The following is a 115343-nucleotide window of genomic DNA, read 5'->3' on the forward strand; positions in this document are numbered from 1 at the left end:
TCGTCCCGCTGTTTTTCCAGGACGTCACCAACAAGCCGGTCGAAGGCATGAAGCCGCGCACCGCGCTGGAAGTAGAAGGCCGCGACATCTACATCCGTGAAGGCTGCGTCGGCTGCCACTCGCAGATGATCCGCCCGTTCCGCGCCGAAACCGAACGCTACGGCCACTACTCGGTCGCCGGCGAAAGCGTCTGGGACCACCCCTTCCTGTGGGGTTCCAAACGCACCGGCCCGGACCTGGCCCGCGTCGGTGGCCGCTACTCCGATGACTGGCACCGCGCGCACTTGTACAACCCGCGCAACGTGGTGCCGGAGTCGAAGATGCCGGCCTACCCCTGGCTGGTCGAGAACACGCTCGACGGCAAGGACACCGCGAAGAAGCTGGAAGTGCTGCGTACCTTGGGCACGCCGTACAGCGACGCCGACATCGCCGGCGCCCGCGACGCGGTCAAGGGCAAGACCGAAATGGACGCACTGGTCGCGTACCTGCAGGGTCTTGGCACCATCATCAAAAGCAAACGGTGACGCTGATGGATATCGGGATGATTCGTGGCCTGGGCACCGTCGTGGTGATGGTGGCCTTCGTGGGCCTGGCACTGTGGGTGTTCAACCCACGGCGCAAGAAGGACTTCGACGAAGCGACCCAACTGCCCTTTGCGGATGATCCCGGGGCCAGCAAGCACGTCGAGCAAGCAAAAGCTTCTGGGAGCAAACAACAATGACAACCTTCTGGAGTCTGTACGTTACCGTCCTGACCCTGGGCACCATCTTCTCGCTGACCTGGCTGCTGCTGTCGACCCGCAAGGGCCAGCGCGAAGAGGCGACTGACGAAACCGTCGGGCATGCCTTCGATGGCATCGAGGAATACGACAACCCGCTGCCCAAATGGTGGTTCTGGCTGTTCGTCGGCACCATCGTCTTCGCCCTCGGCTACCTGGTGCTGTACCCGGGTCTGGGTAACTGGAAAGGCATTCTGCCGGGCTACGCCTACCTGGATAACGACAAGCAGACCGAGTTTTCCAACGGCCAGCCGGGCTGGACCGGCGTGCACGAGTGGGAAAAGGAAATGGCCAAGGCCAACGCACGCTTCGGGCCGATCTTCGCCAAGTTCGCGGCGATGCCGATCGAAGAGGTAGCCAAGGACCCGCAGGCACTGAAGATGGGCGCACGCCTGTTCGCCTCGAACTGCTCGGTGTGTCACGGCTCCGACGCCAAGGGTGCCTATGGCTTCCCCAACCTGACCGACCAGGACTGGCGCTGGGGCGGCGAGCCGGAAACCATCAAGACCACCATCATGGGCGGCCGCCATGGCGTGATGCCGGCCTGGGGTGAAGTGCTCGGCGAACAAGGCGTGGCCGATGTCGCTGCATTCGTCAGCAGCAAGCTCGACGGTCGCACGCTGCCGGAAGGCGCCAAGGCTGATGCCGAGAACGGCCAGAAGCTGTTCGCCGCCAACTGCGTGGCCTGCCACGGGCCGGAGGGCAAGGGTACGCCAGCCATGGGTGCACCGAACCTGACCCACCCGCAGGCGTTCATCTACGGTTCGAGCTTCGCCCAGCTGCAACAGACCATTCGCTATGGCCGCCAGGGGCAGATGCCGGCGCAGGAACAGCTGCAGGGTAATGACAAGGTGCATTTGCTGGCGGCTTATGTGTACAGCCTGTCGCACCAGGCTGAACCGGCCCAGCAGGCCGAGTAAGGCAGGCCAGGTCCTTTGCGGGGCAAGCCCGCTCCTACACAGGTATGTGTGATCCCTGTAGGAGCGGGCTTGACCCGCGAAGAGGCCGGCAAAAGCAGCACGAGATGACCTGGATCAATTGACACCCGCCATAACACGTTTCACACCACGAACCCAACGCGACTAAAGGTCGCAGCGCGATCCCATAGCGCCACCAGCGGCGTATCATGGACCGCAGCGCGCTAGCAGCATGCGCGAGACTGCGGCCGGCATGCACTGGCCGCGGCGTTTCTCCACTGCCGTGGGACTTGATGATGAGCAAGCAAATACCGGTACATGACGTCACCCCGCCTGCCAGCAAAGGGAAGGATTCCGTCGACCTCTACGCCGCTCGCGAGAAAATCTACACCCGCGCCTTCACCGGCATCTTCCGCAGGCTGCGGATGGTCGGCGGGGCCGTGCTGTTCCTGCTCTACTTCGGCACAGTGTGGCTGAACTGGGGCGGCCACCAGGCCGTGTGGTGGAACCTGCCGGAGCGCAAGTTCTACATCTTCGGCGCCACCATCTGGCCCCAGGACTTCATCCTCCTCTCGGGCATTCTCATCGTCGCCGCCTTCGGCCTGTTCTTCATTACCGTGTTCGCCGGCCGCGTATGGTGCGGCTACACCTGCCCGCAAAGCGTGTGGACGTGGATCTTCATGTGGTGCGAAAAAGTCACCGAGGGCGACCGCAACCAGCGCATGAAGCTCGACCGCGCGCCCATGAGCGGCAACAAGTTCTTGCGCAAGTTCGCCAAGCACAGCCTGTGGCTGCTGATCGGCTTTGTCACCGGCATGACCTTCGTCGGCTATTTCTCGCCGATCCGCGAACTGCTCACCGAATTCTTCACAGGCCAAGCCGACGGCTGGGCCTACTTCTGGGTCGGCTTTTTCACACTGGCCACCTACGGCAACGCCGGCTGGCTGCGCGAGCAGGTGTGCGTGTACATGTGCCCCTATGCGCGCTTCCAGAGTGTGATGTTCGACAAGGACACCCTGATCGTCTCCTACGACCCGCGCCGCGGCGAAACCCGCGGCCCGCGCAAGAAGGACAGCGACTACAAGGCCCAAGGCCTGGGCGACTGCATCGACTGTACGATGTGCGTGCAGGTCTGCCCCACCGGCATCGACATCCGCGACGGCCTGCAGATCGAATGCATCGGCTGCGCCGCGTGCATCGACGCCTGCGACAGCATCATGGACAAGATGAACTACCCCAAAGGGCTGATCAGCTACACCACCGAGCACAACCTCTCGGGGCAGAAGACCCACATGCTGCGCCCGCGCCTGATCGGCTATGCCGTGGTGCTGCTGGTGATGATCATCGGCCTGGGTACGGCCTTCGCCACCCGCTCGCTGGTCGGTTTCGACGTCAGCAAGGACCGCGTGCTGTACCGCGAGAACGCCCAGGGCCGGATCGAGAACGTGTACAGCCTCAAGGTCATGAACAAGGACCAGCGCGACCACGTCTACGTGCTGGACGCCGCCGGCCTGCCCGACCTGCGCCTGGAAGGCCAGCGCGAAATCCGCGTGGCTGCTGGCGATATCGTCAGCCTGCCGGTACAGCTGTCGATCGCCCCCGAGAAACTGCCCTCGACCACAAACGAAATCACCTTCATCCTCAAGAGCGCCGACGACAGCGCCGCCAAGGTCGAAGCCAAGAGCCGCTTCATCGGCCCACAGATCCGCTGACAGAGAGAACACTGACAATGCCTGCCGCCACCGCCGCCAGCCCCTGGTACAAGCACCTCTGGCCCTGGATCATCATCGGCATCCTGACCACCTCGGTGTGCCTGAGCCTGACCATGGTCAGCATTGCCGTGCGCAACCCGGACAACCTGGTCAACGACAATTACTACGAGGCTGGAAAGGGCATCAACCGCTCGCTGGACCGTGAGCTGCTGGCCCAGACCCTCAACCTGAAGGCCAGCGTGCACCTGGATGAGCTGACCGGCGAGGTGGATGTGCGCCTGAACGGCAACAGTGACCCGCAGCACCTGGAACTGAACCTGATTTCACCGACCCAGCCGGACAAGGACCGCAAGGTACTGCTCAGCCGGGTCGAGACCGGGCGCTATGTCGGCCAGCTGGACGACAAGGTTGACGGACGTCGGTTCGTCGAGCTGCTCGGTAGCCAGGACGAGCATGTGTGGCGGTTGTTCGAGGAAGAGAAGGTCGAGCATGGGGTCACTTTGCAGCTGGGTGACGAAGCCATCCAAGGTGCCGAGCACCTGTAGCAGCGCCAGCCAGCCGATTTGTGTAAGGCCATGAAGTGATGACCCAACCCACCCCCTGCTACCACTGCGCCCTGCCCGTCCCCGCCGGCAGCCGCTTTACTGCCGAGGTCCTCGGCGAGCGCCGGCAGTTCTGCTGCCCGGGCTGCCAGGCGGTGGCCGAGTCCATCGTCGCCGGGGGCCTGGAGCATTACTACCAGCACCGCAGTGACAGCAGCGCCAACCCCGAAGCGCTGCCTAAGCAGTTGCAGGACGAGCTGGCCCTGTATGACCGCAGCGATGTACAGCAGCAGTTCGTCCGCCATGCCGGCGACCTCGCCGAAGCCACCCTGCTGGTGGAAGGCATCAGCTGCGCAGCTTGCGGCTGGCTGATCGAAAAGCACCTGCGCAACCTGCCCGGCGTCGCCGAAGCCCGCCTGAACCTGTCCAACCACCGTCTGCTACTCAGCTGGGACGACCAACAACTACCGCTGTCCCGGCTGCTCGCCGAACTGCGCCAGATCGGCTATGCCGCTCACCCGTACCAGCCCGACCAGGCCGCCGAGCAGCTCGCCCGGGAGAACCGTAGCGCCCTGCGTCGCCTGGGCGTGGCCGGGCTGCTGTGGTTCCAGGCGATGATGGCGACGATGGCCACCTGGCCGGAATTCAACATCGACCTGTCGCCAGAGATGCACACCATCCTGCGCTGGGTCGCGCTGTTCCTGACCATTCCCATTGTGTTCTACAGCTGCGCGCCGTTCTTCAAGGGCGCCGCGCGCGACCTGCGCACCCGCCACCTGACCATGGACGTGTCGGTGTCGCTGGCCATTGGCCTGGCCTTCGGCGCAGGCATCTGGACGGCCGTCACCGGCAGCGGCGAACTGTATTTCGATACCGTCGGCATGTTCGCGCTGTTCCTGCTCACTGGCCGCTACCTGGAACGCCGCGCCCGTGAACGCACGGCTGCAGCCACCGCGCAGCTGGTCAACTTGCTGCCAGCGTCGTGCCTGCGCCTGGACAGCTACGGGCGGGCCGAACGCATCCTGCTCGGTGAGCTGCAGCGTGGCAACACCGTGCAAGTGCTGCCCGGCGCGGTGATCCCGGCCGACGGGCGCATCGTCGAAGGCCGCTCCAGCGTCGACGAATCGCTGCTGACTGGCGAGTACCTGCCGCAACCGCGGCGGGTCGGCGAGCGCGTCACCGGCGGCACGCTGAATGTCGAGAGCACGCTGAACGTGGAAGTCGAAGCCCTCGGCCAGGACTCGCGCCTGTCGGCCATTGTCCGCCTGCTCGAACGGGCGCAGACCGAAAAACCACGGCTGGCGGAAATCGCCGACCACGCTTCGCAGTATTTCCTGCTGTTCTCGCTGCTGGCCGCCGTGGCCATCGGCCTGTGGTGGTGGTACCTGGACCCGGCGCGGGCGTTCTGGATCGTCCTGGCCATGCTGGTGGCAACCTGCCCGTGCGCCCTGTCCCTGGCCACCCCAACCGCCCTCACCGCCGCCACTGGGACCTTGCACAAACTCGGTTTGCTGGTGACCCGCGGCCATGTGCTGGAAGGCCTCAACCAGATCGACACGGTGATCTTCGACAAGACCGGCACCCTCACCGAAGGCCGCCTGACCCTGCGCAGCATCCGCCCGCTGGCGGCACTGCCTGCCGACCGCTGCCTGGCCCTCGCCGCCGCCCTCGAGAACCGCTCCGAACACCCGATCGCCCGTGCCTTCGGTCGCACTGCCTGCCCCGCCGATGAGGTGCAGACCGTTCCGGGGCTCGGGCTCGAAGGCAGGGTCGACGGCCAGCCACTGCGTATTGGCCAGGCCACGTTCGTCTGCGCCCTCAGCGGCGCCGAAATCCCCGCCGTGCCGGAGCCTCGCGGCCAGTGGCTGCTGCTCGGCGACCGCCAGGGTCCGCTGGCCTGGTTCGGCCTCGATGATCGCCTGCGCGAGGATGCCCCGGCCCTGCTCACCGCTTGCCAGGCACGCGGTTGGCGCACGTTACTGCTGTCCGGTGACAGCTCGCCGATGGTCGCCGAAGTCGCCGCGCAACTGGGCATCGACCAGGCCATCGGTGGCCTGCGCCCGGATGACAAGCTCGAGCGCCTCAAGGCACTGCAGGCCGCCGGGCGCAAGGTGCTGATGCTCGGCGACGGGGTCAACGATGTGCCGGTGCTGGCCGCCGCCGACATCAGCATCGCCATGGGCAGCGCTACGGACCTGGCCAAGACCAGCGCCGACGCGGTGCTGCTGTCCAACCGCCTGCAGGCACTGGTGCAGGCCTTCGACCTGGCCCGTCGCACCCGCCGCAACATCATCGAGAACCTGCTCTGGGCGACCTTGTATAATGGCCTCATGTTGCCGTTCGCCGCGCTAGGCTGGATCACCCCGGTCTGGGCGGCCATCGGCATGTCGGTCAGTTCGCTGATCGTGGTGCTCAATGCCCTGCGCCTGACCCGCCTACCGGCGGCCGCGGGCCTGTCCGCGAACGCCCCAGAAGCTTACGGAAGGAAGTCGCCATGCCCGCCCTCTATGTGATGATCCCGGCCGCCCTGCTGCTGGTTGGCGTGGCCGTCTACATCTTCTTCTGGGCAGTGGACAGCGGCCAGTACGACGACCTCGAAGGCCCAGCCCACAGCATCCTGTTCGATGACCAGGACCCGCGTCACCAGGCAGCCGTCAAATCCGAAGAAACCGCAGCGCCAGACGTCAAGGAAGCACCACCCCGTGGCTGATCTGCTTCCCCTGCTCGGCTCGGCACTGGTGCTCGGCCTGCTCGGTGGCGGCCATTGCCTGGGCATGTGCGGCGGCCTGATGGGCGCGCTGACCCTGGCCATCCCGCCCGAGCAACGGGGCCGACGCCTGCGCCTGCTGGTGGCTTACAACCTGGGGCGCATCCTCAGCTATGCCTGCGCCGGCCTGCTACTCGGCCTGGCCGGCTGGGCGCTGGCCAGCAGCCCGGCGGCCATGGCCTTGCGCGTGGTGGCCGCGCTACTTCTGATCAGCATGGGGTTGTACCTGGCCGGCTGGTGGAGCGGGCTGACCCGCATCGAAGCACTGGGCCGAGGGTTGTGGCGGCATATCCAGCCGGTCGCATCGCGCCTGATGCCGGTGTCCAGCATGCCCCGCGCACTGCTGCTGGGGGCGCTATGGGGCTGGTTGCCGTGCGGCTTGGTCTACAGCACCTTGCTGTGGGCGGCCAGTCAGGGCAATGCGGGGTACAGCGCGGCGCTGATGCTGGGGTTTGGGCTGGGCACCTGGCCGATATTGCTGGCCACCGGATTGGCGGCGGAGCGGGTAAACGCGTTGTTGAGGCGGCGCAGCGTGCGCATGGCGGGCGGGGTGCTGGTGATCCTGTTTGGCCTATGGACGTTGCCTGGCCCGCACCAGCATTGGCTCATGGGCCACTGATGGGGCCGCAAGGCAGCCCCTGTGTGCCTTGATACAAATCAACACAGTTTCTTACAGACAGCCCTAGACTCCGGACATTGCTGCATCACCCGGGGACCGCCCACATGCTCGCCGACTTAAGCTGGGATGCCGACCTGATCCGCCGCTACGATCTCGCCGGCCCGCGCTACACCTCCTACCCGACCGCCGTGCAACTGCACAGCGAGGTAGGCTCGTTCGACCTGCTGCACGCCCTGCGCGAGAGCCGCCGGGCGGTGCGCCCGCTGTCGCTGTACGTGCACGTGCCGTTCTGCGCCAACATCTGCTACTACTGCGCCTGCAACAAGGTCATCACCAAGGACCGCGGCCGCGCTGCGCCCTATCTGCAGCGCCTGGAGCAGGAGATCCAGCTGATCGCCTGCCACCTGGACCCTAAACAGCGTGTTGAACAGCTGCATTTCGGTGGTGGCACGCCAACCTTCCTCAGCCACGTGGAACTGCGCCAGCTGATGGCCACCCTGCGCCAGCACTTCAACCTGCTGGATGACGATTCTGGCGATTACGGCATCGAGATCGACCCGCGCGAAGCCGACTGGTCGACCATGGGCCTGCTCCGCGAACTCGGTTTCAACCGCGTCAGCCTCGGCGTGCAGGACCTCGACCCGGCTGTGCAGCGTGCGATCAACCGCCTGCAGAGCCTGGAGCAGACCCGCACCCTGATCGAAGCCGCGCGCACCCTGCAGTTCCGCTCGGTCAACCTCGACCTGATCTACGGCCTGCCCAAACAGACCGTTGACGGCTTCGCCCGCACCGTCGACGAGGTGATCCGCCTGCAACCGGACCGCCTCTCGGTGTTCAACTATGCCCACTTGCCCGAGCGCTTCATGCCGCAGCGGCGTATCGACAGCAACGACTTGCCGACCCCGGCAGCGAAGCTCGAGATGCTGCGCAACACCATCGAGCAGTTGACCGCCGCCGGCTACCGCTACATCGGCATGGACCACTTCGCCCTGCCCGACGACGAGCTGGCGATCGCCCAGGAAGAAGGCGCCCTGCAGCGCAACTTCCAGGGGTATACCACCCACGGCCATTGCGACCTGATCGGCCTGGGGGTATCGGCGATCAGCCAGATCGGCGACCTGTACTGCCAGAACAGCAGTGACCTCAATACCTACCAGGACACCCTGTCCAACGCCCAGCTGGCCACCCAGCGCGGGCTGGTCTGCAACCACGATGACCGTTTGCGGCGGGCCGTGATCCAGCAGCTGATCTGCCATTTCGAACTGGACTACGAGCCGATCGAGGAGGCTTTCACCATCGATTTCCGTGGTTATTTCAACGACCTCTGGCCAGAGCTGCAGACCCTGCAGCGCGACGGCCTGATCAGCCTGGATGACAAGGGCATCCGCATCCTGCCCGCCGGGCGACTGTTGGCGCGCTCGGTGTGCATGGTGTTCGATGCCTACCTGGCGATGCACAACCGTCAGCGTTTCTCGCGGGTGATCTGACGCGCCAGTCGATCGACCGCATAGACAACCCCCTTGACCAGGCACACTATGGGCACACTAGGACTCCCGGCAGGTTGTTTGCCGGGGCTTCGCCGGAGCGCACCACAAACGCGCAACTGGCCTACACCCTGTGTCGTAGGTTACCCTTACGACTTATGTGTGCTTTCCCACAAGGATCGATCCAAATGTCCGAGCCAGTCAAACTGCGCGCTCACAACCAGGCCCATTGCAAGGATTGCAGCCTGGCCCCCCTGTGTCTGCCTCTTTCGCTCAACCTGGAAGACATGGATGCACTGGATGAAATCGTCAAACGCGGTCGCCCGCTGAAGAAAGGCGAGTTCCTGTTCCGCCAGGGTGACAATTTCGGCTCGGTTTACGCCGTACGTTCCGGCGCCCTGAAAACCTTCAGCCTGAGCGACAGCGGCGAAGAACAGATCACTGGCTTCCACCTGCCCAGCGAGCTGGTCGGCCTGTCCGGCATGGACACCGAGGCCTACCCGGTGTCGGCCCAGGCCCAGGAAACCACCTCGGTCTGTGAAATCCCCTTCGAGCGCCTCGATGAGCTCTCCGTTCAGCTGCCACAGCTGCGTCGCCAGCTGATGCGGGTGATGAGCCGCGAAATTCGCGATGACCAGCAGATGATGCTGTTGCTGTCGAAGAAGACCGCCGATGAACGCATCGCCACCTTCCTGGTCAACCTGTCCGCACGCTTCCGCGCCCGCGGCTACTCGGCCAACCAGTTCCGCCTGAGCATGTCGCGCAACGAGATCGGCAACTACCTGGGCCTGGCGGTGGAAACCGTGTCACGGGTGTTCACCCGCTTCCAGCAGAACGGCCTGATCCGCGCCGAAGGCAAAGAAGTGCATATCCTTGACCCGATCCAGCTGTGCGCCCTGGCCGGCGGTGCAATCGAGGCCTGAGCCCAGCGTTTAGCGGGTATACTTGGGCATTCGTTTTCCCAGGATACCCGCGACAATGCACAGCGACGCCTTCGACCTCAAAGCCCTGATCCGCCCGGTGGTGGACTTCCCCAAGCCCGGCGTGATCTTCCGCGACATCACCCCGCTGTTCCAGTCGCCGCGCGGGCTGCGCTATGTTGCCGATCAGTTCATCGAGCGTTACGTCGAGGCTGAGTTCAGCCATATCGGCGCCATGGACGCACGTGGTTTCCTGATCGGTTCGATCATCGCCCACCAGCTGAACAAGCCGCTGATCCTGTTCCGCAAGCAGGGCAAGCTGCCGGCTGACGTGTTGAGCGAGGGCTACCAGACCGAATATGGCGAAGCTTTCCTGGAAGTGCATGCCGACAGCCTGTGCGAAGGCGATTCGGTGCTGATCTTCGATGACCTGATTGCCACCGGTGGCACCCTTCTGGCCGCGGCCAACCTGGTGCGTCGCACCGGGGCACAGGTGTTCGAGGCAGCGGCGATCATCGACCTGCCGGAGCTGGATGGCTCGCGCCGACTGCAGGCGGCCGGGGTCCCGACCTTCTGCCTGACCGAGTTTTCCCTGAGCGAATACTGAGTTGCTGTCTGGGGCCGCTTTGCGGCTCCAGCCCATTACAGCGAGATCGGCTTGCGCCCGGCAAACGCATGAGCCAGCGTCCCGCCATCGACCAGCTCCAGCTCCCCGCCCAGCGGCACACCATGGGCAATCCGCGACGCCACCAGCCCTTTCTCGTTCAGCAACTGGGCGATGTAGTGCGCCGTCGCTTCACCTTCCACGGTCGGGTTGGTCGCCAAAATCACCTCGGTGAAGCTGCCCTGCTCCTCGATCCGCGCCATTAGCTGCGGCACACCAATCGCCTCAGGGCCCAGGCCATCGAGCGGTGACAAGTGCCCCTTGAGCACAAAGTAGCGCCCACGGTAGCCAGTCTGCTCCACCGCATACACATCCATCGGCCCCTCCACCACGCACAGCTGGGTATCGTCGCGGCGCGGGTCGCTGCACTGCGGGCACAGTTCCTGCTCAGTCAGGGTCCGGCACTGGCGGCAATGCCCTACCCCCTCCATGGCCTGGCTCAGTGCCTGGGCCAGGCGCAGGCCGCCACTGCGGTCACGCTCGAGCAGCTGCAGGGCCATGCGCTGGGCGGTTTTCTGGCCGACACCCGGGAGGGTACGCAGGGCGTCGATCAGTTGGCGGATCAGGGGGCTGAAGCTCATGGGTAAGGCCTGACAAATCAATAAGAGCCGGTTTATACCCACCAGTGCCTGTTGCGTCAAATCAACGCTGGCTTACCAGGCTTTTCACCCGGGCCCGAACGCACGGCCAACACCGCCACCAGTGAGATGGCCACCGTCGCCAGCAGGTACAAGGCCACCGGTTGCCAGCTGCCGTTGTAGCGACTGAGCAGGAACGTGGCGATCAACGGTGCGGTGCCGCCGGCCAGGGCAGCGCCCAGCTGATAGCCCAGGGTGATGCCGGTGTAACGCACCCGGGTGGAGAAGATTTCCGAACTCATGGTGCCAAGCACGGCGGTCACCGGCGCCCACAGCACGCCGAAGGCGATCACGGTCGCCAGCATCAGCCCCCAGGTTGTACGGGTGTCGAGCAACATGAAGTACGGCACGATGAACGCGGCGATCAGCAGGATGCCGGCGATGTACACCGCTTTGCGCCCGACCTTGTCCGACAGCCAACCCATGACCGGGATCATCAGCGAAGCGACCGCCGCGCCAACCATGACGGCATTGAGGGTGCTGACCTTGTCGTAGCCCAGCGTGGTGACCGCGTAGCTGACCACGAAGGTCGAGAAGATATAGAAGGGCGCCGTTTCCACCACTTTCAGGCCGGCGGCAATCAGCACTTCGCGCCAGTGGTCGCGCAAGGTTTCGACCAGCGGCATCTTCGCCACGTTGCCGGAAGCCTTGGCTTTCTTGAAGTCCGGCGTTTCGTCCAGGCCGTGGCGAATCCACAGGCCCAGGAATACCAGCCCGGCACTGAGCACGAACGGCACCCGCCAGCCCCAACTCATGAACTGCTCGTCCGGAAGCATGGCCATCAGGCTTACGGCCATGGTCGCCAGCAGCATGCCCACCGTCACACCAACCTGCGGCACACTGCCGAACAGGCCTTTACGATTTGCCGGGGCGTATTCATAGGCCAGCAGCAGCGCGCCACCCCACTCGCCACCGATGCCCAGGCCCTGGATCACGCGCAAGGTGATCAGCAGCACCGGCGCCCACACGCCGATATGCTCATAGGTGGGCAGGCAACCGATCAGCACGGTTGCGCCTCCCATCAGCGACAAGGTGATGACCAGTGTCTTCTTGCGCCCGATGCGGTCGCCAATATGGGCAAACAGCACACCACCGATGGGCCGCACGAAGAAGGTCAGGGAAAACGACAAGTAAGCCAGCAACAGGCCCACTACTGGATCGAAGGTGGGGAAAAACAGCTTGTTGAATACCAGGGCGGCGGCGGTACCGTAGAGGAAATAGTCGAACCATTCGATGGAGCTGCCGGTAAGGCTGGCGACCAAGGCTCGGCCACGCCCTTGGTTTGCTGAGGGGGTTGCACTGGAAGGCGTCATTCAAGTCTCCGCTTTTTTGATGTTATGTCGGCGAGCACAGTGTGAATTGGCGCAAAAGAGCAACCGGGTTGCACCGTTGCGAGCGAATCTTATTCAAACTTATAAAAAAGGTGCAACCATGATTAAACGATTAATCTTGACTCAACCCGAAAATAATAGAGAAATGCCCTAATTTGATTCAGTGAAACAGCAAAAACGCCACGTATCACCGAAAGGGTGCATCGATGACCGGCGAGTCACGGACTTGATTGCCGCTCCACAGTTACCATCCAGTATTTGGAGGTTGCACTAGGTTGCACCTTTAGTGAAAAAGCCTTTAATCTAAAAGCGACATAACAACAAACACAACGCGAGGCATTGAATGAACGTGCTATTCATCGGTTATGGGCGCATGGGCGGCGCACTGGGCGACGCCTGGATCAAGGGCGGGCTGGTCCAGCGGTTGAGCATCGTCGACCCAGGGTTGAGCGCGGACGCCGCAGCAGGCCGCTACACCCGACTGCACGATGTACCCGCCGAGCAGGCATTCGAACTGATCGTGCTCGCAGTCAAGCCAGCCTACGCAAGCAGCGCGCTCGCCGGATTGAGTGATCGCCAGTGCAGCCAGGCCACAGTGGTCTCGGTGGCTGCGGGAGTTACCGAGGCCAGCCTGAGCGACGCCGTCGGCCAGCGCTGCCCGGTGGTGCGGGCCATGCCAAATACTCCGGTACTGCTGGGTGCGGGCTGCACCGGCCTGTATGCAGGTGCGCAGTTCGATGCAACGCGCAAGGCAGTGATAAGCCGCCTATTCGAGGCGGTAGGCGCGGCTTACTGGGTGGATGAAGAACAACAGCTGGATGCGGTCACAGCCATCAGCGGCAGCGGCCCGGCATATTACCACCTGTTCAGTGAAGCACTTGCCGACGCAGGGGTGAAGCTGGGGCTGGGGGCTGAACTGGCACGAAACCTGGCGGCGCAAACTGCGTTCGGCGCAGCCACTGTGCAACATCAGGCTTATGCCGATTTCACCGAACTGCGCGCCGCGGTAACTTCACCTAACGGCACTACCGCTGCGGCTATTGAAGTATTTGAAAGTCAACGCAAACTTCGCGAACTGGTGGAACAGGCAACTTCAGCCGCGCATCGACGCTCGATGGAACTGTCGAAAGAGGCTTGAGCGAACGACTTTTAATTGGTCAATCATTCAAACAAAAAAGCCGCCACTGGATACCCAGCGGCGGCTTCTTGAACTTGCCGAGACCTTAGAACGGCATCTTGAAGCCCGGTGGCAACTGCATGCCAGCGGTCATGTTGCCCATCTTGTCCTGGCTGTTCTGCTCGATCTTGCGCACCGCGTCGTTCAGCGCAGCGGCAATCAGGTCTTCCAGCACTTCCTTGTCGTCTTCATCGGTCGACATCAGGCTCTGGTCGATGCTGACACGCTTGACGTCGTGACGACCGGTCATCACCACGCTCACCAGGCCGCCACCGGACTGGCCAGTGACTTCGGCGTTGGCCAGCTCTTCCTGCATCTTCTGCATCTTTTCCTGCATCTGCTGGGCCTGCTTCATCAGGCCGGCCATGCCACCTTTCATCATGGGGGTATACCTCGATTGGGTCATGTGATGCGGCCTTGCACGGGGCCGGCCGCATGGTTATCGGTTACTGGCCCTGGCTGACCAGGGCATCTACAGGCTCAATAGTATCCTGTCGCACCTTGGCACCGAACTGCTTGATCATCTGCTGGATGAGCGGATCCTGCTCGATGGAGGTCACGGCATCCTGCTGACGTTCGGCACGTTTGCGCGCACCTGCCTGCGCCGGGGTTTCCTGCTCGGGCAGGATCAGCTCGATGCGCAGGTTCAGCGTGCGCCCCAGGTGCTGATTGAGCGCCTCGTTCAGCCGGCGTTGCTGAGTGGTGTTGAACAGCGCGCCCTGGCCCGGGTCCAGGTGCAGCAGCCAGTCGTCACCCTCCGCCGAGATCAGCGTGCAGTTTGCTGCGATGTTGCCTGTCATGCCGGACACAGGCAACTGTGGGAATAATTCCAGCCATTGCAGCGCCAGCCCAGTGGCCGGTTTGGCTGCCGGCAACGGCTGGGGGGCGGCTACCGGTTTTTCTTCCTGAACATGCTCGGCCAGCTCGTCGAGATAGCTGAAGCCTACCGGATCGCTTTCGCCACCGTAATAGTCCTCATCCATAGGCGGCTCGTCGTCGCGGTCCATGCCAGCTGCAGCGTAGGCAGACGGGTCGAAGGGCGGCTCGTCATAGGCTGGCTGCGGGTTTTGCGAGGCTGCAACCGGGGCCGGAGCTGGAGCCGGTACAGGCTCGGGTTCGGGCACAGGCGCAGTCGCCACCGCGGGCTCCTCCCATGGCAGGTCGATGACCTCTTCCACCACTACCGACTCAGGCGCAGCAGCTTCAGGTTCAGGTTCCGGGGCCGCCTCCACTACCGGAGCGATTTCAGCCTGTGAGACAGGCGCCACCGGCGCAGGTTCAGACGCCACTACGGCAGCAACGGCTGGCGCTGCCACCGAGGTTGCCGGATCAGCTGTGGCCTGGCTGATCCCCACTGGCTTTAGCACCGGCTTCGGCGCATCGTCGGTATCAGCCGGGCGGAACGCGAGCATGCGCAGCAGGACCATTTCGAAACCGCCCCGCGGGTCCGGTGCCAATGGCAGGTCACGGCGGCCGATCAGGCCCATCTGGTAGTAGAACTGCACATCCTCGGCCGGCAACGCCGAGGCCAACGCCAACACCCGCTCGCGGTCCCCCTGGCCATTGTCCACCGCCTCGGGCAGCGCCTGGGCGATCGCCACGCGGTGCAGCACATTGAGCATTTCAGCGAGTACGCCGCTCCAATCCGGCCCCTGCTCGGCAAGGTTGCGCACAGCTTCAAGCAGCGCCCGCGCATCCCCTTCGAGCAGCGCCTGCAGCACACCATACACCTGGCCGTGATCGAGACTGCCAAGCATCGCGCGCACATCGGCTGCCAAAACCTTACCCTCGCCGAAGGCGATGGCCTGATCGGTGAGGCTCATGGCGTCACGCATGGAACCATCGGCGGCACGGCCGAGCAGCCACAGGGCATCTGGCTCGAACGGCACGTTTTCGGCCTGCAGCACGTGGCTCAGGTGTTCGACCACCCGCTCCGGGCTCATGTTCTTCAGCGAGAACTGCAGGCAGCGCGACAGGATGGTGGCAGGCAGCTTCTGAGGGTCGGTGGTGGCAAGGATGAACTTGACGTAGGGCGGCGGCTCTTCCAGCGTCTTGAGCAAGGCGTTGAACGAGTGGGTGGAGAGCATGTGCACTTCGTCGATCAGGTAGACCTTGAAGCGCCCACGGCTCGGCGCGTACTGCACGTTATCGAGCAGTTCGCGGGTGTCTTCGACCTTGGTGCGGCTCGCGGCGTCGATCTCGATCAGGTCGACGAAACGGCCTTCATCGATCTCCCGGCATACCGAGCAGGTGCCACAGGGCGTGGAGGTAATGCCGGTCTCGCAGTTGAGGCATTTGGCGATGATTCGCGCAATGGTAGTCTTGCCCACCCCCCTCGTACCGGTAAACAGGTAGGCGTGGTGCAGGCGCTGGTTGTCCAAGGCATTGATCAAGGCCTTGAGCACATGGGTCTGGCCGACCATTTCGCGGAACGAGCGCGGACGCCATTTACGTGCAAGAACCTGATAACTCATCGAAAAACCATCGCAGCCTGATCGAGCGGAAGATCGCTAATGCTAGCGGAGCGGGGGCAAAATTGCACCCTGCATGGTTCGTCTAAGCTAAGCAACTGGCGCGTAGTTCAAGGAGGATGTGCTTTGCGACGACTGTTGGCTCTGCTACTGCTCTGGACCGCCCATAGCCTGGCGGAACAACCGGTGCTGCGTTTTTCCGTGGTCGAGAGCTGGAGCATGCCGCTGGTGCGGTTGGAAGGCGACCAGCCGGTGGAGGGGCTGGTGTTCGACCTTCTCCAGGCACTGGCCCGGGAAGCCGGCGTGCGCCCGGAGTATCACGTGATGGCCCGCCTGCGCCTGCAGCAGGCGATGGATGCTGGCGATATCGATGTGCGCTGCTATGCCAGCACCCGGTGGTTCAATGATCGCCCAGGCAATTTTGTCTGGAGCATCCCGTTGATTCAGCAGCGCGATGTACTGGTCGGGCGGCCGGGCGACAACGATGCTGTCCAGCCCGAACAACTGCCACCCCAGGCGATTGGCACGGTGCTTGGCTATGCCTATGGCACCCTAGAGCCGCTGTTTGCCCAAGGACGCTTGCAGCGCGAAGACAGCCGTAGCCAGCAATTGGCGCTACAGAAGCTGCAGGTCGGGCGGTATCAGCACGCGGTGAGCAATGAGCTATCGCTGCAGTGGTTCAACCAGGGTTTGCCAGCCGGGCAGCGGCTGCAGGTGCAGGCAGTACTGGAGGAGCAGGCGCTGGGGTGCATGGTGAGGAATGACCCGGCGATACCGACCCAGGGGGTTTTGCGGGCACTGGTGCGGATGAAGGAATCCGGGGCTATTGATCGCATTGTGCAGCGGTATGGGGCGGCGGAGTATTCGGGGGAGGGTCTTGGGGCGCGGCCTTGAGGCCGGGCTCGAAACGGCTCATTGGCAATTGCGCGAAAGGCCGCAAGGTGCCTGCCACAGGCGCTGAAGCTCTTGTGACAAGCACCTGCCAGCCCTCACAATCACTTCTGCTCCACAGCCGCCACCAACGCATCCGCCTGTCCACAGGCAATCTGCATCGCCCGCAAGCCATGCTGGAGTAATTGCCTCGTCTCTTCGTCCTCAATGCGCTCAAGCGCCCGCCGACTGTCGCTGTAGGCGAACATCAGATAATGGGAGACGTTCATGAGTACGTATTCCATCGGGACTATACCCTCGCTGATGGCACGAGACAGGACCTTGCCTGGCTGGAGATCGAGGTTGTGGGGTGGATCTGGAACAATCTTTTTCATAGGTCACCGTACCGAGTTGGTGCCCCCTTTTCGCTTCCACGCGAAAGGGTGACAGTTGTACGCGGGGTGGAAGACCAGGGTACGGCGAGCCCGGCAGGCTTGAGAACCTCCCGCGCACAACTGTCATAACGACATTCGCCACACCGCTGGGCTTCCACACCCGATCGCTGAACCGACAGCGACCACAAAATGCTAAAGCGCGGGCTTCCCAGGGACAATCAGACGGGTGGCGACAGGTTGCGTAGGATAAATCTTCACGAAAGGAATGCGTGTAGGAAATTTCTCGTTCTAAAGCAGGAGATTTCCAGGCGAACGCTGCAGCCCTTGAAATATCATAGTTGTCTGCACGTTGATCATGCGACACCTGTAGCCAAGTGATACAGAGGTGGGATGAATCTGAAAGCCGGGCCGAATGAAATTTTCCGACCCCGGAAATGGAGGCGGCCCCACCAGCCACACCCCGGCACTCGATGTTCCCGCTATGGCTGCTCCCTTCCGGGCCTGACCAGGTTAACGGGTAATCAATGCGGGGGGACCGATGGGGCCACCACTACACGGCTCGCCAAGCAGCGAGCCGCGCCATTGTACCGGTCTGGGGCGAAGATACAACCTCTGCGCAAGAAAAAGTCATCATTTCTCAATGACTTGTCCGAGCAGGGCGCAGCACGGGACTCATGTAGGAGCGGCCTTGTGTCGCGAAAGGGGCGCGAAGCGGCCCCATATCTGAGGCATAACTCGATATTGCTGGGGCTGCTTTGCAGCCCTTTCGCCACACGAGGCCGCTCCTACAGGGATTGTGGCAAGCCTCAAACAGTGATGCCGTGCCCTGCCAGGAAGGCTACGAAAGCCTCCTCATCCAGCACCTTCACGCCCAGCTCACTGGCCTTGGCCAGCTTGGAGCCGGCGCCGGGGCCAGCGACCACACAGTGGGTCTTGCCAGAAACCGAGCCGGCCACCTTGGCGCCCAGCCCCTCCAGCTTCTCCTTGGCGATGTCTCGACTGAAGCGTTCCAGAGACCCCGTCAGCACCCACGTCTGACCGGCGAGCGGCAGGCCTTCGGCCACTTTCTTCTCGCAGCTCCAGTGCATGCCAAACGCCAACAACTGGGCCTCGATATCACGGGCCAGCTTCTGGTTGGCCTCGTCCTTGAAGAACTCTCGCACTGCTTCGGCCTGTTTCGCCGCCAGCGCCTGGCGCAGGTCGATACCGTCCGCCGCAATGATCTTGTCCAGGCTGTCGAGCTTGGCCACCAGCTTTTCGGCCCCGGTCGGGCCGACCGAGGCAATGTCCAGCTTGGCGATCAGCCCGGCCAGGGTGGTGCTGGCCGCGAACTCTGCGGCCAGGTCGCCCTCGTCCTGCAACTGCATGCCACTGGCCAACAACTGCTCGATGACCTTGCGGTTGTGTTCATCCTCGAAGAAGTTGTGGATCTCGTGTGCGACTTCCAGGCCAATGTCCGGCAAATAGGTCAGCACCTGCGGCAGCGCCTGCTGCACGCGAGCCAGGCTACCCAGCGAGCGGGCCAGGACCTTGGCAGTCTCCTCGCCGACATCCGGAATGCCCAGGGCGTAGATAAAGCGCGCCAGGCCCGGGCGTTTGCTGGCTTCGATCGCGTCCAGCAGCTTCTTGCTGGAGACCTCGGCAAAACCCTCCAGGCCGACGATCTGATCGAACTCCAGCTTGTACAGGTCTGCCGGCGAGCCGATCAGGCCTTCATCCACCAGCTGCTCGACGCTTTTCTCGCCCAAGCCATCGATGTCCATGGCGCGGCGGGAAACATAGTGAATGATCGCCTGCTTGAGCTGCGCAGCGCAGGCCAGGCGGCCGACGCAGCGGTACACCGCACCTTCGCTGGTGGTTTCCTTGCCCTTGCTGCGCTTGACCAGCTGGGTACGCTCGACTTGCGAGCCACAGACCGGGCACGCGTTCGGCACTTCTACCGGGCGGGCATCGTCAGGACGGCGCTCAAGCACCACCTGCATGACCTGCGGAATCACGTCACCGGCGCGGCGGATGATCACCGTGTCACCGATACGCAGCCCCAGCCGGGCGATCTCGTCCATGTTGTGCAGGGTGGCGTTGGACACGGTCACGCCGGCGACCTTGACCGGCCTCAGGCGCGCCACTGGCGTAACCGCGCCGGTACGGCCGACCTGGAACTCCACATCCAGCACTTCGGTGAGTTCTTCCATTGCCGGGAACTTGTGAGCGATGGCCCAGCGTGGCTCACGGGCGCGGAAGCCCAGCTCGCGTTGAGCCGCCAGGCTGTTGACCTTGAACACTACGCCATCAATCTCGTAAGGCAGGCTGTTGCGCCGTTCGCCAATGTCGCGGTAGTAGGCCAGGCACTCTTCGATACCGGCCGCATGCCTGAGCTCGCGACTGATCGGCAGGCCCCACTGCTTGAGCTGCTCGAGAATACCGATATGGCTTTCACCGATGCTTTCGCTGATCTGCCCCACCCCGTAGCAGCAGAACTCCAGCGGGCGACTGGCAGTGATCTTCGAGTCCAGCTGGCGCAGGCTGCCGGCAGCGGCGTTGCGCGGGTTGGCGAAGGTCTTGCCGCCGGCTTCGGCCTGGGCCGCATTGAGGCGGTCGAAGCCGGCCTTGCTCATGTATACCTCGCCGCGCACTTCGAGCACGGCGGGCCAGCCTTTGCCCTGCAACTTCAGCGGAATATTGCGCACCGTGCGCACGTTGGCGCTGATGTCCTCGCCGGTGGTGCCGTCGCCACGGGTGGCCCCCTGCACCAGCTGGCCGTCGCGGTACAGCAGGCTTACCGCCAGGCCGTCGAGCTTGGGTTCACAGCTGAAATCCACGGCGCCAGGCTGGTCCAGGCCGTCCACCACGCGGCGGCCGAATTCACGCAGGTCGGCTTCCTCGAAGGCGTTGCCCAGGCTGAGCATCGGCACCTCGTGACGCACCTGGCTGAACGCGGCCAGAGCAGCGCCGCCGACGCGCTGGGTCGGTGAGTCGGGGGTGACCAAGTGCGGGTTTTCAGCCTCGAGCGCCTTGAGTTCGTTGAACAAGCGATCGTATTCGGCATCGGGCACGCTGGGCTCGTCGAGCACGTAGTAGCGGTAGTTGTGCTGGTCGAGCTCGGCGCGCAGTTCGTGAATTCGGGTTTCGGCGGTCATTCTTCAGGTTCTCTTGCAAAGCAAAAGAGCAGCCATTGGCTGCTCTTGCGCTTGAAACAGAGTGGGCAGGACCGAGGCTGGGCCTGCCCACGCGGGTACATCAGCGTTTCTGGGTCAGCGCACGGCGCTCGAACTCGACGATGCGCTGGCGGTAGTGCTCGATGGTCTGGGCGGTCAGCACACTGCGCTGGTCGTCCTTCAGTTCGCCATTGAGCTCGTGGGCCAGCTTGCGCGCCGCGGCCACCATCACGTCAAAGGCCTGCTTCGGGTGACGCGGGCCTGGCAGGCCGAGGAAGAAGCTCACCGCACGGGTGCTGAAGTGGTCGATATCGTCCAGGTCGAAGATGCCAGGCTTCACGGCGTTGGCCATGGAGAACAGCACCTCGCCGTGGCCGGCCATGCTTTCGTGACGATGGAAGATGTCCATCTCGCCGAAACGCAACCCGCTTTCGAGGATGTTCTGCAGCAGCGCCGGGCCCTTGAAGCCGCCTTCGTCGCGGGAGATCACGCTGATCACCAGCACTTCTTCGGCCGGCGGCAGTTCTTTGGCGACGCTGGCACCCGGCGCGGCAGCGTTGCTGCGAGGGTTGTCGGCGGCGAAATCTTCGTCGGCATCGGCAAACAGGTCCGGCTCGCGCGGTTCGGCGGCCAGGCCCATGTCGCCCTGATGCTGCGCTTCTGTTACACGCTTGCCGCGCTTGCTGGCCTTGGCCGGCTTAGGCTCGCGCTCACGTTCGCGCAGCGGCGCACTGACCGACGGCAGGTCAGCCTCGTCCAGTTCCGGCTCCTTCTGCGCATCCAGTACCCGCGACGGGCCGAGCACCTCAGCGCTCCCCTCCTCGTCCGGCAGGTTGGAATAACTGCGATCCAGACGGAATTTCAGCTTGCCTTTTCCGCCGCGCATGCGGCGCCAGCCGTCGAAAAGAATACCGGCGATAACAATGACGCCGATGACGATCAGCCACTCGCGCAGACCGATTTCCATGTAATCCCGTGCCTCTATAAAAATATGCTTGAAAACAAAGGGTTCAAAGCCCTTTAACACGTGGCGCCAACTCTATGTTCTGACAGGCGTTTTACCCACGCAAAAAACGAGTGACATTAAGCTAGCACGACCAAAGACAACTTTACACCGTCTGTCGCACATGACAGGCCATTTGCCTACGCTTTTTGCCCAATCTTCGCGTATCAGGCGTCCACCATGGCCAAAGCCTCCTCCACATCAACTGCAACAAGACGTGAACAACCGGGCTCGTGCATGGTCACCCCCATCAATTGATCCGCCATCTCCATGGCGATCTTGTTATGGGTGATGTAGATGAACTGCACGCTTTCACTCATTTCCTTGACCAGCCGTGCGTACCGGCCGACGTTGGCATCGTCCAGCGGCGCATCGACCTCGTCGAGCATGCAGAACGGTGCGGGGTTCAACTTGAAGATGGCAAACACCAGCGCCAATGCGGTCAGTGCCTTCTCGCCGCCGGACAGCAGATGGATGGTGCTGTTCTTCTTGCCCGGCGGGCGCGCCATGATCGTCACCCCTGTATCGAGTAGATCTTCGCCCGTCAGTTCCAGATAAGCGCTGCCGCCACCGAAAACTTTTGGAAAAAGTGCCTGTAATCCGGCATTTATCTGATCAAAGGTATCCTTGAAGCGGTTGCGCGTTTCCTTGTCGATCTTGCGAATGACATTTTCCAGGGTCTCCAGCGCTTCGACCAGGTCGGCGTCCTGGGCATCCAGATAGCGCTTGCGCTCTGACTGTTGCTCGTATTCCTCGATGGCCGCCAGGTTGATCGCACCGAGGCGCTGGATGCGGCCTTCGACCTGCTCCAGTTCCTGCTCGGTACTTTGCTCGCTGGCCTCGGCCTCGACGGTGGCAAGCACGCCCTGCAAATCGTAGCCGTCGGCCTGCAATTGTTCCTGCAAGGTCTTGCGCCGGATGTCCAGGCCCTGGTTCTCCAGGCGCATCTGCTCCAGCTGGCCGCGCAGCAGTTGGGCTTGCTGTTCGGCCTGGGTGCGGCGCTTTTCGGCATCGCGTAGTGCGCGGTCGGCCTCATCCATGTGCAGGCGCGCCAGGCGCATTTCTTCGTCGACGCTCATACGCCGCTCCAGCAACTCTTCGAGCTTCAGGCGCAGCTCTTCGAGCGGCGCCTCACCTTCTTCCAGGTTCAAGCTCAGTTGTTCCTGGCGCTCGCTCAGGCGCGCGGCCTGTTGTTCCAGACGCTCCAGGGCCTGGCGGGTGGAGTCGTACTGGGCACGCAGCGAGCCAAGGCGCACGGCCAACTGGTGGGCGTGGTCTTTGTGCTGGCGGGCTTCCTGGCGGATACGGTCGAGGCCTTCGCGCAGGGTGTCGCGGCGCGCCATCAGCTGTTCGCGCTGCTCGGTGTCCTGAGCCATCAGGTCCAGGGCGTCCTGCAGCACCAGGCGCGCCTCGCCCAACTGCTCTTGCTCCAGTGCACGCTGCTCCTGAAGCTCGGCCAGTTCTTCCTGCAGACGGTGGCGACGCAGCTCTACCTGCTCGGCGCGGGCACGGCCGGCGGACAGGCTGGCCTTGAGCTCGCCGTGCTGGCGGTTTTCTTCCTGGGTGCGGCGACGCAGCTGCTCACGCTGCTCCTCCAGCTCAAGCTGTTGCTCGCGAGTTAACTGAAGCTGCTGCTCCAGCTGCTCCAGCGCTGTTTCAAGTTCCAGCTGCTCCTGGCCCAGGCGTTCGATTTCCTGGCCACGGGCCAGCACGCCGCCCTGGGCATCGCCACCGCGGCTGACACGCAGGAAATGGCGGCCAACCCAGTAGCCATCGCGGCTGACCAGGCTCTGCCCTTCGCCCAGCCCCGCGCGCCGTGCCAGGGCCTCGGCCAGGTCCTCAACCGGCTGCACCCGCCCCAGCCACGGGGCCAGATCGATGCAACCTTCAACCTTGTCGAGCAGGCTGCCCGGCTGACGCTCACCACCTCCGGCCGACAGCAACAGGCGTAACTCGCCCTGCTCCAGACCGTTGAAATCCAGCCCGGTGAAGTCGTCCAGCAGTACGGCCTGCAAGTCGGCACCCAGCACGGTTTCGACCGCCAGCTCCCACCCTGGCTCCACGCGCAGACCCTCAGCCAGGCGCGGACGCTGCTCCAGGCCTTGTTCACGCAGCCAGTCGGCGGCGCCGACGCTCGGCTCAAGTGCGGCCTGTTGCAGCGCCTCCAGCGAGGCCAGGCGACCACCGAGGCGCTGCAGGTCGCCCTGCTGCTGTTGCTGGGCCTGGGTGGCCTGCTGAAATTGCTCACGCACGCTTTCCAGGCGCTCGACCACCTGCTCTTCCGACAGCTGCAACGCTTCGAGCAGCACCTCGCTGCTGGCCAGTTGCTCGGAGAGCTCCGACAGGGAACTGTCTTGTGGATCCACCCCCAGCTGCTCGCTTTCCTCGACCAGCTTGCGCTGGCGATCGGCCAGGCGCTCCAGGCTGGTTTCCAGCTGCTGCAGGCGCGACTGCTGCACTTCGGCCTGCCGCCGTGGCTCGGCTGAGCGAGTATTGAAGCTGTCCCATTGCTCCTGCCAGCCGTGCATGCCCAACTCGGCCTCTTCGAGCGTGGCGGCAGCCTCCTCGGCTGCGGCCAGGGTCAGCTCCTGCTCCGGTTCGAGCATGGCCAGCTCTTCACCCAGAGTGGCCAGCAAGGTGCGGTCATGCCCCAGGTGCGATTCGGTTTCCTGGCGGGTGCGTTCGGCTTCCTTGAAGTCGTCCTGCAGCTGGCGCAGGCGTTGCTGGCCGTGCTGAATGCTCTGCTCTACCCGGGCGATATCACCCGCTACCGAATAGAAGCGACCCTGGACCTGGTTGAAGCGCTCGGACAATTCGTGGTGGCCGTCGCGCAGCCGCTCGATGCTGGCATCGGCATTGCGCTGTTCGGCCACCAGCGCCTCATGGGCGATATCCTGATCACCAATCACTGCCTCGCGCTGACGTACGCGCTCGTCGAGATCGCGCCAGCGCAGGGCCGACAGGCGCGCCTTGAGCTGGCGCTCCTGGGCTTTGTATTCGCGGTATTTCTCGGCAGCCTGGGCCTGGCGGTGCAGGCGCTCAAGCTGACGCTCCAGCTCTTCGCGCAGGTCGGTCAGGCGCGCCAGGTTCTCCTGGGTGCGGCGGATGCGGCTTTCGGTCTCGCGGCGGCGCTCCTTGTACTTGGAAATGCCGGCCGCCTCTTCGATGAAGTTGCGCAGCTCTTCGGGCTTGGCCTCGATCAGCTTGGAGATCATGCCCTGCTCGATGATCGAGTAGCTGCGCGGCCCCAGGCCAGTACCGAGGAAAATGTCGGTGATGTCCCGCCGGCGACACTTGGTGCCGTTCAGGTAATAGCTGTTCTGCCCATCACGGGTGACCTTGCGGCGGATGGAAATCTCGGCGTAGGCGGCATACTCGCCCAGCAAGGTAGTTTCGCTGTTGTCGAACACCAGTTCGATGCTGGCCTGGCTCACCGGCTTGCGACTGGTCGAGCCATTGAAGATGACATCGGTCATCGACTCGCCACGCAGGTTCTTTGCCGAACTCTCGCCCATCACCCAACGCACCGCGTCGATGATATTGGACTTGCCGCAGCCATTGGGGCCGACCACGGCCGCCATGTTACTGGGAAAGTTGACCGTGGTCGGGTCGACGAACGACTTGAAGCCGGCCAGTCGAATGCACTTCAGGCGCATCGGTCAGCCCCGGGCCAGCGCCGCCAGCACCAGTTCGCAGCTGCGCTGGCCATAGGCGGTGAGCACCTCGCGGATGCGCGGCAGGTCACGGGCAACCACGGCTTCGAGCAGGCGGGCGAACAGGTCGAGGTAGTCGTCCATGCTGGCCTGACGCTGGTCCAGGGCCAGGTAATAGGCGCGGCTCATGGCCGGCTGCAGGTTTTCCACGGTTTCCTGCAGGTAAGGGTTGTCGGCGAAGCGGTAGGCGGCACGCATCACCGCGAAACTGTCGGCGACGAACACCTTGATATCCTGCTGCTCGCGGGCGTGGCGCAGGTTCTGCTGGATGTCCAGAAACGGGCGCAGGTCGCCTTCGGTGCGCCATTTTTGCGCCACGGCATTGCCCAGCAGGATGTAGAACTCGCCCATCAGGGTGCACAGGCTGCGCACGCTACGCTCGTCCAGTTCGGTGACATGGGCACCGCGTCGCGGCAGGATCGCGACCAGATGGCGACGTTCGAGAATCAATAACGCTTCGCGCACTGAGCCGCGGCTGACGCTGAGGGCCTGGGTGACCTTCTGCTCCTGGATCCGCTCACCGGGCGCAAGCTCGCCGCGAATGATGCGTTCAGCCAGGTAGTCGGCAATCTGCTCGGAGAGGCTGTCCGGCGCCTTGAACGTCATGGTTTTCCTTCAAAATCATTGAACTGGGCACAAGGGAGCGATTGTAGCGCACTTGCCCAGCGCACGCGCAGAGGGGCGTGGCGCTTTATTTGACCCGCCAAACAGCCGGCCGTACGGCGCGATCTATGCTTGAGGTATGGGCATATCGTTCGGCTAGGCGTAAGCATGAACAATTTCCTGACCTTTGAGTCAGAAAATTATTGACCGCCGCGACAGGTCTGCTTATTGTCCGCCCAACAACAATAAAACCATTGCGAGGCCATCCCCGTGATCCAGTTTCTCGTCAACCAGGCGCTGCGTAGTGAGCACGCCCTGGACCCGAACATGACGGTGCTGCAGTACCTGCGCGAGCACCTGGGCAAACCTGGCACCAAGGAAGGCTGCGCCAGTGGCGACTGCGGCGCGTGCACCGTGGTAGTCGGCGAGCTTGTCCAGGACAAACAGGGCGAAGACAGCCTGCGCTACCGCAGCCTGAACGCCTGCCTGACCTTCGTCTCCTCCTTGCACGGCAAGCAACTGATCAGCGTCGAAGGCCTCAAGCACAATGGCCAACTGCACAGCGTGCAGCAGGCCATGGCCGATTGCCACGGTTCGCAATGCGGCTTCTGTACCCCCGGCTTCGTCATGTCGCTGTTCGCCCTGCAGAAGAACAGCCAGGGCGCCGACCTGCATCAGGCTCAGGAAGCCCTGGCCGGCAACCTGTGCCGCTGCACCGGTTACCGCCCGATCCTCGACGCCGCCGAGCAGAGCTGCCGCCAGCCTTGCCGCGACCAATTCGACGCCCAGCAGGCGCAGACCATCACCCGTCTCAAGGCCATCGCCCCCACCCAGACCGGCGAACTCAACAGCGGCGACAAACGCTGCCTGGTGCCACTGACCGTAGCCGACCTGGCCGACCTGTACAGCTCGCACCCCGAAGCACGCCTGCTGGCCGGAGGCACCGACCTGGCCTTGGAGGTCACCCAGTTCCACAAGACCCTGCCGGTGATGATCTATGTCGGCCACGTCGCCGAACTCAAGCGCATCGACAAGACCGCCAGCCACCTGGAAATCGGCGCTGCCACCCCGCTCACCGACTGCTACGGCGCACTCAACGAAGAGTACCCGGACTTCGGCGACCTGCTGCACCGTTTCGCCTCGCTGCAGATCCGCAACCAGGGCACCCTCGGCGGCAACATCGGCAACGCCTCGCCGATCGGCGACTCGCCCCCCCTGCTGATCGCCCTGGATGCACAGGTGGTGTTGCGCCAAGGCGAGCGCCAGCGGGTGATACCGCTGGAAGACTACTTCATCGACTACCGCATCACCGCCCGCCAGGACAGCGAGTTCATCGAGAAGATCATCGTGCCACGCGCCAGCAACGACTGGGCCTTCCGTGCCTATAAAGTGTCCAAGCGCCTGGACGACGATATCTCTGCCGTGTGCGCGGCCTTCAACCTGAGCATCGAAGACGGTGTGGTCAGCGGCGTGCGTATCGCCTTCGGCGGCATGGCCGCCATCCCGAAACGCGCCCGCGCCTGTGAGGCGGCCTTGCGCGGCAAGCCGTGGAACCAGGCCAACATTGAGCGTGCCTGCCAGGCCCTGGCTGAAGACTTCACCCCGCTCAGCGACTTCCGCGCCAGCAAGGAATACCGCCTGCTGACCGCGCAGAACCTGCTGCGCAAGTACTTCATCGAACAGCAAACGCCCTACATCGAGACCCGGGTGACCGACTATGTCTAACCATCACGTAGCCAAGAGCCCGGCCGAGATGGCCGAGCTGTTCAGCCAGGACCTGACCACTGGGGTCGGCCGCAGCGTCAAGCACGACAGCGCCGACAAACATGTGACGGGCGAGGCCCAGTACATCGACGACCGCCTGGAATTCCCCAACCAGTTGCACGTCTATGCGCGCACCGCCGACCGTGCCCATGCGCGCATCCTGCGCATCGACACCACACCGTGCTACGCCTTCGAAGGCGTGCGCATCGCCATCACCCACGAAGACATCCCGGGCCTGAAGGACATCGGCCCAGTAGTCGCCGGCGACCCGCTGCTGGCCATCGATAAGGTCGAGTTCTTTGGCCAGCCGGTGCTCGCCGTGGCGGCCCGCGACCTGGATACCGCGCGCCGCGCGGCCATGGCCGCCATCGTCGAATACGAAGACCTGGAGCCGGTGCTGGACGTGGTCGAGGCGCTGCGCAAGAAGCACTTCGTGCTCGACAGCCACACCCACCAGCGCGGCGACTCGGCGGCCGCCCTGGCCAGCGCCCCGCACCGCCTGCAAGGTACCCTGCACATCGGCGGCCAGGAGCACTTCTACCTGGAAACCCAGATTTCCTCGGTGATGCCCACCGAGGACGGCGGCATGATCGTCTACTGCTCCACGCAGAACCCCACCGAAGTGCAGAAACTGGTCGCCGAAGTGCTCGACGTGCCGATGAACAAGGTGGTGCTGGACATGCGCCGGATGGGCGGCGGCTTCGGCGGCAAGGAAACCCAGGCGGCCAGCCCGGCCTGCCTGTGCGCGGTGATCGCGCGCCTGACCGGCCAACCGACCAAGATGCGCCTGCCACGGGTCGAAGACATGACCATGACCGGCAAGCGCCACCCGTTCTACGTGGAGTACGACGTCGGCTTCGACGACGACGGCCGCCTGCACGGCATCAACATCGACCTGGCTGGTAACTGCGGCTACTCGCCCGACCTGTCGGGCTCGATCGTCGACCGCGCCATGTTCCACTCCGACAACGCCTATTACCTGGGCGATGCCACCGTCCACGGGCACCGCTGCAAGACCAACACCGCCTCCAACACCGCCTACCGCGGCTTCGGCGGCCCACAGGGTATGGTTGCCATCGAACAGGTGATGGACCACATCGCCCGCCATCTGGGCCGTGACCCGCTGGCCGTGCGCAAGGCCAACTATTACGGCAAGACCGAGCGCAACGTCACCCACTACTACCAGACCGTCGAGCACAACATGCTCGAGGAAATGACCGCCGAGCTCGAAGCCAGCAGCGACTACGCCGAGCGCCGCGAATCGATCCGCCGCTTCAACGCCAACAGCCCGGTGCTGAAGAAGGGCCTGGCGCTGACGCCGGTCAAGTTCGGTATCTCGTTCACTGCAACCTTCCTCAACCAGGCCGGCGCGCTGATCCACATCTACACCGACGGCAGCATTCACCTGAACCACGGCGGCACCGAGATGGGCCAGGGCCTGAACACCAAGGTGGCGCAGGTGGTGGCGCAGGTCTTCCAAGTCGACTTCAACCGTATCCAGATCACCGCCACCAACACCGACAAGGTGCCCAACACCTCACCGACCGCGGCGTCGAGTGGCGCCGACCTGAACGGAAAGGCCGCCCAGAACGCGGCCGAAATCCTCAAGAAGCGCCTCACCGAATTTGCCGCGCGGCACTACCAGGTGACCGAGGAAGACGTCGAGTTCCGCAATGGCCATGTGCGCGTGCGTGACCAGATCGTCAGCTTCGAGCAACTGGTGCAGCAGGCCTACTTCGGCCAGGTATCGCTGTCTAGCACCGGTTTCTACCGCACGCCGAAGATCTACTACGACCGCAGCCAGGCACGTGGCCGCCCGTTCTACTACTTCGCCTTCGGCGCCGCTTGCGTGGAAGTGATCGTCGACACCCTGACCGGCGAGTACAAGATGCTGCGCGCCGACATCCTGCATGATGTGGGCGACTCGCTGAACCCGGCCATCGACATTGGCCAGGTCGAAGGCGGCTTCATCCAGGGCATGGGCTGGCTGACCACCGAAGAGCTGGTGTGGAACGCCAAGGGCAAGCTGATGACCAACGGCCCGGCCAGCTACAAGATCCCGGCGGTGGCCGACATGCCGCTGGACCTGCGGGTGAAGCTGGTGGAAAACCGCAAGAACCCGGAAGACACCGTGTTCCATTCCAAAGCCGTGGGCGAACCGCCGTTCATGCTCGGCATCGCCGCCTGGTGTGCGCTCAAGGATGCCGTGGCCAGCATTGCCGACTACCGTGTGCAGCCACAGGTGGATGCGCCGGCAACGCCGGAGCGGGTGTTGTGGGGTTGCGAGCAGATGCGCAAGGCGTTGGCTGAAGCACAAACCGCAGAACCGGAACTGGAAACTGTCACCCACTGACAACGCAGGCCCCCTGTGGGAGCAGGTTTACCCGCTGCCACAGTGACCGAGAGAGGCTGAATCATGCACCAATGGATCAACGCCCTCGCCGACCACCAATCCCGTGGCGAAGCCTGCGTGCTGGTGACCATCATCGAGGAGCGCGGCTCGACCCCGCGCAACGCTGGCTCGAAGATGGTCGTCAGCGCCACCGGCCTGTTCGACACCATCGGCGGCGGCCACCTGGAATACAAGGCCCTGCACATCGCCCGGCAGATGCTTCAGGAGCACCGCTCCACCCCGCACCTGGAGCGTTTCAGCCTCGGCGCCAGCCTTGGCCAGTGCTGCGGCGGCGCCACCGTGCTGCTGTTCGAGCCCATGGCTGCGGTGCAGGCAGAGATCGCCGTATTCGGCGCGGGCCATGTCGGCCGCGCTCTGGTACCCTTGCTCGCCGCGCTGCCCTGCCGGGTACGCTGGATCGACTCGCGCGAACAGGAATTCCCCGAACTCATCCCCAACGGGGTGAGCAAGGTCGTCAGTGAGGAGCCGGTCGACGAAGTCGCGGACCTGCCGCCAGGCAGCTACTGCATCGTCATGACCCACAACCACCAGCTCGACCTGGAACTGACCGCCTCCATTCTCAAGCGCAACGACTTCACCTGGTTCGGCCTGATCGGCTCGAAGACCAAACGGGTCAAGTTCGAGCACCGGCTGCGCGAGCGCGGCTACGACGATGCCATGCTGGCGCGCATGCGCTGCCCGATGGGCCTGCCTGAGGTCAAGGGCAAGCTGCCGATCGAGATTGCCGTGTCCATCGCCGGCGAAATCATTGCCACCTACAACGCCTGCTTCGGCCAGCACGACGCTGCCGCCAACGCCGGCCCCATTGCCCAGTTGCTGCCGCCCTCCCGGCGCAGCCAAGCCATTTGACGAGTGTGTTATGACCGTTACCCGCAAAGCCTACCGTGCCGCCATTTTGCACAGCATCGCCGACCCGGCCGAGGTAGGCTTGGACGCTTCCCATGAGTACTTCGAGGACGGCCTGCTGGTGATCGACGATGGCCGCATCACTGCCGTCGGCCCTGCCAGCGAGCTGCTGCCAGGCCTGGCGGCCGACATCGAGGTGGTGCATTACCAGGACGCGCTGATCACCCCGGGCTTCATCGATACCCACATCCACTTCCCGCAGACCGGCATGATCGGCTCCTACGGCGAACAACTGCTGGACTGGCTGAACACCTATACCTTCCCTTGCGAAAAGCAGTTCGCCGACAAGGACCACGCCGACAAGGTGGCGAAAATCTTCCTCAAGGAACTGCTGCGCAACGGCACCACCACTGCCCTGGTGTTCGGTAGCGTGCACCCGCAGTCGGTCAATGCCCTGTTCGAAGAAGCCGAGCGCCTGGACCTGCGGATGATTGCCGGCAAGGTGATGATGGACCGCAACGCCCCAGACTACCTGACCGACACTGCCGAGTCCGGCTACACCGAGAGCAAGCAGCTGATCGAACGCTGGCACGGCAAGGGCCGCCTGCACTATGCGGTGACCCCACGCTTTGCCCCGACCAGCACGCCGGAACAACTGACACTGGCCGGTCAGTTGCTGAAGGAATACCCAGGGCTGTACATGCACACCCACCTGTCCGAGAACCTCAAGGAAATCGACTGGGTGAAAGAGCTGTTTCCCGAGCAGAACGGCTACCTGGACGTCTACGACCATTTCGAGCTGCTGAGCGAGCGCTCGGTGTTCGCCCATGGCGTGCACCTGTGCGACAGCGAATGCCAGCGCCTGGCCGAAACCGGCTCGGCCGTGGCCTTCTGCCCGACCTCCAACCTGTTCCTCGGCAGCGGCCTGTTCAACCTGCCCCAAGCCGAGCGCTTCAAGGTCAATGTGGGCCTGGGCACCGACGTTGGCGCCGGTACCAGCTTCTCACTGCTCAACACCCTGAACGAGGCGTACAAGGTGATGCAACTGCAAGGCGCGCGCCTGCACCCGTACAAATCGCTGTACCTGGCCACCCTTGGCGGCGCCCGCGCGTTGCGCCTGGACGACCGTATCGGCAGCCTGCGCCCGGGCAATGATGCCGACTTCGTGGTGCTCGACTACAAGGCCACGCCGCTGCTGGACTACCGCATTCAGCAGTCCGGCAGCATCGAAGAAACCCTGTTCGTGCTGACCACCCTGGGCGACGACCGCACTGTGCGTGAAACCTACGCCGCCGGGCGTTGCGTGCACCAGCGCTAAGGTTCTTTCGCCAGGCCCCGGTACAACGCGCCGCCGATCGCAGCCCCGATCAGCGGCGCCACCCAGAACAGCCACAGCTGCTGCAGGGCCCAGCCACCGACGAACAAGGCCGGCCCGGTGCTGCGCGCGGGGTTGACCGAGGTATTGGTCACCGGGATCGAGATCAGGTGGATCAGGGTCAGGGCCAGGCCAATGGCAATCGGCGCGAAGCCTGCCGGGGCACGGGCATCGGTGGCGCCCATGATCACCACCAGGAACATGGCGGTCATCACCACTTCACTGATGAACCCCGCACCCAGCGTGTAGCCACCGGGCGAATGGTCGGCGTATCCGTTGGACGCAAGGCCCGAGGACAGTTCGAAACCGGCCTTGCCACTGGCAATCAGGTAGATCACCCCAGCCGCCAGGATGGCACCGATCACCTGGGCGATCACGTACGGTAGCAGCTCCTTGGCCGGAAAGCGCCCACCCACCACCAGCCCGAACGACACGGCAGGGTTGAGATGACAACCGGAGATATGACCGATGGCGAACGCCATGGTCAGCACGGTAAGACCGAAAGCGAAAGCGACACCGAGCACACCGATGCCGACGGGAGAACTGGCTGCGAGTACGGCACTGCCACAACCACCCAGAACCAACCAGAAGGTGCCGACAAGCTCGGCCCCCATCCTTGTACCCAGAGACATGGTCATCGACCTTTCCTCAAGAAGTGGAACGCAATGGATGCGCAAGCCCAACTGCTTGATGAAGGTTTGCTCACAAGAATTTAGCAGACGTTTGGCTAATGGCCAGTAACGACGAAGGGCTGCAAAAGCAGCCCTTCGGTCACATCAGGCAAACGATCAACCCTTGGCCGACACCTTGGGCTTTTTCAGCAGATGCGAGAACACGGCGTGCAGATCGTCCGAGGCGCTTTCCTCGTCCAGGTTCAGCTTGCTGTCGATATGGTCCATGTGATGCATCATCAGGCTTACGGCCTGCCCTGCATCACGCGCCTCGATGGCATCGATCAATTGCATGTGCTCGTCATACGAGCAGTGCGAGCGGGTGCCCGTTTCATACTGGGCAATGATCAGCGAAGTCTGCGACACCAGGCTGCGCTGGAAGCTGACCAGCGGGGCGTTGCCCGCGGCCTCGGCCAGCTTGAGGTGGAATTCGCCGGAAAGACGGATACCGGCGCCCCGGTCACCACGGGAGAAGCTGTCGCGCTCCTCGCGCACCATCTGGCGCAGTTCGTTGAGTTGCTCCAGCGTGGCGTGCTGAACGGCAAGTTCGGTGATGGCACGTTCGACCATACGCCGCGAGAAGAACACCTGGCGGGCCTCTTCCACCGTCGGGCTGGCCACCACCGCACCGCGATTGGGCCGCAGCAGCACCACGCTTTCGTGAGCCAGGCGCGACAGGGCGCGACGGATGATGGTGCGGCTGACGCCGAAGATCTCGCCCAGCGCTTCCTCGCTCAACTTGGTGCCCGGCGCCAATCGCTGCTCGAGGATCGCCTCGAAAATATGCGCGTAGACGATGTCGTCCTGGGTACCACTGCGGCCGGCCTTGCCAGCGCGCACAGGTTTTTTCAGAGGTTGCAGCTGTTCGTTCATGGGCTCTCGAGGCACGAAGAGAAAGTATGGCGCCATTGTACACAGGCTGAGGCGATTCCGCAGGGGGCGTTTTACCTATATAGCCGATGTACACCCCATTACGCACACAAAAGATAAAACATTATTTGCATTCTTTGTACACAAAAGGATAATCCACCGAGCAACTTCTTGACTCGTGAGTCAACAAAACGCGTCAGACGTCTGCCTTCCCTCGTGGAGCCTCCCAGTGCACTGCTCAGGACCTTGGCTCCAACAACAACAAGAAAGACTTGAGGAGTACTCGCTGTGGAAAGCCGCAAATCCGAAGCCCCTACGCTGGATCTCGCGCCACCGCTCGAAACGAGTTGGCTGGAGCGGATTTTCAAACTCAAGCAACACGGCAGCACCGTCAAAACCGAACTGATCGCCGGGGTGACCACCTTCATCACCATGGCCTACATAATCTTCGTCAACCCCAACATCATGGCCGACGCCGGCATCGACCATGGTGCCGCTTTCGTCGCCACCTGCATCGCCGCCGCGCTGGGCTGCCTGCTGATGGGCCTATACGCCAACTGGCCGGTGGGCTTGGCGCCGGGCATGGGGCTGAACGCCTTCTTTACCTACACCGTGGTCGGCACCATGGGCTACAACTGGGAAACCGCGCTGGGTGCAGTGTTCGTTTCCGGCGTGCTGTTCATGTTCCTGACCTTGTCGAAAGTGCGCGAGTGGTTGCTCAACAGCATCCCGGTGAGCCTGCGCCATGCCATGGGGGCCGGCGTCGGATTGTTTCTCGGGCTGATCGGCCTGAAAACCGCTGGCATTATCGTCGACAGCCCGGCCACCCTGATCAAGCTGGGCTCGCTGCATGAGCCCGGGCCGCTGCTGGCCGCCGTATGTTTCCTGCTGATCGCCATCCTCAGCTACAAGCGGGTGTTCGGCGCCATCCTGATCAGCATCATCGGCGTCACCTTGGCCGGCTGGGGCCTGGGCCTGGTCAAGTTCGGCGGGGTGATGTCGATGCCACCGAGCCTGGCCCCGACCTGGATGGCAATGGACGTGGCGGGCGTGTTCAACGTCAGCATGATCAGCGTGGTCCTGGCGTTCCTGTTCGTGCACATGTTCGACACCGCCGGCACGCTGATGGGCGTGGCGCAGCGGGCCAACCTGGTGGCGCCGGACGGGCGCATCGAAAACCTGTCGCGGGCGCTGAAGGCCGACAGTGCTTCGAGCGTGTTTGGTGCGGTGGTGGGTGTGCCACCGGTGACCAGCTATGTAGAAAGTGCTGCGGGTGTTGCCGCCGGTGGCCGTACCGGCCTGACTGCGGTGGTGGTCGGCCTGCTGTTCGTCGCGGCGATGTTCTTCGCCCCGCTGGCCGGGATGATTCCGGCCTATGCGACTGCGGGCGCACTGATCTACGTAGCGATGTTGATGATGGGCAGCATGGCACACATCCACTGGGATGAAGCCACCGACAGCATTCCGGCGATCGTCACGGTGATCATGATGCCGCTGACCTTCTCGGTAGCAGACGGTATCGCCCTGGGTTTCATCAGCTATGTGGCGCTGAAGGCAGGTACCGGCAAGTACAAGGAAATCTCCGCCAGCTTGTGGGTGCTGTGTGCGATCTTCATCGCCAAGTTCGTATTCCTCTGAACCTCACTGCACTAACAAAGGGCGCTTCGGCGCCCTTTCTTTATGGCTGTAGCCTGTGCCGGCCCCTTCGCGGGGCAAGCCCGCTCCTACAGGATCTACGCCGCCCTTGTAGGAGCGGGCTTGCCCCGCGAAGGGGCCGGCACAGGCGATAGATAAACAGCAGACGAAAAAAAGCCCGCCAGTGTGAGAGCGGGCCAAAGGACCTACGAAGATTCTTCTAGCGACCAACTAGCTTCCGCGATAGGTCGAATAGCTGTACGGCGAGATCAGCAGCGGCACGTGGTAGTGCTCCTGCTTTTCATCGATGCCGAAACGCAGCACGACAACATCCAAGAACGCCGTATCCGGCAGCTGCACGCCGCGGGCACGGTAGTAGGCGCCAGCGCTGAACTGCAGCTGGTAAACGCCGGTACGGTAATCGTCACCTTGCAGCAGCGGGGCGTCGACGCGGCCATCGCTGTTGGTCAGGGCAGTGTTCACCAGCTCCAGCTGCTGGCCTTCGACGCGGTACAGCTCGACCTTGATCGAGCTGCCTGGGCAGCCATGCGCGGCATCCAGTACGTGTGTGGTCAAACGTCCCATTTGCTTGTCGCCTCTTGTTCAATCTATGGGCAAAAAATACACAGCCAATGCCCCAACATAGGGCCTGCGATGTGCGGGAATGACGCCATTAAGACATTTCATCGCCAGATTGTACACAATTTTTTAATCCCTTCCGTCGCAGTTCCGACAAACCGGCCACCAGTCGCAAATACAGATGCCCTGCAGCGCCTCACATCGTTAACTGACCAATCAGGCAGGTTTCTTGCAACGCTCTTCTATAGAGCATTCAGGCGACAAAAGGGAAGAAATGCGGAAAAACAGGCTTACAAAAGATTTCAGAAGTTGTATACAATCAGCCCATCCGGTGGTGCGACATCCCGACGCGGCCCGCCCACCCCGCACTAACACACAAGAAGGAAGACTGCAGTGAGCGCTGACTACCCTCGCGACCTGATCGGTTACGGCAACAACCCTCCTCACCCGCAATGGCCGGGCAACGCTCGCATCGCGCTGTCTTTCGTCCTCAACTACGAGGAAGGTGGCGAACGCAACATCCTGCACGGTGACAAAGAGTCCGAAGCCTTCCTCTCCGAGATGGTCGCTGCCCAGCCGCTGCAGGGCCAGCGCAACATGAGCATGGAGTCGCTGTACGAGTACGGCAGCCGCGCCGGCGTGTGGCGCCTGCTCAAGCTGTTCAAGGACAGCGGTGTGCCGCTGACCATCTTTGCCGTGGCCATGGCCGCCCAGCGCCACCCCGACGTGATCCGCGCCATGGCCGAAGCCGGCCACGAGATCTGCAGCCACGGCTACCGCTGGATCGACTACCAGAACATGGACGAGGCCCAGGAACGCGAGCACATGCTCGAAGCCATCCGCATCCTCACCGAACTCACCGGCGAACGCCCGGTGGGCTGGTACACCGGCCGCACCGGCCCGAACACCCGCCGCCTGGTAATGGAGGAAGGTGGCTTCCTCTATGACAGCGACACCTACGACGACGACCTGCCCTACTGGGAGCCGAACAACCCGACCGGCAAGCCGCACCTGGTGATTCCGTACACCCTCGACACCAACGACATGCGCTTCACCCAAGTGCAGGGCTTCAACTGCGGCGAGCAGTTCTTCCAGTACCTGAAAGACGCGTTCGACGTGCTGTACGCCGAAGGCGCCGAAGCGCCGAAGATGCTGTCCATCGGCCTGCACTGCCGCCTGGTCGGCCGCCCGGCGCGCCTGGCTGCGCTCAAGCGCTTCGTCGACTATGCCAAGAGCCACGACCAGGTCTGGTTCGCCCGTCGCGCGGACATCGCCCGCCACTGGCACGCCACCCACCCGTACAAGAAAGAGAACGCCTGATGACCGCCTTCAACACCCTCAAACCATCCACCCTGGACCGAGATGCCTTCGTCAAGGCGTTCGCCGACATCTACGAGCACTCGCCGTGGGTCGCCGAAAAAGCCTACGACCTGGGCCAGCTGGGTGAACTGGATGAGATCGAGGCGCTGCACCAGCGCATGAGCGACATCCTGCTCAGCGCCAACCACGCGGACCAGCTGGCGCTGATCAACGCTCACCCGGACCTCGCCGGCAAGGCCGCCGTCCAGGGCGAACTGACCGAGTCGAGCACCAACGAGCAGGCCGGCGCCGGTATCCACCAGTGCACCGCCGAGGAGTTCGCCCGTTTCACCGAACTGAACGACGCCTACAAGGCCAAGTTCCAGTTCCCGTTCATCATGGCGGTGAAAGGTAGCAACCGGCACCAGATCCTCGCCTCCTTCGAAAAACGCATCCACAACGATGCCGATGCCGAATTCAAGGAAGCCCTGGCGCAAATCAACCTGATCGCCCTGTTCCGCCTGCTGCAGCTGTAAGCACCCGCCGAACCCTATTCAGAAAAACGAACAATAGAAGAGATAACCGCATGCGCACCCTGATGATCGAGCCCCTGACCAAAGAAGCCTTCGCTCAATTCGGAGACGTGATCGAAACCGATGGCAGCGACCACTTCATGATCAACAATGGCTCGACCATGCGCTTTCACAAGCTCGCCACGGTCGAGACCGCCGAGCCTGAAGACAACGCGATCATCAGCATCTTCCGCGCCGACGCGCAGGACATGCCGCTGACCGTGCGCATGCTGGAGCGCCATCCGCTGGGCAGCCAGGCTTTCATTCCGCTGCTCGGCAACCCCTTTCTGATCGTGGTCGCGCCGGTTGGCGATGCACCTGTATCAGGCTTGGTCCGTGCCTTCCGTAGTAACGGCAGGCAGGGCGTTAATTACCATCGCGGCGTTTGGCACCACCCGGTGCTGACGATCGAAAAGCGGGATGATTTCCTGGTGGTTGATCGCAGTGGTTCTGGCAACAACTGCGATGAGCATTACTTCACCGAGGAACAGATGCTGATCCTCAATCCCCACCAATAAGAAAAGGTCGGTCATCGTTCACGGTGATCGGCAGAGGTACATACTGTGGAAGCACACCTTCACGAATGGCTGAACCTGAGCATTCGCTGGGTTCACATGATCACCGGTGTCGCCTGGATCGGTGCATCGTTCTACTTCGTCTGGCTGGAGAACCACCTGAACCGAAGCAACCCGCGCGATGGGTTGTCGGGTGATCTCTGGGCGATTCACGGCGGTGGTATCTACCACCTGGAGAAATACAAGCTCGCCCCCCCGAAAATGCCTGAGAACCTGCACTGGTTCAAATGGGAAGCCTACTTCACCTGGATGTCCGGCATCGCCCTGCTGTGCGTGGTGTTCTACTGGAACCCGAGCCTGTATCTGCTGGCACCTGGCAGCACCCTGAGCGGTGCCGAAGGCGTGGCCATCGGTATCGGTTCGCTGGTCGCCGGCTGGTTCATCTACGACTTCCTGTGCGACTCGCCGCTGGGCAAGCACCCTGCCCTGCTCGGCGCCGTACTGTTCGTCCTGATCATTGCCGCCTGCTTCGGCTTCAGCCTGGTGTTCAGCGGCCGCGGTGCTTACCTGCACACCGGCGCAATCATCGGCACCATCATGGTCGGTAACGTGTTCCGCATCATCATGCCGGCCCAGCGCCAGCTGGTGGCGGCGATCGAGAACAACCAGACCCCAGACCCGGTACTGCCGGCCAAGGGCCTGCTGCGCTCGCGTCACAACAACTACTTCACCCTGCCGGTGCTGTTCATCATGATCAGCAACCACTTCCCGAGCACCTACGGTAGCCAGTACAACTGGCTGATCCTGGCCGGTATTGCAGTAGCCGCGGTTCTGATCCGCCACTACTTCAACACCCGCCACGACAGCAACAAGTACGCCTGGACCCTGCCGGTCGGCGCCCTGGCGATGATCTGCCTGGCCTATGTGACCGGTCCCAAGCCGATGGCCGTAAGCCCTGAGCAGGCCGCGGCGAAGGTCGAGTACCAGCCACTGCCAGCCACCGCCGTCGGGGGCAAGACCGCCGCCGAGCTGCGCGCCGAGGAAGCCGCCAAGGCCGCCGAAGCCCCAGCCGCGCCAGCCGAGGCTCCGGCCCAGGCGACCGCACAAGCGGCGGGTGGCGACTTCGACAAGATCCACAAAGTCATCCAGGAACGCTGCAGCGTGTGCCACTCGTCGAAACCGACCAGCCCACTGTTCAGCGCAGCCCCTGCCGGTGTGATGTTCGATACCCCACAGCAGATCCAGGCCCAGGCCGCGCGCATCCAAGCGCAAGCGGTTGCCAGCCAGATCATGCCGCTGGGCAATATCACCCAGATGACCGCCGAGGAGCGCAAACTCGTCGGTGACTGGATCGCCAAAGGCGCCCAGGTCAACTGATCCACCCTCTCCTGCCAGGGCGTCCGCGCGCCCTGGCAGGGGGGCGGCCTTGCGCCGCGAAGAGGCCGGTAACCCGGCCTCGCCCTTTAAGATTCATGCAACAAGCAAGCATCGAGCGTTCGACTGCGTGCGGGAACCCCAGGCTGCCTCCAGCAAGCCTGCCGTATGCGACTGGCGCTTGGATCCGAGAATAAAAACAAAACTCGAGGTGCTGCATGTCCGAGTCACGCAAGGCGTACATACCAGTTGCGCCGCCGCGACAGCCTCTGCCCCTGTTCCAACTGTTCCTGGTTGGCCTGCAACATGTGCTGCTGATGTACGGGGGTGCGATCGCCGTCCCTCTGATCATCGGCCAGGCCGCTGGTTTGTCACGTGAAGAAGTCGCTTTCCTGATCAACGCCGACCTGCTGGTCGCCGGTGTCGCCACCATCATCCAGTCGTTCGGTATCGGCCCGGTCGGTATCCGCATGCCGGTGATGATGGGTGCCAGCTTCGCTGCCGTCGGCAGCATGGTGGCCATGGCCGGCATGCCGGGCGTAGGCCTGCAGGGGATCTTCGGCGCCACCATCGCTGCCGGGTTCTTCGGCATGCTGATGGCGCCGTTCATGTCCAAGGTCGTACGCTTCTTCCCGCCACTGGTCACCGGTACGGTGATCACCTCCATTGGCCTGTCGCTGTTCCCGGTGGCAGTCAACTGGGCCGGTGGCGGCGATGATGCCGCAACCTTCGGTTCGCCGATCTACCTGCTGGTGGCGGGCCTGGTGCTGGCCGTCATCCTGTTGATCAACCGCTTCATGCGCGGCTTCTGGGTCAACGTTTCGGTGCTGGTGGGAATGGGCCTGGGCTACCTCCTGGCCGGCTCCATCGGCATGGTCGACCTGTCTGGCCTGAGCGCCACCCCGTGGCTGCAAGTGGTAACCCCACTGCACTTCGGCATGCCGACCTTCAGCCTGGCGCCGATCCTGTCGATGTGCCTGGTGGTGGTGATCATCTTCGTCGAGTCCACGGGCATGTTCCTTGCGCTGGGCAAAGTGACTGATCGTGAAGTAACCCCCGGGATGCTGCGTCGCGGCCTGCTGTGCGATGCCGGTGCGTCGTTCATCGCCGGTTTCTTCAACACCTTCACCCACTCCTCGTTCGCCCAGAACATCGGCCTGGTGCAAATGACTGGCGTGCGTTGCCGTTACGTCACGGTCACGGCGGGTGCATTGCTGATCGCACTGAGCCTACTGCCGAAGGCGGCCTACCTGATCGCTTCGATTCCGCCTGCGGTACTGGGCGGCGCGTCCATCGCCATGTTCGGCATGGTCACCGCCACCGGGATCAAGATTCTCCAGGAAGCCGACATCGGCGACCGCCGCAACCAGCTGCTGGTGGCGGTGAGCGTCGGCTTTGGCCTGATCCCTGTGGTCAAGCCGGAGTTCTTCGCGCAGATGCCGCAGTGGATGGAACCCATCACCCACAGCGGGATCGCCATGGCCACGGTCAGTGCCCTGGTACTCAATGTGCTGTTCAACATCCTCGGCGGTGCCGAGCGCGCCGTGCATAACGACGTCTGCCACGAGCATTGAGCCCAGCCGGGGCGGCGCAGTTTGCCGCCCCTGCTCATTTTCCGCAGTAACCGCTTCACCGTCGACCCGCCGGAATGGGCCGCTCGGGGCGCCTGCGCGCCGAAAAAACCGCCAACAAAAACAATAAGTCCGGGAATCACAACATGAAGCGCATCGCATCAAGCCTGCTGCTGGGCAGCAGCCTGCTGGCCACCCTCCCCGCCCATGCAGGCGATTGGCTGCTGTGGCACGGCGAAAGCCTGACGTACCTGTACGGCAAGGACTTCAAGATCAACCCCGATATCCAGCAGACCATCACCTTCGAGCATGCCAACAAATGGAAGTACGGCGACACGTTCTTCTTCGTTGACAAGATCTTCTACAACGGCAAGGCCGACCCTGGCAAAGGTGAGGACACCTACTACGGCGAATTCAGCCCACGCCTGTCGTTCGGCAAGATCTTCGACCAGAAACTCGCCTTCGGCCCGATCAAGGACGTGCTGCTGGCGATGACCTACGAACGTGGCGAAGGCGAAAACGAGGCCTACCTGATCGGCCCCGGCTTCGACCTGGACATTCCCGGCTTCAACTACTTCACTTTGAATTTCTACGTGCGCAACACCGAGGGTGACCGCCCGGGTGACAACGTCTGGCAGATCACCCCCGGCTGGTCCTACACCATCCCCGTCGGCCGGTCCGACATTCTGATCGACGGTTACATGGACTGGGTTACCGACAACGACCAGAACCGCCGTGGCACCTACCACGCCAACCTGCACTTCAACCCACAGGTCAAGTACGACCTGGGCAAGGCCCTGAACCTCGGTGCCAAGCAGCTCTACGTCGGCTTCGAGTACAGCTACTGGAAAGACAAGTACGGCATCGACAGCCGCGGCAACCTGGACAGCAATCAGAGTGTCGCCAGCGCGCTGATCAAGCTACATTTCTGAAAACCTGATCAATCGCACAGGTTTGAATCACCGTGCTCCAGGACAGAGCACTTGAGGCGTGGCGCGCAAGCCAGTAATCTGCGCGCCCCCTCGATCAGGGCAGGATGGATTCTGCCTGCGTTTACTGACCGCTCAGTCAATGAATACGGGCGGTTGGCCAACGTGTTGCCAGCCTGAAAGACCCTTTTCATCCGTTCAGAACGAAGTCGAGCAGGAACGTTTCGCCAACCCAGGAAAGTTGGCCTGACCCTTGCCAAACAGCTGTGGCCTACCGAAAAAAGCTGACTCAAAAGACAAAAAAGGCGCCAACAACGAGCGCTGACAACAGATCAATCAAGGGAGCGACACTCGCAATGCGTACCATCAATAGCCTGATTCTCGCGGGCGGCCTGCTGGCCTGCGGCACCACCTTCGCCGGCGACCTGCTGCAGTGGCAGAACAACAGCCTGACCTACCTGTGGGGCAAGAACTTCAAGGTCAACCCCGATACCCAGCAGACCTTTACCTTCGAGCATGCCGATGGCTGGAAGTACGGCGACAACTTCTTCTTCGTCGACAAGATCTTCTATCAGGGCAAGAAGGACGCCAGCAACGGCCCTAACACCTACTATGGCGAGTTCAGCCCGCGGCTGTCGTTCGGCAAGATCTTCGACCAGAAGCTCGAGTTCGGCCCGATCAAGGACGTGCTGCTGGCCGCGACCTACGAGTTTGGCGAGGGTGACGTCGAGTCGTACCTGATCGGCCCGGGCTTCGACCTGAGCATTCCAGGCTTCGACTACTTCCAGCTGAACTTCTACAACCGCATGCCTGAAGGCAGCCGCGCGGGTAACAACGTCTGGCAGATCACCCCAGTGTGGTCCTACACCATTCCGGTCGGTGACTCCGACGTGCTGATCGACGGCTTCATGGACTGGGTCGTCGACAACGACGAGAACCGTCACGGCACCTACCACGCCAACCTGCACTTCAACCCGCAGATCAAGTACGACCTGGGCAAGGCCCTGCACCTGGGCGAAAAGCAGCTGTATGTGGGTGTCGAGTACGACTACTGGAAAGACAAGTACGGGATCAAGGACAGCGATGGCTTCACCACCGACCAGAACACCATGAGCTTGCTGGTGAAAGTGCACTTCTGATCGGCTGAAACGTGACAGCGCCGTGGGCTGACGGCGCTGTTACGGTCATGGTTTGTAAGTTTAAACTTACAGCCGCTTCAGATTTAACTTACTTGCAATAAAAGCTGCCTTATAAGTCAAAAGTATGCCCACCGGCAGCAGCATGCCAAACATCAGCAACATCAACTCCACTTCATGGTGCGGGATGACCCGAAAGATATCCAGCACCAGCACGCCGGCATTGAACGCCAATGCCAGGCCGAACATCGCACAGCACTTGTAAAGGGCCAGAGCGTCCGCGCTACGCAGCAGGAAGCCAAAACCCACAGCGCCCCAAGCCAATGCCGTGAGCAGGTAGAGCGCCAGGTGGTAGGCGTCGTAAGTCAGTACACCGAACATGTGCAGCCCTCCTCTCGAACAAGTCTGAAATGGCCAGTTACGACTATAAAGCCACTCTAATCCTACGCCCTGCAAACTTTTGACATTTTTTTTGCAGTTTTTCGACTAAACTCGATGCCCTCGCATAATCCAAGAAAGAAAACAGGCCAACTCGATGCGTACTCCTATCGCCGCGCCATGGCGCTATCTGCTGTTGCTTTGCTCAACCTGGTTCGGCATCTTCCTGCTGACACGCCTTATATTGCTGGTCACTCATCTGGATGAGGTCAGCGGCAATTACTTCTCGATCTTTTTCGACGGGGCCCTCTACGACCTGAGCTTCCTCATCTACACGGCCCTGCCACTGGGTGTGTACCTGATGTTGTGCCCGGCCAGGCTGTGGCGCTCGCGTGCCAACCGCTGGCTGCTCGGCGGTTTGCTGGTGGTCAGCCTGTTCGTGATGCTGTTCGTCGCCGTGGCCGAATGGCTGTTCTGGGACGAATTCGGCGTACGCTTCAACTTCATCGCTGTCGACTACCTGGTCTATTCCAAGGAAGTGCTGGACAACATCCGCGAGTCCTACCCGCTGCCGGCGCTGCTCAGCGGCATCGCGGTGGCCGCGATCCTGCTTGCGTGGGTGCTGCGCAAGCCACTGAGCCAGGCCCTCAGCGGCCCCGCCGCCCCCCTGCGCCAACGCCTGTCGGGGCTGGCCGTGCTGGCCGTGCTGGTCGGCCTGAACATCGTGGTGATCGACCAGCAATTCCCGCGCGGCCAAGGCGGCAATGCCTACCAGCGCGAACTGGCCAGCAACGGCCCGTACCAGTTCTTCGCCGCCTTCCGTAACAATGAACTGGACTACACGCAGTTCTACGCCAGCCTCGGCGCCGGTGAAGTCGGCGCGCAGATGCACCAGGAGCTGGCCGAACCCAATGCACAGTTCCAGGGCCAGGAACCTCAGGACATCCGCCGCCACATCAGTGCCAGCGGTGAGCAGCGCACGCCAAACATCATCCTGGTCACCATCGAAAGCTTCAGCGCCAAGTACATGGGCAGCAACGGCGATGCGCGCAACCTCACACCGAACCTCGACGCCCTACGCCGTGAGAGCCTCTACTTCAACAACTTCTATGCCACCGGCACCCGCACCGACCGCGGCCTGGAAGCGATCACCCTGTCGATCCCGCCCACCCCGGGCCGCTCGATCGTCAAGCGCATCGGCCGTGAAAGCGGCTACGCCAGCCTTGGCCAGCAACTGACCGCCAAAGGCTACGACGCCGTCTTCGTCTACGGCGGGCGCGGCTACTTCGACAACATGAACGCCTTCTTCAGCGGCAACGGCTACCGCATCGTCGACCAAAGCAGCGTCGATGAAAGCGAAATCAGCTTCAAGAACGCCTGGGGCATGGCTGACGAAGACCTGTACCGGCAGACCCTGAAGCTGGCTGATGCCGATTACGCCCAGCAGAAGCCGTTCTTCCTGCAATTGATGACCACCTCGAACCACCGCCCCTACACCTACCCGGAGGGCCGCATCGACATCCCGTCAGGCGATGGTCGCGAAGGCGCGGTGAAGTACACCGACCATGCCATCGCCCAGTTCCTCAAGGAAGCCAAGGGCAAGCCGTGGTTCGACAATACGCTGTTCGTCTTTGTCGCCGACCACACAGCCGGTAGCGCCGGGGTCGAAGACCTGCCGGTGAACAACTACCAGATCCCGCTGTGGATCTACGCCCCAAAAATGATCGAGCCCCGCGAAGACGCCAAGCTGGCCAGCCAGATCGACCTGGCGCCTACCCTGCTGGGCCTGCTGAACGTCGACTACACCTCGACCTTCTTCGGCCGCGACCTGCTTAAGGAAGACGATCTGCCACCCCGTGTGCTGATCGGCAACTACCAGCACCTGGGTCTGTTCGACGGTAACAACCTGGCAATACTCAGCCCGCGTGGCAGCATGCGTGTGCATGAGGACGCCCTGGGCAAAAGCCACGAAACCACGGTCGCCAGCGACAACCCGCTGATCCGCCGGGCGATCGCCTACTACCAGAGCGCTGCCTACGGCTTCAGCCAGGGCCTGCTCGCCTGGAAGCCAGAGCAGCAAGGCGTCGCAACCGGCAAGTAAGCCCTCATGTGGCGGGCCGCAGCGCCCGCCACAGTTTCCCCGCAACCGCCACCACTGCCAGCACCACAGCCCCTGCCAGCACACCGGCCACGCCATTGAGCAGAGCGCTGGTCAGCGCCCCTCCTCGCCCTTCGCTAAACACCTCGACCGCGTGATGCAGGGGTGCCACGCCGTGTACCAGGATGCCGCCACCGACCAGGAACATCGCGGCAGTGCCGATCACCGACAGGCTCTTCATCATGTAGGGCGCTGCGCGCAAGATGCCGTTGCCGACCGCACGGACCAGGCTTGAAGACTTCTGGGTCATCCACAGGCCCAGGTCGTCAAGCTTGACGATACCGCCCACCAGCCCGTACACACCGATGGTCATGACCACCGCAATGCCCGACAGGACGATGATCTGCTGGGTCAGCGGCGAGTCGGCAACGATGCCCAAGGTGATAGCGATAATTTCGGCGGAGAGGATGAAGTCGGTACGCACCGCACCCTTGACCTTGGCTTTCTCGAACGCCACCAGGTCGATATTGGCATCGGCCACGGCCTCCATGCGCGCTTCGTGTTGCGCCTTGTCCTCTTCCTTGCTGTGCAGGAACTTGTGCGCCAGCTTCTCGAAGCCCTCGAAGCACAAGTAGGCACCGCCAAGCATCAGCAGCGGCGTCACCGCCCAGGGGATGAATGCGCTGATCAACAGCGCCGCCGGCACCAGGATCGCCTTGTTCACCAGCGAGCCTTTGGCCACCGCCCACACCACCGGGATTTCGCGCTCAGCGCGCACGCCAGTGACCTGCTGGGCATTGAGCGCCAGGTCGTCGCCCAACACGCCTGCGGTCTTTTTCGCCGCGACCTTGGTCATCAGCGAAACATCGTCGAGCACCGTGGCGATGTCGTCGATCAATACCAATAGACTGCTTCCTGCCATGGTTGCTTGTACCCAAATTAGTCAATGTGCCGGATTCTAGCCCAAAGCCGCTGCCTTGAGCGTCCGTCGGGCGCGGTGCTACCATGCCCGATCCCTCTTAGAGGTGGCCATTATCGAGGAAGATCCCTGACCATGAGCACTATTCGCGAGCGCAACAAGGAGCTGATCCTGCGCGCAGCCAGTGAAGAGTTTGCCGACAAGGGCTTCGCCGCCACCAAGACCAGCGACATCGCTGCCAAGGCCGGCCTGCCCAAGCCGAACGTGTATTACTACTTCAAATCCAAGGACAACCTCTACCGGGAGGTCCTGGAGAGCATCATCGCGCCGATCATGCAGGCATCGACGCCGTTCAATGCCGACGGTGATCCGAAAGAAGTGTTAAGTGCGTATATCCGCTCGAAGATCCGCATTTCGCGTGACCTGCCGCATGCCTCGAAGGTGTTCGCCAGCGAAATCATGCATGGCGCCCCGCACCTGTCGCCGCCCCAGGTCGAGCAGTTGAACGAGCAGGCCCGGCACAACATCGAGTGCATCCAGCGCTGGATCGACCGCGGGCAGATCGCCCATGTCGATGCCCACCACCTGATGTTCAGCATCTGGGCCGCAACCCAGACCTACGCCGATTTCGATTGGCAGATTTCGGCAGTGACCGGCAAGGCCAAGCTGGCCGACAGCGATTACGATGCCGCGGCCGACACCATCATTCGCATGGTGCTCAAGGGCTGTGAGCCCGAAGAAGCCTGACGGCCCAGAGGGGCTGCTTCGCAGCCCTTTCGCGACACAAGGCCGCTCCTGCAGGAAGTACTCGATCCCCGGTAGGAGCGGCCTTGTGTCGCGAAAGGGCCGCAAAGCGGCCCCCTACAATCTCAAGCCTTACGCCGCTACACCCGCATCAGCCTTCAACCCCACTTCTTCAATAGCGCTGATCGCGCACTGCTCATCGATATCCGACGTATCGCCGCTGATCCCTACCGCTCCCAGCACCTTGCCGTCCTGATCACGAATCAGCACGCCACCCGGCGCCGGCACCACTGGCCGCTCGCCCAAACCGTTCAACGCCGCGAAAAACGCCGGCCGCTGCTGAGCATCCAGCGCCAGCAGGCGCGAGCCCTTGCCCAGGGCAATCGCACCCCAAGCCTTGCCGGTGGCCACTTCCGGGCGAATCAGGCTGGCGCCGTCTTCGCGCTGCAAGGCCAGCACATGCCCGCCGGCATCGAGCACGGCCACGGTCAGTGGCGCTGCATTGATTTTGCGGCCCGCCGCCAGCGCGGCATTCACCAGGCTGACAGCGACTTTCAGGTTCAAAGCGTTCATGGAAAGGTCCTCTTCTTGTTGTGAGAAGCCCTGAGGGCAGGTGAAAAATCGATAAGCCAATAGAACACAACTGAATCTTTTTTTGTATACAATAAATTGAAACGATCGTATGCGAGACCGCAAACCACCGTTTTCATAGGCGCTCGAACGAAAGCAGGCTTGTCCGACGAAAACCCGTTGACCTGAGCGGCCAGCCATGAATACACTCTGGCACAAAGAAGGTTGTATACAATTACAAAATCAATGAGGCACAAACCATGAGCAAAATGAGAGCAATCGATGCAGCCGTTCTGGTCATGCGCCGTGAAGGTGTAGATACCGCGTTCGGCATCCCGGGGGCTGCCATCAACCCGCTGTACTCGGCCCTGAAGAAAGTCGGTGGCATCGATCACGTCCTCGCTCGTCACGTCGAAGGCGCCTCGCACATGGCCGAGGGCTACACCCGCGCCAACCCAGGCAACATCGGCGTGTGCATCGGTACTTCCGGCCCAGCCGGTACCGACATGGTCACCGGCCTGTACAGCGCCTCGGCCGACTCCATCCCGATCCTCTGCATCACCGGTCAGGCCCCACGTGCCCGTCTGCACAAAGAAGACTTCCAGGCTGTCGACATCACCAGCATCGTCAAGCCAGTCACCAAGTGGGCCACCACCGTTCTGGAACCAGGCCAAGTGCCTTACGCCTTCCAGAAGGCCTTCTATGAAATGCGCACCGGCCGCCCTGGCCCTGTACTGATCGACCTGCCGTTCGACGTGCAGATGGCCGAAATCGAATTCGACATCGACGCCTACGAGCCACTGGCAATCAACAAGCCGTCCGCTACCCGCGTACAGGCAGAAAAAGCCCTGGCCCTGCTCAATGACGCCGAGCGCCCACTGCTGGTAGCCGGTGGCGGCATCATCAACGCCGACGCCAGCGACAAGCTGGTCGAATTCGCCGAGCTGACCGGCGTGCCGGTGATCCCGACCCTGATGGGCTGGGGCACCATCCCGGACGACCACGCACAAATGGTCGGCATGGTCGGCCTGCAGACCTCGCACCGCTACGGCAACGCCACCCTGCTGAAATCCGACCTGGTGTTCGGTATCGGTAACCGCTGGGCCAACCGCCACACCGGTTCTGTCGACGTCTACACCGAAGGCCGCAAGTTCGTGCACGTAGACATCGAACCGACCCAGATTGGCCGTGTGTTCACCCCGGACCTGGGTATCGTTTCCGATGCTGGCAAGGCACTGGATGTGTTCCTCGAAGTGGCCCGCGAGTGGAAAGCCGCTGGCAAGCTGAAGTGCCGCAAGGCCTGGCTGGAAGACTGCCAGCAGCGCAAGGCGAGCCTGCAGCGCAAGACCCACTTCGACAACGTGCCGGTCAAGCCGCAGCGCGTCTACGAAGAGATGAACCAGGTATTCGGCAAGGACACCTGCTACGTCAGCACCATCGGCCTGTCGCAGATCGCTGGCGCGCAGTTCCTGCACGTATACAAGCCACGCCACTGGATCAACTGCGGCCAGGCCGGCCCGCTGGGCTGGACCATCCCTGCCGCGCTGGGCGTGGTCAAAGCCGATCCGAAGCGCAAGGTCGTCGCGCTGTCGGGTGACTACGACTTCCAGTTCATGATCGAAGAACTGGCCGTAGGCGCACAGTTCAACCTGCCGTACGTCCACGTGCTGGTGAACAACGCCTACCTGGGCCTGATCCGTCAGGCACAGCGTGGCTTCGACATGGATTACTGTGTACAACTGGCATTCGAGAACATCAACTCGACCGACGCCGCCACCTACGGTGTCGACCACGTCGCCGTGGTCGAAGGCCTGGGCTGCAAGGCCATCCGTGTGTTCGAGCCGGCCGAAATCGCCCCTGCTCTGCTCAAGGCGCAAAAAATGGCCGAAGAGTTCCGCGTGCCGGTCGTGGTCGAAGTGATCCTCGAGCGTGTGACCAACATTTCCATGGGCACCGAGATCAACGCGGTCAACGAGTTCGAAGACCTGGCCCTGGCCGGCAACGACGCGCCAACCGCCATCTCGATGCTGGACTGATCGCCTGACGCCCCCGGTGCACGCGCGCTGGGGGCCTTCATCGCAAGGAGACAACTCATGCCTCGCTTCGCTGCCAACCTGTCCATGCTGTTCACCGAACAGGACTTCCTGGCCCGCTTCAAGGCTGCCGCCGACGCTGGTTTCAGCGGCGTCGAATACCTCTTCCCGTACGACTTCAGCGCGGCCGAAATCAAGCAGCAGCTGGACGCCAACGGCCTGACCCAGGTGCTGTTCAACCTGCCAGCGGGCGACTGGTCGAAGGGTGAGCGCGGTATCACCTGCCACCCTGACCGCGTAGAAGAATTCCGCGCCGGGGTCGACAAGGCCATCGAATACGCCAAGGTCCTGGGCAACACCCAGGTCAACGCCCTGGCCGGCATCCGCCCACAAGGCCTGCAGTGCGCCGACGTGCGCAAGACCTTCGTGGAAAACCTGCGCTACGCCGCTGACAAGCTGAAAGCCGCCGGGATCCGCCTGGTCATGGAAATGATCAACACCCGCGACATCCCAGGCTTCTACCTGAACACCACGAAACAGGCCCTGGAAATCCAGGCCGAAGTCGGCAGCGACAACCTGTTCCTGCAGTACGACATCTACCACATGCAGATCATGGAAGGTGACCTGGCTCGCACCATGGAAGCCAACCTGAACCTGATCAACCACATCCAGCTGGCCGACAACCCAGGCCGCAACGAACCAGGCACCGGCGAGATCAACTACCGCTTCCTGTTCGAGCACCTGGACCGTATCGGCTACCAGGGCTGGGTGGGCGCGGAATACAAGCCGCTGACCACCACCGAAGCGGGCCTGGGCTGGCTGAAGACGCACAACGCAATCTGAAAAAGCCGGGCGCTCAGCGCCTGATGTGAACAAATACAAAGAGGCACATTGTCATGGCTAAAATCGGTTTCATCGGCACCGGCATCATGGGCAAGCCCATGGCTCAGAACCTGCAGAAAGCAGGTCACAGCATCTTCGTTTCCACCCACCACGACGCCGCCCCGGCCGACCTGATCGCCGCTGGCGCCGTGGCCCTGGCCAACCCGAAAGAAGTGGCCCAGGAAGCTGAATTCATCATCGTCATGGTCCCGGACACCCCGCAGGTCGAAGCCGTCCTGTTCGGTGAGAACGGCATCGGCGAAGGCGTCGGCCCGAACAAGGTCGTGATCGACATGAGCTCGATCTCCCCTACCGCCACCAAGGCTTTCGCCGAGAAGATCAAGGCCACTGGCGCCGCCTACCTGGACGCCCCGGTGTCCGGCGGTGAAGTCGGTGCCAAGGCTGCGACCCTGAGCATCATGGTCGGTGGCTGCCCGAAAGCCTTCGAGCGCGCCCTGCCGCTGTTCGAAGCCATGGGCAAGAACATCACCCGCGTGGGTGGCAACGGTGACGGCCAGACCGCCAAGGTCGCCAACCAGATCATCGTCGCCCTGAACATCCAGGCCGTTGCCGAAGCCCTGCTGTTCGCTGCCAAGAACGGCGCCGATCCGGCCAAGGTACGTGAAGCCCTGATGGGCGGCTTCGCTTCGTCGAAGATCCTCGAAGTGCACGCCGAGCGCATGATCAAAGGCACCTTCGACCCAGGCTTCCGCATCAACCTGCACCAGAAGGACCTCAACCTGGCCCTGCAAGGCGCCAAGGAACTGGGCATCAACCTGCCCAACACCTCCAACGCCCAGCAAGTGTTCAACACCTGCCAGGCCCTGGGTGGCGGCAACTGGGACCACTCGGCGCTGATCAAAGGCCTGGAGCACATGGCCAACTTCTCGATCCGCGACGACAAGTAATTTGTAAGCCTCATCGGCCTCTTCGCGGGACAAGCCCGCTCCTACAGGGATCCCACATCCCCTGAGGACTGCGCTGTTCCTGTAGGAGCGGGCTTACCCCGCGAAAAAGCCAACACCGATGAACCTGCGACCACAGGTCCATAGGTGACACCGAGCAACACCCGCCCCTGGTTCGGCCTGCACGGAGGCAGTTCCAGGGGCGTTTTTGATTCTGCAGAACAACAATAAATGGGAGCCTGCCATGTCGGTCGATCCGCAAAAACTTCTCCGCGACCTGTTCGACACAGCCATCGCCGCCGCCCACCCGCGCCAAGTCCTCGAACCCTACCTGCCCGCCGACCGTAGCGGCCGGGTCATCGTCATCGGCGCCGGCAAGGCCGCAGCCGCCATGGCCGAAGTGGTCGAAAAATGCTGGCAGGGCGAAGTCTCCGGGCTGGTCGTGACCCGTTACGGTCACGGTGCCAACTGCCAGAAGATCGAGGTGGTCGAAGCCGCCCACCCGGTCCCCGACGCCGCCGGCCTGGCCGTGGCCAAGCGCGTGCTGGAGCTGGTCAGCAACCTCAACGAAGACGACCGCGTCATCTTCCTGCTGTCCGGTGGTGGTTCCGCCCTGCTGGCACTGCCAGCCGAAGGCCTGACCCTGGCGGACAAGCAACAGATCAACAAGGCGCTGCTCAAATCCGGCGCCACCATCGGCGAGATGAACTGCGTGCGCAAGCACCTCTCGGCGATCAAGGGCGGCCGCCTGGCCAAGGCCTGCTGGCCGGCCACCGTCTACACCTATGCGATTTCCGACGTGCCAGGGGACCTTGCCACCGTCATCGCTTCCGGCCCGACCGTGGCCGACCCGAGCACCTCGGCCGATGCCCTGGCGATCCTCAAGCGCTACAACATCGAAGCGCCGAAAGCCGTCATCGACTGGCTCAACAACCCCGCTTCGGAAACCGTCAAGGCCGATGACCCGGCCCTGGCCCGCAGCCACTTCCAGCTGATCGCCAAGCCCCAGCAGTCGCTCGAAGCCGCCGCGGTGAAAGCCCGCCAGGCTGGTTTCAGCCCGCTGATCCTCGGCGACCTGGAGGGCGAGTCGCGTGAAGTGGCCAAGGTGCACGCGGGCATCGCCCGGCAGATCGTGCTGCACGGCCAACCGCTGAAGGCGCCCTGCGTGATTCTCTCCGGCGGTGAAACCACGGTCACCGTGCGCGGCAATGGCCGTGGCGGACGCAACGCCGAATTCCTGCTCAGCCTCACCGAAAGCCTCAAGGGCCTGCCGGGCGTGTATGCCCTGGCCGGCGACACCGACGGCATCGATGGCTCGGAAGAGAACGCCGGCGCCTTCATGACCCCAAGCAGCTACGCCCGCGCCGAAGCCCTGGGCCTGTCGGCCAGCGATGAGCTGGACAACAACAATGGCTATGGCTACTTCGCCGCGCTCGATGCGCTGATCGTCACCGAGCCGACCCGCACGAACGTCAACGACTTCCGCGCCATCCTGATCCTCGAGACTGCCCAATCATGACGCCTGATAAAAAAGTAAAGATCCTTGCCACCCTCGGCCCTGCGATCAAAGGCATCGACGACATCCGCCAGCTGGTCGAAGCCGGGGTGAACATCTTCCGCCTCAACTTCAGCCACGGCGAACACGCCGACCACGCCCTGCGCTACCAGTGGATCCGCGAAGTCGAGCAGCAGCTCAACTACCCACTGGGCATCCTCATGGACCTGCAAGGGCCGAAGCTGCGCGTCGGCCGCTTCGCTGAAGGCAAGGTCCAGTTGCAACGCGGCCAGGCCCTGCGCCTGGACCTGGACAAGACCCCGGGCGACAGCCGTCGGGTCAACCTGCCGCACCCGGAAATCATCGCCGCACTGGAGCCAGGCATGGACCTGCTGCTCGACGACGGCAAGCTGCGCCTGCGGGTCACCGCCAAGCACAGTGACGCCATCGACACCGAAGTGCTGAACGGCGGCGAGCTGTCCGACCGCAAGGGCGTCAACGTGCCGCAAGCGGTGCTCGACCTTTCCCCGCTGACCGAGAAAGACCGCCGCGACCTGGCCTTCGGCCTGGAACTGGGCGTGGACTGGGTTGCCCTGTCGTTCGTGCAGCGCCCGGAAGACATCGTCGAGGCGCGCCAGCTGATCGGTGACCGTGCCTACCTGATGGCCAAGATCGAGAAGCCTTCGGCGGTCGAACAACTGCAAGCCATCGCAGAACTGGCGGATGCAATCATGGTGGCCCGCGGCGACCTGGGCGTGGAAGTGCCGGCCGAAAGCGTGCCGCAGATCCAGAAGCGCATCATCGGCACCTGCCGCCACCTGGGCAAACCGGTGGTGGTGGCCACCCAGATGCTCGAATCCATGCGCTTCTCGCCAGCCCCGACCCGAGCCGAAGTCACCGACGTAGCCAATGCCGTGGCCGAAGGCGCCGATGCGGTGATGCTGTCGGCTGAAACCGCGTCCGGTGATTACCCGCTGGAAGCCGTGCAGATGATGAGCAAGATCATCCGCCAGGTGGAGAACGGTCCGGACTACCAGGCCCAGCTCGACGTCGGCCGGCCGAAGGCCGAGGCCACCGTCTCGGACGCCATCAGCTGCGCGATCCGCCGTATCAGCGGCATCCTGCCGGTGGCGGTGCTGGTCAACTACAGCGAGTCGGGCGCTTCGACCCTGCGTGCTGCGCGCGAGCGGCCACGGGCGCCGATCCTCAACCTGACGCCGAACCTGGCCACGGCACGCCGCCTGAGCGTGGCCTGGGGGGTGCACTCGGTGGTAAACGACCGCCTGCGCCAGGTCGACGAGGTGGTTTCCACCGCGCTGGAAATTGCCCAGGCGCAAGGCATGGCCAGCCGTGGCGACACGCTGCTGATCACCGCTGGTGTGCCTTTCGGCAAACCGGGTTCGACTAATACCTTGCGGATCGAGACCCTGGTCTGAGATCGCCGGGGGCGCTTTGCGCCCCATCGCGGGGCAAGCCCGCTCCTACAGGCATCGCATTCCATGTCCTGGCGCGATTCCTGTAGGAGCGGGCTTGCCCCGCGAATGGAGGGCAAAGCCCTCCCCCTACACCAAAACTGCGGAAAACCGAGGCCCAAAGAGGCCCACCGCTCCCCCATCAACCTTGCTGACTGCCCATGTACACCAAGAATTTCGTCAACCCGTGCCCCGACTGGGCCACGGCGCTGCTCAACGGCTTCAGCCAGGTGCTGCTGCTGCGCAACCCCCTGTGCGGCCTGTGCTGCCTGCTGGCCATCCTGCTGACCGCCCCCAATCTGGTCGGCGGCGCACTGCTCGGTGCCCTCGCCGGCCTGCTCACAGCCCAGCGCCGCGGCTACGACCGCGCCGACCGCCAGGCAGGGCTGTACTGCTACAACGGCGTGCTGATCGGCATTCTGATCAGCGCCGTACTGCCCTGGTCGGTCATCCTGCCGCCGCTGATCATCGCGGCCGGCGGCCTGTCGAGCATCATCACCCACCAATGGCGCAAGCGTGGCGGCAAGCTGCTGGTCGCCTATACCGCACCGTTCGTGCTGCTCGGCTGGGTTGCCCTGTTGTTCGCAAGCCCGGCGGCCAGCGGCTTTGTCGAGGCAGAACCCGCTTACGCCCTGGCACGTGGCGTGGGGCAGATCTTCCTCCTCGACCAGCCGCTGGCCGGGTTACTGATCATCATCGGGATGTTCATTGCCAACCCCTATGCGGCCATGTGGGCCGTGCTCGGTTCAGCCATTGGCGGTGGCGTGGCGCTGCTCGCTGACCAGGCGCAGGCCGCATGGTTGGGTTTGTTCGGCTTCAATGCCGCACTGGCAGCGCTGGCGTTCAGCCGCCAGGGTGAAAAGCCTTGGGTGACGTTGTTGGCCATTGCCCTAGCCCTGCTGCTGCAACCGGTGTTCAAGCTACTGCCGGTCGCGGGTCTTACCGCCCCCTTCGTCACCGCCTGCTGGCTGATGCACCTGGGCAGCCACCTGGCCCAGCACCGGCAGCTTGCACAGCTGAAACGCAGCCCCTAGGCTCTGCCCATCGCACCTGTGGAATGAGCCAATGAACAACCTTGCGAGCCTGCGCGAGCGGCTCTACGTCATCGTCTTCCAGACCGACACCGTGGCTGGAAGACGCTTCGACAAGATCCTCCTGCTGATTATCCTGGCCAGCCTGGTCACGGTGATCCTTGACAGCATCGACGATGTGCACAAAGGCTACGCTGGCCTGCTGGCCGCCATCGAGTGGGGCTTTACCGCGATCTTCCTGGCCGAGTACCTCACCCGCCTGTACTGCTCGCCCAAGCCCTTGCGCTATGCCTTCAGCTTCTACGGCCTGGTCGACCTGCTGGCGATCGTGCCGGGGATCATCGCCCTGTACTACAGCGACGCCCAGTACCTGCTGATCATCCGGGTGATCCGGATGCTGCGGATCTTCCGCGTGCTCAAGCTCAGCCCCTACCTCAAGCAAGCGCACTACCTGCTCGAAGCGCTGCGCGGCAGCAAGCAGAAGATCATCGTGTTCCTGGTCACCGTTTCAACCCTGGTAACCGTGTTCGGCACGTTGATGTACGTGATCGAAGGGCCGGAGCATGGCTTTACCAGTATTCCCAAAGGCATCTACTGGGCCATCGTTACCCTGACGACGGTGGGCTTTGGCGACATCGTGCCGAAGACGCCGCTGGGCCAGGTGCTGTCGTCGCTGGTAATGATTACCGGCTATTCGATCATTGCCGTACCCACCGGGATCTTTACCGCCGAGCTGGCCAATGCCATGCGCGGGGAACAGTTGCAGCATGCCTGCCCGACCTGCAGCAAGAAAACCCACGAACATGGCGCCGCATTTTGCTCGCGCTGCGGTAACGTGCTGTTTCCAAAAACCGAATAAGTAAAGAGCCATTCGGTCTTTAATCGCTCAAGAACCAAACGTTATAGTTAATGGCAAATTGCCAAACATTTGAACACCATAACAAGGACGCAACGTGAAAAGACTCTTCACCGCCTCGCTGCTCGCCGCCGGCCTGGCCCTCGGCAACCTGGCCCAGGCTGCCCCGACCCTGCTGAACGTTTCCTACGACGTGATGCGCGACTTCTACAAGGACTACAACCCGGCGTTCCAAAAGCATTGGGAAGCCGAGCACAACGAGAAGGTCAACGTGCAGATGTCCTTCGGCGGGTCGAGCAAGCAGGCGCGGGCGGTGATCGATGGCCTGCCGGCCGATGTCATCACCATGAACATGGCCACCGACATCAATGCCCTGGCCGACAACGGCAAACTGGTACCGGACAACTGGGTGACCCGCCTGCCGAACAACAGCGCACCGTTCACTTCGGCCACTGTGTTCATCGTGCGCAAGGGCAACCCAAAGGCACTGAAAGACTGGCCAGACCTGCTCAAGGACGGCGTGCAGGTGATCGTGCCCAACCCCAAGACTTCGGGTAACGGCCGCTACACCTACCTGTCAGCCTGGGGCTATGTGCTCAAGCAGGGCGGCGATGAAACCAAGGCCCGCGAATTCGTCGGCAAGCTCTTCAAGCAGGCGCCAGTGCTCGATACCGGTGGCCGTGCTGCCACCACCACTTTCATGACCAACCAGATCGGCGACGTGCTGGTGACCTTCGAGAACGAAGCCGAGATGATCGCCCGCGAGTTCGGCCGCGATCAGTTCGAAGTGGTCTATCCGAGCGTGTCGGCCGAGGCTGAACCACCGGTTAGCGTGGTCGACAAGGTGGTGGCCAAGAAAGGCACCCAGGCCGTGGCCGAGGAATACCTGAAGTACCTGTGGTCGCCAGCAGCCCAGGAAATCGCCGCGCAGAACTACCTACGCCCGCGTGATGCGACCGTTTTGGCCAAGTACACCGACCGCTTCCCGAAAGTCGACTTCCTGTCGGTGGAAAAGACCTTTGGTGACTGGCGTACCGTGCAGAAGACCCATTTCAATGATGGTGGGGTGTTTGACCAGATTTACACTGACAAGCAGTAATTGATGTAAGCAGGACCGGCCTCTCGCGGATAAATCCGCGCCTACAGCCGCGAAGAGGCCGGCTCAGGCAATACAAACAATCGAACTTTCCACACCCATCACCCCTCAGTTCCTTGAGTAACCCCTGCCCCGCTCGTCCCGGCCCAAGGAGTACTCCAGTGCTGCGCTTTCTCTCCACCCTGCTGCTCGGCTGCCTGCTGAGCGCCCACCTGCTGGCCGCAGAACCCGCCACCACCGAAGAACAACCTGCCGAACCGGAACCGGTACTGCAAGGTGGCCTGCTCGGCGCCCTCGCCGACGGCCTGGACAGCGCCGCCCAGGAACTCGACCTCGACGCCCACCTGGTCGACGCCTGGCGCCTGCGCACCGACCGCGCCGCCCAGGAAGTGGAGCGCCTGGTCGATCGCCACTCGGCCAGCGATTCGTTGCAGCTGGCGGGCAATTTCATCCTGCTGACGCTGACCTGGGCCGCCAGCTTCGCCCTGTTCACCCGCCTCGGCCACTGGGTCGCCAAACGCCTGGCCAGCACCCCCTGGCTAAGCGCACGCAAACGCGCCAGCAGCCTGCTCGGCTACCTGCTGCCCTACACCCTGCCGGCCCTGGCCAGCTTGCCACTGACGCTGTACGTCAGCCGCTTCCTCGACCCGTCGATCGCCCGCGCCTTGGGCCTGAGCCTGGCCTACGCGACCAGCAGCGGCCTGTTCTCGACCTCGATCATCCTGTGCCTGATCACCCTGTTCGATGCCGGTCACAAGCGCGCGGCGGTGGCAGTGATCAAACGCCTGGCGCCGCGCCCCCTGTTCCTGATCGGTTTCCTCGCCGCGTGGAGCGATGCCCTGACCAGCCCGCAGATCGCCCGCCAACTGGGCGGCAACATCACCGCCAGCGTCGCCGTGATCACCGGCCTTACCGCCACCTTCATCTTCGCCAGCCTGGTCATCCGCCTGCGTCGCCCCGTCGCCCACCTGATACGCAACCGCGACTACAAGGACCGCGTGCAGCATCGCGCCGTGCAGGAAACACTGCGGATTTTCTCGACTGTCTGGTACCTCCCCATTCTGCTGATGATCCTGGTGTCGGCGATCCACCTGCTCGGCGCTGGCGAAGAAAGCCAGAAGGCGCTGCAGAACGCCTTGCTGACCACCGTGTTGCTGGTGTCGACCGTATTCCTCAGTACCTTGCTGCAACATCTGCTGGCGCCACATGGCGCCGACCCCGCGCAACGCGTGCGGCCCTATAAAGAGCTGCTGCGCAGCCTGGCCCATGCGCTGCTGCGCATTGCCATGGCAGTGGCCTTCATCGAACTGCTGGGGCGCATCTGGGGCTTCTCGGTCATCGATTTCGCCATGAGCAACAGCCTGGGCCAGGCCATCAGCAATTCGCTGTCGAGCATCGGCCTGATCCTGCTGGTCACCTGGCTGCTCTGGGTGGTGCTCGACACCGCCATCCAGGAGGCACTCAAGCCCGCCGTCGGGCGCCGTGCCTCGCGCCAGCCGAGCACCCGGGTGCGCACCATCCTGCCGATGCTGCGCAATGCGGTGAAAGTCATCCTGATCGTGATCTGCACCATCACCACCATGGCCAACCTGGGCATCAACGTCGCGCCACTGCTGGCTGGTGCCGGGGTGATCGGCCTGGCCATCGGCTTTGGCTCGCAGCAACTGGTGCAGGATGTGATCACCGGGTTGTTCATCCTGATCGAGGACACCATCTCGATCGGCGACTGGGTGGTGCTCGACTCCGGCCATGCCGGCACCGTCGAAAGCCTGACCATCCGCACCCTACGCCTGCGTGACGGCAAAGGCTTCGTGCACTCTGTGCCGTTCGGCCAGATCAAGGCGGTTACCAACCAGTCGCGGCAGTTCGCCTATGCGTTCTTTTCGGTGCAGTTCACCTATGACAGCGACGTCGACGAATCGCTGGGGCTGATTCATGAGGTGGGGCATTCGATCAGCGAAGACCCGCTGCTGCGCATCAACCTGCAGGGGCCGCTGCAGGTCTTCGGGGTCGATCGCATGGACCTCAACGGGTTCGTGCTGACGGCGCAGTTCCGCACCATTTCCGGCGGGCAGTATGCGGTGAGCCGGGCGTTCAACGAGCGGCTGAAAAAGCGTGTGGATCAGACCGAGAATGTGAGTTTTGCCCAGGTGTATCCGCTGCCAGTGCGCAGTGTCTCAGCCTGATTTCGCCTGTACCGGCCTCTTCGCGGGCACGCCCGCTCCCACAAGGACCGCGCAGTCTTCAGGCCTTGCGCCGTACCTGTGGGAGCGGGCGTGCCCGCGAAGAGGCCAGCACAGGCAACATCACACCTGGCGGAATACCAGAGCTTTGAGCCCCCCCGCCGGGTCCACATCCGGAAACTCCGGCGGGTTCTCCAGCCGCTCGATGAAGGCCAGCGATGGCGCCTGCTCGGCCATCCCCTCGATCAGAAACTCCGGCCCGATGCCCGGGTCGTTGACACAGGCCAGCACCGTCCCGCCCTCACGGAGCAACTCCGGCAGGCGCCGCAGGATCTTGGCGTAATCCTGGGTCAGTACGAAGCTGCCACGCTGGAAGGTCGGCGGGTCGATGATGATCAAGTCGTATGGCCCGTACTTGCGCACCTTGCCCCACGACTTGAACAGCTCATGGCCCAGGTAGGCGACCCGTGACGCATCATGCCTGTTCAGGCGATGGTTATCGCGCCCTCGGGACAAGGCCGACTTGGCCATGTCCAGGTTCACCACCTGCTCTGCACCACCGGCAATCGCCGCCACCGAGAAGCCACAGGTATAGGCAAACAGGTTGAGCACGCGCTTGCCCGCTGACTGCTCACGTACCCAGCGCCGGCCATAACGCATGTCGAGGAACAGGCCATTGTTCTGCCGCACGCCCAGGTCGAGCAGATAGGTCAGGCCATCCTCGACCACCTCGCGCTGCTGGCAGGGCTCGCCCAGCAGCCACTGGCCCGGGCTGTCGGGCAGGTAACGGTGCTGGATGAGGATCGCCTGGCCGGCCCATTGCGGGCGTTCGGCCAGGTTGCGCAGCATAGCTTCCAGTTCGGCCAGCTGGCCCTCAGGCGGCTCGCGGAACAGCGCCACCAACAGCACACCTTGCAACCAGTCCACCGTCACCTGTTCCAAGCCCTCCCAGCAACGGCCGCGGCCGTGGAACAGGCGGCGGGTTTCGGCGGGGGCAGTGTCAAGGGCAGCGAGCAGGTGCTGTTCAAGGGTGTGGATCGGCGAAGTCATGGCGGGTCGCAAGCAAGTGAAAAGGCCGCCATTCTACCCCTTGGCCGGCACTTGTGCAGAACGGAACCACCAGCCTTGCTGCATGCCCGCTGCCGCTAGCAGAATCAACGCCACCCCCAGCCACTGCAACGGCGCCAGGCGGTGCCCGAACGCCACCCAGTCGACCAGGATCGCGGCAATCGGGTAGATGAACGACAGTGCACCGGTCAACGCCGTGGGCAGGCGCTGGATAGCGCTGTACAGCAGCACGTACATCAACCCGGTGTGGACCATGCCCAGGGTCACCAGGCTGGCTAGGGCTGACGGTTCGCCAGGCAATCCACCAAGTTTCACCCACGGCGCCAGCAGCAGCACCCCGGTGGCAACCTGGATCAGCGCGATCAGGTGGGGCGGCGTGCCTTTCAGGCGTTTGATGATCAAGGCAGCAATGGCATAGAGAAACGCCGCACCCAGGGCCAGCGCAATGCCCACCAGATAGTCCTCACCACTGGCCTGACCGGCGCCGTGGGCACTGACGATGGCCAGCATGCCGAGGAACGCCACGCTCAGCCAGGTGACCTTGGCGGCGGTGATCTTCTCGCCCAGAAACAGCGCTGCCAGCCCTACCAGCATGAACGGCTGAACGTTGTACACCGCCGTGCCGATGGCAATCGACGCCCGCGAGTAGGAGGCGAACAGCAGCACCCAGTTACCGACGATGGCCACGCCGCTGGCGATGGCCAGCAGGAACGCCGTACGGGTGATCACACCCGGCTTGAGAAAACCGAACGCCGCGCAAATCACCAACAAGGTGCCAGTCCCGAACACGCACCGCCAGAACACCACCTCCAGCACTGGCTGGCCCGACACCAGCACGAACCAGCCGATGGTCCCGGAAATCAGCATGGCGGCGACCATTTCCAGCGAGCCGCGGCGCAATGAACTGTCCATCTCACACCTCCCTTGGATGATGGCCATAGTATGCGGAGGGTCGCCCCAAGCCTTCCAGCGGATAACCAAGGCATATCCGCCAGTTCACCTTTACTATCAAGGCAATTTCCTTGAACTGCCTGATGAGGTGCGCATGACCGATGCCATTGACCAAATGCTGATCAACGCCTTGATGGAAGACTCGCGCCGTTCGCTCAAAGCGCTGGCGCAGATCAGCGGCCTCTCGGCTCCCAGCGTCAGCGAGCGCCTGCGCCGTCTGGAAGAACGCGGCGTGCTGCGCGGCTACACCGTGGAGATCGACCCGCGCAGCTTCGGCTACCAGTTGCAGGCGATCGTGCGCATTCGCCCGCTGCCGGGCCAGTTGCAGGAAGTGGAGCGGCAGATCATCGCCATCCCCGAGTTCACCGAATGCGACAAGGTGACCGGCGAGGACTGCTTCATCGCGCGGCTGCATGTGCGATCGATGGAACAGCTCGATACCCTGCTCGACCGCATCAATGTGCTGGCCGAAACCAATACCGCGATCATCAAGAAGAGCCCGGTGAAGCGACGGTTGCCGCCGATGGACTGAGTGTATCCATTTACCTCGATAACTGGCTAATTTTTGTACACATAAATGTCACCATAAGTGCCACTTTTGTGTGCACTTTTCACGGTGACGCCCCAATACGTTACACATCAAGCGCGTATAATTCTGACCAAACGATCAACTAACAAGCCAACTTAAAAATTAAACCTGTTCACTTGGTCAACTAATATTCCCTTTATTTCATCAACTTAATTTTCAACTTGCTTAGATTCAAAATAGTGGCCAACTAAAAACTCGTTTTCCCCTGGCATGGAACTCGCTTTTGTGTGTTCGTGTTTTGTATACAAGTTCTACAAAACATAAATACACAAGAACCCGCGACGCCGGCCTACACCGGCCGCCGCGCCCAGAACCCAGTGATGCCAAGCTGCACCGACGAGATGGCGAGCCCGTGCGCATGCCCGCTCATCGCAGTCCACGTGCATCAGGAGCCTGCCGGAATGAGTACCAGCCTCGACCTTGCCCCTGAACTATCCGTTGCCAGCACCAGCCCCTCTTCCATCCTTTCAGGCGATATGCCGCCGCTCGGTCTGAGCCCGCGCCTGCATAACCGCGACCTCGCGCCTACCCGTATCGAAGGCCGCCGCTGGGGCGGCTACAGCATCTTTGCGCTGTGGACTAACGATGTGCACAACATTGCCAACTATTCCTTCGCCATGGGCTTGTTCGCCCTTGGCCTGGGTGGCTGGCAGATCTTGCTGTCGCTGGCGATCGGCGCGGCACTGGTGTACTTCTTCATGAACCTGTCCGGCTACATGGGGCAGAAGACCGGCGTGCCGTTCCCGGTGATCAGCCGCATCGCCTTTGGCATCCATGGCGCGCAGATCCCGGCGCTGATCCGCGCGGTGATCGCCATCGCCTGGTTCGGCATCCAGACCTACCTGGCCTCCGTGGTGTTGCGCGTGCTGCTCACCGCCGTGTGGCCGCAAGTGGCGGCCTATGACCACGACAGCATCCTCGGCCTGTCGAGCCTGGGCTGGGTGTGCTTCGTGGCGATCTGGCTGGTGCAGCTGGTGATCCTTGCCTACGGCATGGAGATGGTGCGCCGCTACGAGGCCTTCGCCGGCCCGGTGATCCTGCTGACTGTGGCCAGCCTCGCGGTGTTCATGTACGTCCAGGCCGGCGCGCGCATCGCCTGGTCGGTAGCCGAGCCGCTGACCGGCTATGAGATGTGGCGCAACATCTTCGCCGGCGGTGCCCTGTGGCTAGCCATCTACGGCACCCTGGTGCTGAACTTCTGCGACTTCGCCCGCTCTTCGCCGTGCCGCAAGACCATCCGCGTCGGCAACTTCTGGGGCCTGCCGGTGAACATCCTGGTATTCGCCATGATCACCGTGGTGCTGTGCGGCGCGCAGTTCCAGATCAACGGCCAGATCATCGACAGCCCGACCCAGATCGTCGCCAGCATCCCCAGCACAGCGTTCCTGGTGCTCGGCTGCCTGGCCTTCCTGATCGTCACCGTAGCGGTAAACATCATGGCCAACTTCGTTGCCCCGGCGTTCGTGCTGAGCAACCTGGCACCACGCCACCTCAACTTCCGCCGCGCCGGGCTGATCAGCGCGACCCTGGCGGTACTGATCCTGCCGTGGAACCTCTACAACAGCCCGCTGGTGATCGTGTATTTCCTGTCCGGCCTGGGCGCCCTGCTCGGCCCACTCTACGGGGTGATCATGGCCGACTACTGGTTGCTGCGCAAAGGCCGTATCAACGTGCCGGAGCTGTACACCGAGCACCCCACCGGCGCCTACCACTACAGCAAAGGCATCAACCTGCGCGCCGTGGCCGCCTTCGCGCCAGCGGCGCTGCTGGCCATCATCCTGGCGCTGGTGCCGAACTTCCACGGTATCGCGCCGTTTTCCTGGCTGATCGGCGCCGGCATCGCTGCCGCGGTGTACCTGCTGATCGCCCCGCGCAATCGCCAATACCACGACGTCAGCGGCGAGTGCATCGCCATCGACCACAGCAGCCATTGATCAAGGAGGACTGCCCATGCGTATTCTGATCGCCAACGTCAACACCACCGAAGCCATCACCGACGCCATTGCCGAGCAGGCGCGCAGCGTCGCGGCGCCCGGCACGGAAATCATCGGCCTGACCCCTTGGTTCGGCGCCGAGTCGGTGGAGGGCAACTTCGAGAGCTACCTGGCCGCCATCGCCGTGATGGACCGGGTGCTGGCCTATGACGGCCCGTACGATGCCGTGATCCAGGCCGGCTATGGCGAACATGGCCGCGAAGGCCTGCAGGAGCTGCTCAACGTGCCAGTGGTGGACATCACGGATGCCGCCGCCAGCACCGCCATGTACCTGGGCCACGCCTATTCCGTGGTGACCACCTTGGACCGCACCGTGCCGCTGATCGAAGACCGCCTGAAACTGTCCGGGCTGTATGACCGTTGCGCCTCGGTGCGAGCCAGTGGCCTGGCGGTGCTGGAGCTGGAAGAAGACCCTCTGCGCGCAGTGGAGGCCATCGTCGAGCAAGCCGAGCGTGCCGTGCGTGACGACAAGGCCGAGGTGATCTGCCTGGGCTGTGGCGGCATGGCCGGGCTGGACGAGCAGATCCGCCAGCGTACCGGGGTGCCGGTGGTCGATGGCGTGAGCGCGGCGGTGACCATTGCCGAGTCGCTGGTGCGGATGGGGCTCAGCACTTCCAAGGTGCGGACTTATGCCACACCACGGGCGAAGAAAGTGCTGGGCTGGCCGATGAAGTTCGGGCGCTAGGCAGCTTCGCCTGCGCTGGCCCTTTCGCGGGGCAAGCCCGCTCCTACAGGCATCCTTCTGTAGGAGCGGGCGTGCCCCGCGAAAGGGCCGGCACAATCAATACAGCAATCGAGCCAGTCGCTCGCCGCTGCCACATGCCAAGGTAAACCCCAAGGCCCCATGCCCGAGGTTCAGCCACAGGTTGCGATAGGCTGAGGCACCCACAATCGGCACCCCGGTCGGCGTCGCCGGACGCATCCCCGCCCACTCCACCGCCGTTGCGTAATCCGCAGCCTGCGGCAACGTCTCCAGCGCCTGCCGCCGCATGCTGTCGAGCCGGTGCGCATCCACCGTTTCGTCGTAGCCAACGATATCCACCATCGCCGCCACCCGCAGTTGCTGGTCAAGCCGTGCGTAGACGATCTTGCGCTCATAGTCGGTGATGCTGAGTTCCGGCGCCCGATGCGTCGTGCCAATGCCTGCGGTCAGGCTGTAACCCTTGAGCGGATAGACCGGCAGCCGCAGCCCCGGCAAGGCAAGCCCGGCACTTCGATGTCCGGCACATAGCACCAGGCGCTCAACCTCCAACTGTTCATGCCCCAGCCGCAGTGCCACCACCTGATCATCACGGGTGATCAGGCGGGTGACCGGGCTGCCCAGCAGGAAGCGGCACTGCCCCGACGCGCGCAAACGCTCTGCCAGCCGCTCGCAGAAGCGATGGCAATCTGCGACTTCCTCTTCCGGAGTCAGCACCGCGCCAATAAAAGGCGCATCCGCCAATGCCGGTTCCAGCGCCCTGACCTCGCTGGCATCGAGTACCTGCTGATGATCGGCATCGAGCAGATGCTCACGGCCATGAGCGAACGCCCGCTCACTGCGAAATGCCACCAGCTTGCCGTTCTGCCGCCAGGCGAAGTCACTCAGCCCGTCGTCTTCACGCCAGCGCTTCAGCGTGGCCTGGCTGTGCAAGGCCAGCGCCAACAGCTGTGCGGCGTTACGGCGATTGACGCTGCTGCGGCACGCCATCACGAACGCCAGCAACCAGCGCCACTGGGCAGGGTCCAGGCGCAAACGCAAGCGCAGCGGCGAGTCGCCCCGCAATAGCCAGCCAAGCGCCTGCCACGGCACACCGGCATCGGCCAGCGGCGCCACATACCGATAGGAAAGCTGCCCGCCATTGGCGAAGCTGGTCGCCGAGGCGAGCTGGTCTCGCGCCTCGACCAGCACCACCGACAGGCCTTCGCGCACCAGCGCATAGGCCGTCGCCAGGCCGACCACGCCGCCGCCGATCACCGTCACCTGTTGCATCACTGCTCATCCTTGTCGTGGCTTCCTGCCAAGACAGTAACAGCGGATCAGGTCGGGCAGCTATGGGCTCCGCCATTCAGGCCCTGGCGGACGTTACGGCTGAGCAGGCTGGCCTTGCCGTCGTGCCAGGTCAGGGTGAGGACGTAGAGGGTATCGAAATCGTCACCGCTCCAGTCTTCGGTAATCACCCGCTCATCGCCCAACGCCTTGCCGGCCACGGCATTGATCAGCTCGGGCAGGTAGCCGTGGGACCAGGCAGTATAGACCGTGGCATTGCGATACTTCTCGCTGACCAGTTCGTCGGCGAGGTCGTCGGTGTCGTTGGCGGCAAAGTCGATGTTGACCGGCAAACCCAGGCGAATGGCGCTGGGGGTGATGGTCATCAGCGGGCGGATGTAGCTGTAGCTCTGGTCCTGGCTGCCTTCCTCGACATACCGCGAGGGGTTGGCCGCGAACACGTAATCCGCCTTGCCGAAGCGCTCTGGCAGCAAGGTGGCCAGGTCCAGCGCGCGATTGAGCCCCTGGCAGTTCAGTTGCCCCAGGCCTTCACCGGGCTTTTCGGCATGACGCAGAAATACCAGCGTCTGGGTGCCGTCGACCGGTTGAGCGCGGCTTTCGACCACTTCCAGTGCCAACGGCACCGCCGTGGCGACGAGGGCCAGGCTGAGCACCAGGCGGCGGCGACGTCGAAGGAAAGATGGCAACTTCATGTAGGCAGGCTCTTGTGGCAAAAAGTATCTGGATACCCGCCACATTGCCCCGCGGCCTATGCCGCAGGGCATCCGTGTTAGTGATTGCCATCCTTGGCAACGAGCAGGACTCAGAGTGTCCTTAACCCGTTTGGTTCCTCCCTGAGTGTGGATGCCGTTCCCTGGGCAAGGATCAGGTTAGAGCAGGCGTGTTGCGGAAATATTTAAGGCTGGAGGCCCCACCACAATCAATCATCCCGCGTCAGCACTTCCAGCAACTCGATCTCAAAGGTCAGATCCGAATTCGGCGGAATCGCCCCCACGCTGCGCTCGCCATACCCCAGGTGCGCGGGCACCTGCAGCTTGCGCTTGCCGCCCACACGCATGCCCATCAGCCCCTGGTCCCAGCCTTTGATGACACGGCCAGTGCCGATTACGCACTGGAACGGTTTGCCACGCGCCCATGACGAGTCGAACTCGCTGCCGTCGGCCAGCCAGCCGGTGTACTGGGTGGTAATCAGGGCGCCTTTGACGGCGGCCTTGCCTTCGCCTTCGACGAGGTCGGTGATTTGCAGTTCGCTGCTCATGGGCAGGCTCCAACGCTGAAATTCAAGGGCGCCGTTTTCTCAGGAATGCACGGGTTTGGCAAGTTCGCGTGGCGTGCCGTGCTGACGCATCGACCACACCACCCCGCCGATCACCAGAATGATCGCCGCCGCTTCCAGCAGGCTTGGCCCGGCCTGGCGCCAGAGGAAGGCATACAACAACGCGAACAGGGTCTCGAACACGATCAGCTGCCCGCTCAAGCATTCCGCTCCTGTTCGTGGATGCGCGCAGGCTACCTCTGTAGCGGGGCTGGCGGCAAAGAATCTTTGCGCATGCAGGCATTGCAGTGGGGAATGGCTCAGCCGAACTGCTCGAACGCTTGTTCGCCGGTCAGCTCCTTGGTCTGGTTGGCAAAGCAATACCAGGCGGGCTTCTGCTCGACGAAGATCTGCAGGTCGAAGTCCCAGGCCTCGTCGCCATCCAGCAGGCCCACAGGGACCGCGTAGTGGTCTTTATCCTTCAGCCGGTAATAGAGGTGCGTGCCGCAACGGCTGCAAAAACCACGCTGGGCCCACTCGGACGAGTCGTAGACAGCCGGGGCCCGTCCCTCGAAGACCGGCGCCTGGCTGCAGTCCACGACCAGCAGGGGACCGCCGGTCCACTTGCGGCACATGCTGCAATGGCAGGCACTGATGTGGGTATTGTCGACTGAGGCGCGCAGACGGGTTTCACCGCACAGGCAACTGCCGCTTTTTTCCAGGGTCATGATCGGGCTCCTTGCTGGTTGGGCCAGCAAGTATAGATCGGCCCTGCTACAGAGCCGCTAGCCCCACCCGTTCACTCAGATGAACACTTGGCCGCGCAGGTACAGCGCCGCACGTCCGCTGATGATCACCCGGCCATTGCCAGGTACTTCACAGTGCAGCTGCCCCTTGCGCGCCCCGCCCTGCTCGCAGCTCAGCGACGACTTGCCCAGACGCTCGGCCCACAACGGCGCCAGCGAGGTATGCGCAGAGCCGGTAACCGGATCTTCATTGACGCCGACCCGCGGGCCGAACCAGCGGGTGACGAAGTCGAAGCCACGGCCAGCGGCGGTGACTGCGATGCCACGCACATCGAATGCCGACAAGGCGACGAAATCGGGCTTTAACGGGTCGAGCAGCGCTGCGTCATCGACCACCACCACATAGTCGTCGGAGCGATACACTGCCTTGGCGGCACTCAGGCCCAGCGCCTCCAGCAACCCGGCCGGCACGTCTACGGCTTGCGGCTGCTTGCCCGGGAAGTCCATGGCCAGCAGGCCATCCGCGCCACGGCTGACCCGCAGCTCGCCGCTACGGGTGTTGAAGCGCAGTACTTCGGCTTGCTCACCGAGCTGCTCGAACAACACGTAAGCCGAGGCCAGTGTGGCGTGGCCACACAGGTCGACTTCGACGGTGGGCGTGAACCAGCGCAGGTCGAATGTTTCGCCATTGCGCACAAAGTAGGCCGTTTCCGACAGGTTGTTCTCTTCGGCGATGCGTTGCAGCATTTCGTCCGGCAGCCAGCTTTGCAGCGGGATCACCGCCGCCGGGTTGCCACCAAACGGCTCGGCGGAGAAGGCATCGACCTGGAAGATTTCGAGTTGCATCAAACGCTCCTTGTGATCCGGCCAGTGCCGGGGGTATTGAAAGGTTTACGCGTGGACGGGAGTGAGCACCGGCTCGCCTGCAAAGAACGCCTGCAGGTTTCGCAGCACCAGGGTCACGGTGTCACGTGCGGCCTCCGGCGACTGGCCGGCCACATGGGGCGTGAGGACAGTATTGCCGAGGGCCTTGAGGGCATCTGGGACGGCGGGTTCTTCATCGAACACATCAAGCGCGGCGCCAGCAAGCCGGCCTTGTTCAAGGGCTGATATCAAGGCCTGGGTGTCGACGACGCTGGCCCGGGCGATATTCACCAGGTAACCCTCCGCGCCCAGCGCTTCGAGCACTTGGGCGTCAACCAAGTGGTGGGTATTGGCACCACCAGGGGTGGCAACGACCAGGATGTCGACGGCATCGGCCAGGTGCAACGGGCTGTCATACCAGGTGTAAGGCACGTCTGTACGCGGGGTGCGGCTGTGATAGCTGATGTTCATGTCAAAGCCCAGGCTGGCGCGCTTGGCGATGGCTTGACCAACCGCGCCGAGGCCAAGCAAGCCCAGGCGCTTGCCGCTGACCGAGGGGCTGATCACTCGGTTCCACTCGCCACGGCGGGTACTGGCGTCGGCGCGAGGGATGTCGCGCAACAGCGCTAGCAGCAGGGCCAGGGTGTGGTCGGCAACGGCCGCGGCATTGGCGCCGGCGCCATTGGTGACGGTGATGCCGCGGGCAGTGGCAGCGGCCAGGTCGACCTGCTCGTAACCAGCACCGATCACGCAGATGATCTGCAGCTTGGGCAAGGCGGCGATTTCTGCAGCGGTCAGGCCCAGCGGGCCACGGGTCAGCACGGCGTCGATCTCGCCGGCATGGCGCTGGATGGCGTCGGCACGCATTTGCGGGGACGGGGCACGAATCAGGCGATAGCCGGCCTGTTCGAGTAGTGGCAGATAATCGTCGACGGTTTCTACCAGTACCAGGACTGTCTTGCTCATGCCACCCTCCGAATCAGTTCGAAGGGGCATTATGCGGAGTCACCGGCCAATACAGTCAACTGAAATCTCCAGCCAAAACTGTACTGTACCGGCGTGAAGGTTACTGCCCGTAAGCGCGCCCCAGCCCACCCGGTACACCACTGCTATCGGTTTCCTGCCATGGCCCATCCGGGTTCAGCGACCAGCTCCAGCCATTGTCATAGCGGTAGTAGGTGCGCTGGCGGTAAAAGACATTGGTCTTTTTCTCCAGCACATACACCCCAAGCTTCGGGTCCCAATGGCTGGCGCCACCCGGCGGCGGCGCGAAGCTGGCGGAAGTGCGCGGCATCGGCTTGGGAATCGCCGAAGGCTTGCTTGGCTGCGTCGGCGGTTGGCTACCCGGCAACGGCTTCACCGCAGGCCCCTTGTGGGGTGGCACGGTCTCGATCGGTGGCGACGGCTGCTCATACGGCTGATGCGAGGTACACGCAGACAAACCCAGGGCCAGGGTAATCAGGGTCAGGCGGACGGCGCTATGCATGGCGTTGTTCTCTTACTGGTCTGGGCTGTCGATGGTCAGGTGCTGGGTAGCCTGGGTGGTATTGGCCAAGGGGGCGCCTTGGCCGATCCATTCGCCACGGGTCGGCTGGCCTGCCCGCGATACGCGTGCAACCAATTGGACTTCGGCGAACTGGGACAGTTTCATCTGCGGCAGCATAGCGTCAGCGTCGGACAATTCCACTTCCAGCGGCAACTGCGCCACAGTCACCCGCTTGGCCGCCAGCGGCATGGGCGGGCCGTTGCTGGCACGGGCGAAGATGAACACGGTGTCGTCAGGCTTGACCTTGTCCTTGAGCGCCGCCGCCAGCTCCACCCGCACCTTCAGGCGGGCAGCCGCCGTGGCCTGAGGCTTGGCATCGTTACCCCCCAGGCGCTCCGCCGCACGGTCGATGCCTCCTTGCAGTGCCGCCCGCGAGGCATCGCCTTCGGGCAGTTGCGCCAGCAACCGGTTCCAGTAATCGATAGCTTCCTGGTAGCGCTCACCCTCGAAAGCGGCGATACCCCGCAGGCCCAGGCTGGTGACCTCGTTAGGGTCGGCCTTGAGCGCTTCGTCGGTCAGCGCCTGCACCTGTGGGCTCCATTTCTTGTCTGCCGCGAAGTACAGCGCCTGGGCCCACTGGCCCAGCAGCTCGGGCTGGCGACCGGCCAGGGCCACGGCGCGCTCATAGGCATGCGCGGCATCGGCCGGACGTTGTTGTGCCATATAGGCCCGGCCCAGGAAGTACAAGCCTTCGGCCGAGTCCGGCTGGGCCTCCACGGCCCGTTCGAGGCGCGTGGTCATTTCGTCCATGGTCTTTGGCGCCGCGGCGAACTCCTGAGTCAGCTCGACCTTGTCCGCCGCACCGAAGTGCAGGTACAGCCCCAGTGCCAATGCAGGCACCAATACAGCCGCCAGCAATGGCAGGGCCTTGCCCAGATGCCCCTGGCGCGCAGGTTCGGCGCCTTCGGTATCGGCCAGCAACTCGCGGGCGGCTTCGTCACGGCCCTTGGCCATTTGCGCTTCGTCGAGCACACCGGCCGCGTGTTGGGCGGCCAGTTCGGCGACGCGCTCCTGGTACAGGGCGACGTTCAGCGCAGTGCGGTCTTCTTCCTGCTGCTGGCGACGGCCACGCAGGATCGGGATCAGCAGAAAGCCGAGGGCGGCGAGCAGCAGCAGGCCCGCACTAAGCCAGAATTCAGTCATGGGTCTGTTCTTTTTCCAGCAGTTTGGCGAGACGCTCGCGTTCTTCGACGGACAGTTGCTGCGCAGCCTGGGCCGCCGGTCCACGGCGACGGCGGACGATCACCGCCAGCACCACGAAGCCACCGGCCAACAGGATGCCTGGGCCGAACCACAGCAACCAGGTGCGGCCACTGAGTGCCGGCTTGTAGCGCACGAAGTCGCCATAGCGGTCGACCATGAAATCGACGATCTGCTGGTTGCTCTGGCCTTCGCCGAGCATGCGGAAGATCTCGCGGCGCAGGTCGGCGGCGATGGGTGCGTTGGAGTCGGCGATGTCCTGGTTCTGGCACTTGGGGCAGCGCAGTTCCTTGGTCAGTTGCTGGTAACGCTCACGCTCAGCGTCATCGCGGAACTGGTAGGTATCGATGGCCGCCCTGGCCACACCGGCCAGGCTCATACCCAACACGGCGGCTGCCAGCCAGCGCTTCATGGCTTGGCCTCATCGACCAGGCCCTGGTACAGCGGCGCCAGCTGCTGACGCCACACATCGGCATCGACGATGCCGACGTGCTTGTAACGGATGATGCCCTTGGCATCGATCAGGAAGGTTTCCGGTGCGCCATACACGCCCAGGTCCAGCCCCAGGCTGCCCTGCTCGTCACGGATATCCAGCTGATAGGGGTTGTGGAACTCGGCCAGCCACTTCTGCGCGGCAGCATTGTCATCCTTGTAGTTGATGCCGTGGATCACCACGCCCTGCTCGGCCAGCTGGTTCAGGTACGGATGCTCGACCTTGCACGACGGGCACCAGGTGGCCCACACGTTGACCAGCGCAGGCCGGCCGTGCAGGTCGGCCTGGGTCAGGTTGCGGTCACCCTGGGTCGACGCCAGGGCAAACGCCGGGAACGGCTTGCCGATCATCGCCGACGGCAGCTCGTCGGGCTTGAGGAACAGCCCCTTGTAGAGGAAAACCGCCATCAGCAGGAATACCGCCAGTGGCACGACCATGATCCAACGCTTCATGCAGCAGCTCCAGACACGCCCAGGGCCTCACGCACCCGGGTCTTGACCTTGACGCGATAGCGCCGGTCGAAGGCCGCCAGCAACCCGCCCAGGCCGGTCAACAGACCGCCCAGCCAGATCCAGCGAACATAAGGCTTGATATGCACGCGCACCGCCCAGGCGCCGTTTTCCAGCGGCTCGCCCAGCGCAACGTACAGGTCACGGGTGAAACCGGCATCGATGCCAGCCTCGGTCATCATCGACTGCTGCACGGTGTACAGGCGCTTTTCCGGGTGCAGGGTGGTCACTTCACGACCGTCGCGGGTGACCACGATGCTGCCCTTGTCGGAGATGAAGTTAGGCCCCTCGAAGTGCTTGGCACCCTCGAACAGGAAGTCGTAACCGCCCAGTTCGACGCTCTCGCCCGGCGCCATGCGCAGATCGCGCTCGGCACTGTTGTTGCTCGACAGCACCACGCCCAGGGCACACACCGCCAGGCCCAGGTGCGCCAGCTGCATGCCCCAGTAGCTGCGGGTCAGGCCGCGTACGCCCTTGGCCAAGCCCTTGTGGCGGGTCTTGTCGACGATGTCACGCAACCCGCCGAGCACCACCCAGGCCGCCAGTGCGAAGGCGCTCAGCACCGCCCAGTCGAAGTCGTCGACCAGCAAGCCGGCGATCGGTGCCAGTACTGCGCTGCCGATGAGTACCGGGGTCATCATGTTCGCCAGCCACTTGCCGGGGGTGTCCTTCCAGCGCACTACCACCCCCACGCTCAGCACCACCATCAGCAGCGCCATCAGCGGCAGGAACAGAGCATCGAAGTACGGTGGGCCGACCGACAGCTTGGCCCCGGTCAGGGCATCGAGCACCAACGGGTACAACGTGCCTAGCAGGATCATCGAAGCCGCCACCACCAGGATCAGGTTGTTGGCCAGCAGCAGCGTTTCGCGCGACCACAGGGCAAAGCCGACCTGGCTCTTGACCACCGGGGCGCGCAGGGCGAACAGGGTCAGCGAACCACCGACCACGAACAGCAGGAATATCAGGATGAACACACCACGCGCAGGGTCCGCTGCGAACGCGTGCACCGAGGTCAGCACGCCGGAGCGGACCAGGAAGGTGCCGAGCAGGCTCAACGAGAAGGCGGCAATCGCCAACAGCACGGTCCAACTCTTGAACACGCCACGTTTTTCCGTCACCGCCAGCGAGTGGATCAGCGCGGTGCCCACCAGCCACGGCATGAACGAGGCGTTTTCCACCGGGTCCCAGAACCACCAGCCGCCCCAGCCCAGTTCGTAATAGGCCCACCACGAGCCCAGCGTGATGCCGACGCCGAGGAAGGCCCAGGCAACAATGGTCCAAGGCCGCGACCAGCGTGCCCAGGCCGCGTCCAGGCGCCCGCCGAGCAACGCGGCGATGGCGAAGGCGAAGGCCACCGAGAAGCCCACGTAGCCCATGTACAGCATCGGCGGGTGGACGATCAGGCCGAAGTCCTGCAGCAGCGGGTTGAGGTCACGGCCATCCGTGGGCACCTGCGGCAGCAGGCGCTGGAACGGGTTGGAGGTGATGATCAGGAAGCTCAGAAAGCCGACGCTGATCATGCCCATCACCGCCAGCACACGGGCCAGCATCACCTGCGGCAACTGGCGCGAGAAGATCGACACGGCGAAGGTCCAGCCACCGAGGATCAGCGCCCACAGCAGCAGTGAGCCCTCGTGGGCACCCCATACCGCACTGAACTTGTAGTACCAGGGCAAGGCGCTGTTGGAGTTGCTGGCCACGTAGGCGACCGAGAAGTTGTCGGTCATGAAGGCGTGGGTCAGGCAGGCAAAAGCGAAGACCAGGAAGGAGAACTGGCCCCAGGCTGCCGGGCGAGCAAGGCTCATCCACAGGCTGTCACCGCGCCAGGCGCCGAGCAGCGGGACCGTGGCCTGCACGGCGGCAAAGCAGATGGCCAGGATCATCGCCAGCTGGCCGAGTTCGGGGATCACCAGGGCCGCATTCATGGCTTGGCCCCCGCGCCGCTGGCCGCCTGGCCGCTTTCTTTCAGGGCCTTGGTGACTTCAGGCGGCATGTACTTCTCGTCGTGCTTGGCCAGCACTTCGTCGGCCACCACCACGCCGTCGCCGTTGAGCTTGCCCAGGGCAACGATGCCCTGCCCTTCACGGAACAGGTCCGGCAGGATGCCGCGGTAGGTGATCGGTACGGACTTGTTGAAGTCGGTAACCACGAAACGCACATCGAGCGAATCGGAAGAACGCTGCACCGAGCCCTTCTCGACCATGCCGCCGGCACGGATGCGCGTGTCCAGCGGCGCCTCGCCGTTGGCGATCTGGGTCGGGGTGTAGAACAGGTTGATATTCTGCTGCAGGGCGCTCAAGGCAAAGCCGACGGCAACCGCAACCCCCGCCAGCAGGCCGAGGATCAGGAACAGGCGTTTCTTGCGCTGCGGATTCACTGGTTGTTCTCCCGGCGCAAACGGCGCGCCTCATCTTGCAGGTAGCGACGGCGGGCCAGCACCGGTGCGGCGACATTCAGCGCCAGCACCGTCAGGCAGATGCCATAGGCCGACCAGACATACAGGCCATGGTGGCCCATGGCGAGAAAATCGCCGAAGGAAGCGAAACTCATCGCGCGGCCCTCCGCCCCAGGCTGTTCAACACTTCATCCTTGACCCAACTGGCGCGTGCCTCGCGCTTGAGTACCTCAAGGCGCATGCGCAGCAGCAGCACGGCACCGAAGAAGCAGTAGAAGCCCAGCGCCGTGCACAGCAGCGGCAGCCACATCTCGGCCGGCATCGCCGGTTTTTCGGTGAGGGTGAACGTGGCGCCCTGGTGCAGGGTGTTCCACCACTCTACCGAATACTTGATGATCGGAATGTTGATCACGCCGACGATAGCCAGCACTGCGCAGGCCTTGGCCGCGCTGTCGCGGTTGCTGATGGCCTGGCCCAGCGCAATGATGCCGAAGTACAGGAACAGCAGGATCAGCATCGACGTCAGCCGCGCATCCCAGACCCACCAACTGCCCCAGGTCGGCTTGCCCCAGATGGCCCCGGTGACCAGCGCCACGGCGGTCATCCAGGCGCCGATGGGCGCTGCGCATTGCAGGGCGACATCGGCCAGTTTCATCTTCCACACCAGCCCCACCGCGCCGGCCACGGCCAACAACACATAGCAGGACTGCGCCAGCATCGCCGCCGGCACATGGATATAGATGATGCGGAAGCTATTGCCCTGCTGGTAGTCCTCGGGGGCGAACGCCAGGCCCCAGACCACGCCGGTGACCAACAACAGGACAGCAGAGATGGCCAGCCATGGCAGCATGCGGCCGCTGATGGCATAGAACCATTTCGGCGAACCCAGTTTGTGGAACCACGTCCAGCTCATTTTCATCAGGTACATCCGGTATTAGCCGGGCTTCGGAGCCCGGGACTCGTTATTCGCCGACGCTGATCTTCAGGCCGGCCGCTATCGCAAAGGGTGCCAGGGTGACCGCCAGGGCCGTCAGGCAGGCGAGCCAGAGCAGATGGCCGGTGGCCGGCATATTTTGCAACGCCGCCTGCAACGCACCACTGCCCAGGATCAATACAGGGATATACAACGGCAGAATCAGCAACGCCAGTAACAAACCACCGCGCTTGAGACCGACCGTCAGCGCAGCGCCGACCGCTCCCAGCAGGCTCAACACCGGCGTGCCCAGCAGCAGCGAACCCAGCAGCACCGGCAGGCAGTGGCTGGGCAAGCCCAGCATCAGCGCCAGCAAAGGCGCCAACAATACCAGCGCCAGCCCGGAAAAGATCCAGTGCGCCAGCACCTTGGCCAGCACCAGCAAGGCCAGCGGGTGCGGTGACAGTACCCACTGCTCCAGTGACCCGTCCTCGAAATCGCTGCGAAACAGGCCGTCGAGTGATAGCAGCACGGCCAACAAGGCCGCGACCCAGACCAACCCAGGCGACAAGGTTTGCAGCAACTGGCTTTCCGGGCCGACCGCCAGCGGGAACAGAGCCACGACGATGGCGAAGAACACCAGCGGGTTGGCCAGTTCGGCCGGGCGGCGGAACAACAGGCGCGCTTCGCGGCGCAGCAACAGGATGAATACGCTCATGCCGCCCATTGCCCCAGGTTCAGTTCACGGTAACCGGACGGCTTGCGTTCGAGGGTGTGGTGCGTCGTCAGCACCACCGTGCCGCCCTGCTCGCAGTGAGCTGCCAGGTGCGCTTCAAGCTGGGCCACGCCCTGCTTGTCGAGCGCGGTGAAGGGTTCGTCGAGAATCCACAGCGGCGGGCTGTCCAGGTGCAGCCGGGCCAAGGCCACGCGGCGCTGCTGGCCGGCGGACAACGTATGGCAGGGAACATCTTCGAACCCACGCAGGCCGACCGCCTCCAGTGCCGCCCAGATCGCATCCCGCGTCGCAGGCTGATGCAGCGCGCAGAGCCAGGTGAGGTTCTCCTCGGCGGTGAGCAGGTCCTTGATGCCGGCGGCGTGGCCGATCCACAGCAGGATGCTGGCCAGCGCATGGCGCTGTTCGCCCAGCGGCTGGCCACCTAGCAGAATCTGCCCGGCAGTCGGCTGCATCAGCCCGGCCAACAGGCGCAGCAGGCTGGTCTTGCCGCTGCCGTTGGGGCCGCTGATCTGCAGCATGTCGCCGGGGCGCAACTCAAGATCAAGGTGCTCGAACAACAGGCGCCAGTCGCGCTCGCAGGCCAGGCCCACGGCTTGGAGGTGAAGGGTCACGGATTCGCCTTATCTATATGCTTCTCAAGTCGCCCACCTCGCTGCCGTTATACTGGCAGTGACAGGCGGCAGGCATTATTACATGTGCTGCCGCGCTGCCAAGAGGGCGGGCTCCAAAGGTTGTATACAATCATGACTGAAATCAATAGTCTCGGCGCACAAACCGCCATCAATCCCCAGGCGATCAAGGCCCAGCTGACCGGTGAACTGCTCAACCTCACCCAGGCGCAGCCGGGCCTGCTCAAGCCGGGCGAGACCGCTCAGGCCGAAGTACTGAGCCTGCGCCAGACCGGCAGCACCTTCCAGTTGGTACTACAGGTGCTCCAGGCCAACGGTAACCAGGCCCAGGTCCAGGCCAATGCCAGTCAGCCGATCCCGCAAGGCAGCCAGCTCACCGTCAGCCAGCCTGAGAGCAATCGCCTGGCCGTGATGGTGCAACAGGCCAGCGCCAGCAACGTCGCCACCCTCACCCAGCTCGACACCAGCAAGGTGCCGGTAGGCACCCTGTTGCAGGGCAAGGTGCTGACCCATCAAGCGATGCCGCAGGCTGCGGGCGTGGCGCCCACCTTCCGTTCGCTGGTCAGCCTGCTCAATACCGCCCAGGCCGGCGCCACGCTGACCATCGACAGCCCACGCCCGCTACCGATTGGCAGCTTGCTCAGCGCCTTGGTGCAAAGCGACCAGTCGCTGCGCTTCGTGCCCCTCAGCGGTCGCCAGGACCAGCTGAACATCGCCCAGCAGCTCCTGACACAACAGGGCCGCCAGGCGTCCCTGCCCGGCCTGCTCAGTGCGCTGCAGCAAATTGCCAACAATCCGAGCAGTGACGGCGAACTGCGCACTACCGCCAGCAGCCTGCTGGCCAGCCTGCCGGATGCCCGCCAGCTCAGCGATGGCAAAGCCCTTGCCCAAGCATTGAATAACAGCGGAGCCTTCCTCGAGGCCAAGCTGCTCGGCGGCCTCAGCGCCGGCGTGGCCACAGACCTCAAGGCACAGCTGGTGCGGCTGGTGGCACAGGCCTCGGTAAGCGCCCCCACCAACCCTCTGGGCGCCTCCAGCACCCTGGCCCAGGCCCTGCCGGCCATGGCCCGCAGCGCATTGGGCATGCTCGACCGGGTCAGCCCCAGAACACCGCCAGGGGCGTTCCCGCTGCCGTCGCGGCTGCTGCAGGCCATGGAAAACGAAGGCGACCTGCAACAACTGCTGCGCCTGGCTGCTGCCGCCATCTCGCGCTTGCAGAGCCACGCCCTGAGCAGCCTGCAGCAATCCGGCACGCTGGATAACGGCAACCTGCAGACCACCTGGCAGACCGAAGTGCCGATCCGCCACGGCCAGGAGTTCATCCCCCTGCAAGTGAAGCTACAGCGCGAAGAAACCCAGGAGCAACAGGCCGAGCGCCAGCAGCGTGAGCAGCAGGACCCACTGCAGGCGCTGTGGCGTATTGACCTGGCATTCGATCTGGCGCCACTGGGGCCCCTGCAGGTGCAAGCGCAACTGATCCAGGGGCGTCTATCAGGTCAACTCTGGGCCGAACGCGAACAGACCGCGCTGCTGATCGACAGCCAGCTCGGGGCATTGCGCGAACGCCTGTTGGCCCGTGGCCTGGAAGTCGGCGACCTGGAATGCCACCCCGGCATTCCGCCACAAGGACCGCGCACGCGAGTGGAACAACGCTGGGTGGACGAAACCGCATGATCGACAAGCAACCGCGCCAGGCCATCGCCCTGAACTACGACGGCCAGCAGGCCCCCACGCTCACGGCCAAGGGCGACGACGAGCTGGCCGAAGCCATCCTGGCCCTGGCCCGCGAACACGAAGTGCCGATCTACGAGAATGCTGAGCTCGTCCGCCTGCTGGCGCGCCTGGAGCTGGGCGAGCAAATCCCTGAAGCGCTCTACCTGACCATTGCCGAAATCATTGCCTTCGCTTGGCAGCTGCGTGGCAAGGTACCTGCGGGCTTCAACGACGAGGCCTATGCGTCCAGGGACATTACCCCGCATACCGCCCTGCTGCCGCCGTCCAGCAACCGGTAGCTATCTACCACCCTGCACGATGCGCCTGCAGCCAGTCTTGCCCTTTTTCCAAAGTGGCAAGATTGCGGGAGCAGATCATGAAAAAGCGCCAGCCCCCTGTCGGCCAAGCCGGCAAACACTACGTCAAACAGGTACTGACCTACCTGCCTCGCCCGGATCGCTACGCCAGGGAAGCCATCCTCGAATGGGCCCGACGGCAGCAACTGGAACTCGACCCCGATCAGACGCTTGCTGTCAGCCTGCACTGCAGATTCGTGCCCGGTCGGGGCTGGCTCGCACAAGTGGCCGAGGAGATGACCATGACCGAGGCTTTGCTGACCAATTGGCAGGACCGCTCCCAGTCACTGACCGTGCAGCAAGCGGCCCAGCTTGCCTTGAACCCGCTTGCCGGTGCGTTCGACCTGCTCGGTGCATTACCTGAACTTCAGCTACCGCATGGCCGCCAGCCTTGGGCCAAGGCGTTTGGCGCAAGCCAGGTGCAAATCGTCGAACAGCTGCCCAAGGCCGGCCTGTGGCAGGACATTGAAATCTCTACCGTTTTCCATGGGCTCTTCCGCCAGAGCCAACCCATGCGCTATGACGCCAGTACCTTTGTCCTGTTCGACGCTACGGCATTTCAGGCTTTCATCTGGCAACTGGAGTTTCATGAGGTGTACAAGCGCCAGCTTGCAACGTTCTGGAAGTACGCGTTCAACCACTACGTCGTCAGTTCACGCATCGCCTTCCTGGCCGCCTGCAACCAGCAGACCCAGCAAGGCAACCTGAGCGAGCGCGGACGCAGCCTCGCCTGGCGAGCTGTCGGCGTCGAGCGCTGGCACCACGACAGCAGGCTCAGCCACAACGGCGTCATCGCCAGAATGCTCAATATCAATGGTTACCGCTCAAGCGACATCCTTTGCCTGAGCGATGCTCGCAATGGCCTGACCCTGCTCTACATACCCGGCAACGCGAGCCCCCTTCATGAGTTCGGCAGCATCAGTGCCATGCGCACCTGGCTTGCCAGGCAATGCCGAGATGCCAGCAAGCGTGCCGCACTCCTCACACACTTCTGCGCCAGTGACATTGCCGATCGCCTCACCCGCTCCGGACTGGCCACCATTGTTCAGGGCATGGCGGCCTACCCGCCTCGCCACATCATCCTGCCGGCCACCTCCGTCTACCGGTTGGTGAGAGTCTGGAACCCACATGCCTTGATCAATTTCAAGGCCGACACCTACAGCCCACAGATCGAAAACGATGTGTTCACGGCTTGCGCCCAGGCACAGCAACTGCGTAGCCAAAGCGACGGCGACTACCTGATTACCCGCGACAGTGACGTCACCAAGGCGGCCTGGCGTAGCTACTTCTACCTGACCATGAACTTGCTTACGCCGTTTCTGCTGGTGGCCCCCGAGCTCGTTCCTCTGCTGGCCATCGCCGGTGCTGCGCAGTTTGGTGTAGGCCTGGACCAGATGCTCAATGACAAGCATTTGGAACAGCAGGAAGAAGGCGCTGAGCAAGCCGTTTTCGGCTTGCTGAATGCCGCTCCCGGGCTGGCTCGGGGCGTGCGCGCGAGCAAGACCCTGTTCGGTAGTCGCCCGCTGGGCTTCATCAAACCCGTCAGGCTCAATGGTCGAATCGGCTACCCACTGAGCCCGATAACACCGCCTCACCTGCCAGGAGCAGCGATGTCGCCATTTTTCCGTGAGCTGGCCGAAGTCGGCGAGCAGGCGGTCGTCGCCAGCCTGGAGGCCGACCCGCACATTGCCCGCTGCGTCATGCGCTTTCGGGCATTTGGCACAGGCGACGAACTGATGGGCGATGTCGGAAACGGCCTACAACCGCTGTACTACGATGCCAGCCAAGACAGTTTCGTGCTCAAGCATGCTGATGGAACAAGAGGTGCCCAGCACTACATCGCAAGCGCCGACCCGCTTCGCCCTGGTACCAGCCGACTGGTGATCGATTCCGAACCTTCCCGTGAAATAAGCCCGGCGACACGTTCACGAACACTGCGCGCACTGGGTATCGACGTGCAGCTGCCGCTAGACCTGGATGCGCTCGGCGACGAACGGGGGCTACCCGTTCCCAAGCAGGTATTTCATATCTGGGTGGGCGATCGGATTATTGCCGGGGATTACCTTGATGCACTGGACAATAACGTCAACGTGCTGCGCAACAGCGACTTCAAATTGAAGCTCTACCTTTCCAAGGCCGATCCGCAGGCATTCGAAGGAAACATGGCCTTGCTGCAAAGCAGGATGCAGAACGGCCTGGAGGTCGCCACCCTGGAGCATCAGGCCTTCTACCGCCAGTTCATGCAAAGCGAGTACTTCGAACAGTACCAGGCAGCGATCCATGGCAATGGCGCGGTAGCGTCCAACTTTTCATCGGCATCGGACATCTTGCGCTACCGGATACTGCACAGCGAAGGCGGTATCTACCTGGACATGGATGATCACCTGTTGACCGAACCTGATCTCGCGAGCGGGCAGCCGCGCGCCAGCATCGACAGTGTGTCACTCAATACGCCCCTCGACGGCCTGCTGCTACGCAGCCCGGTGTGCAACGCGCAACTTGGGCTGTATACCCGTTACAACACCAGCATGATCGGCAGTCGCGCCTTCAATCCGGTGTTGAATGATGTGTCCGACGAGATTCTCAATCGCTACCTCACCCCAGAGGGCCAAGACTTCTATCGGGCACCCAAGCCTGCGCGGGAAAACGAAGCCGCGTTCCAGGCCTACACCCGCCAGCTCAACCAACTGACAGGCCCTGCGGTGCTCAACCACGTAATCGATCAACGCTTGCCAGCGCTCTATACCTACAGGCAGCTGGCGGATCTGGCCAACATTCACACCCTGTACTTCGAAGCATTGCTGGACGAATCGGCTCTTCGACGGGCAGAGCAGCGGCTACTGCCTCTGGAATATGTGGCCACTGCCGGGAACGCGCAGGGCTACTGAATCTGCCAAGCCTTGACCGTCCGTTGCAGCAAACCCGATAGGTATCTACCACCGCGCAAGCCCCGCGCCCGCTCATCCTTCCCCGCCCCACTCCGTGCAGGATGAGCATCATGTCCACAAACAATGTCAACGCCCTCGGCGTGCAATACGTGCGCGATCATCTGGGCAATGTCCCACGCCCGGACCGCGAAGCCAATCGACTGATCCGCCAATGGCTCGCACCGCGCGGCATCGATATGGACCCTGAGCAGATCGAGGTGGTCACGCTGCACTACCGCAGCGATGGCCCAGGTGGCCACCTGGCCACCGTCGTCCAGCGACAAAGTCTGACCCAGGCGCTGCTGGGCAACTGGCAGGGTGAATCGAACAACGACCTGTTCGGGGGACTGTTCGCAGCCCCCTGGGCAGGCACCCTGCCCAATGGTCCGATACGCTTGGTCGAGGCCCTGCCAGCGCTTGGGTTCAACCACTACGGCGCTGATTACCACGTGTTCAACGGTTTGTTCCGGCGCAGCGAACCGGCCCGCTATGACGCCTCCACGCACTTGCCAATCGCTGCCGAGGCCTTTCAGCAGTTCATCGAGCAGCTGGACTTTCATGCCCCCTTCAAGGCCATGCTCGACACTTACTGGCGCGAGCATCTGGCCAGCTACCGATTGTCTTGCAAGCTCAATTTCGTCGCTGCCTGCAACCTTCAAGTCGGGCAAGGCAGCCTCAGCGATGCGGGGCGCAAACTGGCCTGGCGCGCCGCCAATCTGCTGCCACGTGGCCGGGGGGTGCGCCTGAGTACGTTGAATATCTACGGTTACGCAGCAACCGACCTGCTGTACATCAACGACGCCAATACCGACCTGACCTTGCTGTATGCGCCGGGCAACAGCGCTCCCCTGCTGGAATTCGCCAGCGAAACGTTGCTCAAGGATTGGGTCGGCCAACAGTGCAAAGATCCCGCCAAGCGCCGAGCACTGCGCCAGCATTTCCGGCTGGCCGATGGCCCTCAAGGGCTGGACTTCAGCGGCCTGGACACGGCGCTTGAGGGTTTGGGCGAATACCCCCGCAGCCATCGGCTACCGCCAGAGCACGGCTATTTCAACGATGATGGCGTGTGGTCGCCACGCGTCTATGTGAATTATCGCCCAAACACGTACAACCCCAGAATATCCGGCGACCTGTTCCAGGCATTGGCCGAACGGCAGCGCCAACGCAGCCATGACGATGCCGACTTCATCATCACGCCCGACAGCGAAGTCACCAAGGCGCGCTGGCGCAGCTACCTGGCTACCACGCTCAACCTGGTAGCGCCGATTAGCCTGGTAGTGCCTGGCCTGGCACCGCTGCTCGCGCTCGGCGGCATTGCCCAGCTCGGTTTCGGGCTGGACCAGGCAATCAACGGCAAACACCTGCAAGACCAGCAGGAAGGTGTCGCCAACATCACCTGGGGCCTGCTCAACGCTGCCCCCGTGATCGTGCACGGCGCGCTCAGACGCCGCGTGCTGTTCGAAGCCAAGAACGACCGTTTCGTACCGCCCAGCCGCCTCAACGACCAGATCGGCTATCCGTTGAGCCCGCTGATGGCACCGCACCTGCCGGACATCGACGTCGCGCCCTACTTCCACATCCATGACCCGGTTGCGCCATTGCCCGACGGCGATCAAGCCATTGCCAACTCGGTCATCCGTGTACCGCGTTATGACGGCAGCCCCGACACGCTCGATTCACGCATCGATAGTTACAACGCTCGCGTCATCTATGACATGGCTGAAGACGTTTTCATTGAGGAAAATGCGCTCAATGATATTGAGCCAGTACGCTACGTTGCTCGCCCGAACAGCGGCAACCTTCATCCGCTGGAGGCGCCACGAGCGGTAACCGATGCCATGCGCATCCGCAGTTTGCGCGCGCTGGGCGTCGACCTACCATTACCTGTTGAAATGCCCGGCGTAGCGCCGGGAAGCACACCGATCCCAAAGCGGCTCAATTGCCTGTGGGTCGGTGACAAGATCATCACCCAGCCCTTGCTCGACAACCTGGCTAGCAATGCCGCCCGCCTGGGTGACAGCGCGTATAGCATGCGGCTGTTCCTTTCCAACGTTTCACCCACCGCCTATGAAGCAAACCTGCGCCTGCTGACCGAACAGGCTCCCGGCTTGCAGGTACTGCCGCTCGAGCAGCAGCCCTTCTTCAGGGCATTCCGGCAGAGCCCCTACCATGCGCAATACCAGGCAGCGCTCGACGGCAACGGCGGTGTTGCCAGCAACTACGCCTCGGCGGCGGATGTGCTGCGTTACCCCATGTTGCACCACGAGGGTGGCCTGTATATGGATGTGGACGACTCGCTGCTGGCACACACCGAGCCAGGCGAACACATCGATCAGGTGCCATTGCTCGCCACGGCAGACGGCCTGCTGCTGGCGCCCCCCATGTCCAATGAAAAGCTGGGCATGAACTGCCTGTACAACACCAGCCAGATCGGTAGCCACCCCGGCAACCCGACCCTGCTGGCGATTTCCGAGGAAATGCGCACTCGCTACCTGGCCAACCCGGACTTTTACGACCACAGGCCGACGCTGCGTGAAGACCCACAAGGCTTCTATCGCTATGCCAACCGCCTCAGTCATCTCACCGGGCCGGCGCTGGTCACCGCTGTGGTCGATCAGCGCCTGCCGGCCCTGCGCACCTTGCGCCAGATCATGAACCTCTATGCCATGCCACGCATGAACGCATGGCAATTCGTCGACCTGGAGCACTATCAGGCGGTGCTGCGTGAACTGCTACCGCTCAACCGCTTCGCCAAGGTCGGCGGCTTCCATTCCTGGGCGCGTCCCTGAAACGGTCAAGAAAAAGGCGACCCGAGGTCGCCTTTTCTGCCATCACTCGCTGCGATGCAACTTGCTCATCAACTCGGCCTCAGCCTGGGTCAGGCCGCAGGTTTCGGTGAGCTCCGCCACACTCGCGCCCATGCCCACCAGTTTGGCGGCCTGGGTGAAGGTCACGCTGTGGGGGTCGCGCTGCTCCAGTTGCTGGAGCTTTTCCGGCAGCGGCGCTACGGTCGCGCGCAGCTCATGGAGAGCTTCACCCATGCGCACGGTACCGTTCTGGTAGTCGTCCAGGCGCTTGGCCAGGTCCTTGATGCGCTGGTCGCGCAGGGCATCGCCCACGGCCTGCTGCGCCGCCAGTTCACGCTGGCGCTTGCTGTAGTTGAGGAAGAACCACAGGCTCAAGGCCCACAGCAGCGCCAGGAAGATTACCGCCACCTCGAAAATCAACTCAGATGTTCTCCAGCTCGGACCACTCTTCCTCGGTCATCATCTTGTCCAGCTCGACCAGGATCAGCAGCTCGCCGTTCTTGTTGCACACGCCCTGGATGAACTTGGCCGACTCTTCATTACCCACGTTCGGCGCGGTTTCGATTTCCGACTGACGCAGGTACACCACCTCGGCAACGCTGTCGACCAGGATGCCGACCACTTGCTTGTCCGCTTCGATGATGACGATGCGGGTGTTGTCGGTCACGTCCGACGGCATCAGGCCGAAACGCTGGCGGGTGTCGATCACCGTCACCACATTGCCGCGCAGGTTGATAATGCCGAGCACATAGCTGGGCGCACCCGGCACCGGCGCGATCTCGGTGTAGCGCAGCACTTCCTGCACCTGCATGACGTTGATGCCGTAGGACTCGTTGTCCAGACGGAAGGTTACCCATTGCAGGATTGGATCTTCAGAACCTTGCGCAGACGACTTTTTCATTCCCCTAGCCCTCTAAATCCGCTGTTGGCGGTTGTGTTCGGTGTTATTTCTGTTTGGCATGCAACTGCTTGACCGCACCGCTGGCGATCAGCTCGGCCAGTTCGGCGACGTCGAGCAGTGCACACATGTGTTCGATGACCGTGCCGGCCAACCAGGGGCGCTGGCCACGCTGGCTGCGCCATTTGATCTCGGCCGGGTCCAGGCGCAGCGAACGGCTGACCTGATGCACGGCCAGGCCCCATTCGTAGCCCTGCACGGAAATCACGTAATTCAGGCCCTGGCGAAAATCATCGCGGTAGCGGTCGGGCATGACCCAGCGCGCGGTGTCCAGCACCTTGAGGTTGCCGGCCTGGCACGTGAGGATGCCAAGGAACCAGTCCGGCTGGCCGAACAGCGGCGTCAGCTCCTGGCCCTCCAGGCTATAGATCGAGCCCAGGCAGACCAACGGTACCGCCAGGGTCAACCCGGCAACGTCGAACAGCAGGCACTCGAACGGCTCGGCCGCCCAGGCCGGGCGGCCATCGTCACTGGCCGGCGGGACCGGCGTGTCCGCCATGCCTGCCGCTGGCAGGTGCACGTCCACCAACGGTGCAACCGGCTCCGAAGCCTGCACCTCAGTGAGTACCGGGATGCTGGCTTCAGCCACCACTGCAGTCTCGACCACCGCCACCACCGGTTCCTCGACCGGGAGCACGCCTGGCAGCACCTGCAACTGCGGTTCGGCAAACGGCTTGGCCGCAGGCGTCGGCTGGCGGGCATCATGCGCCTGCTCCTCGCGCACGGCGGCGGCGAATTCGTCGCTAGTCGGGGCTTCGACCGGTGCGGGCAGGTCCAGGATATCTTCAGCCTCGGTGGCCTCCTGCAACAGCCCGTCGAGGTAGGACTGCAAGGCCAGTTGCGGCTTGGTACCGACAGGCCGGCTCATGAAACCACCTGCGCGGCCGGCTTGTAGGTAAGCATATGCTTGAGCAGCGCACGGTAGGCGATCACCCCGCGGCTCTTGCCGTCGAACTGCGACGGCGTGACGCCATTGCGACTGGCATCACGCAAGCGGGTATCGACCGGGATGTAGCCCTGCCACACCTGCTGTTCGTACGTATCGCGCAGCACCTTCAGCGTGCCCAGCGACGCCTGGGTGCGGCGGTCGAACAGGGTCGGCACGATCTGGTAAGGCAGCGCCTGCTTGCGCGAGCGGTTGATCATGGCCAAGGTGCCGATCATGCGCTCCAGGCCTTTCACCGCAAGGAATTCGGTCTGCACCGGGATCACCAGCTGCTGGCTGGCGGCCAGGGCGTTGACCATCAGCACACCCAGCAAGGGCGGGCTGTCGATCAGGGCAAAATCGAAATCCTGCCACAGCTGCGCCAGACTCTTGGCGATCACCAGGCCCAAACCACTCTGCCCCGGCGACTGGCGCTCCAGCACGGCCAAGGCGGTGCTCGACGGCAGCAACGAGATGCGCTCATCGCTGGTCGGCAGCAACAACTGCCCCGGCAGGCCCTCGGGCACGCTGCCCTTGTGCAGGAACAGGTCGTAGCAGCTGTGCTCCAGGGCGTCCGGGTTGTGCCCGAAATAGCTGGTCATCGAGCCATGCGGGTCGAGGTCGACGACGACCACGCGCTTGCCCGCCTCGGCCAGCAGGCCGGCCAGGGCGATGGTGGTCGTGGTCTTGCCCACGCCCCCTTTTTGATTGGCTACTGCCCAGACTCTCATAGGACAACTCTTGTCTCATTGGTGCCGCCGGCTCCCACAGGGCATGCGGTGACGGAGAATTGACGGCTCACGGGGCCGTCGTCGCTGCAGGGGCTGGCGGTGCACTTTGTGTGCCAGCACGGCGCAGCGCTGCATCCGCCGTGGCATTGGCGCTGCCCGAGCCGGTCAGGCTGCGGCGCACTTCAAGGTTGCGGGAAATCACCAGTACCACCCGCCGATTGCGTGCGCGCCCTTCGGCCGTGTCATTGCTGGCGACCGGCTGGTATTCGCCATAGCCCACCGAGGCCATGCGCGCCGGGTTGACCCCTTCCATGGCCAGCAGGCGCACGATGCTCGCCGCCCGAGACGCCGACAGCTCCCAGTTGGTCGGGTACTGCGCCGTACGGATCGGCAGGTTGTCGGTGAAGCCCTCGACGTGCACCGGGTTGGCGAACGGTTTGAGGATGCTGCCGACTTTCTCGATGATCGCGAACGCCTTGTCACTGGGCATGGCATCGCCACTGCCGAACAGCAGCGACGAGTTGAGCTCGATCTCCACCCACAGTTCGTTGCCGCGCACGGTCATCTGGTCGGACTTGATCAGGTCGCCGAAGGCATCGCGCACGTCGTCGCTGATGGTCTTCAGCGGGTCGACGTTGGTCTGCGCCAGGCCCGCATCGGTCTGCTCGCTGTCCTTGATCAAGGGCTCTGCCGGTTTCACGCTGAGCGGCTGCTCATCGCCGATCGGGATCGGCTTCATGCTGCGCTCAGGGTCGTTGAACACCCCGAGCAGCGCTTGCGAGATGACCTTGTACTTGCCCTCGTTGATCGAGGAAATCGAATACATGACCACGAAAAAGGCGAACAGCAAGGTGATGAAGTCGGCGTACGACACCAGCCAGCGTTCGTGATTCTCGTGTTCCTCGGTATGACGGCGACGGCGCATGGCTTACTCCATGAAGCCTTGCAGCTTCAGCTCGATCGAGCGCGGGTTCTCGCCCTCGGCAATCGACAGCAAGCCTTCGAGCAGCATCTCGCGGTAGCGCGACTGGCGCATGACGATGGCCTTGAGTTTGTTGGCAATCGGCAGCAGGATCAGGTTGGCACTGGCCACGCCGTAGATGGTGGCGACGAAGGCCACGGCGATGCCGTTGCCCAGCTGCGACGGGTCGGCCAGGTTGCCCATCACATGGATCAGGCCCATGACCGCACCGATGATACCGATGGTTGGCGCATAGCCGCCCATGCTCTCGAACACCTTGGCCGCCTGGATATCGCGGCTTTCCTGGGTCAGGAAGTCGACTTCGAGGATGCTGCGGATCGATTCCGGCTCGGCGCCATCGACCAGCAGCTGCAGGCCTTTGCGGGCGTACGGGTCGGGTTCTGCATCGGCCACGCCTTCCAGGCCGAGCAGGCCTTCCTTGCGCGCCACCAGGCTCCAGTTGACCACCCGGTCGATACCGCCGGCCAGGTCGACCCGCGGCGGGAAGAAGATCCAGCGCAAGATCTGCAGCGCACGCTTGAAGGCCGGTAGCGGCGACTGCAGCAAGGCCGCCGCCAGGGTGCCGCCGAGCACGATCAGGCCGGCCGGGCCATTGAGCAAGGCACCGACGTGGCCGCCTTCGAGGAAGTTGCCGCCTACGATGGCGACGAACGCCAGGATCAGGCCTATCAGGCTAAGCACATCCATCAGACACAAGCCTCGACCAGGTGTTTGCCGATTTCATCCAGGCTGTACACCGCGTCGGCCAGGTTGGCTTTGACGATGGCCATGGGCATGCCGTAGATCACACAGCTGGCCTCATCCTGCGCCCATACGGTACTGCCGCCCTGCTTGAGCAGGCGCGCGCCTTCACGGCCATCGGCGCCCATCCCGGTGAGCACCACCGACAGCACCTTGTCACCGTAGGACTTGGCCGCCGAGCCGAAGGTGATGTCCACACACGGCTTGTAGTTCAGGCGCTCGTCGCCCGGCAGAATCTTCACCGTGCCACGGCCGTCGATCATCATCTGCTTGCCGCCAGGGGCCAGCAGCGCCAGGCCCGGGCGCAGCATGTCGCCGTCCTCGGCTTCCTTGACGCTGATCTTGCACAGCTTGTCGAGGCGCTCGGCAAAGGCCTTGGTGAACGCTGCGGGCATGTGCTGGATCAGCACGATCGGCGCCGGGAAGTTGGCCGGCAACTGGGTCAATACCCGCTGCAGGGCCACCGGGCCGCCGGTGGACGTACCAATCGCCACCAGCTTGTAAGGCTTGCGCTTGGGTGCCGGGGCATGTGCCGCAGCCGGTGCTGGCGCCGCCGCGCGAACAGGCGCGGCAGCACGGGCCGGCGCGGTGCTGGCCAGGCTGCTGGCCTGTGCGTGGCTGCTGGCCGGCGCTGGTGCGGTGACCGGCGCGTGGCTGGCGTAGCTGCCAAAACGGCGGTTGCTGCGCGAGAGGGTGTGTACCTTTTCGCACAGCAGCTGCTTGACCTTCTCCGGGTTGCGCGAGATGTCTTCGAAATTCTTCGGCAGGTAGTCCACCGCACCGGCATCCAGCGCGTCGAGGGTGACACGGGCGCCTTCATGGGTCAGCGAGGAGAACATCAACACCGGCGTCGGGCAGCGCTGCATGATGTGCCGCACGGCGGTGATGCCATCCATCATGGGCATTTCGTAGTCCATGGTGATGACATCAGGTTTGAGCGCCAGTGCCTGGTCGATCGCTTCCTTGCCGTTGGTCGCGGTGCCGACCACCTGGATGGTCGGGTCCGCCGAGAGGATTTCCGAAACGCGGCGGCGGAAGAAACCGGAATCATCCACCACCAGGACCTTGACTGCCATAAACACTCCATTAGGCGGCGCAACCCGCCAGGGTGCGCCGCCGAAAATCAGATACGCCGTGCCGCGTAACGCTTGAGCATGCTCGGCACGTCGAGAATCAGCGCGATGCGTCCATCACCGGTGATGGTCGCACCGGACATGCCCGGGGTGCCCTGCAGCATCTTGCCCAGCGGCTTGATCACCACTTCTTCCTGGCCCACCAGCTGGTCGACCACGAAGCCGATACGCTGGGTACCGACCGACAGGATCACCACATGGCCCTCGCGCTGCTCCTCGTGCACCTGGCCCTGCACCAGCCAGCGCTTGAGGTAGAACAGCGGCAGCGCCTTGTCGCGCACGATCACCACTTCCTGGCCGTCGACCACATTGGTGCGCGACAGGTCGAGGTGGAAGATCTCGTTGACGTTGACCAGCGGGAAGGCGAACGCCTGGTTGCCCAGCATCACCATCAGGGTCGGCATGATCGCCAGGGTCAGCGGCACCTTGATGACGATCTTCGAGCCCTGGCCCTTGGCCGAGTAGATGTTGATCGAGCCGTTGAGCTGGGAAATCTTGGTCTTCACCACGTCCATGCCGACGCCGCGGCCGGACACGTCGGAAATTTCGGTCTTGGTCGAGAAGCCCGGGGCGAAGATCAGGTTGTAGCAGTCCGATTCGCTCAGGCGATCGGCGGCGTCCTTGTCCATCAGGCCCTTTTCCACGGCCTTGGCGCGCAGGATGTTCGGGTCCATGCCCTTGCCGTCATCGGAGATCGACAGCAGGATGTGGTCGCCTTCCTGTTCCGCCGACAGCACCACGCGACCGGTCCGGGCCTTGCCGGCAGCTTCACGCTCCTCCGGCATCTCGACACCGTGGTCGACGGCGTTGCGCACCAAGTGCACCAACGGGTCAGCCAGGGCCTCGACGAGGTTCTTGTCGAGGTCGGTCTCTTCACCGACCAGCTCCAGGTTGATCTCTTTCTTGAGCTGCCGAGCCAGGTCACGGACCAGGCGCGGGAAGCGCCCGAAGACCTTCTTGATCGGCTGCATGCGGGTTTTCATCACCGCAGTCTGCAAGTCGGCGGTGACTACGTCGAGGTTGGACACGGCCTTGGACATGGCCTCGTCGCCGCTGTTCAGGCCCAGGCGCACCAGGCGGTTACGCACCAGCACCAGTTCGCCGACCATGTTCATGATCTCGTCCAGGCGCGCGGTGTCCACGCGCACGGTGGTTTCCGCTTCGCTGGCAGGCTTTTCCGCGGCCGGGGCCGGCGCGCGGGCAGGCGCGGCAGGCTTGGCGGCGACGGGCGCGGCGGCTGCAGGCTTGGCGACCGGTTTGCTTTCAGCTTTTGCCGCCATTGGCGCAGCCACGGCGACAGGGGCTTCGGTAGCCTCTGTTTCACCGCTGAATTTGCCCTTGCCGTGCAGCTGATCAAGCAGCGCTTCGAACTCGTGCTCGGTGATCTCGTCGCTGCTGGCAGGCGCGACAGCGCTTGGCACCGGAGCCGTGGCGGCCGGCAAGGCGTCTGCCTGGAAGGTGCCCTTGCCGTGCAACTGGTCCAGCAACGACTCGAATTCTTCGTCAGTAATCTCGTCGCTCACCGGCGCACTGGCGGCGACCACCGCCTCGGTGGCGGCAACTTCGGGCGAGAACTGGCCCTTGCCATGCAACTGGTCGAGCAGCGATTCGAATTCGGCGTCAGTGATGTCATCACTCGCGCCGCTCAGGGGCTCGCCCTGCAGCTGCTCTTGGGCAGCAGCCGCTTCGGCCTTGACCGCGTCGAGCGAGTCGAGCAGCTGTTCGAATTCGGTATCGGTGATGTCCGTCTCGCTGGCCACAGGCTCCGGCGCCGCTTCGACCACCGCTGCCGGGGCGTCAGCGCTGGCCGGTTCCGCCAGGCGCGACAGGGCCGCCAGCAACTCCGGGGTCGCCGGGGTCACTTCACTGCGCTCACGCACCTGGCCGAACATGCTGTTGACCGCGTCCAGCGCCTCGAGCACCACGTCCATCAGTTCCGCATCGACCCGGCGCTCACCTTTGCGCAGGATGTCGAACACGTTCTCGGCGATGTGGCAGCACTCCACCAGCTCGTTCAGCTGAAGGAAGCCGGCGCCCCCTTTTACAGTGTGGAAACCGCGAAAGATCGCATTGAGCAGGTCGGCATCGTCGGGCCGGCTTTCCAGCTCGACCAGTTGCTCGGACAGTTGCTCAAGAATTTCGCCGGCTTCTACCAGGAAATCCTGAAGGATTTCTTCATCGGCGCCGAAGCTCATTAAACGTGCTCCTTAAAAACCCAGGCTGGACAGCAGATCGTCGACGTCGTCCTGACCGGACACAACGTCTTCACGCTTATCGGCATGAATCTGCGGACCTTCACCCCGAGTCGGATGTTTTTCTTCATCTTTTTCAGCACGCAGCTGCTGGTGATCGTGTTCGATACCGGCAAAACGGTCGACCTGACTGGCCATCAGCACGAGCTTGAGCAGATTGCTTTCCACTTCGGTCACCAACGCGGTCACCCGCTTGATCACCTGCCCAGTCAGGTCCTGATAGTCCTGAGCCAGCAGAATGTCGTTGAGGTGGCCTGCGACCTTGCGGTTGCCCTCGGCGCTGTGCGTCAGGAAACTGTCGACGCGCTTGACCAGCTCGCGGAATTCTGGCGCTGCGACTTCGCGACGCATGAAGCGCTGCCAGTCGACGCTCAGGCTCTGTGCCTCGGCCGACAGGCCGTTGAGCACCGGGGTGCTCTCCTCCACCAGGTCCATGGTGCGGTTAGCGGCACCCTCGGTGAGCTTGACCACGTAGGACAGGCGCTCGGTGGCGTCGGTGATCTGCGAAACTTCCTCGGCCTGCGGCATGCGCGGGTCGATCTGGAAGCTGACGATCGCGCTGTGCAGCTCGCGGGTGAGCTTGCCAACTTCCTGGTACAGGCCGCGGTCGCGGGTCTGGTTGAGCTGATGAATCAGCTGCACCGCCTCGCTGAAACGCCCCCGTTCCAGGCTCTCGACCAGCTCCTGGGCATGTTTCTTCAGGGTCGATTCGAACTCCCCCAAAGACGTCTGTGTTGATTCCATGGCGCCCCCTGACGTGACTCAGCCGTTGACGCGTTCGAAGATCTTCTCGATCTTTTCTTTGAGCACCTGGGCGGTGAATGGCTTGACCACGTATCCATTGACCCCGGCCTGGGCCGCTTCGATGATCTGGTCACGCTTGGCTTCGGCGGTCACCATCAGCACCGGCATGGTTTTCAGGCGATCGTGGGCACGCACCTTGCGCAGCAGGTCAATACCGGACATGCCAGGCATGTTCCAGTCGGTCACCAGGAAGTCGTAATGGCCGCTTTCGAGCATCGGCAGCGCGGTGGTGCCGTCATCGGCTTCATCGGTGTTGGTGAAGCCCAGGTCACGCAACAGGTTCTTGATGATCCGCCGCATCGTCGAAAAGTCGTCAACGATGAGGATTTTCATGTCTTTGTTCAAGTAGACCTCCAAGCAGTCTCAAACGCGCTCGGCCCCGAGCGCGCGCATTCATTCAATTCGGTGCAACGTGGAAAACATACGTAGAAAACGACTGCAACGACCCCAGGCTCAACGCGCCCGCCATTCCCCCAGGCGGCTGCGCAAGCGCGCGGCACACTGGCTGTGCAACTGGCTGACCCGCGATTCGCTGACCCCAAGGACCTCACCGATTTCCTTGAGGTTCAGCTCTTCGTCGTAGTACAGCGCCAGCACCAGCCGCTCACGCTCCGGCAGGTTAGCGATCGCCTCGGCCAGGGCAGCCTGGAATCGCTCGTCTTCCAGATCCCGTGACGGCTCGACCTGGCCACTGGCGCCATCCTCGTGCAGCCCTTCGTGTTCGCCGTCCTGCAACAGGTCGTCGAAACTGAACAGGCGGCTGCCCAGGGTATCGTTCAAAATCCCGTAGTAATCATCGAGACTCAACTGGAGTTCGGCAGCAACTTCATGATCTTTAGCGTCGCGGCCGGTTCTTGCTTCAACGGCGCGCATTGCGTCGCTGACCATGCGCGTATTGCGGTGCACCGAACGCGGTGCCCAATCGCCCTTGCGGACCTCGTCGAGCATCGCCCCGCGGATGCGGATGCCGGCGTAGGTTTCAAAGCTGGCGCCCTTGCTGGCGTCATACTTGTTGGCGACTTCCAGCAGGCCGATCATGCCGGCCTGGATCAGGTCTTCGACCTGGACGCTGGCCGGCAAGCGTGCCAACAGGTGGTAGGCAATGCGCTTGACCAGCGGCGCGTAGCGTTCCACCAGCTCGAACTGGGCGTCTTTCGATGCCTTGCTGTACATCTTGAAGCCGCTCGCACTCATAGCACAGGCCCTGCGCTGGTGGGTTGCACCAAGCGCTCGACAAAAAACTCAAGGTGCCCACGCGGGTTGGCTGGCAGCGGCCAGCTGTCGACCTTCTGCGCGATGGCCTTGAAAGCCAGCGCACACTTGGATCGAGGGAAGGCCTCGTACACCGCGCGCTGCTTCTGCACCGCCTTGCGCACGCTCTCGTCGTACGGCACGGCGCCGACGTATTGCAGGGCGACGTCGAGGAAGCGGTCGGTGACCTTGGTCAACTTGGCGAACAGGTTGCGCCCTTCCTGCGGGCTCTGCGCCATGTTGGCCAATACGCGGAAACGATTCATGCCGTAGTCGCGGTTGAGCAGCTTGATCAGGGCGTAGGCGTCGGTGATCGAGGTCGGCTCGTCGCACACCACCAGCAGCACTTCCTGGGCCGCGCGAACGAAGCTGACTACCGAGTCACCAATACCCGCAGCGGTGTCGATCACCAGCACATCGAGGTTGTCGCCGATTTCGCTAAAGGCCTGGATCAGCCCGGCATGCTGGGCCGGGGCCAAGTGCACCATGCTCTGGGTGCCGGAGGCGGCCGGCACGATGCGCACACCGCCAGGCCCCTGCAACAGCACATCGCGCAGCTCGCAGCGGCCCTCGATGACATCGGCCAGGGTGCGTTTCGGGGTGAGGCCCAGCAACACGTCGACATTGGCCAGGCCAAGATCGGCGTCCAGCAGCATCACCCGGCGGCCGAGTTCGGCCAGCGCCAGGGACAGGTTCACTGAAACGTTAGTCTTGCCGACGCCACCTTTGCCACCGGTGACGGCGATCACCTGTACGGGATGCATGCTACCCATGTTCGTTGTTTACCTTGTCTCGCTTGGACCCAAGCCACACGTGGAGCGACACTGCCAGCCCCGGAATGTAGGTACTTTGCATACGCTTCATCCTCAACCCGCGCGACGCGGGTTGTGGTAGAGATCAGCGAACATGTCGGCCATCGCCTCTTCGCTGGGCTCGTCCTGCAACTGCACGTTCACCGCGCGGGTCACCAGCTGGTGCGGGCGTGGCAGGTGCAGGTCGTCAGGAATGCGCGGGCCATCGGTAAGGTAGGCCACGGGCAGTTCATGACTGATGGCCAGGCTCAGCACGTCGCCGAGGCTCGCCGTCTCATCGAGTTTGGTCAGGATGCAGCCGGCCAGGCCGCAGCGCTTGTAGCTGTGGTAGGCGGCGGTCAGCACCTGCTTCTGGCTGGTCGTGGCCAGCACCAGGTAGTTCTTCGCGGCAATGCCACGCCCGGCCAGGGTTTCCAGTTGCATACGCAGGGCCGGGTCGCTGGCCTGCAGGCCGGCGGTATCGATCAGTACCACGCGCTTGCGCAACAACGGCTCCAGCGCTGCTGCCAGCGACTGGCCCGGGTCGACGTACGTCACCGGCACGTTGAGGATACGGCCCAAGGTCTTGAGTTGCTCCTGGGCACCGATGCGGAAGCTGTCCATGCTCACCAGGGCGAGGTTCTGCGGGCCGTACTTGAGTACATAACGCGCCGCCAGCTTGGCCAGGGTGGTGGTCTTGCCCATGCCGGCCGGGCCGACCATGGCGATCACGCCACCCTCTTCGATCGGTTCGACCTGTGGCACTTCGATCATCCGCGCCAGGTGTGCCAACAGCATGCGCCATGCCTGGCGCGGCTCTTCGATCTCGTTGGTGAGGTCGAGCAGCTCGCGGGCGATGGGGCCGGACAGGCCGATGCGCTGCAGGCGACGCCAGAGGTTGGCCTGAGCCGGTTTGCTGCCCTGCAGCTGGTTCCAGGCCAGCGAGCCAAGCTGCACTTCGAGCAGTTCGCGCAGGCCCGACAGCTCCGAGCGCATGGCGTCGAACAGACGCGGGTCGACCGGCGCCTGAGCTGGCGCTGCAGGTGCTGCCGGCGCCTCCACGTGCGGCTCGATCAAAGGTTCGGCCGCAGTCAGTGACTGGCCGGCAAACAATTGGCGATTGCCTTCGCTGGCCTCGGCGCGGTTGTCCAGCTCGGCCTGGGCAGTGGCGATGCGCGAGTGGGTCTTGCGCAGCTCTTCTTCCAGTTCGACGTTGGGCACGCGTGGGGCCAGCGCGGACAGTTTGTAGTCCAGCGCGGCGGTCAGCTCGACACCACCGGCGATGCGGCGGTTGCCGATGATGGCGGCGTCGGAGCCTAGCTCATCACGAACCAGCTTCATGGCCTGTCGCATATCGGCGGCGAAAAAACGCTTGACTTGCATAACCCACTACCTCAGCCGTTGGGGCCCACTGTGGCAACGATGGTGACTTGCTTGTTATCCGGTATTTCCTGATACGCCAGAACATGCAAATTCGGTACAGCCAGACGGCCGAAGCGCGACAACATGGCGCGGATCGGGCCAGCGACCAGGAGAATGGCCGGTTGGCCTTGCATTTCCTGGCGCTGGCAGGCGTCGATCAGCGAACGCTGCAGCTTTTCGGCCATGCTCGGCTCAAGAAGAACACCATCTTCCTGACCTTGCCCGGCCCTTTGCAAACTATTGAGCAAGATCTGTTCCAACCTTGGCTCAAGGGTGATCACAGGCAGCTCGGACTCAACACCGACAATGCTTTGGACGATGGCACGACACAATCCGACGCGCACTGCCGCCACCAGCGCGGCGGTATCTTGACTCTTGCTGGCATTGTTGGCGATAGCCTCGGCAATACTGCGGATGTCACGCACCGGTACTTGCTCGGACAACAATGCTTGCAGGACCTTGAGCAGCCCCGACAAGGAAATGACACCGGGCACCAACTCTTCTGCAAGTTTAGGCGATGCCTTGGACAATACCTGCAACAGTTGCTGGACCTCTTCATGGCCGATCAGTTCGTGGCAGTGCTTCTGCAGGATCTGGTTGAGGTGCGTGGCGACCACGGTGCTGGCATCGACCACGGTGTACCCCAGTGACTGCGCCTGGGCGCGCTGGCCGATGTCGATCCACACCGCCTCCAGGCCGAATGCCGGATCGCGCGCGGCGATGCCGTTGAGGGTGCCAAACACCTGGCCAGGGTTGATCGCAAGTTCGCGGTCCGGGTAGATCTCGGCTTCGGCAAGGATCACGCCCATGAGCGTCAGGCGATAGGCACTGGGCTGCAGGTCGAGGTTGTCACGGATGTGCACGGTCGGCATCAGGAAGCCCAAGTCCTGGGAGAGCTTCTTGCGCACCCCCTTGATCCGCGCAAGCAGCTGGCCACCCTGGTTGCGGTCGACCAGCGGAATCAGGCGGTAGCCGACTTCCAGGCCGATCATGTCGATAGGCGTCACATCGTCCCAGCCCAGTTCCTTGGTATCCAGTGCACGCTGAGGAGACGGCAGCAGGTCCTGCTGGCGTTGCGCCTCTTTCTGCGCTTCGATCTTGGCCTTCTGCTGTTTTTTCCACACCAGGTATGCACCGCCGCCGGCGAGCATGCCCAGGCCGAGGAAGGCGACGTGCGGCATGCCCGGTACCAGGCCCATGATGATCATCAACGCCGCAGACACACCCAGCGCCTTGGGCGAGTCGAACATCTGGCGGTTGATCAGCTTGCCCATGTCCTCGGAGCCCGAGGCACGGGTGACCATGATCGCGGCGGCGGTGGACAGCAACAGTGATGGCAATTGCGCCACCAAACCGTCACCGATGGTCAGCAAGGCGTAGACCTTGCCCGCATCGCTGAACGACATGTTGTGTTGCAGCATGCCGATCAACATGCCGCCGATCAGGTTGATGAACAAGATCAGCAGGCCGGCGATGGCGTCACCGCGGACGAACTTGCTGGCACCGTCCATCGACCCGTAGAACTCCGCCTCCTGGGCCACCTCGGCGCGGCGCGACTTGGCCTGGGCCTGGTCGATCAGGCCGGCGTTGAGGTCGGCGTCGATGGCCATCTGCTTACCGGGCATGGCGTCCAGGGTAAAGCGCGCGCTCACCTCGGAAATACGCCCGGCACCCTTGGTCACCACCACGAAGTTGATGATCATGAGGATGGCGAACACCACCGCACCGACCACATAGTTACCGCCGATCACCACTTCACCGAAGGCCTGGATCACTTTACCGGCAGCGCCATGGCCTTCCTGGCCATGGAGCATGACCACGCGGGTGGACGCCACGTTCAGCGCCAGGCGCAGCAAGGTCGCCACCAGCAGGATGGTCGGGAACGCGGCGAAATCCAGTGGGCGCAGGGCGTACACGCAGACCAGCAGGACCACGATCGACAAGGCGATGTTGAAGGTGAAGAACACGTCGAGCAGGAACGGCGGTATCGGCAACATCATCATTGCCAACATCACCAGCAGCAGCAACGGCACGCCCAGGTTGCCCCGGCCGAGCCCGGCCAGGTTGTTGCGGGCGTTGCTGATTAACTGAGTGCGATCCACCGCGAGTCCTCTTGATGCAAAACTTTGACGCCCAAGGGGCGCTTGGGCGTGGCTTTGCAAGAAGCCTTCCAACTTTGTTCGGCTGTGGATTTATGTTGTCTGTGCCGGCCTCTTCGCGGGTGAAGCCGCCAAGCCGCCAGCACCGGCTGGAATCAGTTGTCGCGCCGAAGATCCGGCGGAATCGGCAGGTCTTCTTTAAGCGGCTCAGGCCGCTTGCCCTTGCCGGAACGGTACTGACGGATCTGGAACACATAGGCCAGCACCTGGGCCACCGCCAGGTACAGCCCTGCCGGGATTTCCCCTTCGACCTCGGTGGAGTAGTAAATCGCCCGCGCCAGGGCCGGCGATTCCAGAATCTGGATCTTGTGCTCGACCCCGATTTCGCGAATCTTCAAGGCGATGAAGTCAGTCCCCTTGGCCACCAGCAGCGGCGCCACCCCGCCCTTCTCCGGGTCGTACTGCAAGGCCACGGCATAGTGCGTCGGGTTGGTGATGATCACATCCGCCTCGGGCACTGCAGCCATCATCCGCCGCTGCGACACCTCACGCTGCAGCTGGCGGATGCGCTGCTTGACCTCAGGCTTGCCTTCGCTGTCCTTGTATTCGTCCTTGATCTCCTGCTTGGTCATCTTCAGCTTCTTGTGGGTCTGCCACAGCTGGAACGGCACGTCGGCGGCGGCAATCAGCAGCAAGCCGGCCGCCATCCACAAAGCACTCCAGCCAACCACCTGAACACTGTGGATGATCGCCTGTTCCAGAGGCTCGTTGGCAATCGCCAATAGCGCCTGGCGGTCATTGCCCAACACCACCAGCGCCACGACCAGGATCACCATGAACTTGGCCATCGCCTTGATCAACTCGGTGAGTGAGTTCAGCGAAAACATCCGCTTGATACCCGATAACGGGTTCATGCGGCTGAATTTAGGCTGCAACAGGCTGCCCGAGAAAATGAACCCACCGAGGGCAATGGGGGAAACGAAGGCGATCACGAACAGCAGCATGAGAATCGGCTGCACCGCCCAGATCGCCATCTTGCCCGACGCCAGCAAAAACATGCTCATCGAACGCTCGTCGGTCAGCACCTCACGCGTCAGGGAAAAGTTCATCCGCATCAGCGTCATCAGCGTTTCCGCCAGGTTGCCGCCGAACGCCAGCAGCGCCCCGGCACCTGCCAGGGTCGAAGCAACGGTGTTGAGCTCTTTGGAGCGGGCGATCTCACCTTTTTCGCGCGCGTCGCGCTTGCGCTTGTCGGTGGGGTCTTCCGTCTTGTCCTGACCGCTCTCGCTTTCGGCCATGTTCAGCGCGCCCTTGCCAGTTCACGCAACCACTGCAGCGCTTCACTGGCCAATGCCTGGTAGTGGGAAAGGATATCGGCCAGACCCACCCAGAAGATGCCGATACCCAGCACCAGTGTCAGCGGAAAACCAATGGAGAAGATGTTCAACTGCGGCGCGGCGCGGGTCATCACGCCGAAGGCAATGTTCACCACCAGCAGTGCGGTGATCGCTGGCAGGATCAGCAGCAGGCCGGCACCGAACACCCAGCTCAGGCGCCCAACCATCTCCCAGAACTGGTTGACCATCAGCGCATGGCCCACCGGCAAGGTGGTGAAGCTTTCGGTCAATACCTCAAACACCACCAGATGGCCATTCATCAGCAGGAACAGCACACTCACCAACATGGTCATGAACTGGCTGATCACCGCCACGTTGACCCCGTTGGCCGGGTCGACCATCGATGCGAAGGCCATGCCCATCTGCACGGCGACGATCTGCCCGGCGATGACGAAGGCCTGGAACAGCAACTGCAGCGAGAAACCGAACAACGCACCCACGATGACCTGCTCGCCACACAGCAGCAGGCCGTTCAGGCTCAGCGGGTCGAACGCTGGCAATGGCGGCAGCCCCGGCGTGATTACCACGGTGATGGCCACCGCCACGTACAGGCGGATGCGCGCCGGCAGCATGCGCGTGCCGAAGATCGGCATGGTCATCAGCACTGCGGTCACCCGGAACAGCGGCAGGATGAAGGTGGCGACCCAGGTGCCGATCTGCGCGTCGGTCAGCTCCAGCATGGCAGGCTCAACCGATCAGCTGCGGAATGCTGGTGTACAGGCCGGTGATGTACTCCATGAACTTCTGCACCAGCCAAGGCCCGGCGACGATCAGCGTGACCAGCATCACCAGCAAACGCGGCAGGAAGCTCAGGGTCTGCTCGTTGATCTGCGTGGCGGCCTGGAACATCGCCACGATCAGGCCAACCACCAGGCTTGGCACCACCAGGATGGCAACCATCAGCGCGGTCAGCCACAGCGCATCACGGAACAGGTCGACAGCAACTTCAGGTGTCATGCAGGGCTCTCCTTGGCGGCGTCAGACGCCGCCGAAACTGCCGGCCAGGGTGCCCATGATCAGCGCCCAGCCATCGACCAGGACGAACAGCATGATCTTGAACGGCAGCGAGATGATCAGCGGCGACAACATCATCATACCCATGGCCATCAGCACACTGGCCACCACCATGTCGATGATCAGAAACGGAATGAAGATCATGAAACCGATCTGGAACGCGGTCTTCAGCTCCGAGGTGACGAACGACGGCACCAGGATCGTCAGCGGTACCTGATCGGGGCTGGCGATGTCGGTGCGTTTGGACAGGCGCATGAACAGGTCGAGGTCGCTCTGACGGGTCTGCGCCAGCATGAAGTCCTTGAGCGGCCCCTGGGCCTTTTCGATCGCCTGCTGGGCCGTCATCTTCTCGCTCAGGTACGGTTGCAGGGCGTCCTGGTTCACCCGGTCGAACACCGGCGCCATGATGAACATCGTCAGGAACAGCGCCATGCCGGTCAGCACCTGGTTCGATGGCGTCTGCTGCAGGCCCAGGGCCTGGCGCAGGATCGAGAACACGATGATGATGCGGGTGAAGCTGGTCATCAGGATGACGAACGCCGGGATGAAGCTCAGCGCCGTCATGATCAGCAGGATTTGCAGACTGACCGAATACTCTTGCTGCCCGTCCGCGGTATTGGACAGGGTAATGGCCGGGATCGACAGCGGGTCGGCGGCCACGGCCAGCGGCGCGGCGAGCAGCAGCGCGATTGGCAACAAAGTGCTCAACAAAATGCGCAGCGCGCCATTCATCACTTCTTGTCCTTCTGATCCTTGCCCATCAGCTCCATCAGCCGCTGGGCAAATTCCGGTGTCGCCTGGCGGGCGCTTGCGGGCACTTCGACCGGTTCGGCCATGACATGCAGGGTTTCGATGCTGCCTGGGCTGTGGCCGATGAGGATCTGCTCCTTGCCGACCTGCACCAGCAGCAGCCGGTCACGCGGGCCGATGGCGCGGCTGCCGACGATCTCGATCACCTGCCCGCCCTTGGGCGTGGCGCCCTGCATGCGTCGCAGTGCCCAGGCCAGGAAGAAGATCAGGCCCACCACCAGCAACAGGCCGAACACCATCTGCGCCAGCTGCCCGCCAAGGCTGCCGGGCGCGGCGGCTGGCGCGGCAACCGGGCTGGCAGCAGGCGTGGCCGCGCTGCTGGCCAGTTCGCTGGCCAGCAGCGCGGCCAGGGCCGTCACGGCCCGCATCGTGCCCTTCACTCAGCGCAGCTTCTTGATGCGTTCGCTAGGGCTGATCACGTCGGTCAGGCGGATGCCGAACTTTTCGTTGACCACAACCACTTCGCCATGGGCGATCAGCGTGCCGTTGACCAGCACGTCGAGCGGCTCACCGGCCAGGCGGTCGAGTTCGATCACCGAGCCCTGGTTGAGCTGCAGCAGGTTGCGGATGTTGATTTCGGTGCTGCCCACTTCCATGGAAATGTTCACCGGAATGTCCAGGATCACATCCAGGTTCGGCCCTTCGAGGCTGACGTTCTCGTTCGGCCGCGGGGAGCTGGCAAACTCTTCCATCGGCAGGCGGCCGGCACCGGTTTTGCCGCTGTCACCGGCAAGCAGCGCGTCGATGTCGGACTGGCCGGCATCACCGGTTTCTTCCAGGGCCGCAGCCCACTCGTCGGCCAGGGCCTGGTCTTCTGCGGAAGTGATCTCGTTTTCGTTAGCCATGATGTCCTCGACAGGCATTCAATTCGTTAAGAGCGACCGGCGCGCCGTCAGCGGCGTTCGATCGGGTCAATGATCTGCAGGGCCAGGTTGCCCTTGTGCGAGCCCAGGCGCGCCTTGAACGACGGCACGCCATTGGCGCGCAGCACCAGGTGCTCGGGCAGCTCCACCGGGATCACGTCGCCGGCCTGCATGTGCAGGATGTCACGCAGCTTCAGCTGGCGGCGGGCAACCGTGGCGGTGAGCGGCACGGAGACGTCCAGCACGTCCTCGCGCAGGGCCTTGATCCAACGCTCGTCCTGGTCGTCGAGGTCGGACTGGAAGCCGGCATCGAGCATTTCCCGCACCGGCTCGATCATTGAATACGGCATGGTCACATGCAGGTCACCACCACCACCGTCCAGTTCGATGTGGAAGGTCGATACCACCACCGCTTCGCTCGGCCCGACGATGTTGGCCATGGCCGGGTTGACCTCGGAGTTCATGTACTCGAAGTTGACCGGCATGATCGCCTGCCAGGCTTCCTTGAGGTCGACGAAGCACTGGTCCAGCACCATGCGCACCACGCGCAGCTCGGTGGGGGTGAATTCGCGGCCTTCGATCTTGGCATGACGGCCGTCACCACCAAAGAAGTTGTCTACCAGCTTGAACACCAGCTTGGCATCGAGAATGAACAGCGCGGTGCCGCGTAACGGTTTGATCTTGACCAGATTGAGACTGGTCGGCACGTACAGCGAATGCACGTACTCGCCAAACTTCATCACCTGCACGCCGCCCACCGCCACGTCGGCCGAACGCCGCAAGAGGTTGAACATGCTGATGCGGGTGTAGCGGGCGAACCGCTCGTTGATCATTTCCAGGGTCGGCATGCGACCCCGCACGATCCGATCCTGGCTGGTCAGGTCATAGCTTTTGATGCTGCCAGGCTCGGCAACGCTCTCGGTCTGTACCAGCCCATCGTCGACGCCATGCAACAGGGCATCGATCTCATCCTGGGACAGCAGGTCCTGTACGGCCATTGCGGACTCCTACTGCAATACGAAATTGGTGAACAGCAGCTGGTCGACCACCGGCTTGCCGACTTCCTTCTGCGCCACTTCCTGAACCACCGCGGTGGCTTTCTGACGCAGCATCTCCTGGCCCACCGAACTGGCCGCCAAGGTGTCGAAACCCTGCCCGGAGAACATCATCACCAGGTTGTTGCGGATCACCGGCATGTGTACCGTGAGGGCATCCAGGTCGGCCTGGTTACGGCCTTGCATCGTGATGCTCAACTGCATGTAGCGCTGGCGGCCGTTCTGGTTGAAGTTGACCACGAAGGCAGGGGCCAGCGGCACATAGATCGCGGGGGCCTTCACATTGCTAGCGGCCGCCTCGGGGGCAGGTGCCGATTCATTCTTGTGCATGATGAACCAAGTGGCACCGACCGACAGGCCGACCGCCAGCAACAGGGCCAGCACCAGCAGCAGGATCAGCTTGAGTTTGCCTTTTGCGGCGGGGTCTTTCACTGCGTCGCTCTTCGCCATGCCAATAATCCGTCGTCCATCGGGGTTTCAAAGGAGGATGACGTGGCTTGAGCAAGTGTTATGCCAGATTTGTCAGGATGTGTTTTTCATGTGCCGACCCTTTCGCGGGTAAACCCGCGAAAGGGCCGGCACAGCCAACGAAAAAATCAGGCGTAGTAATCGACGGCACTGTCACCAATGACCACCTGCTGTTCACCCGGTCGGGACGCTTCGCCCAGCCCGCCCTGCTCACCTTCACCACCCTGCGCCCGGCGCGCGGCCACACCGGACAGCTGCGAGCCATCCTGCTGCGCCTGCTGCTGTTGCTGGCGCGACTGGTCGGCGACATTGACGTCCGGCTGCGCCAAACCTTGCTGGGCAAACAGCTCGCGCAGGCGATACACCTGGCTGTCCAGCGCATCACGCACGCCGGCATGGCCACTGACGAAGGTGATCTGAGTGGGCTGGTCAGTCGCGACATTGACGCGGATATCGAGGCGCCCGAGTTCGGCCGGCTCCAGCTGGATATCCGCTGACTTGAGGTTCTGGCTGGACAGGTACATGACCCGGTTGACCAGGCCTTCGGCCCATGCGCCCTGGTTCATCTGCAAGGGCTGGTGCAACGGGTTGGCGTTGACCGGCAGCGCATTGGCGGTCTTGGCGGTTACCGCCTGGGTCAGGTTGGCCAGGCGGTTGGCGAAGTCGTCGACGCGGGTATCGCTGTTGGCGTTCTTGGTGTCCTTGAGCCCATCTTCGAGCAAGGCACCGAAAGCCTTGTCACCGGTCTCTGACTTGCCCGCTTCGCCCTCGACCTTGTCGAGCAGGGTCGCCAACGGATTGACGGCCACCTGACCGTCATCGGACTGCGCCTTGGAAGGGTCGGCAGCATGCGCCGAAGTCGTGCCTTTGGCCTGGGCGTTCTGCTCCAGGGCCAGACGCAAGGTCGGCAGGTTGGCCAAAGGATCGGCATCCGGATCGAAGGCCTCGGCCTCCTCAGGCAATGGCTCGGCAACCTCTGCCACGGGCGGCTGCGCAATGGCGGCCTGCAACACGGGCGCCACCGCTTCGGCCTGGGCCTGCAGAAGCTGCGCGCCAGGCTGCGCATCGGTCACCTGGCCCGCCACCAGATTGGCATCGAGCGAGCCCGAATCGCTGGCGGTGACAGGGGCGGTCGCGGGGGCGGCGGCAAAATCGTCTGCTGGCAATTTGTTGCCGTCATCGGCAACCGCCGGTTTATCGGCGGCCTGCTGCTTGCCGCCCTGGGCAACGTCAGGCTTGTCCTTGGGGCTGGGCTGAGCAACCTTGTCATTGCGAGCTGGCACCTTGTCACGCCCCTGCCCGGCCATGACCTGATCAAAGCCACCGCCCTGCCCGCCCGCCGCCTGCAGCGGCTTGTCCACCCGCGAGGAGCCAGCGCTCGACGGCTTGCTCAGGGTGTTGGCTTGCAATAAAGGGTTGGGTGCAACAGGCATTGAGCGATCTCCGCGCCAGAAACTGGAATATCATCTGGCCATGGAGAGGCAAAAGTCGCGCCAACTTGACATCAGTTCGCCGAAACGCGGTCACGCTCACCGTCATAGAAGCACTTTACTTCCACGTACTCCTGGTCGATTCGGTTGATCAAGTCTTCGATACCATACAGCGGCCGCTCTTTTACGCGCTCTTCAAGCTGCTGGCACAACTGCGCCAGCCCAACAGCGCCCATGTTGCTGCTGCTGCCCTTGAAACTGTGCGCGGCCATGCCGAGCTCATCGGCGCTCTTGGCCTCATGCAATTGGCTCAAACGCCGTTCCGAGTCTTCCAGAAAGGTTTCCAGCAGCAGCAGGTAGCCATCTTCCATGACCTCCTGCAGGTCGCTGAGCACTTTGTGGTCAATATGCATGTCAGTCACTTGTTCACTCCTTGATCAAGCCGAATTATGCCTGAGCCGCCCCGCGGCCCTCCAGACGCATCACCAATCGAACTGAACGCGGGCACAGCGGCCCCCTTCGCTCCACCCGGCACGGCTGCCAAGCCGTTGCACCAGGTTCAGCCCGCGCCCGCTCAGATCCTGCTCCAGGGGCGGGCGCGACAGCACGCTGCGCACATCGAACCCCGCGCCGCTGTCGCGAACCTCGATAGTCAGACGCCCACCCAGCCCTGACGGTTCCACTTTCAGGTCGATGCGCACGAAACCTTCGACCAAAGCCTCCAGGCGCCGTGCCCGCTCCTGATAGTAGTTGGCAAAACCCTGCACATCACGCTTGAGCTTTGAATCCAGGCCCAGCACGCCGTGCTCCAGGGCATTGGAATACAGCTCGCTAAGCACACTGTGCAAAGCACCGGTACGCGGCCGCAGGCCATGGATTTCCTGTAACAACTGCACCAGGTAAGGGACCGGATTGAAGCGTTTGAGGCTTTCGCCACGCAATTCGAACCCCAGCGACCAGTCCAGCGGGCTGGAGCGCCCGCTGTCGGAATACAGGGTAGGCGCTGGCACCCGGTCCTCGGCGCTGAACATGCGGATGTCGCACAGGCTGATGTCATCCCGGGGGCGTCCGCCGAAACGCTCCAGGGCCTGCATCACCTCGTCGAACAGCTGCGCCGGCTCGCGATTGGCGGCCAGCACCTGGCGCAAACGCCTGACACCGAACAGGCGCTCCTGCTCGTCCGCGGTATCGACCACGCCGTCGGACAGCAGCAACAGCCGCTCCCCTGCAGCCAGCGGCAGTACTTCGGTACTGTCGTCGAAACGATCGGGGGCCAGAATGCCCAGCGGCAGGTGCCGCGATTCCAGGCAGCCAAGCACTGCGCCGTCGGCCGACAGGCGGTAGCCATCCGGCATGCCGCCATTCCACACCTCCACCGCGCCGCGCTGCACGCTCATGCTGAGCAGCAGCGCGCAGCAGAACATGTCCACTGGCAAGATGCGCTTGAGCTTGGCATTCATCTCGCGCAGCATCTGGGCCAGGCCGTAGCCCTTGGCGGTCATGCCGTAGAACACTTCCGCCAGCGGCATGGCGCCGACGGCGGCGGGCAGGCCGTGGCCGGTGAAGTCGCCGAGCAGCACGTGCATGTCACCGGCCGGGGTGAAGGCAGCCAGCAGCAAGTCGCCATTGAACAGGGCATAGGGCGACTGCAAGTAACGGATGTTCGGCGCCGTGATGCAGCCGGAGTGGGCGACCTTGTCGAACACCGCTTTGGCCACCCGCTGCTCGTTGAGCAGATGGTGATGATGGCGAGTGATCTGGTCACGCTGCTCGAGCACGGTTGCCTGCAAGCGACGCAGGCGGTCCATGGCGCGGATCTTGGCGCCGAGGATTACCGCACTGTAGGGTTTGGCCATGAAGTCGTCACCCCCGGCCTCCAGGCAACGCACCAGGGCATCCTCCTCGTTCAGCGAGGTCAGGAAGATGATCGGCACCAGCGCCTCGCCGGCCAGTGCCTTGATCTGCCGCGCGGCCTCGAAGCCATCCATCACCGGCATCAAGGCGTCGAGCAACACCAGTTGCGGGCGCTTTTCGGCAAACAGTGCGACGGCTTGCTCACCATTCTCCGCAGTGAATACATGGTGACCTTGGCGACGAACGATCTGCGCCAGCAGCAGGCGGTCGACCGCCCCGTCTTCAGCCACCAGCACGGTCAACGCCTGTTCGGCCGGCATCTGGGCACTCAACTGATATCGAACAGTTTTTCGAAATTGGAAATGGCCAGGATCTTGCGCACGTCGGAACTGGCATGCACCACGCGCACGTCCGAATCGTCACCGCCGGCATGGTCGCGCAGCAACAGCAGCATGCCCAGCGCGGAGCTGTCCAGATAAGTGGCGTCCTTCAGATCGACCACCACCGAGTCGGGCTTTTTCGGCTGGCGTTCGTAGGCATCACGAAATTCCTGATGCTTGCCGAAATCGAAGCGTCCCTTGACCTTGATCGTGAGCTTTTTCCCGTCCTGCGAAAAATCAGTCTCGACTGCCATGCTAGCGATTCCTTCGATGATGGCGAATGCAACTCTTCAAGGTTTAGCAGCCCGCGGCTGGTCTATCAAGGTTACGGGTGGCCCTGCCTGGGCAAGCGCTGCGACAGCTCGTCCAGCAAACGCTGTTCGCGCTTGTCTTCGGCGCGGCGCGCCTCGTCCATGTAGCGCTGCACCAGCTTGCGAAGCCCTTCCACCCGGGCGTAGGCCTGCTGCCAGGTGCCACGGGCATTCTTCAGGTTGTTCTCATGCCAGACCAGGCTCTGCCGCTGCTGGGTCATGGCTGTCTCAAGCTGCGTCAGGAAGCGCTGATAGTTGAGCAGCCAGCTGCCATTCACCCCCTGCCCGCCACGATTGATCCACTGCGCCTGATACCCCTCGCGGAACGATTCCAGCTCGGCCAGCTTCGCCTGGGCCTGCAGCACCTGCTGCTGGAACTGCCCCACCCGCTGGGCGGCCTTGCGTTCGGCCTCTTCGGCCATGTTGACCACAGGGACCAGGCGGGCAGCGCGACTGGGCAGGCTCATGCGTTATCAGCCCTTAGCCGGCGGCGTAAAGATCGCCCCCAGCTCGTCACGGCTCTGGCCCATGCCGACATTCTCGTCCAGGCCCTGGCGCAGGAAGTCCACCAGCCGCGGCTGCAAGGCAATCGCCAGGTCGGTTTCCGGGTCGCCGCCAGCCACATAGGCACCGACGCTGATCAGGTCGCGACTCTGCGACAGGCGCGACCACAGTTGCTTGAATTTCTGGGCCTGGCGCAAGTGGTCGGCATCCACCACCTGCGGCATGACCCGGCTGATAGAGGCTTCGATGTCGATGGCCGGATAATGGCCCTCCTCGGCCAGGCGCCGCGACAGCACGAAGTGGCCGTCGAGCACACCCCGCGCCGAGTCGGCGATCGGGTCCTGCTGGTCGTCACCCTCGGACAGCACGGTGTAGAACGCGGTGATCGAGCCGCCACCGGCCTCGCCGTTACCGGCGCGCTCCACCAGTTTGGGCAGCTTGGCGAACACCGATGGCGGATAGCCGCGGGTGGCCGGCGGTTCGCCGATGGCCAGGGCAATTTCGCGCTGCGCCTGGGCGAAACGGGTCAGCGAGTCCATCAACAGCAGGACGTTCTTGCCCTTGTCGCGGAAGTACTCGGCAATGCGCGTGCAGTACATGGCTGCGCGCAAGCGCATCAGCGGCGCATCGTCAGCAGGCGATGCCACCACCACCGAACGCTTGAGCCCCTCCTCGCCGAGGATGTGCTCGATGAACTCCTTGACTTCACGGCCCCGCTCACCGATCAGGCCGACCACGATGATGTCTGCTTCGGTGAAGCGGGTCATCATGCCCAGCAGCACCGACTTACCCACACCGGTACCGGCAAACAGGCCCAGGCGCTGGCCTCGGCCGACAGTAAGCAGGCCGTTGATGCTGCGAATGCCGACGTCCAGCGGCTTGCTGATCGGATCCCGGTTGAGCGGGTTGATCACAGGGCCATCCATCGGCACCCAGTCCTCGGCACGCATGCCGCCCTTGCCGTCGAGGGCGCGTCCGGCACCGTCGAGCACCCGGCCGAGCATGCTCATGCCCATGGGCAGGCGGCCACTGTCGTCCAGCGGCACGACGCGCGCACCTGGCGCGATACCGGCAATGCTACCCACCGGCATCAGGAACACCTTGTTGCCGGCAAAGCCCATCACCTCGGCCTCGACCTGCACCGGGTGGTAGCTGTCGTCATTGATCACCAGGCAACGCCCACCTACCGCTGCGCGCAGGCCTTCGGCTTCGAGGGTGAGGCCGACCATGCGTAGCAGGCGGCCTTCGACCACCGGTTGTACCGGCAGCTCGATCGCCTCGGCGTAGCCGCCCAGGCGCTTGCCGAAACTGGTGCGATCAAGGCGCATCGCTGGCGTCCAGTTCGACCGACAGGTCCGCTGCCGCCGGGTGCAGGGCCTGGTCGTGCAGCTGGTCGAACAACTGCGCCACGGCCTTCTCGATGCGGGTTTCCATGGTCGCGTCGATGCGACTGTGCAGGGTCTCGATCCGGCAGCCGCCTGGCAGCAGGGCTTCGTCTTCGAGCAGCTTCCAGTGCTCCTCATGGCGTTCGCGCAAGGCCTTGGCCAGTTCGAAGTCCTGCGGATTGAGGTGGATGCGGATGTTGTCGGCGCCCATCGGCAACAGCTTCAGGGCCTCGCGCAGTACCTGGGTAATCTGGCTGGAGTCGCTGCGCAATTCACGGCCGATGACCTGGCGCGCCATATGCGCCACCAGGTGCACCACGCTGCGTTCGATCTGCGAGTCCTGCTCGGCGATCGGTTCCAGTAGATGCCCCATCAGCTGCTCCAGGCTGGCCAGCTTGGCCGCAAGCGCTTCCTCGGCCTCCTGACGCACCTTCAGCTGCGTGCTGTGGAAACCCTCGCGCTCGCCAGTGGCAAAGCCTTCGTTGTAGGCCTCCTGGCGGATCGCCTCGAGCTCTTCGAGCGTCAGTGGCTGGACTTCTTCCAGCGGCACTTCCTCGACTTCTTCCTCGACGACTGGCGGTTCCGGCTCGGGCTCAGGCTCCGGTTCCGGGTCAAAGCTGGGCAGCGTCCAGACATCGACGCCCTCGAGGTCGCGGGCGCGGATCAGGTCGCTGGGATGGGATTCTTTGGTGGGCATGTTCTCAAGTACTCAAAACCAACAAGGCCCCTGTGTCTCGCAAGGGCCTGTGGATCAGATCATTTCCTCGGCACCTTTGCCGCCGAGCACGATCTCGCCGGCCTCGGCCATGCGGCGGGCGATGGTGAGGATTTCCTTCTGCGCCGTTTCCACGTCGCTGACACGCACCGGGCCCTTGGCCTCGAGGTCGTCGCGCAGCAACTCGGAGGCACGCTTGGACATGTTCTTGAAGATCTTGTCCTTGACCCGCTCGTCGGCGCCCTTGAGCGACACCACCAGCACGTCGGACGACACTTCGCGCAACAGCGCCTGAATACCGCGATCGTCGACGTCGGCCAGGTTGTTGAAGACGAACATCAGGTCTTCGATCTGCTCCGACAGGTCGCTGTCGATCTCGCGGATCGCATCCATCAACGCACCTTCCACGGAGCTGTCGAGGAAGTTCATGATGTCCGCAGCGCGCTTGATGCCGCCCAGGGTGGTGCGCGCAGCATTGGAGTTGCCCGAGAACTGCTTCTCGAGGATCTGGTTCAGCTCCTTGAGCGCCGCCGGCTGCACAGTATTGAGCGACGAGACGCGCAGGACGATGTCCAGGCGCACCTTGTGGTCGAAGTTGCTCAAGACCTCGCCGGCCTGATCGGGGTCGAGGTAGGCAACCACGATGGCCTGGATCTGCGGGTGCTCGTAGCGGATCACATCGGCCACGGCGCGCGGCTCCATCCACTTGAGGCTGTCCAAACCGCTGGTGTTGCCACCGAGCAGGATGCGGTCGACCAGGCCATTGGCCTTGTCCTCGCCCAGGGCCTGGTTGAGCATCTTGCGGATGTAGGCGTCGGAGCCCACGCCCAGGCTGGTCTGGTCGCCGACGATCTCGACGAACTCGCTCATCACCTGCTCGACCTGATCGCGGTGCACGGTGCCCATCTGCGCCATGGCCACACCGACCCGCTGCACTTCTTTCGGGCCCATGTGCCGCAGCACTTGTGCAGCATCGGTTTCACCAAGCGACAGCAGCAGGATCGCGGCCTTGTCGACACGGCTCAGCTTGGCGGTAATGGCTCGATTGTCACTCATCGGCGTTGATCCACTCTTTGACGACCTGGGCTACGCGGCCCGGGTCTTCGGCCACCAGGCCTTTGATTGCGTTGAGCTGTGCTTCGTAACCCTCGGTAGGGCTCGGCAACAGAATGCTTGACGGGCCACCGAGGCTGACACGGTCGTTGGCCAGTTCGCCATCCAGACCGATCATCCCGCCCAGTTCCATGTCGCCATCTGCAGCAGCCTGCTTGCCGCCACCGGTAATGTTGTTGAGCACCGGGCGCAGCACGCCGAACACCAGCACCAGGATGAACAGCACGCCCAGCACCTGCTTGACGATGTCCCAGAACCACGGCTGCTGGTAGAACGCGATATCGGCGATCTCTTCGCCACGGTCGGCGGCGAACGGCACGTTGATCACCGTCACGCTGTCGCCACGGCTGGCGTCGAAGCCCACCGCGTCCTGCACCAGGCGTGTGAAGCGCGCCAAGTCTTCGGCACCCCATGGGGCACGGGTGGTTTCGCCACTGGCATCGACCTTGACCTGGTCGTCGACCACCACCGCCACCGACAGGCGGGTCAGGCGACCCTGCTGCTGGCGGGTATGGCTGATCGAACGGTCCAGCTCGAAGTTCTTGGTGGTCTGCTCACGCTTGTCCGACGGGTACGGTGCCAGCATCGGCTGGCCAGTGGCCGGGTCCATGATCTGCTGGCCGTTGGCATCCACCAGCGGTTGGCCAGGCTGGATGGCCGCCGCCGGGCCGGCGGCACCGCCGGTGGTTTGCGGCGCCGACGCCGGGCCTGGCGGTTGGTTGCTCAGCGCGCCTGGTACGCCCTGCGGGCCCTGGCTGCTGGCACGTTGTTCATTGACCGCCTGCTCGCTGCGCAGTGCCGGCTGGTCCGGGTTGAACTGTTCGGAGGTCGACTCGACCGCGCTGAAGTCCAGGTCAGCAGACACCTCTGCCTTGTAGCGGTCATTGCCCAGCACCGGCTGCAGGATGTTGTGCACACGCTGGGTGAGCATGCCTTCCATGCGGCGGCTGTAGTCGAACTGCTTGCCGGCCATGGTCAGTGCGGTGTCCTGCAACTGCTCGGAGAGCAGGTTGCCACGCTGGTCGACCACGGTGACCTGCGACTTGTCCAGTTCGGGCACACTGGTCGCGACCAGGTTGACGATGGCCATGACCTGACCCGCCTCCAGCGAACGACCCGGGTACAGTTCCACCAACACCGAGGCGCTTGGCTTGCGCTCGTCACGCACGAATACCGAGCTTTTCGGGATCGCCAGGTGCACGCGTGCGGCCTTGACGTTGTTCAGGCTGGACACGGTACGCGCCAACTCACCTTCCAGGCTGCGGCGATAACGGGTGGCTTCCATGAACTGGCTGGTACCCAGCCCTTGCTCCTTGTCGAGCAGTTCGAAGCCGACATTGCCATCACTCGGCGCCACGCCAGCAGCTGCCAGTTTCAGGCGCGCACGGGAGAGGTCGTCGGCCTTGACCAGCAGAGCACCGGAGTTGGGCTCGACATGATAGGGAATGTCTGCGGAGGCCAGGGTATCCATGACCTGCTTGGTGTCCATGCCGGCCAGGCTGCCGTACAGCGGCCGGTAATCCGGCTGCTGTGACCACAGCACCACGGCGAAGCCGATCGCCACGCTCGCCGCCAACCCGACCAGCAGGCCGACCTGACGCAGCATGGGCATCTGCGAGATGTTCTCCAGGAACGCCAGATTCAACCGCGCTGGCTTGGAACCTGGCGCACCGCTCTTGGCGGGGGCGTTATCGACGACTGCTTCAGCCATGACTTACTTCCGTCCTCAAACCGGCATCTGCATGATGTCCTGGTACGCCTGGACCAGCTTGTTGCGTACCTGGGTCAACGCCTGCATGGACACGCTGGCTTTCTGCGAGGCAATCATCACGTCGGTCAGGTCGACGCCGCTCTTGCCGATCTCGAAGGCATTGGCCAGCTGGGTGGACGCCTGCTGGGTCTCGTTGACCTTGCCGATGGCCTGGCCGAGCATGTCGGCAAAGGTGCTTTGGCCAGGCGCCAGCTCAGGGGCGACGGTGGCTTTGGGCAACGACATGGCATCGGCCTGCATGGCCCGCATGTCCAACATTAGACGATTGAATTCAACACCTTGGCTCATGACCTTCTCTCTCCGGCGGCCGCATTTTTTTGACACTCATGCGGCGGATACCCCTGAACTAGCAACACGTGTGCCAGCCCGCACTGCAGACATATAAATGAATGCCTCAGCCGAACAGGCTGGCTTCCACATCAAGCCCGGCATCACGCATCTGCGCCAGCTTGTAGCGCAAAGTACGCGGGCTGATGCCCAGCTTTTCAGCCGCTTCCTTGCGCCGCCCACGCTCGGCGCGCAGGGTATCG

At 63.2% G+C, this 115343-nt stretch carries 110 protein-coding genes and 1 other RNA gene (2 of these 111 cut by a window edge); 43 read left to right on the forward strand and 68 right to left on the reverse strand.

Annotated features, from left to right (window positions below; genetic code table 11):
* From ccoO to APH28_RS06905, 11 genes are all read left to right on the forward strand, one after another.
* Positions 1-524, forward strand: partial view of a cytochrome-c oxidase, cbb3-type subunit II gene (gene ccoO, locus APH28_RS06855; RefSeq protein WP_060508212.1) — the 3' portion only. 85 nt of this gene lie to the left of the window's left edge; only the last 524 of its 609 coding nucleotides appear in the window; its start codon lies beyond the left edge, outside the window; the stop codon is at positions 522-524.
* 5 nt (positions 525-529) lie between these two features.
* Positions 530-721, forward strand: a complete 192-nt coding sequence (locus tag APH28_RS06860) for a CcoQ/FixQ family Cbb3-type cytochrome c oxidase assembly chaperone (RefSeq protein ID WP_027921276.1) — start codon at positions 530-532, stop codon at positions 719-721.
* The gene (gene ccoP, locus APH28_RS06865) at positions 718-1698 is read left to right on the forward strand and encodes a cytochrome-c oxidase, cbb3-type subunit III (RefSeq protein ID WP_060508213.1); all 981 of its coding nucleotides are present in this window, start codon (positions 718-720) and stop codon (positions 1696-1698) included. Before APH28_RS06860 ends, ccoP begins: the two co-directional genes overlap by 4 nt.
* A gap of 293 nt (positions 1699-1991) precedes the next feature.
* Entirely contained in the window at positions 1992-3407 is a 1416-nt protein-coding gene (ccoG, locus tag APH28_RS06870) for a cytochrome c oxidase accessory protein CcoG (protein ID WP_060508214.1), read from the forward strand.
* A 17-nt stretch (positions 3408-3424) separates the two neighbouring features.
* The gene (locus APH28_RS06875; RefSeq protein WP_060508215.1) at positions 3425-3952 is read left to right on the forward strand and encodes a FixH family protein; all 528 of its coding nucleotides are present in this window, start codon (positions 3425-3427) and stop codon (positions 3950-3952) included.
* Positions 3953-3990: 38 nt separating this feature from the next.
* On the forward strand, positions 3991-6462 hold the full coding sequence (locus tag APH28_RS06880) for a heavy metal translocating P-type ATPase (protein WP_060508216.1): 2472 nt from the start codon (positions 3991-3993) through the stop codon (positions 6460-6462).
* Entirely contained in the window at positions 6444-6659 is a 216-nt protein-coding gene (ccoS, locus tag APH28_RS06885; RefSeq protein WP_060508217.1) for a cbb3-type cytochrome oxidase assembly protein CcoS, read from the forward strand. The genes APH28_RS06880 and ccoS overlap by 19 nt, the downstream gene beginning before the upstream one ends.
* Positions 6652-7335: a sulfite exporter TauE/SafE family protein gene (locus tag APH28_RS06890; RefSeq protein ID WP_060508218.1), complete on the forward strand. Its 684-nt coding sequence runs from the start codon at positions 6652-6654 to the stop codon at positions 7333-7335. Before ccoS ends, APH28_RS06890 begins: the two co-directional genes overlap by 8 nt.
* Positions 7336-7439: 104 nt before the next feature.
* A complete protein-coding gene (gene hemN / locus APH28_RS06895) occupies positions 7440-8822 on the forward strand; it encodes an oxygen-independent coproporphyrinogen III oxidase (RefSeq protein ID WP_060508219.1) in 1383 nt (460 codons plus the stop codon).
* A gap of 185 nt (positions 8823-9007) precedes the next feature.
* Complete coding sequence (gene fnrA, locus APH28_RS06900; RefSeq protein ID WP_060508220.1) at positions 9008-9742, forward strand: Crp/Fnr family transcriptional regulator FnrA; 735 nt, start codon at positions 9008-9010, stop codon at positions 9740-9742.
* A gap of 55 nt (positions 9743-9797) precedes the next feature.
* Positions 9798-10346: an adenine phosphoribosyltransferase gene (locus tag APH28_RS06905; protein ID WP_009683910.1), complete on the forward strand. Its 549-nt coding sequence runs from the start codon at positions 9798-9800 to the stop codon at positions 10344-10346.
* A 35-nt stretch (positions 10347-10381) separates the two neighbouring features.
* Here APH28_RS06905 and recR read toward each other — a convergent pair whose 3' ends face one another.
* Together recR and APH28_RS06915 are read right to left on the reverse strand one after the other, a co-directional pair.
* Positions 10382-10984: a recombination mediator RecR gene (gene recR, locus APH28_RS06910; protein ID WP_054884114.1), complete on the reverse strand. Its 603-nt coding sequence runs from the start codon at positions 10982-10984 to the stop codon at positions 10382-10384.
* 56 nt (positions 10985-11040) lie between these two features.
* Entirely contained in the window at positions 11041-12354 is a 1314-nt protein-coding gene (locus APH28_RS06915) for an MFS transporter (protein WP_060508221.1), read from the reverse strand.
* A gap of 361 nt (positions 12355-12715) precedes the next feature.
* On the opposite strand from APH28_RS06915, the gene proC reads away from it, so the two are divergent.
* Positions 12716-13510, forward strand: coding sequence for a pyrroline-5-carboxylate reductase (gene proC, locus APH28_RS06920; RefSeq protein ID WP_060508222.1), 795 nt, complete (start codon positions 12716-12718; stop codon positions 13508-13510).
* An 85-nt stretch (positions 13511-13595) separates the two neighbouring features.
* On the opposite strand, the gene APH28_RS06925 is transcribed toward proC, so the two are convergent.
* Together APH28_RS06925 and dnaX are read right to left on the reverse strand one after the other, a co-directional pair.
* Positions 13596-13931 (reverse strand): YbaB/EbfC family nucleoid-associated protein, encoded by a 336-nt coding sequence (locus APH28_RS06925; protein ID WP_027921266.1) that lies wholly within the window; start codon positions 13929-13931, stop codon positions 13596-13598.
* Between the two features lie 64 nt (positions 13932-13995).
* Positions 13996-16023 carry a DNA polymerase III subunit gamma/tau gene (dnaX, locus tag APH28_RS06930; protein ID WP_060508223.1) on the reverse strand — a complete coding sequence of 676 codons (2028 nt, stop codon included), beginning with the start codon at positions 16021-16023 and terminating at the stop codon, positions 13996-13998.
* Between the two features lie 123 nt (positions 16024-16146).
* Here dnaX and APH28_RS06935 point away from each other — a divergent pair, with 123 nt between their 5' ends.
* Positions 16147-16914 carry an ABC transporter substrate-binding protein gene (locus tag APH28_RS06935; protein WP_060508224.1) on the forward strand — a complete coding sequence of 256 codons (768 nt, stop codon included), beginning with the start codon at positions 16147-16149 and terminating at the stop codon, positions 16912-16914.
* Positions 16915-17015: 101 nt separating this feature from the next.
* Here APH28_RS06935 and APH28_RS06940 read toward each other — a convergent pair whose 3' ends face one another.
* The 6 genes from APH28_RS06940 to APH28_RS06965 form a co-directional block, all read right to left on the reverse strand.
* Positions 17016-17285, reverse strand: a complete 270-nt coding sequence (locus APH28_RS06940) for a hypothetical protein (RefSeq protein WP_060508225.1) — start codon at positions 17283-17285, stop codon at positions 17016-17018.
* 444 nt (positions 17286-17729) lie between these two features.
* Positions 17730-17826: signal recognition particle sRNA small type (gene ffs, locus APH28_RS06945), an RNA gene on the reverse strand.
* Positions 17827-18091: 265 nt separating this feature from the next.
* Positions 18092-20422: an NAD-dependent DNA ligase LigA gene (ligA, locus tag APH28_RS06950; protein ID WP_060508226.1), complete on the reverse strand. Its 2331-nt coding sequence runs from the start codon at positions 20420-20422 to the stop codon at positions 18092-18094.
* Between the two features lie 100 nt (positions 20423-20522).
* A complete protein-coding gene (gene zipA, locus APH28_RS06955) occupies positions 20523-21407 on the reverse strand; it encodes a cell division protein ZipA (protein ID WP_060508227.1) in 885 nt (294 codons plus the stop codon).
* 203 nt (positions 21408-21610) lie between these two features.
* On the reverse strand, positions 21611-25099 hold the full coding sequence (gene smc / locus APH28_RS06960; RefSeq protein ID WP_060508228.1) for a chromosome segregation protein SMC: 3489 nt from the start codon (positions 25097-25099) through the stop codon (positions 21611-21613).
* 3 nt (positions 25100-25102) lie between these two features.
* Positions 25103-25762, reverse strand: coding sequence for a GntR family transcriptional regulator (locus APH28_RS06965; RefSeq protein WP_060508229.1), 660 nt, complete (start codon positions 25760-25762; stop codon positions 25103-25105).
* A gap of 267 nt (positions 25763-26029) precedes the next feature.
* Between APH28_RS06965 and xdhA the strand changes: the two genes are divergently transcribed.
* The 4 genes from xdhA (at position 26030) to guaD (ending at position 32100) form a co-directional block, all read left to right on the forward strand.
* Positions 26030-27484, forward strand: a complete 1455-nt coding sequence (xdhA, locus tag APH28_RS06970) for a xanthine dehydrogenase small subunit (RefSeq protein WP_060508230.1) — start codon at positions 26030-26032, stop codon at positions 27482-27484.
* The gene (xdhB, locus tag APH28_RS06975) at positions 27477-29876 is read left to right on the forward strand and encodes a xanthine dehydrogenase molybdopterin binding subunit (RefSeq protein WP_060508231.1); all 2400 of its coding nucleotides are present in this window, start codon (positions 27477-27479) and stop codon (positions 29874-29876) included. Before xdhA ends, xdhB begins: the two co-directional genes overlap by 8 nt.
* A 63-nt stretch (positions 29877-29939) precedes the next feature.
* Positions 29940-30785, forward strand: a complete 846-nt coding sequence (gene xdhC / locus APH28_RS06980) for a xanthine dehydrogenase accessory protein XdhC (RefSeq protein ID WP_060508232.1) — start codon at positions 29940-29942, stop codon at positions 30783-30785.
* A 10-nt stretch (positions 30786-30795) separates the two neighbouring features.
* On the forward strand, positions 30796-32100 hold the full coding sequence (gene guaD, locus APH28_RS06985) for a guanine deaminase (RefSeq protein WP_060508233.1): 1305 nt from the start codon (positions 30796-30798) through the stop codon (positions 32098-32100).
* Here the strand turns inward: guaD and aqpZ are convergent.
* Both aqpZ and APH28_RS06995 read right to left on the reverse strand, forming a co-directional pair.
* Positions 32097-32795, reverse strand: a complete 699-nt coding sequence (aqpZ, locus tag APH28_RS06990; protein ID WP_054884127.1) for an aquaporin Z — start codon at positions 32793-32795, stop codon at positions 32097-32099. The genes guaD and aqpZ overlap by 4 nt on opposite strands.
* A gap of 150 nt (positions 32796-32945) precedes the next feature.
* Entirely contained in the window at positions 32946-33701 is a 756-nt protein-coding gene (locus tag APH28_RS06995; protein ID WP_060508234.1) for a GntR family transcriptional regulator, read from the reverse strand.
* A gap of 285 nt (positions 33702-33986) precedes the next feature.
* Between APH28_RS06995 and APH28_RS07000 the strand changes: the two genes are divergently transcribed.
* A complete protein-coding gene (locus APH28_RS07000) occupies positions 33987-35336 on the forward strand; it encodes an NCS2 family permease (RefSeq protein ID WP_009683929.1) in 1350 nt (449 codons plus the stop codon).
* Positions 35337-35564: 228 nt separating this feature from the next.
* On the opposite strand, the gene uraH is transcribed toward APH28_RS07000, so the two are convergent.
* Positions 35565-35918: a hydroxyisourate hydrolase gene (gene uraH / locus APH28_RS07005; protein WP_054884130.1), complete on the reverse strand. Its 354-nt coding sequence runs from the start codon at positions 35916-35918 to the stop codon at positions 35565-35567.
* A 387-nt stretch (positions 35919-36305) separates the two neighbouring features.
* On the opposite strand from uraH, the gene puuE reads away from it, so the two are divergent.
* The 7 genes from puuE to APH28_RS07040 all read left to right on the forward strand — a co-directional run bounded on the left by puuE (position 36306) and on the right by APH28_RS07040 (position 43311).
* Positions 36306-37232: an allantoinase PuuE gene (gene puuE / locus APH28_RS07010; RefSeq protein WP_060508235.1), complete on the forward strand. Its 927-nt coding sequence runs from the start codon at positions 36306-36308 to the stop codon at positions 37230-37232.
* Positions 37232-37747, forward strand: coding sequence for a 2-oxo-4-hydroxy-4-carboxy-5-ureidoimidazoline decarboxylase (gene uraD / locus APH28_RS07015; protein ID WP_060508236.1), 516 nt, complete (start codon positions 37232-37234; stop codon positions 37745-37747). Before puuE ends, uraD begins: the two co-directional genes overlap by 1 nt.
* 50 nt (positions 37748-37797) lie before the next feature.
* Entirely contained in the window at positions 37798-38301 is a 504-nt protein-coding gene (locus APH28_RS07020) for an ureidoglycolate lyase (protein WP_060508237.1), read from the forward strand.
* 45 nt (positions 38302-38346) lie between these two features.
* Positions 38347-39675 (forward strand): urate hydroxylase PuuD, encoded by a 1329-nt coding sequence (locus APH28_RS07025; protein ID WP_027921247.1) that lies wholly within the window; start codon positions 38347-38349, stop codon positions 39673-39675.
* 215 nt (positions 39676-39890) lie between these two features.
* Positions 39891-41246: a nucleobase:cation symporter-2 family protein gene (locus tag APH28_RS07030; protein ID WP_060508238.1), complete on the forward strand. Its 1356-nt coding sequence runs from the start codon at positions 39891-39893 to the stop codon at positions 41244-41246.
* 143 nt (positions 41247-41389) lie between these two features.
* Positions 41390-42175: an outer membrane protein OmpK gene (locus APH28_RS07035; protein WP_060508367.1), complete on the forward strand. Its 786-nt coding sequence runs from the start codon at positions 41390-41392 to the stop codon at positions 42173-42175.
* Positions 42176-42528: 353 nt separating this feature from the next.
* A complete protein-coding gene (locus APH28_RS07040; protein ID WP_060508239.1) occupies positions 42529-43311 on the forward strand; it encodes an outer membrane protein OmpK in 783 nt (260 codons plus the stop codon).
* Between the two features lie 66 nt (positions 43312-43377).
* On the opposite strand, the gene APH28_RS07045 is transcribed toward APH28_RS07040, so the two are convergent.
* The gene (locus APH28_RS07045; RefSeq protein WP_060508240.1) at positions 43378-43689 is read right to left on the reverse strand and encodes a hypothetical protein; all 312 of its coding nucleotides are present in this window, start codon (positions 43687-43689) and stop codon (positions 43378-43380) included.
* A 154-nt stretch (positions 43690-43843) separates the two neighbouring features.
* On the opposite strand from APH28_RS07045, the gene APH28_RS07050 reads away from it, so the two are divergent.
* Positions 43844-45787, forward strand: coding sequence for an LTA synthase family protein (locus APH28_RS07050; protein ID WP_060508241.1), 1944 nt, complete (start codon positions 43844-43846; stop codon positions 45785-45787).
* A 4-nt stretch (positions 45788-45791) separates the two neighbouring features.
* Here APH28_RS07050 and APH28_RS07055 read toward each other — a convergent pair whose 3' ends face one another.
* Complete coding sequence (locus APH28_RS07055) at positions 45792-46706, reverse strand: DUF808 domain-containing protein (RefSeq protein ID WP_060508242.1); 915 nt, start codon at positions 46704-46706, stop codon at positions 45792-45794.
* 132 nt (positions 46707-46838) lie between these two features.
* On the opposite strand from APH28_RS07055, the gene APH28_RS07060 reads away from it, so the two are divergent.
* Positions 46839-47450 (forward strand): TetR/AcrR family transcriptional regulator, encoded by a 612-nt coding sequence (locus APH28_RS07060; RefSeq protein WP_060508243.1) that lies wholly within the window; start codon positions 46839-46841, stop codon positions 47448-47450.
* A gap of 129 nt (positions 47451-47579) precedes the next feature.
* Here APH28_RS07060 and APH28_RS07065 read toward each other — a convergent pair whose 3' ends face one another.
* A complete protein-coding gene (locus APH28_RS07065) occupies positions 47580-48020 on the reverse strand; it encodes a heme-binding protein (RefSeq protein WP_060508244.1) in 441 nt (146 codons plus the stop codon).
* A 257-nt stretch (positions 48021-48277) separates the two neighbouring features.
* Here APH28_RS07065 and gcl point away from each other — a divergent pair, with 257 nt between their 5' ends.
* The 9 genes from gcl (at position 48278) to APH28_RS07110 (ending at position 59973) form a co-directional block, all read left to right on the forward strand.
* Positions 48278-50053: a glyoxylate carboligase gene (gcl, locus tag APH28_RS07070; RefSeq protein WP_060508245.1), complete on the forward strand. Its 1776-nt coding sequence runs from the start codon at positions 48278-48280 to the stop codon at positions 50051-50053.
* Between the two features lie 57 nt (positions 50054-50110).
* Entirely contained in the window at positions 50111-50893 is a 783-nt protein-coding gene (hyi, locus tag APH28_RS07075) for a hydroxypyruvate isomerase (RefSeq protein ID WP_060508246.1), read from the forward strand.
* Positions 50894-50946: 53 nt separating this feature from the next.
* Positions 50947-51840: a 2-hydroxy-3-oxopropionate reductase gene (locus APH28_RS07080; protein WP_060508247.1), complete on the forward strand. Its 894-nt coding sequence runs from the start codon at positions 50947-50949 to the stop codon at positions 51838-51840.
* Positions 51841-52081: 241 nt separating this feature from the next.
* Complete coding sequence (locus APH28_RS07085) at positions 52082-53356, forward strand: glycerate kinase (RefSeq protein WP_060508248.1); 1275 nt, start codon at positions 52082-52084, stop codon at positions 53354-53356.
* A complete protein-coding gene (gene pyk, locus APH28_RS07090; RefSeq protein ID WP_060508249.1) occupies positions 53353-54768 on the forward strand; it encodes a pyruvate kinase in 1416 nt (471 codons plus the stop codon). The genes APH28_RS07085 and pyk overlap by 4 nt, the downstream gene beginning before the upstream one ends.
* 197 nt (positions 54769-54965) lie before the next feature.
* Positions 54966-55838 (forward strand): urea transporter, encoded by an 873-nt coding sequence (locus tag APH28_RS07095; RefSeq protein WP_060508250.1) that lies wholly within the window; start codon positions 54966-54968, stop codon positions 55836-55838.
* A gap of 31 nt (positions 55839-55869) precedes the next feature.
* Complete coding sequence (locus APH28_RS07100; protein ID WP_060508251.1) at positions 55870-56694, forward strand: ion transporter; 825 nt, start codon at positions 55870-55872, stop codon at positions 56692-56694.
* A gap of 94 nt (positions 56695-56788) precedes the next feature.
* Positions 56789-57790, forward strand: a complete 1002-nt coding sequence (locus APH28_RS07105) for a sulfate ABC transporter substrate-binding protein (protein ID WP_060508252.1) — start codon at positions 56789-56791, stop codon at positions 57788-57790.
* 158 nt (positions 57791-57948) lie between these two features.
* Entirely contained in the window at positions 57949-59973 is a 2025-nt protein-coding gene (locus tag APH28_RS07110) for a mechanosensitive ion channel family protein (protein WP_060508253.1), read from the forward strand.
* 120 nt (positions 59974-60093) lie between these two features.
* Here the strand turns inward: APH28_RS07110 and APH28_RS07115 are convergent, their stop codons facing one another.
* Together APH28_RS07115 and APH28_RS07120 are read right to left on the reverse strand one after the other, a co-directional pair.
* Positions 60094-61020, reverse strand: a complete 927-nt coding sequence (locus APH28_RS07115; RefSeq protein WP_060508254.1) for a class I SAM-dependent methyltransferase — start codon at positions 61018-61020, stop codon at positions 60094-60096.
* Between the two features lie 33 nt (positions 61021-61053).
* Positions 61054-61950 carry a DMT family transporter gene (locus tag APH28_RS07120; RefSeq protein WP_060508255.1) on the reverse strand — a complete coding sequence of 299 codons (897 nt, stop codon included), beginning with the start codon at positions 61948-61950 and terminating at the stop codon, positions 61054-61056.
* 133 nt (positions 61951-62083) lie between these two features.
* Here APH28_RS07120 and APH28_RS07125 point away from each other — a divergent pair, with 133 nt between their 5' ends.
* The 3 genes from APH28_RS07125 to APH28_RS07135 all read left to right on the forward strand — a co-directional run bounded on the left by APH28_RS07125 (position 62084) and on the right by APH28_RS07135 (position 65257).
* Positions 62084-62521, forward strand: a complete 438-nt coding sequence (locus tag APH28_RS07125) for an Lrp/AsnC family transcriptional regulator (RefSeq protein WP_060508256.1) — start codon at positions 62084-62086, stop codon at positions 62519-62521.
* 458 nt (positions 62522-62979) lie between these two features.
* Positions 62980-64512 (forward strand): NCS1 family nucleobase:cation symporter-1, encoded by a 1533-nt coding sequence (locus APH28_RS07130; protein WP_060508257.1) that lies wholly within the window; start codon positions 62980-62982, stop codon positions 64510-64512.
* 16 nt (positions 64513-64528) lie between these two features.
* Positions 64529-65257, forward strand: a complete 729-nt coding sequence (locus APH28_RS07135) for an aspartate/glutamate racemase family protein (protein ID WP_060508258.1) — start codon at positions 64529-64531, stop codon at positions 65255-65257.
* A gap of 96 nt (positions 65258-65353) precedes the next feature.
* Here APH28_RS07135 and APH28_RS07140 read toward each other — a convergent pair whose 3' ends face one another.
* From APH28_RS07140 to ccmA, 17 genes are all read right to left on the reverse strand, one after another.
* Positions 65354-66547 carry a D-amino acid dehydrogenase gene (locus tag APH28_RS07140; protein ID WP_060508259.1) on the reverse strand — a complete coding sequence of 398 codons (1194 nt, stop codon included), beginning with the start codon at positions 66545-66547 and terminating at the stop codon, positions 65354-65356.
* A gap of 44 nt (positions 66548-66591) precedes the next feature.
* The gene (locus APH28_RS07145) at positions 66592-67254 is read right to left on the reverse strand and encodes a hypothetical protein (protein WP_060508260.1); all 663 of its coding nucleotides are present in this window, start codon (positions 67252-67254) and stop codon (positions 66592-66594) included.
* Positions 67255-67481: 227 nt separating this feature from the next.
* The gene (locus tag APH28_RS07150; protein WP_060508261.1) at positions 67482-67820 is read right to left on the reverse strand and encodes an FKBP-type peptidyl-prolyl cis-trans isomerase; all 339 of its coding nucleotides are present in this window, start codon (positions 67818-67820) and stop codon (positions 67482-67484) included.
* 39 nt (positions 67821-67859) lie between these two features.
* Positions 67860-68039, reverse strand: coding sequence for a hypothetical protein (locus APH28_RS07155; RefSeq protein WP_060508262.1), 180 nt, complete (start codon positions 68037-68039; stop codon positions 67860-67862).
* A 98-nt stretch (positions 68040-68137) separates the two neighbouring features.
* Positions 68138-68545 carry a GFA family protein gene (locus APH28_RS07160; RefSeq protein ID WP_060508263.1) on the reverse strand — a complete coding sequence of 136 codons (408 nt, stop codon included), beginning with the start codon at positions 68543-68545 and terminating at the stop codon, positions 68138-68140.
* A 75-nt stretch (positions 68546-68620) separates the two neighbouring features.
* Complete coding sequence (locus APH28_RS07165; RefSeq protein WP_060508264.1) at positions 68621-69409, reverse strand: PhzF family phenazine biosynthesis protein; 789 nt, start codon at positions 69407-69409, stop codon at positions 68621-68623.
* Between the two features lie 45 nt (positions 69410-69454).
* Positions 69455-70393: an NAD(P)-dependent oxidoreductase gene (locus tag APH28_RS07170; RefSeq protein WP_060508265.1), complete on the reverse strand. Its 939-nt coding sequence runs from the start codon at positions 70391-70393 to the stop codon at positions 69455-69457.
* Between the two features lie 100 nt (positions 70394-70493).
* The gene (locus APH28_RS07175; protein ID WP_060508266.1) at positions 70494-70913 is read right to left on the reverse strand and encodes a hypothetical protein; all 420 of its coding nucleotides are present in this window, start codon (positions 70911-70913) and stop codon (positions 70494-70496) included.
* Between the two features lie 12 nt (positions 70914-70925).
* Positions 70926-72116 carry a c-type cytochrome biogenesis protein CcmI gene (gene ccmI, locus APH28_RS07180; protein WP_060508267.1) on the reverse strand — a complete coding sequence of 397 codons (1191 nt, stop codon included), beginning with the start codon at positions 72114-72116 and terminating at the stop codon, positions 70926-70928.
* Positions 72109-72585 (reverse strand): cytochrome c-type biogenesis protein, encoded by a 477-nt coding sequence (locus APH28_RS07185; RefSeq protein WP_060508268.1) that lies wholly within the window; start codon positions 72583-72585, stop codon positions 72109-72111. The genes ccmI and APH28_RS07185 overlap by 8 nt, the downstream gene beginning before the upstream one ends.
* Positions 72582-73118 carry a DsbE family thiol:disulfide interchange protein gene (locus APH28_RS07190; RefSeq protein WP_060508269.1) on the reverse strand — a complete coding sequence of 179 codons (537 nt, stop codon included), beginning with the start codon at positions 73116-73118 and terminating at the stop codon, positions 72582-72584. The genes APH28_RS07185 and APH28_RS07190 overlap by 4 nt, the downstream gene beginning before the upstream one ends.
* A complete protein-coding gene (locus APH28_RS07195; RefSeq protein ID WP_177334236.1) occupies positions 73115-75088 on the reverse strand; it encodes a heme lyase CcmF/NrfE family subunit in 1974 nt (657 codons plus the stop codon). Before APH28_RS07195 ends, APH28_RS07190 begins: the two co-directional genes overlap by 4 nt.
* A gap of 11 nt (positions 75089-75099) precedes the next feature.
* On the reverse strand, positions 75100-75555 hold the full coding sequence (gene ccmE, locus APH28_RS07200; protein ID WP_060508271.1) for a cytochrome c maturation protein CcmE: 456 nt from the start codon (positions 75553-75555) through the stop codon (positions 75100-75102).
* Entirely contained in the window at positions 75552-75728 is a 177-nt protein-coding gene (gene ccmD, locus APH28_RS07205) for a heme exporter protein CcmD (RefSeq protein WP_060508272.1), read from the reverse strand. The genes ccmE and ccmD overlap by 4 nt, the downstream gene beginning before the upstream one ends.
* On the reverse strand, positions 75725-76492 hold the full coding sequence (locus APH28_RS07210; RefSeq protein ID WP_060508368.1) for a heme ABC transporter permease: 768 nt from the start codon (positions 76490-76492) through the stop codon (positions 75725-75727). The genes ccmD and APH28_RS07210 overlap by 4 nt, the downstream gene beginning before the upstream one ends.
* A gap of 43 nt (positions 76493-76535) precedes the next feature.
* Positions 76536-77213, reverse strand: a complete 678-nt coding sequence (gene ccmB, locus APH28_RS07215; protein WP_371263068.1) for a heme exporter protein CcmB — start codon at positions 77211-77213, stop codon at positions 76536-76538.
* A complete protein-coding gene (ccmA, locus tag APH28_RS07220) occupies positions 77201-77833 on the reverse strand; it encodes a cytochrome c biogenesis heme-transporting ATPase CcmA (protein WP_060508273.1) in 633 nt (210 codons plus the stop codon). The genes ccmB and ccmA overlap by 13 nt, the downstream gene beginning before the upstream one ends.
* Positions 77834-77965: 132 nt before the next feature.
* Here ccmA and APH28_RS07225 point away from each other — a divergent pair, with 132 nt between their 5' ends.
* The 4 genes from APH28_RS07225 to APH28_RS07240 all read left to right on the forward strand — a co-directional run bounded on the left by APH28_RS07225 (position 77966) and on the right by APH28_RS07240 (position 85636).
* Positions 77966-79525, forward strand: a complete 1560-nt coding sequence (locus tag APH28_RS07225) for a flagellar hook-length control protein FliK (RefSeq protein ID WP_060508274.1) — start codon at positions 77966-77968, stop codon at positions 79523-79525.
* Complete coding sequence (locus tag APH28_RS07230) at positions 79522-79863, forward strand: EscU/YscU/HrcU family type III secretion system export apparatus switch protein (protein WP_060508275.1); 342 nt, start codon at positions 79522-79524, stop codon at positions 79861-79863. Before APH28_RS07225 ends, APH28_RS07230 begins: the two co-directional genes overlap by 4 nt.
* Before the next feature lie 77 nt (positions 79864-79940).
* The gene (locus APH28_RS07235; RefSeq protein WP_060508276.1) at positions 79941-82808 is read left to right on the forward strand and encodes a dermonecrotic toxin domain-containing protein; all 2868 of its coding nucleotides are present in this window, start codon (positions 79941-79943) and stop codon (positions 82806-82808) included.
* Between the two features lie 110 nt (positions 82809-82918).
* Complete coding sequence (locus APH28_RS07240; protein ID WP_060508277.1) at positions 82919-85636, forward strand: dermonecrotic toxin domain-containing protein; 2718 nt, start codon at positions 82919-82921, stop codon at positions 85634-85636.
* Between the two features lie 42 nt (positions 85637-85678).
* Here APH28_RS07240 and APH28_RS07245 read toward each other — a convergent pair whose 3' ends face one another.
* From APH28_RS07245 to APH28_RS07405, 33 genes are all read right to left on the reverse strand, one after another.
* On the reverse strand, positions 85679-86074 hold the full coding sequence (locus APH28_RS07245) for a DUF2802 domain-containing protein (RefSeq protein WP_060508278.1): 396 nt from the start codon (positions 86072-86074) through the stop codon (positions 85679-85681).
* 1 nt (position 86075) lies between these two features.
* A complete protein-coding gene (locus APH28_RS07250) occupies positions 86076-86555 on the reverse strand; it encodes a chemotaxis protein CheW (RefSeq protein WP_016393802.1) in 480 nt (159 codons plus the stop codon).
* Positions 86556-86598: 43 nt separating this feature from the next.
* Positions 86599-87480, reverse strand: coding sequence for a CheW domain-containing protein (locus APH28_RS07255; RefSeq protein ID WP_060508279.1), 882 nt, complete (start codon positions 87478-87480; stop codon positions 86599-86601).
* A complete protein-coding gene (locus tag APH28_RS07260; RefSeq protein ID WP_060508280.1) occupies positions 87477-88268 on the reverse strand; it encodes a ParA family protein in 792 nt (263 codons plus the stop codon). The genes APH28_RS07255 and APH28_RS07260 overlap by 4 nt, the downstream gene beginning before the upstream one ends.
* 67 nt (positions 88269-88335) lie before the next feature.
* Positions 88336-89193 carry a flagellar motor protein MotD gene (gene motD, locus APH28_RS07265; protein WP_060508281.1) on the reverse strand — a complete coding sequence of 286 codons (858 nt, stop codon included), beginning with the start codon at positions 89191-89193 and terminating at the stop codon, positions 88336-88338.
* A 3-nt stretch (positions 89194-89196) separates the two neighbouring features.
* Positions 89197-89937: a flagellar motor protein gene (locus tag APH28_RS07270; protein WP_060508282.1), complete on the reverse strand. Its 741-nt coding sequence runs from the start codon at positions 89935-89937 to the stop codon at positions 89197-89199.
* Entirely contained in the window at positions 89937-91067 is a 1131-nt protein-coding gene (locus APH28_RS07275) for a chemotaxis response regulator protein-glutamate methylesterase (RefSeq protein WP_060508283.1), read from the reverse strand. Before APH28_RS07275 ends, APH28_RS07270 begins: the two co-directional genes overlap by 1 nt.
* A gap of 47 nt (positions 91068-91114) precedes the next feature.
* A complete protein-coding gene (locus APH28_RS07280; RefSeq protein WP_060508284.1) occupies positions 91115-93319 on the reverse strand; it encodes a chemotaxis protein CheA in 2205 nt (734 codons plus the stop codon).
* A 12-nt stretch (positions 93320-93331) separates the two neighbouring features.
* Complete coding sequence (locus APH28_RS07285; protein WP_060508285.1) at positions 93332-94120, reverse strand: protein phosphatase CheZ; 789 nt, start codon at positions 94118-94120, stop codon at positions 93332-93334.
* 18 nt (positions 94121-94138) lie between these two features.
* Positions 94139-94513, reverse strand: a complete 375-nt coding sequence (locus tag APH28_RS07290) for a chemotaxis response regulator CheY (RefSeq protein WP_103446503.1) — start codon at positions 94511-94513, stop codon at positions 94139-94141.
* Between the two features lie 120 nt (positions 94514-94633).
* The gene (fliA, locus tag APH28_RS07295) at positions 94634-95374 is read right to left on the reverse strand and encodes an RNA polymerase sigma factor FliA (protein WP_060508286.1); all 741 of its coding nucleotides are present in this window, start codon (positions 95372-95374) and stop codon (positions 94634-94636) included.
* Positions 95371-96204, reverse strand: coding sequence for a flagellar synthesis regulator FleN (gene fleN / locus APH28_RS07300; RefSeq protein WP_054884183.1), 834 nt, complete (start codon positions 96202-96204; stop codon positions 95371-95373). The genes fliA and fleN overlap by 4 nt, the downstream gene beginning before the upstream one ends.
* A gap of 93 nt (positions 96205-96297) precedes the next feature.
* Entirely contained in the window at positions 96298-97605 is a 1308-nt protein-coding gene (flhF, locus tag APH28_RS07305; protein ID WP_060508287.1) for a flagellar biosynthesis protein FlhF, read from the reverse strand.
* Positions 97606-97616: 11 nt separating this feature from the next.
* Positions 97617-99746 carry a flagellar biosynthesis protein FlhA gene (gene flhA, locus APH28_RS07310; RefSeq protein ID WP_060508288.1) on the reverse strand — a complete coding sequence of 710 codons (2130 nt, stop codon included), beginning with the start codon at positions 99744-99746 and terminating at the stop codon, positions 97617-97619.
* A 152-nt stretch (positions 99747-99898) separates the two neighbouring features.
* A complete protein-coding gene (gene flhB, locus APH28_RS07315) occupies positions 99899-101041 on the reverse strand; it encodes a flagellar biosynthesis protein FlhB (RefSeq protein WP_060508289.1) in 1143 nt (380 codons plus the stop codon).
* A 2-nt stretch (positions 101042-101043) separates the two neighbouring features.
* Complete coding sequence (gene fliR / locus APH28_RS07320) at positions 101044-101820, reverse strand: flagellar biosynthetic protein FliR (protein ID WP_060508290.1); 777 nt, start codon at positions 101818-101820, stop codon at positions 101044-101046.
* 7 nt (positions 101821-101827) lie between these two features.
* Positions 101828-102097, reverse strand: coding sequence for a flagellar biosynthesis protein FliQ (gene fliQ, locus APH28_RS07325; protein ID WP_060508291.1), 270 nt, complete (start codon positions 102095-102097; stop codon positions 101828-101830).
* A gap of 21 nt (positions 102098-102118) precedes the next feature.
* Positions 102119-102886, reverse strand: coding sequence for a flagellar type III secretion system pore protein FliP (gene fliP / locus APH28_RS07330; RefSeq protein WP_060508292.1), 768 nt, complete (start codon positions 102884-102886; stop codon positions 102119-102121).
* Positions 102886-103332, reverse strand: a complete 447-nt coding sequence (gene fliO / locus APH28_RS07335) for a flagellar biosynthetic protein FliO (RefSeq protein ID WP_060508370.1) — start codon at positions 103330-103332, stop codon at positions 102886-102888. Before fliO ends, fliP begins: the two co-directional genes overlap by 1 nt.
* 12 nt (positions 103333-103344) lie before the next feature.
* Entirely contained in the window at positions 103345-103809 is a 465-nt protein-coding gene (gene fliN, locus APH28_RS07340; protein ID WP_060508371.1) for a flagellar motor switch protein FliN, read from the reverse strand.
* Positions 103810-103856: 47 nt separating this feature from the next.
* Entirely contained in the window at positions 103857-104825 is a 969-nt protein-coding gene (gene fliM, locus APH28_RS07345) for a flagellar motor switch protein FliM (protein ID WP_060508293.1), read from the reverse strand.
* Positions 104826-104834: 9 nt separating this feature from the next.
* Entirely contained in the window at positions 104835-105332 is a 498-nt protein-coding gene (fliL, locus tag APH28_RS07350) for a flagellar basal body-associated protein FliL (RefSeq protein WP_060508294.1), read from the reverse strand.
* 146 nt (positions 105333-105478) lie between these two features.
* The gene (locus APH28_RS07355; RefSeq protein ID WP_060508295.1) at positions 105479-106783 is read right to left on the reverse strand and encodes a flagellar hook-length control protein FliK; all 1305 of its coding nucleotides are present in this window, start codon (positions 106781-106783) and stop codon (positions 105479-105481) included.
* 71 nt (positions 106784-106854) lie between these two features.
* Positions 106855-107202, reverse strand: coding sequence for an Hpt domain-containing protein (locus tag APH28_RS07360; RefSeq protein ID WP_060508296.1), 348 nt, complete (start codon positions 107200-107202; stop codon positions 106855-106857).
* Positions 107203-107262: 60 nt separating this feature from the next.
* A complete protein-coding gene (locus APH28_RS07365; RefSeq protein WP_060508297.1) occupies positions 107263-108954 on the reverse strand; it encodes a fused response regulator/phosphatase in 1692 nt (563 codons plus the stop codon).
* A gap of 8 nt (positions 108955-108962) precedes the next feature.
* Positions 108963-109268 (reverse strand): STAS domain-containing protein, encoded by a 306-nt coding sequence (locus APH28_RS07370; RefSeq protein ID WP_060508298.1) that lies wholly within the window; start codon positions 109266-109268, stop codon positions 108963-108965.
* A gap of 71 nt (positions 109269-109339) precedes the next feature.
* On the reverse strand, positions 109340-109792 hold the full coding sequence (fliJ, locus tag APH28_RS07375) for a flagellar export protein FliJ (protein ID WP_060508299.1): 453 nt from the start codon (positions 109790-109792) through the stop codon (positions 109340-109342).
* Between the two features lie 6 nt (positions 109793-109798).
* Entirely contained in the window at positions 109799-111157 is a 1359-nt protein-coding gene (gene fliI / locus APH28_RS07380; protein WP_060508300.1) for a flagellar protein export ATPase FliI, read from the reverse strand.
* The gene (gene fliH, locus APH28_RS07385) at positions 111147-111911 is read right to left on the reverse strand and encodes a flagellar assembly protein FliH (protein WP_060508301.1); all 765 of its coding nucleotides are present in this window, start codon (positions 111909-111911) and stop codon (positions 111147-111149) included. The genes fliI and fliH overlap by 11 nt, the downstream gene beginning before the upstream one ends.
* A gap of 54 nt (positions 111912-111965) precedes the next feature.
* Positions 111966-112985 carry a flagellar motor switch protein FliG gene (gene fliG, locus APH28_RS07390; protein WP_060508302.1) on the reverse strand — a complete coding sequence of 340 codons (1020 nt, stop codon included), beginning with the start codon at positions 112983-112985 and terminating at the stop codon, positions 111966-111968.
* The gene (gene fliF, locus APH28_RS07395; protein ID WP_060508303.1) at positions 112978-114753 is read right to left on the reverse strand and encodes a flagellar basal-body MS-ring/collar protein FliF; all 1776 of its coding nucleotides are present in this window, start codon (positions 114751-114753) and stop codon (positions 112978-112980) included. The genes fliG and fliF overlap by 8 nt, the downstream gene beginning before the upstream one ends.
* A gap of 15 nt (positions 114754-114768) precedes the next feature.
* Complete coding sequence (fliE, locus tag APH28_RS07400) at positions 114769-115101, reverse strand: flagellar hook-basal body complex protein FliE (RefSeq protein WP_060508304.1); 333 nt, start codon at positions 115099-115101, stop codon at positions 114769-114771.
* Positions 115102-115207: 106 nt separating this feature from the next.
* Positions 115208-115343, reverse strand: the 3' end of a protein-coding gene (locus APH28_RS07405; protein ID WP_060508305.1) for a sigma-54 dependent transcriptional regulator. The gene runs 1241 nt beyond the window's last position; the window shows 136 of its 1377 coding nt (coding positions 1242-1377); its start codon lies beyond the right edge, outside the window — the gene reads right to left on this strand; the stop codon is at positions 115208-115210.

It is taken from the genome of Pseudomonas sp. NBRC 111124 (assembly GCF_001320245.1).
In the GTDB taxonomy this organism is placed as follows: Bacteria; Pseudomonadota; Gammaproteobacteria; order Pseudomonadales; family Pseudomonadaceae; genus Aquipseudomonas.

Excerpts from the sequence above, each read along its gene's own strand:
- APH28_RS06860 (WP_027921276.1), top strand. The coding sequence starts at position 530 with ATGGATATCGGGATGATTCGTGGCCTGGGCACCGTCGTGGTGATGGTG.
- ccoP (WP_060508213.1), top strand. The coding sequence starts at position 718 with ATGACAACCTTCTGGAGTCTGTACGTTACCGTCCTGACCCTGGGCACC.
- ccoG (WP_060508214.1), top strand. The coding sequence starts at position 1,992 with ATGAGCAAGCAAATACCGGTACATGACGTCACCCCGCCTGCCAGCAAA.
- APH28_RS06875 (WP_060508215.1), top strand. The coding sequence starts at position 3,425 with ATGCCTGCCGCCACCGCCGCCAGCCCCTGGTACAAGCACCTCTGGCCC.
- APH28_RS06880 (WP_060508216.1), top strand. The coding sequence starts at position 3,991 with ATGACCCAACCCACCCCCTGCTACCACTGCGCCCTGCCCGTCCCCGCC.
- ccoS (WP_060508217.1), top strand. The coding sequence starts at position 6,444 with ATGCCCGCCCTCTATGTGATGATCCCGGCCGCCCTGCTGCTGGTTGGC.
- hemN (WP_060508219.1), top strand. The coding sequence starts at position 7,440 with ATGCTCGCCGACTTAAGCTGGGATGCCGACCTGATCCGCCGCTACGAT.
- fnrA (WP_060508220.1), top strand. The coding sequence starts at position 9,008 with ATGTCCGAGCCAGTCAAACTGCGCGCTCACAACCAGGCCCATTGCAAG.
- APH28_RS06905 (WP_009683910.1), top strand. The coding sequence starts at position 9,798 with ATGCACAGCGACGCCTTCGACCTCAAAGCCCTGATCCGCCCGGTGGTG.
- recR (WP_054884114.1), bottom strand. The coding sequence starts at position 10,984 with ATGAGCTTCAGCCCCCTGATCCGCCAACTGATCGACGCCCTGCGTACC.
- APH28_RS06915 (WP_060508221.1), bottom strand. The coding sequence starts at position 12,354 with ATGACGCCTTCCAGTGCAACCCCCTCAGCAAACCAAGGGCGTGGCCGA.
- proC (WP_060508222.1), top strand. The coding sequence starts at position 12,716 with ATGAACGTGCTATTCATCGGTTATGGGCGCATGGGCGGCGCACTGGGC.
- APH28_RS06925 (WP_027921266.1), bottom strand. The coding sequence starts at position 13,931 with ATGATGAAAGGTGGCATGGCCGGCCTGATGAAGCAGGCCCAGCAGATG.
- dnaX (WP_060508223.1), bottom strand. The coding sequence starts at position 16,023 with ATGAGTTATCAGGTTCTTGCACGTAAATGGCGTCCGCGCTCGTTCCGC.
- APH28_RS06940 (WP_060508225.1), bottom strand. The coding sequence starts at position 17,285 with ATGAAAAAGATTGTTCCAGATCCACCCCACAACCTCGATCTCCAGCCA.
- ligA (WP_060508226.1), bottom strand. The coding sequence starts at position 20,422 with ATGACCGCCGAAACCCGAATTCACGAACTGCGCGCCGAGCTCGACCAG.
- zipA (WP_060508227.1), bottom strand. The coding sequence starts at position 21,407 with ATGGAAATCGGTCTGCGCGAGTGGCTGATCGTCATCGGCGTCATTGTT.
- smc (WP_060508228.1), bottom strand. The coding sequence starts at position 25,099 with ATGCGCCTGAAGTGCATTCGACTGGCCGGCTTCAAGTCGTTCGTCGAC.
- APH28_RS06965 (WP_060508229.1), bottom strand. The coding sequence starts at position 25,762 with ATGACGTTCAAGGCGCCGGACAGCCTCTCCGAGCAGATTGCCGACTAC.
- xdhB (WP_060508231.1), top strand. The coding sequence starts at position 27,477 with ATGTCTAACCATCACGTAGCCAAGAGCCCGGCCGAGATGGCCGAGCTG.
- xdhC (WP_060508232.1), top strand. The coding sequence starts at position 29,940 with ATGCACCAATGGATCAACGCCCTCGCCGACCACCAATCCCGTGGCGAA.
- guaD (WP_060508233.1), top strand. The coding sequence starts at position 30,796 with ATGACCGTTACCCGCAAAGCCTACCGTGCCGCCATTTTGCACAGCATC.
- aqpZ (WP_054884127.1), bottom strand. The coding sequence starts at position 32,795 with ATGACCATGTCTCTGGGTACAAGGATGGGGGCCGAGCTTGTCGGCACC.
- APH28_RS06995 (WP_060508234.1), bottom strand. The coding sequence starts at position 33,701 with ATGAACGAACAGCTGCAACCTCTGAAAAAACCTGTGCGCGCTGGCAAG.
- uraH (WP_054884130.1), bottom strand. The coding sequence starts at position 35,918 with ATGGGACGTTTGACCACACACGTACTGGATGCCGCGCATGGCTGCCCA.
- uraD (WP_060508236.1), top strand. The coding sequence starts at position 37,232 with ATGACCGCCTTCAACACCCTCAAACCATCCACCCTGGACCGAGATGCC.
- APH28_RS07020 (WP_060508237.1), top strand. The coding sequence starts at position 37,798 with ATGCGCACCCTGATGATCGAGCCCCTGACCAAAGAAGCCTTCGCTCAA.
- APH28_RS07030 (WP_060508238.1), top strand. The coding sequence starts at position 39,891 with ATGTCCGAGTCACGCAAGGCGTACATACCAGTTGCGCCGCCGCGACAG.
- APH28_RS07035 (WP_060508367.1), top strand. The coding sequence starts at position 41,390 with ATGAAGCGCATCGCATCAAGCCTGCTGCTGGGCAGCAGCCTGCTGGCC.
- APH28_RS07040 (WP_060508239.1), top strand. The coding sequence starts at position 42,529 with ATGCGTACCATCAATAGCCTGATTCTCGCGGGCGGCCTGCTGGCCTGC.
- APH28_RS07045 (WP_060508240.1), bottom strand. The coding sequence starts at position 43,689 with ATGTTCGGTGTACTGACTTACGACGCCTACCACCTGGCGCTCTACCTG.
- APH28_RS07050 (WP_060508241.1), top strand. The coding sequence starts at position 43,844 with ATGCGTACTCCTATCGCCGCGCCATGGCGCTATCTGCTGTTGCTTTGC.
- APH28_RS07055 (WP_060508242.1), bottom strand. The coding sequence starts at position 46,706 with ATGGCAGGAAGCAGTCTATTGGTATTGATCGACGACATCGCCACGGTG.
- APH28_RS07060 (WP_060508243.1), top strand. The coding sequence starts at position 46,839 with ATGAGCACTATTCGCGAGCGCAACAAGGAGCTGATCCTGCGCGCAGCC.
- APH28_RS07065 (WP_060508244.1), bottom strand. The coding sequence starts at position 48,020 with ATGAACGCTTTGAACCTGAAAGTCGCTGTCAGCCTGGTGAATGCCGCG.
- gcl (WP_060508245.1), top strand. The coding sequence starts at position 48,278 with ATGAGCAAAATGAGAGCAATCGATGCAGCCGTTCTGGTCATGCGCCGT.
- hyi (WP_060508246.1), top strand. The coding sequence starts at position 50,111 with ATGCCTCGCTTCGCTGCCAACCTGTCCATGCTGTTCACCGAACAGGAC.
- APH28_RS07080 (WP_060508247.1), top strand. The coding sequence starts at position 50,947 with ATGGCTAAAATCGGTTTCATCGGCACCGGCATCATGGGCAAGCCCATG.
- APH28_RS07085 (WP_060508248.1), top strand. The coding sequence starts at position 52,082 with ATGTCGGTCGATCCGCAAAAACTTCTCCGCGACCTGTTCGACACAGCC.
- pyk (WP_060508249.1), top strand. The coding sequence starts at position 53,353 with ATGACGCCTGATAAAAAAGTAAAGATCCTTGCCACCCTCGGCCCTGCG.
- APH28_RS07095 (WP_060508250.1), top strand. The coding sequence starts at position 54,966 with ATGTACACCAAGAATTTCGTCAACCCGTGCCCCGACTGGGCCACGGCG.
- APH28_RS07100 (WP_060508251.1), top strand. The coding sequence starts at position 55,870 with ATGAACAACCTTGCGAGCCTGCGCGAGCGGCTCTACGTCATCGTCTTC.
- APH28_RS07115 (WP_060508254.1), bottom strand. The coding sequence starts at position 61,020 with ATGACTTCGCCGATCCACACCCTTGAACAGCACCTGCTCGCTGCCCTT.
- APH28_RS07120 (WP_060508255.1), bottom strand. The coding sequence starts at position 61,950 with ATGGACAGTTCATTGCGCCGCGGCTCGCTGGAAATGGTCGCCGCCATG.
- APH28_RS07125 (WP_060508256.1), top strand. The coding sequence starts at position 62,084 with ATGACCGATGCCATTGACCAAATGCTGATCAACGCCTTGATGGAAGAC.
- APH28_RS07130 (WP_060508257.1), top strand. The coding sequence starts at position 62,980 with ATGAGTACCAGCCTCGACCTTGCCCCTGAACTATCCGTTGCCAGCACC.
- APH28_RS07135 (WP_060508258.1), top strand. The coding sequence starts at position 64,529 with ATGCGTATTCTGATCGCCAACGTCAACACCACCGAAGCCATCACCGAC.
- APH28_RS07145 (WP_060508260.1), bottom strand. The coding sequence starts at position 67,254 with ATGAAGTTGCCATCTTTCCTTCGACGTCGCCGCCGCCTGGTGCTCAGC.
- APH28_RS07150 (WP_060508261.1), bottom strand. The coding sequence starts at position 67,820 with ATGAGCAGCGAACTGCAAATCACCGACCTCGTCGAAGGCGAAGGCAAG.
- APH28_RS07160 (WP_060508263.1), bottom strand. The coding sequence starts at position 68,545 with ATGACCCTGGAAAAAAGCGGCAGTTGCCTGTGCGGTGAAACCCGTCTG.
- APH28_RS07165 (WP_060508264.1), bottom strand. The coding sequence starts at position 69,409 with ATGCAACTCGAAATCTTCCAGGTCGATGCCTTCTCCGCCGAGCCGTTT.
- APH28_RS07170 (WP_060508265.1), bottom strand. The coding sequence starts at position 70,393 with ATGAGCAAGACAGTCCTGGTACTGGTAGAAACCGTCGACGATTATCTG.
- APH28_RS07175 (WP_060508266.1), bottom strand. The coding sequence starts at position 70,913 with ATGCATAGCGCCGTCCGCCTGACCCTGATTACCCTGGCCCTGGGTTTG.
- ccmI (WP_060508267.1), bottom strand. The coding sequence starts at position 72,116 with ATGACTGAATTCTGGCTTAGTGCGGGCCTGCTGCTGCTCGCCGCCCTC.
- APH28_RS07185 (WP_060508268.1), bottom strand. The coding sequence starts at position 72,585 with ATGAAGCGCTGGCTGGCAGCCGCCGTGTTGGGTATGAGCCTGGCCGGT.
- APH28_RS07190 (WP_060508269.1), bottom strand. The coding sequence starts at position 73,118 with ATGAAGCGTTGGATCATGGTCGTGCCACTGGCGGTATTCCTGCTGATG.
- ccmD (WP_060508272.1), bottom strand. The coding sequence starts at position 75,728 with ATGAGTTTCGCTTCCTTCGGCGATTTTCTCGCCATGGGCCACCATGGC.
- APH28_RS07210 (WP_060508368.1), bottom strand. The coding sequence starts at position 76,492 with ATGAAAATGAGCTGGACGTGGTTCCACAAACTGGGTTCGCCGAAATGG.
- ccmB (WP_371263068.1), bottom strand. The coding sequence starts at position 77,213 with ATGGGCGGCATGAGCGTATTCATCCTGTTGCTGCGCCGCGAAGCGCGC.
- APH28_RS07225 (WP_060508274.1), top strand. The coding sequence starts at position 77,966 with ATGACTGAAATCAATAGTCTCGGCGCACAAACCGCCATCAATCCCCAG.
- APH28_RS07230 (WP_060508275.1), top strand. The coding sequence starts at position 79,522 with ATGATCGACAAGCAACCGCGCCAGGCCATCGCCCTGAACTACGACGGC.
- APH28_RS07235 (WP_060508276.1), top strand. The coding sequence starts at position 79,941 with ATGAAAAAGCGCCAGCCCCCTGTCGGCCAAGCCGGCAAACACTACGTC.
- APH28_RS07240 (WP_060508277.1), top strand. The coding sequence starts at position 82,919 with ATGTCCACAAACAATGTCAACGCCCTCGGCGTGCAATACGTGCGCGAT.
- APH28_RS07250 (WP_016393802.1), bottom strand. The coding sequence starts at position 86,555 with ATGAAAAAGTCGTCTGCGCAAGGTTCTGAAGATCCAATCCTGCAATGG.
- APH28_RS07255 (WP_060508279.1), bottom strand. The coding sequence starts at position 87,480 with ATGAGCCGGCCTGTCGGTACCAAGCCGCAACTGGCCTTGCAGTCCTAC.
- APH28_RS07260 (WP_060508280.1), bottom strand. The coding sequence starts at position 88,268 with ATGAGAGTCTGGGCAGTAGCCAATCAAAAAGGGGGCGTGGGCAAGACC.
- motD (WP_060508281.1), bottom strand. The coding sequence starts at position 89,193 with ATGCGCCGTCGCCGTCATACCGAGGAACACGAGAATCACGAACGCTGG.
- APH28_RS07270 (WP_060508282.1), bottom strand. The coding sequence starts at position 89,937 with ATGGATGTGCTTAGCCTGATAGGCCTGATCCTGGCGTTCGTCGCCATC.
- APH28_RS07275 (WP_060508283.1), bottom strand. The coding sequence starts at position 91,067 with ATGGCAGTCAAGGTCCTGGTGGTGGATGATTCCGGTTTCTTCCGCCGC.
- APH28_RS07280 (WP_060508284.1), bottom strand. The coding sequence starts at position 93,319 with ATGAGCTTCGGCGCCGATGAAGAAATCCTTCAGGATTTCCTGGTAGAA.
- APH28_RS07285 (WP_060508285.1), bottom strand. The coding sequence starts at position 94,120 with ATGGAATCAACACAGACGTCTTTGGGGGAGTTCGAATCGACCCTGAAG.
- APH28_RS07290 (WP_103446503.1), bottom strand. The coding sequence starts at position 94,513 with ATGAAAATCCTCATCGTTGACGACTTTTCGACGATGCGGCGGATCATC.
- fliA (WP_060508286.1), bottom strand. The coding sequence starts at position 95,374 with ATGAGTGCGAGCGGCTTCAAGATGTACAGCAAGGCATCGAAAGACGCC.
- fleN (WP_054884183.1), bottom strand. The coding sequence starts at position 96,204 with ATGGGTAGCATGCATCCCGTACAGGTGATCGCCGTCACCGGTGGCAAA.
- flhF (WP_060508287.1), bottom strand. The coding sequence starts at position 97,605 with ATGCAAGTCAAGCGTTTTTTCGCCGCCGATATGCGACAGGCCATGAAG.
- flhB (WP_060508289.1), bottom strand. The coding sequence starts at position 101,041 with ATGGCCGAAAGCGAGAGCGGTCAGGACAAGACGGAAGACCCCACCGAC.
- fliR (WP_060508290.1), bottom strand. The coding sequence starts at position 101,820 with ATGCTGGAGCTGACCGACGCGCAGATCGGCACCTGGGTCGCCACCTTC.
- fliQ (WP_060508291.1), bottom strand. The coding sequence starts at position 102,097 with ATGACACCTGAAGTTGCTGTCGACCTGTTCCGTGATGCGCTGTGGCTG.
- fliP (WP_060508292.1), bottom strand. The coding sequence starts at position 102,886 with ATGAATGGCGCGCTGCGCATTTTGTTGAGCACTTTGTTGCCAATCGCG.
- fliO (WP_060508370.1), bottom strand. The coding sequence starts at position 103,332 with ATGCGGGCCGTGACGGCCCTGGCCGCGCTGCTGGCCAGCGAACTGGCC.
- fliN (WP_060508371.1), bottom strand. The coding sequence starts at position 103,809 with ATGGCTAACGAAAACGAGATCACTTCCGCAGAAGACCAGGCCCTGGCC.
- fliM (WP_060508293.1), bottom strand. The coding sequence starts at position 104,825 with ATGGCCGTACAGGACCTGCTGTCCCAGGATGAGATCGATGCCCTGTTG.
- fliL (WP_060508294.1), bottom strand. The coding sequence starts at position 105,332 with ATGGCGAAGAGCGACGCAGTGAAAGACCCCGCCGCAAAAGGCAAACTC.
- APH28_RS07355 (WP_060508295.1), bottom strand. The coding sequence starts at position 106,783 with ATGCCTGTTGCACCCAACCCTTTATTGCAAGCCAACACCCTGAGCAAG.
- APH28_RS07365 (WP_060508297.1), bottom strand. The coding sequence starts at position 108,954 with ATGCCGGCCGAACAGGCGTTGACCGTGCTGGTGGCTGAAGACGGGGCG.
- APH28_RS07370 (WP_060508298.1), bottom strand. The coding sequence starts at position 109,268 with ATGGCAGTCGAGACTGATTTTTCGCAGGACGGGAAAAAGCTCACGATC.
- fliJ (WP_060508299.1), bottom strand. The coding sequence starts at position 109,792 with ATGAGCCTGCCCAGTCGCGCTGCCCGCCTGGTCCCTGTGGTCAACATG.
- fliI (WP_060508300.1), bottom strand. The coding sequence starts at position 111,157 with ATGCGCCTTGATCGCACCAGTTTCGGCAAGCGCCTGGGCGGCTACGCC.
- fliH (WP_060508301.1), bottom strand. The coding sequence starts at position 111,911 with ATGCCCACCAAAGAATCCCATCCCAGCGACCTGATCCGCGCCCGCGAC.
- fliG (WP_060508302.1), bottom strand. The coding sequence starts at position 112,985 with ATGAGTGACAATCGAGCCATTACCGCCAAGCTGAGCCGTGTCGACAAG.
- fliF (WP_060508303.1), bottom strand. The coding sequence starts at position 114,753 with ATGGCTGAAGCAGTCGTCGATAACGCCCCCGCCAAGAGCGGTGCGCCA.
- fliE (WP_060508304.1), bottom strand. The coding sequence starts at position 115,101 with ATGAGCCAAGGTGTTGAATTCAATCGTCTAATGTTGGACATGCGGGCC.